The sequence below is a fragment of the Brevundimonas bullata genome (assembly GCF_014207965.1).
Taxonomy (GTDB): Bacteria; Pseudomonadota; Alphaproteobacteria; order Caulobacterales; family Caulobacteraceae; genus Brevundimonas; species Brevundimonas bullata_A.
The window spans coordinates 55440-168452 of record NZ_JACHLM010000003.1; the positions used below are offsets into that span (position 1 = coordinate 55440).

General features: G+C 67.7%; 102 protein-coding genes, 1 tRNA gene and 2 other RNA genes (2 of these 105 running past the window's edge). 54 read left to right on the forward strand and 51 right to left on the reverse strand.

Annotation, left to right across the window (positions count from 1 at the left end):
• The 4 genes from HNP51_RS08920 to murC all read right to left on the reverse strand — a co-directional run.
• Window positions 1–425 carry the 5' end (the start) of a cell division protein FtsQ/DivIB gene (locus HNP51_RS08920; RefSeq protein ID WP_184270323.1) on the reverse strand. 430 nt of this gene lie to the left of the window's left edge, so 425 of the gene's 855 nt are visible here — the first part of the coding sequence; its start codon is at window positions 423–425; the stop codon falls past the left edge of the window.
• A complete protein-coding gene (locus tag HNP51_RS08925) occupies window positions 413–1348 on the reverse strand; it encodes a D-alanine--D-alanine ligase (protein WP_184270320.1) in 936 nt (311 codons plus the stop codon). The genes HNP51_RS08920 and HNP51_RS08925 overlap by 13 nt, the downstream gene beginning before the upstream one ends.
• A gap of 125 nt (window positions 1349–1473) precedes the next feature.
• A complete protein-coding gene (murB, locus tag HNP51_RS08930; RefSeq protein WP_184270317.1) occupies window positions 1474–2382 on the reverse strand; it encodes a UDP-N-acetylmuramate dehydrogenase in 909 nt (302 codons plus the stop codon).
• Between the two features lie 153 nt (window positions 2383–2535).
• Window positions 2536–3981 (reverse strand): UDP-N-acetylmuramate--L-alanine ligase, encoded by a 1446-nt coding sequence (gene murC / locus HNP51_RS08935; RefSeq protein ID WP_184270314.1) that lies wholly within the window; start codon window positions 3979–3981, stop codon window positions 2536–2538.
• A 333-nt stretch (window positions 3982–4314) separates the two neighbouring features.
• Here murC and HNP51_RS08940 point away from each other — a divergent pair, with 333 nt between their 5' ends.
• From HNP51_RS08940 to HNP51_RS08950, 3 genes are all read left to right on the forward strand, one after another.
• Complete coding sequence (locus tag HNP51_RS08940; RefSeq protein ID WP_184270311.1) at window positions 4315–5394, forward strand: site-specific DNA-methyltransferase; 1080 nt, start codon at window positions 4315–4317, stop codon at window positions 5392–5394.
• A 110-nt stretch (window positions 5395–5504) separates the two neighbouring features.
• Window positions 5505–6614, forward strand: coding sequence for a glycosyltransferase family 4 protein (locus HNP51_RS08945; RefSeq protein WP_184270308.1), 1110 nt, complete (start codon window positions 5505–5507; stop codon window positions 6612–6614).
• Between the two features lie 68 nt (window positions 6615–6682).
• Window positions 6683–8830, forward strand: coding sequence for an amylo-alpha-1,6-glucosidase (locus HNP51_RS08950; protein WP_184270304.1), 2148 nt, complete (start codon window positions 6683–6685; stop codon window positions 8828–8830).
• Window positions 8831–8865: 35 nt separating this feature from the next.
• Here the strand turns inward: HNP51_RS08950 and mutY are convergent, their stop codons facing one another.
• Window positions 8866–9885 (reverse strand): A/G-specific adenine glycosylase, encoded by a 1020-nt coding sequence (gene mutY / locus HNP51_RS08955; RefSeq protein ID WP_184270302.1) that lies wholly within the window; start codon window positions 9883–9885, stop codon window positions 8866–8868.
• A 21-nt stretch (window positions 9886–9906) separates the two neighbouring features.
• Between mutY and HNP51_RS08960 the strand changes: the two genes are divergently transcribed.
• Window positions 9907–10470 carry a DUF721 domain-containing protein gene (locus HNP51_RS08960; protein WP_184270299.1) on the forward strand — a complete coding sequence of 188 codons (564 nt, stop codon included), beginning with the start codon at window positions 9907–9909 and terminating at the stop codon, window positions 10468–10470.
• A gap of 28 nt (window positions 10471–10498) precedes the next feature.
• Here HNP51_RS08960 and HNP51_RS08965 read toward each other — a convergent pair whose 3' ends face one another.
• Window positions 10499–11386, reverse strand: coding sequence for a helix-turn-helix transcriptional regulator (locus HNP51_RS08965; RefSeq protein ID WP_311769945.1), 888 nt, complete (start codon window positions 11384–11386; stop codon window positions 10499–10501).
• Window positions 11387–11709: 323 nt separating this feature from the next.
• Here HNP51_RS08965 and HNP51_RS08970 point away from each other — a divergent pair, with 323 nt between their 5' ends.
• The 4 genes from HNP51_RS08970 to HNP51_RS08985 are packed head-to-tail and all read left to right on the forward strand — an operon-like array spanning window position 11710 to window position 17052.
• On the forward strand, window positions 11710–12342 hold the full coding sequence (locus HNP51_RS08970; protein WP_184270292.1) for a DsbA family protein: 633 nt from the start codon (window positions 11710–11712) through the stop codon (window positions 12340–12342).
• A 24-nt stretch (window positions 12343–12366) separates the two neighbouring features.
• Complete coding sequence (locus HNP51_RS08975; RefSeq protein ID WP_184270289.1) at window positions 12367–12969, forward strand: DsbA family protein; 603 nt, start codon at window positions 12367–12369, stop codon at window positions 12967–12969.
• Window positions 12966–13601 carry a DsbA family protein gene (locus HNP51_RS08980; RefSeq protein ID WP_260398441.1) on the forward strand — a complete coding sequence of 212 codons (636 nt, stop codon included), beginning with the start codon at window positions 12966–12968 and terminating at the stop codon, window positions 13599–13601. The genes HNP51_RS08975 and HNP51_RS08980 overlap by 4 nt, the downstream gene beginning before the upstream one ends.
• A gap of 10 nt (window positions 13602–13611) precedes the next feature.
• Window positions 13612–17052 (forward strand): AAA family ATPase, encoded by a 3441-nt coding sequence (locus tag HNP51_RS08985; RefSeq protein ID WP_184270286.1) that lies wholly within the window; start codon window positions 13612–13614, stop codon window positions 17050–17052.
• Window positions 17053–17233: 181 nt separating this feature from the next.
• Here the strand turns inward: HNP51_RS08985 and HNP51_RS08990 are convergent, their stop codons facing one another.
• A complete protein-coding gene (locus HNP51_RS08990; protein WP_184270283.1) occupies window positions 17234–18100 on the reverse strand; it encodes a WecB/TagA/CpsF family glycosyltransferase in 867 nt (288 codons plus the stop codon).
• Between the two features lie 66 nt (window positions 18101–18166).
• On the opposite strand from HNP51_RS08990, the gene HNP51_RS08995 reads away from it, so the two are divergent.
• Entirely contained in the window at window positions 18167–18619 is a 453-nt protein-coding gene (locus HNP51_RS08995; protein ID WP_221415861.1) for a surface-adhesin E family protein, read from the forward strand.
• 123 nt (window positions 18620–18742) lie between these two features.
• Here the strand turns inward: HNP51_RS08995 and HNP51_RS09000 are convergent, their stop codons facing one another.
• The 16 genes from HNP51_RS09000 to HNP51_RS09075 form a co-directional block, all read right to left on the reverse strand.
• The gene (locus HNP51_RS09000; protein ID WP_184270279.1) at window positions 18743–19873 is read right to left on the reverse strand and encodes a mechanosensitive ion channel family protein; all 1131 of its coding nucleotides are present in this window, start codon (window positions 19871–19873) and stop codon (window positions 18743–18745) included.
• A 170-nt stretch (window positions 19874–20043) separates the two neighbouring features.
• Entirely contained in the window at window positions 20044–21126 is a 1083-nt protein-coding gene (gene murG, locus HNP51_RS09005) for an undecaprenyldiphospho-muramoylpentapeptide beta-N-acetylglucosaminyltransferase (protein WP_184270275.1), read from the reverse strand.
• Window positions 21127–21139: 13 nt separating this feature from the next.
• A complete protein-coding gene (locus HNP51_RS09010) occupies window positions 21140–22321 on the reverse strand; it encodes an FtsW/RodA/SpoVE family cell cycle protein (protein ID WP_184270273.1) in 1182 nt (393 codons plus the stop codon).
• Window positions 22318–23796, reverse strand: a complete 1479-nt coding sequence (gene murD, locus HNP51_RS09015; RefSeq protein ID WP_184270271.1) for a UDP-N-acetylmuramoyl-L-alanine--D-glutamate ligase — start codon at window positions 23794–23796, stop codon at window positions 22318–22320. The genes HNP51_RS09010 and murD overlap by 4 nt, the downstream gene beginning before the upstream one ends.
• A gap of 4 nt (window positions 23797–23800) precedes the next feature.
• Window positions 23801–24910 carry a phospho-N-acetylmuramoyl-pentapeptide-transferase gene (mraY, locus tag HNP51_RS09020; protein ID WP_184270269.1) on the reverse strand — a complete coding sequence of 370 codons (1110 nt, stop codon included), beginning with the start codon at window positions 24908–24910 and terminating at the stop codon, window positions 23801–23803.
• 12 nt (window positions 24911–24922) lie between these two features.
• Entirely contained in the window at window positions 24923–26365 is a 1443-nt protein-coding gene (murF, locus tag HNP51_RS09025) for a UDP-N-acetylmuramoyl-tripeptide--D-alanyl-D-alanine ligase (RefSeq protein WP_184270266.1), read from the reverse strand.
• Window positions 26358–27818 carry a UDP-N-acetylmuramoyl-L-alanyl-D-glutamate--2,6-diaminopimelate ligase gene (locus HNP51_RS09030; protein WP_184270263.1) on the reverse strand — a complete coding sequence of 487 codons (1461 nt, stop codon included), beginning with the start codon at window positions 27816–27818 and terminating at the stop codon, window positions 26358–26360. The genes murF and HNP51_RS09030 overlap by 8 nt, the downstream gene beginning before the upstream one ends.
• Window positions 27815–29596: a penicillin-binding protein 2 gene (locus HNP51_RS09035; protein ID WP_260398474.1), complete on the reverse strand. Its 1782-nt coding sequence runs from the start codon at window positions 29594–29596 to the stop codon at window positions 27815–27817. Before HNP51_RS09035 ends, HNP51_RS09030 begins: the two co-directional genes overlap by 4 nt.
• A gap of 20 nt (window positions 29597–29616) precedes the next feature.
• The gene (locus HNP51_RS09040; RefSeq protein WP_184270257.1) at window positions 29617–30045 is read right to left on the reverse strand and encodes a cell division protein; all 429 of its coding nucleotides are present in this window, start codon (window positions 30043–30045) and stop codon (window positions 29617–29619) included.
• Complete coding sequence (gene rsmH / locus HNP51_RS09045) at window positions 30042–31019, reverse strand: 16S rRNA (cytosine(1402)-N(4))-methyltransferase RsmH (protein WP_184270254.1); 978 nt, start codon at window positions 31017–31019, stop codon at window positions 30042–30044. Before rsmH ends, HNP51_RS09040 begins: the two co-directional genes overlap by 4 nt.
• Window positions 31016–31492 (reverse strand): division/cell wall cluster transcriptional repressor MraZ, encoded by a 477-nt coding sequence (locus HNP51_RS09050; RefSeq protein ID WP_184270251.1) that lies wholly within the window; start codon window positions 31490–31492, stop codon window positions 31016–31018. The genes rsmH and HNP51_RS09050 overlap by 4 nt, the downstream gene beginning before the upstream one ends.
• Before the next feature lie 415 nt (window positions 31493–31907).
• Window positions 31908–32286: RNase P RNA component class A (gene rnpB, locus HNP51_RS09055), an RNA gene on the reverse strand.
• A 32-nt stretch (window positions 32287–32318) separates the two neighbouring features.
• Window positions 32319–33080, reverse strand: coding sequence for an N-acetylmuramoyl-L-alanine amidase (locus tag HNP51_RS09060; RefSeq protein WP_184270248.1), 762 nt, complete (start codon window positions 33078–33080; stop codon window positions 32319–32321).
• A gap of 9 nt (window positions 33081–33089) precedes the next feature.
• Window positions 33090–33413: a hypothetical protein gene (locus HNP51_RS09065; RefSeq protein WP_184270245.1), complete on the reverse strand. Its 324-nt coding sequence runs from the start codon at window positions 33411–33413 to the stop codon at window positions 33090–33092.
• Between the two features lie 109 nt (window positions 33414–33522).
• On the reverse strand, window positions 33523–35310 hold the full coding sequence (sppA, locus tag HNP51_RS09070) for a signal peptide peptidase SppA (RefSeq protein WP_184270242.1): 1788 nt from the start codon (window positions 35308–35310) through the stop codon (window positions 33523–33525).
• A gap of 149 nt (window positions 35311–35459) precedes the next feature.
• On the reverse strand, window positions 35460–36212 hold the full coding sequence (locus tag HNP51_RS09075) for an SIMPL domain-containing protein (protein WP_184270239.1): 753 nt from the start codon (window positions 36210–36212) through the stop codon (window positions 35460–35462).
• 187 nt (window positions 36213–36399) lie between these two features.
• Between HNP51_RS09075 and HNP51_RS09080 the strand changes: the two genes are divergently transcribed.
• The 9 genes from HNP51_RS09080 to HNP51_RS09120 all read left to right on the forward strand — a co-directional run bounded on the left by HNP51_RS09080 (window position 36400) and on the right by HNP51_RS09120 (window position 45978).
• A tRNA-Ile gene (locus HNP51_RS09080) sits at window positions 36400–36475 on the forward strand.
• A gap of 94 nt (window positions 36476–36569) precedes the next feature.
• A complete protein-coding gene (locus tag HNP51_RS09085; protein ID WP_184270236.1) occupies window positions 36570–38249 on the forward strand; it encodes a site-specific integrase in 1680 nt (559 codons plus the stop codon).
• Between the two features lie 1149 nt (window positions 38250–39398).
• Window positions 39399–39866 carry a BRO family protein gene (locus HNP51_RS09090; RefSeq protein ID WP_184270233.1) on the forward strand — a complete coding sequence of 156 codons (468 nt, stop codon included), beginning with the start codon at window positions 39399–39401 and terminating at the stop codon, window positions 39864–39866.
• A gap of 118 nt (window positions 39867–39984) precedes the next feature.
• Complete coding sequence (locus HNP51_RS09095; RefSeq protein ID WP_184270230.1) at window positions 39985–40359, forward strand: hypothetical protein; 375 nt, start codon at window positions 39985–39987, stop codon at window positions 40357–40359.
• Window positions 40360–41043: 684 nt separating this feature from the next.
• Window positions 41044–41550, forward strand: a complete 507-nt coding sequence (locus HNP51_RS09100; protein ID WP_184270227.1) for a hypothetical protein — start codon at window positions 41044–41046, stop codon at window positions 41548–41550.
• On the forward strand, window positions 41550–42095 hold the full coding sequence (locus tag HNP51_RS09105) for a recombinase family protein (RefSeq protein ID WP_184270224.1): 546 nt from the start codon (window positions 41550–41552) through the stop codon (window positions 42093–42095). The genes HNP51_RS09100 and HNP51_RS09105 overlap by 1 nt, the downstream gene beginning before the upstream one ends.
• Window positions 42096–42289: 194 nt before the next feature.
• The gene (locus tag HNP51_RS09110; protein ID WP_184270221.1) at window positions 42290–43741 is read left to right on the forward strand and encodes a recombinase family protein; all 1452 of its coding nucleotides are present in this window, start codon (window positions 42290–42292) and stop codon (window positions 43739–43741) included.
• Window positions 43742–44263: 522 nt separating this feature from the next.
• Window positions 44264–45058: a hypothetical protein gene (locus HNP51_RS09115; protein ID WP_184270218.1), complete on the forward strand. Its 795-nt coding sequence runs from the start codon at window positions 44264–44266 to the stop codon at window positions 45056–45058.
• Window positions 45055–45978, forward strand: coding sequence for a hypothetical protein (locus HNP51_RS09120; RefSeq protein WP_184270215.1), 924 nt, complete (start codon window positions 45055–45057; stop codon window positions 45976–45978). The genes HNP51_RS09115 and HNP51_RS09120 overlap by 4 nt, the downstream gene beginning before the upstream one ends.
• Window positions 45979–46381: 403 nt before the next feature.
• On the opposite strand, the gene HNP51_RS09125 is transcribed toward HNP51_RS09120, so the two are convergent.
• Window positions 46382–47269 (reverse strand): MBL fold metallo-hydrolase, encoded by an 888-nt coding sequence (locus HNP51_RS09125; RefSeq protein WP_184270211.1) that lies wholly within the window; start codon window positions 47267–47269, stop codon window positions 46382–46384.
• A gap of 188 nt (window positions 47270–47457) precedes the next feature.
• Here HNP51_RS09125 and HNP51_RS09130 point away from each other — a divergent pair, with 188 nt between their 5' ends.
• The gene (locus HNP51_RS09130; protein WP_184270208.1) at window positions 47458–48438 is read left to right on the forward strand and encodes a GlxA family transcriptional regulator; all 981 of its coding nucleotides are present in this window, start codon (window positions 47458–47460) and stop codon (window positions 48436–48438) included.
• 369 nt (window positions 48439–48807) lie between these two features.
• Here the strand turns inward: HNP51_RS09130 and HNP51_RS09135 are convergent, their stop codons facing one another.
• A complete protein-coding gene (locus HNP51_RS09135) occupies window positions 48808–48987 on the reverse strand; it encodes a hypothetical protein (protein WP_184270205.1) in 180 nt (59 codons plus the stop codon).
• 172 nt (window positions 48988–49159) lie between these two features.
• Between HNP51_RS09135 and HNP51_RS09140 the strand changes: the two genes are divergently transcribed.
• The 6 genes from HNP51_RS09140 to HNP51_RS09165 all read left to right on the forward strand — a co-directional run bounded on the left by HNP51_RS09140 (window position 49160) and on the right by HNP51_RS09165 (window position 55263).
• The gene (locus HNP51_RS09140; protein WP_184270202.1) at window positions 49160–49654 is read left to right on the forward strand and encodes a GAF domain-containing protein; all 495 of its coding nucleotides are present in this window, start codon (window positions 49160–49162) and stop codon (window positions 49652–49654) included.
• A complete protein-coding gene (locus HNP51_RS09145) occupies window positions 49651–50547 on the forward strand; it encodes an ROK family protein (RefSeq protein ID WP_184270638.1) in 897 nt (298 codons plus the stop codon). Before HNP51_RS09140 ends, HNP51_RS09145 begins: the two co-directional genes overlap by 4 nt.
• Before the next feature lie 64 nt (window positions 50548–50611).
• A complete protein-coding gene (locus HNP51_RS09150; protein WP_184270198.1) occupies window positions 50612–51448 on the forward strand; it encodes a CoA ester lyase in 837 nt (278 codons plus the stop codon).
• A 207-nt stretch (window positions 51449–51655) separates the two neighbouring features.
• Window positions 51656–53719 (forward strand): capsular polysaccharide biosynthesis protein, encoded by a 2064-nt coding sequence (locus tag HNP51_RS09155; protein ID WP_221415860.1) that lies wholly within the window; start codon window positions 51656–51658, stop codon window positions 53717–53719.
• A 32-nt stretch (window positions 53720–53751) separates the two neighbouring features.
• Window positions 53752–54897, forward strand: a complete 1146-nt coding sequence (locus HNP51_RS09160; protein ID WP_184270195.1) for a beta-ketoacyl-ACP synthase III — start codon at window positions 53752–53754, stop codon at window positions 54895–54897.
• A gap of 99 nt (window positions 54898–54996) precedes the next feature.
• A complete protein-coding gene (locus HNP51_RS09165) occupies window positions 54997–55263 on the forward strand; it encodes a hypothetical protein (protein WP_184270192.1) in 267 nt (88 codons plus the stop codon).
• Between the two features lie 87 nt (window positions 55264–55350).
• Here the strand turns inward: HNP51_RS09165 and HNP51_RS09170 are convergent, their stop codons facing one another.
• The 8 genes from HNP51_RS09170 to HNP51_RS09205 form a co-directional block, all read right to left on the reverse strand.
• Window positions 55351–55878, reverse strand: a complete 528-nt coding sequence (locus HNP51_RS09170) for a porin family protein (protein ID WP_184270189.1) — start codon at window positions 55876–55878, stop codon at window positions 55351–55353.
• Between the two features lie 317 nt (window positions 55879–56195).
• On the reverse strand, window positions 56196–58886 hold the full coding sequence (ppdK, locus tag HNP51_RS09175; protein ID WP_184270187.1) for a pyruvate, phosphate dikinase: 2691 nt from the start codon (window positions 58884–58886) through the stop codon (window positions 56196–56198).
• Between the two features lie 201 nt (window positions 58887–59087).
• Window positions 59088–61157: a glycine--tRNA ligase subunit beta gene (glyS, locus tag HNP51_RS09180; protein WP_184270184.1), complete on the reverse strand. Its 2070-nt coding sequence runs from the start codon at window positions 61155–61157 to the stop codon at window positions 59088–59090.
• Window positions 61157–61537 (reverse strand): hypothetical protein, encoded by a 381-nt coding sequence (locus HNP51_RS09185; RefSeq protein ID WP_184270181.1) that lies wholly within the window; start codon window positions 61535–61537, stop codon window positions 61157–61159. The genes glyS and HNP51_RS09185 overlap by 1 nt, the downstream gene beginning before the upstream one ends.
• A complete protein-coding gene (locus HNP51_RS09190; RefSeq protein ID WP_114816136.1) occupies window positions 61534–62421 on the reverse strand; it encodes a glycine--tRNA ligase subunit alpha in 888 nt (295 codons plus the stop codon). Before HNP51_RS09190 ends, HNP51_RS09185 begins: the two co-directional genes overlap by 4 nt.
• A gap of 185 nt (window positions 62422–62606) precedes the next feature.
• Window positions 62607–63464 carry a 4-(cytidine 5'-diphospho)-2-C-methyl-D-erythritol kinase gene (locus HNP51_RS09195; RefSeq protein WP_184270179.1) on the reverse strand — a complete coding sequence of 286 codons (858 nt, stop codon included), beginning with the start codon at window positions 63462–63464 and terminating at the stop codon, window positions 62607–62609.
• A 4-nt stretch (window positions 63465–63468) separates the two neighbouring features.
• Entirely contained in the window at window positions 63469–65352 is a 1884-nt protein-coding gene (locus tag HNP51_RS09200) for a tetratricopeptide repeat protein (RefSeq protein WP_184270176.1), read from the reverse strand.
• A 55-nt stretch (window positions 65353–65407) separates the two neighbouring features.
• Window positions 65408–67057 (reverse strand): electron transfer flavoprotein-ubiquinone oxidoreductase, encoded by a 1650-nt coding sequence (locus HNP51_RS09205; RefSeq protein WP_260398473.1) that lies wholly within the window; start codon window positions 67055–67057, stop codon window positions 65408–65410.
• Between the two features lie 191 nt (window positions 67058–67248).
• On the opposite strand from HNP51_RS09205, the gene HNP51_RS09210 reads away from it, so the two are divergent.
• Together HNP51_RS09210 and HNP51_RS09215 are read left to right on the forward strand one after the other, a co-directional pair.
• On the forward strand, window positions 67249–68073 hold the full coding sequence (locus HNP51_RS09210) for a uracil-DNA glycosylase family protein (protein ID WP_184270170.1): 825 nt from the start codon (window positions 67249–67251) through the stop codon (window positions 68071–68073).
• Window positions 68074–68167: 94 nt separating this feature from the next.
• On the forward strand, window positions 68168–69868 hold the full coding sequence (locus HNP51_RS09215) for a lytic transglycosylase domain-containing protein (RefSeq protein WP_184270167.1): 1701 nt from the start codon (window positions 68168–68170) through the stop codon (window positions 69866–69868).
• Between the two features lie 252 nt (window positions 69869–70120).
• Here the strand turns inward: HNP51_RS09215 and HNP51_RS09220 are convergent, their stop codons facing one another.
• Window positions 70121–70777, reverse strand: coding sequence for a glutathione S-transferase family protein (locus tag HNP51_RS09220; RefSeq protein ID WP_184270164.1), 657 nt, complete (start codon window positions 70775–70777; stop codon window positions 70121–70123).
• A 27-nt stretch (window positions 70778–70804) separates the two neighbouring features.
• Window positions 70805–71125 (reverse strand): multidrug efflux SMR transporter, encoded by a 321-nt coding sequence (locus tag HNP51_RS09225; protein ID WP_114816130.1) that lies wholly within the window; start codon window positions 71123–71125, stop codon window positions 70805–70807.
• Between the two features lie 154 nt (window positions 71126–71279).
• Here HNP51_RS09225 and purB point away from each other — a divergent pair, with 154 nt between their 5' ends.
• The 4 genes from purB to HNP51_RS09245 all read left to right on the forward strand — a co-directional run bounded on the left by purB (window position 71280) and on the right by HNP51_RS09245 (window position 74574).
• Window positions 71280–72581, forward strand: coding sequence for an adenylosuccinate lyase (purB, locus tag HNP51_RS09230; RefSeq protein ID WP_184270161.1), 1302 nt, complete (start codon window positions 71280–71282; stop codon window positions 72579–72581).
• A 62-nt stretch (window positions 72582–72643) separates the two neighbouring features.
• A complete protein-coding gene (locus tag HNP51_RS09235; RefSeq protein ID WP_260398439.1) occupies window positions 72644–73327 on the forward strand; it encodes a 2OG-Fe(II) oxygenase family protein in 684 nt (227 codons plus the stop codon).
• A complete protein-coding gene (locus HNP51_RS09240) occupies window positions 73328–73828 on the forward strand; it encodes a DNA-deoxyinosine glycosylase (protein ID WP_184270158.1) in 501 nt (166 codons plus the stop codon). It begins immediately after the preceding gene.
• A gap of 119 nt (window positions 73829–73947) precedes the next feature.
• Window positions 73948–74574 (forward strand): fasciclin domain-containing protein, encoded by a 627-nt coding sequence (locus HNP51_RS09245; RefSeq protein WP_260400761.1) that lies wholly within the window; start codon window positions 73948–73950, stop codon window positions 74572–74574.
• 76 nt (window positions 74575–74650) lie between these two features.
• On the opposite strand, the gene HNP51_RS09250 is transcribed toward HNP51_RS09245, so the two are convergent.
• From HNP51_RS09250 to HNP51_RS09260, 3 genes are all read right to left on the reverse strand, one after another.
• The gene (locus HNP51_RS09250; RefSeq protein WP_221415857.1) at window positions 74651–75136 is read right to left on the reverse strand and encodes a hypothetical protein; all 486 of its coding nucleotides are present in this window, start codon (window positions 75134–75136) and stop codon (window positions 74651–74653) included.
• 80 nt (window positions 75137–75216) lie between these two features.
• Window positions 75217–76005, reverse strand: coding sequence for a sterol desaturase family protein (locus HNP51_RS09255; RefSeq protein WP_184270148.1), 789 nt, complete (start codon window positions 76003–76005; stop codon window positions 75217–75219).
• A 21-nt stretch (window positions 76006–76026) separates the two neighbouring features.
• Complete coding sequence (locus tag HNP51_RS09260; RefSeq protein WP_178823953.1) at window positions 76027–76350, reverse strand: DUF1476 domain-containing protein; 324 nt, start codon at window positions 76348–76350, stop codon at window positions 76027–76029.
• A 260-nt stretch (window positions 76351–76610) separates the two neighbouring features.
• Between HNP51_RS09260 and purC the strand changes: the two genes are divergently transcribed.
• Window positions 76611–77369, forward strand: a complete 759-nt coding sequence (gene purC / locus HNP51_RS09265; protein WP_184270145.1) for a phosphoribosylaminoimidazolesuccinocarboxamide synthase — start codon at window positions 76611–76613, stop codon at window positions 77367–77369.
• Window positions 77369–77608: a phosphoribosylformylglycinamidine synthase subunit PurS gene (gene purS / locus HNP51_RS09270; protein WP_178823951.1), complete on the forward strand. Its 240-nt coding sequence runs from the start codon at window positions 77369–77371 to the stop codon at window positions 77606–77608. Before purC ends, purS begins: the two co-directional genes overlap by 1 nt.
• Window positions 77609–77665: 57 nt before the next feature.
• Here the strand turns inward: purS and HNP51_RS09275 are convergent, their stop codons facing one another.
• On the reverse strand, window positions 77666–78835 hold the full coding sequence (locus tag HNP51_RS09275) for a cyclopropane-fatty-acyl-phospholipid synthase family protein (protein WP_184270142.1): 1170 nt from the start codon (window positions 78833–78835) through the stop codon (window positions 77666–77668).
• A 115-nt stretch (window positions 78836–78950) separates the two neighbouring features.
• Here HNP51_RS09275 and HNP51_RS09280 point away from each other — a divergent pair, with 115 nt between their 5' ends.
• From HNP51_RS09280 to purQ, 4 genes are all read left to right on the forward strand, one after another.
• The gene (locus HNP51_RS09280) at window positions 78951–79418 is read left to right on the forward strand and encodes a YbhB/YbcL family Raf kinase inhibitor-like protein (RefSeq protein WP_184270138.1); all 468 of its coding nucleotides are present in this window, start codon (window positions 78951–78953) and stop codon (window positions 79416–79418) included.
• Complete coding sequence (locus tag HNP51_RS09285; protein ID WP_184270134.1) at window positions 79415–79840, forward strand: hypothetical protein; 426 nt, start codon at window positions 79415–79417, stop codon at window positions 79838–79840. Before HNP51_RS09280 ends, HNP51_RS09285 begins: the two co-directional genes overlap by 4 nt.
• Before the next feature lie 110 nt (window positions 79841–79950).
• Window positions 79951–81195: an MFS transporter gene (locus HNP51_RS09290; protein ID WP_260398438.1), complete on the forward strand. Its 1245-nt coding sequence runs from the start codon at window positions 79951–79953 to the stop codon at window positions 81193–81195.
• 33 nt (window positions 81196–81228) lie between these two features.
• Window positions 81229–81891: a phosphoribosylformylglycinamidine synthase subunit PurQ gene (gene purQ / locus HNP51_RS09295; protein ID WP_184270132.1), complete on the forward strand. Its 663-nt coding sequence runs from the start codon at window positions 81229–81231 to the stop codon at window positions 81889–81891.
• Window positions 81892–81897: 6 nt separating this feature from the next.
• On the opposite strand, the gene HNP51_RS09300 is transcribed toward purQ, so the two are convergent.
• The gene (locus HNP51_RS09300) at window positions 81898–82179 is read right to left on the reverse strand and encodes a hypothetical protein (RefSeq protein ID WP_221415856.1); all 282 of its coding nucleotides are present in this window, start codon (window positions 82177–82179) and stop codon (window positions 81898–81900) included.
• Between the two features lie 117 nt (window positions 82180–82296).
• On the opposite strand from HNP51_RS09300, the gene HNP51_RS09305 reads away from it, so the two are divergent.
• The 5 genes from HNP51_RS09305 to HNP51_RS09325 all read left to right on the forward strand — a co-directional run bounded on the left by HNP51_RS09305 (window position 82297) and on the right by HNP51_RS09325 (window position 88281).
• Window positions 82297–83094: a hypothetical protein gene (locus HNP51_RS09305; RefSeq protein ID WP_184270126.1), complete on the forward strand. Its 798-nt coding sequence runs from the start codon at window positions 82297–82299 to the stop codon at window positions 83092–83094.
• Window positions 83095–83140: 46 nt separating this feature from the next.
• A complete protein-coding gene (purL, locus tag HNP51_RS09310) occupies window positions 83141–85351 on the forward strand; it encodes a phosphoribosylformylglycinamidine synthase subunit PurL (protein ID WP_184270124.1) in 2211 nt (736 codons plus the stop codon).
• Window positions 85351–85716: an indole-3-glycerol-phosphate synthase gene (locus HNP51_RS09315; protein ID WP_184270122.1), complete on the forward strand. Its 366-nt coding sequence runs from the start codon at window positions 85351–85353 to the stop codon at window positions 85714–85716. Before purL ends, HNP51_RS09315 begins: the two co-directional genes overlap by 1 nt.
• A gap of 20 nt (window positions 85717–85736) precedes the next feature.
• Complete coding sequence (locus HNP51_RS09320; protein WP_260398437.1) at window positions 85737–86816, forward strand: glycosyltransferase family 4 protein; 1080 nt, start codon at window positions 85737–85739, stop codon at window positions 86814–86816.
• Between the two features lie 67 nt (window positions 86817–86883).
• A complete protein-coding gene (locus HNP51_RS09325) occupies window positions 86884–88281 on the forward strand; it encodes a cytochrome P450 (protein ID WP_184270120.1) in 1398 nt (465 codons plus the stop codon).
• On the opposite strand, the gene HNP51_RS09330 is transcribed toward HNP51_RS09325, so the two are convergent.
• The 5 genes from HNP51_RS09330 to HNP51_RS09350 all read right to left on the reverse strand — a co-directional run bounded on the left by HNP51_RS09330 (window position 88278) and on the right by HNP51_RS09350 (window position 90706).
• Window positions 88278–89099, reverse strand: a complete 822-nt coding sequence (locus HNP51_RS09330) for a TIGR00282 family metallophosphoesterase (protein ID WP_184270117.1) — start codon at window positions 89097–89099, stop codon at window positions 88278–88280. The two genes, HNP51_RS09325 and HNP51_RS09330, sit on opposite strands and share 4 nt — an antisense overlap.
• Entirely contained in the window at window positions 89096–89641 is a 546-nt protein-coding gene (locus tag HNP51_RS09335) for a 5-formyltetrahydrofolate cyclo-ligase (protein WP_184270114.1), read from the reverse strand. Before HNP51_RS09335 ends, HNP51_RS09330 begins: the two co-directional genes overlap by 4 nt.
• Window positions 89642–89751: 110 nt before the next feature.
• Window positions 89752–89912: non-coding RNA, 6S RNA (ssrS, locus tag HNP51_RS09340), on the reverse strand.
• 198 nt (window positions 89913–90110) lie between these two features.
• Window positions 90111–90449 (reverse strand): cell division protein ZapA, encoded by a 339-nt coding sequence (locus tag HNP51_RS09345; protein WP_114816112.1) that lies wholly within the window; start codon window positions 90447–90449, stop codon window positions 90111–90113.
• On the reverse strand, window positions 90449–90706 hold the full coding sequence (locus HNP51_RS09350) for a hypothetical protein (RefSeq protein ID WP_184270111.1): 258 nt from the start codon (window positions 90704–90706) through the stop codon (window positions 90449–90451). The genes HNP51_RS09345 and HNP51_RS09350 overlap by 1 nt, the downstream gene beginning before the upstream one ends.
• A 142-nt stretch (window positions 90707–90848) precedes the next feature.
• On the opposite strand from HNP51_RS09350, the gene tkt reads away from it, so the two are divergent.
• The 10 genes from tkt (at window position 90849) to fba (ending at window position 101800) form a co-directional block, all read left to right on the forward strand.
• Window positions 90849–92798, forward strand: coding sequence for a transketolase (tkt, locus tag HNP51_RS09355; protein WP_221415894.1), 1950 nt, complete (start codon window positions 90849–90851; stop codon window positions 92796–92798).
• 5 nt (window positions 92799–92803) lie between these two features.
• Complete coding sequence (locus tag HNP51_RS09360; RefSeq protein WP_184270107.1) at window positions 92804–93658, forward strand: alpha/beta hydrolase; 855 nt, start codon at window positions 92804–92806, stop codon at window positions 93656–93658.
• Window positions 93655–94047, forward strand: coding sequence for a VOC family protein (locus HNP51_RS09365; protein WP_184270105.1), 393 nt, complete (start codon window positions 93655–93657; stop codon window positions 94045–94047). Before HNP51_RS09360 ends, HNP51_RS09365 begins: the two co-directional genes overlap by 4 nt.
• A gap of 4 nt (window positions 94048–94051) precedes the next feature.
• Window positions 94052–95245: a formate-dependent phosphoribosylglycinamide formyltransferase gene (purT, locus tag HNP51_RS09370; RefSeq protein ID WP_184270103.1), complete on the forward strand. Its 1194-nt coding sequence runs from the start codon at window positions 94052–94054 to the stop codon at window positions 95243–95245.
• Window positions 95246–95336: 91 nt separating this feature from the next.
• Window positions 95337–97469 (forward strand): carbon starvation CstA family protein, encoded by a 2133-nt coding sequence (locus HNP51_RS09375; RefSeq protein WP_311769944.1) that lies wholly within the window; start codon window positions 95337–95339, stop codon window positions 97467–97469.
• Window positions 97462–97719 carry a YbdD/YjiX family protein gene (locus HNP51_RS09380; RefSeq protein ID WP_311769943.1) on the forward strand — a complete coding sequence of 86 codons (258 nt, stop codon included), beginning with the start codon at window positions 97462–97464 and terminating at the stop codon, window positions 97717–97719. The genes HNP51_RS09375 and HNP51_RS09380 overlap by 8 nt, the downstream gene beginning before the upstream one ends.
• A 114-nt stretch (window positions 97720–97833) precedes the next feature.
• On the forward strand, window positions 97834–98841 hold the full coding sequence (gap, locus tag HNP51_RS09385) for a type I glyceraldehyde-3-phosphate dehydrogenase (RefSeq protein ID WP_184270101.1): 1008 nt from the start codon (window positions 97834–97836) through the stop codon (window positions 98839–98841).
• 93 nt (window positions 98842–98934) lie between these two features.
• Complete coding sequence (locus HNP51_RS09390; protein WP_184270099.1) at window positions 98935–99288, forward strand: endonuclease domain-containing protein; 354 nt, start codon at window positions 98935–98937, stop codon at window positions 99286–99288.
• A 91-nt stretch (window positions 99289–99379) separates the two neighbouring features.
• Window positions 99380–100573: a phosphoglycerate kinase gene (locus tag HNP51_RS09395; RefSeq protein WP_184270097.1), complete on the forward strand. Its 1194-nt coding sequence runs from the start codon at window positions 99380–99382 to the stop codon at window positions 100571–100573.
• A 162-nt stretch (window positions 100574–100735) separates the two neighbouring features.
• Window positions 100736–101800, forward strand: coding sequence for a class II fructose-bisphosphate aldolase (fba, locus tag HNP51_RS09400; RefSeq protein WP_184270094.1), 1065 nt, complete (start codon window positions 100736–100738; stop codon window positions 101798–101800).
• 66 nt (window positions 101801–101866) lie between these two features.
• On the opposite strand, the gene HNP51_RS09405 is transcribed toward fba, so the two are convergent.
• Window positions 101867–102505: a DUF2799 domain-containing protein gene (locus HNP51_RS09405; protein WP_184270092.1), complete on the reverse strand. Its 639-nt coding sequence runs from the start codon at window positions 102503–102505 to the stop codon at window positions 101867–101869.
• A 73-nt stretch (window positions 102506–102578) separates the two neighbouring features.
• Between HNP51_RS09405 and HNP51_RS09410 the strand changes: the two genes are divergently transcribed.
• Together HNP51_RS09410 and rpoH are read left to right on the forward strand one after the other, a co-directional pair.
• Complete coding sequence (locus HNP51_RS09410; protein WP_184270089.1) at window positions 102579–103580, forward strand: RluA family pseudouridine synthase; 1002 nt, start codon at window positions 102579–102581, stop codon at window positions 103578–103580.
• Between the two features lie 227 nt (window positions 103581–103807).
• A complete protein-coding gene (rpoH, locus tag HNP51_RS09415) occupies window positions 103808–104692 on the forward strand; it encodes an RNA polymerase sigma factor RpoH (RefSeq protein WP_114818671.1) in 885 nt (294 codons plus the stop codon).
• Between the two features lie 307 nt (window positions 104693–104999).
• Here the strand turns inward: rpoH and HNP51_RS09420 are convergent, their stop codons facing one another.
• From HNP51_RS09420 to HNP51_RS09440, 5 genes are all read right to left on the reverse strand, one after another.
• Window positions 105000–105806 (reverse strand): two-component system response regulator, encoded by an 807-nt coding sequence (locus HNP51_RS09420; protein WP_184270086.1) that lies wholly within the window; start codon window positions 105804–105806, stop codon window positions 105000–105002.
• An 88-nt stretch (window positions 105807–105894) separates the two neighbouring features.
• Complete coding sequence (locus tag HNP51_RS09425; RefSeq protein WP_184270083.1) at window positions 105895–107190, reverse strand: adenylosuccinate synthase; 1296 nt, start codon at window positions 107188–107190, stop codon at window positions 105895–105897.
• A 78-nt stretch (window positions 107191–107268) separates the two neighbouring features.
• Complete coding sequence (locus HNP51_RS09430) at window positions 107269–108441, reverse strand: phosphoserine transaminase (RefSeq protein WP_184270080.1); 1173 nt, start codon at window positions 108439–108441, stop codon at window positions 107269–107271.
• Between the two features lie 37 nt (window positions 108442–108478).
• Window positions 108479–109387 (reverse strand): DnaJ C-terminal domain-containing protein, encoded by a 909-nt coding sequence (locus HNP51_RS09435; RefSeq protein ID WP_184270078.1) that lies wholly within the window; start codon window positions 109385–109387, stop codon window positions 108479–108481.
• Between the two features lie 80 nt (window positions 109388–109467).
• A protein-coding gene (locus HNP51_RS09440) for a glycoside hydrolase/phage tail family protein (RefSeq protein ID WP_184270075.1) crosses the window boundary here: on the reverse strand, window positions 109468–113013 show its 3' portion. Its footprint extends 174 nt past the window's final position; the window shows 3546 of its 3720 coding nt (coding positions 175–3720); its start codon lies off the right edge, out of view — the gene reads right to left on this strand; the stop codon is at window positions 109468–109470.

Sequence of the window (113013 nt, forward strand, 5' to 3'; positions counted from 1 at the left end):
AACAGGCGCACCACGCGCGCCTCCTTGACCCAGCCCACAGCCTGCACCCGGTCGCGCACGGCGTTCAGGTCCAGACTGACAATGGGCTGATCGGCGCGGACGCCGACGGCCTGCTGGATGGCGGCGCGGGCCTCAGGCGAGGCGCCGGTGACGTGGACCTGCTTGACCTTCAGGCCCATGCCGGAAGTGACGCTGTCGAACTTGTTGGAGACCGAGTTGGAGATGCGCTCGGCCCGCGCGCCCGTGGCCAGGACCCCGCCCAGAACGACGACGCCCGCCACGATGGAGATCAGGACGGCGCGCGGCGACAGGTCCAGCCGACCGATAGCGGCGACCTTGCCCGGCGTGGCCGGCACCTTGCGGGACCCCTGCCCCTTGCTTTTTGTCGAACCCTGTCGCCGACCGCCACGCACTACCGCGGGCATGAGGCGTCCTCCACCATCCACCGAACCAGATCACGATACGCCATCCCGACATAGGCCGCCTGCTCGGGACTGAGCGAGGTCGGCGTCATGCCGGGCTGGGTGTTGACCTCCAGAAGAACGAGAACGTCGTTAACATCGTCATAACGGAAATCGGATCGCGACACGCCGCGGCAGCCCATGGCCGTATGGGCCAGCTCGGACTGACGTAAAGCCTTGTCAAAGACGTGGGCGGGCAGTTCGGCGGGCAGGACGTGCTTGGAGCCGCCCGGCGCATACTTGGCCTCGTAGTCGTAGAAGCCCTTGGTCGGGGTGATGTCGGTGACGGTCAGGGCGCGCGGGCCAGACGCCTCGCCCAGAACCGTGACGGCCAGTTCCTTGCCCGCGATGAAGGGCTCGACCATGACCAGGTCGCCATAGGTCCAGCTGTCGTCGCCGACGATGGCGCAGGGCGCGTCGCCGGGCTGGATGACATAGACGCCGACCGAGGAGCCCTCGGCGTTGGGCTTGATCACATAGGGGGGCGCGATGACGTGGTCCGCCGCCACCGCCTTGCGGTCGAACAGGCCGCCGCCGGGGACGACGACGCCCGCCGCGCGCAGCACGGCCTTGGACTTGTCCTTGTCCATCGCCAGGGCCGAGGCCAGAACGCCGGAGTGGGTGTAGGGGATGCGCAGGGTCTCGAGGATGCCCTGGACGCAGCCGTCCTCGCCCCATTCGCCGTGCAGGGCGTTGAAGACGACATCGGGCTTCAGGGCGGTCAGAACCTGGGCCAGATCGCGACCGGCGTCGACGCGCGTGACCTTGGCGACCTGCCCCTCCAGGGCGTCGGCGCAGCCGCGACCGGACGACAGCGAAACCTCGCGTTCCGACGACAGGCCGCCCATCAGGACAGCGACATGAAGGGTGTTCAGGGGCGCGCGCATGGGACGATCCGACTACTAGCCCGCCCCTATGCCCTGAATACGGTTAACCGGTTGGAAACGATAGCGGGACGGAGGGGAATTTAAGCGCCTTCCTGCGGTAGAGCCCCTCTCCCGCCGGGAGAGGGTTAGCGGCGGCCGATGCGCTTGATTTCCCAGTCCAGTTGGACGCCGGTCTTGGCCAGGACGTCGGCGCGGACGGCTTCGCCCAGACCTTCGATGTCGGCGGCGGTGGCCTCGCCCGGGTTGATCATGAAGTTGGAGTGCAGCTCGCTGAACTTGGCCCCTCCCCCGGTTTCGGCGCGCAGCTTGCCGCGCCAGCCGGCCTCGTCGACCAGCTTCCACGAGGAATGACCTTCGGGGTTCTTGAAGGTCGAGCCGCCGGTCTTTTCGCGGATCGGCTGGGTCGTCTCGCGGCGGCTGGTGATCTCGTGGATGCGGGCGGAAACGGCCTCGGGTGCGTCGGGCGTCCCGCGATAGGTCGCCTCCATCCAGATGACCCCCGCCGGAGCGTTGGAGTGGCGGTAGGTGTAGCCGAAGTCGGCCAGCGTCAGCTCGATCCGCTCGCCCTGACGGTTCAGACCCCAGGCCGAGACCAGAACGTCCTGGGTTTCCGCGCCATAGCAGCCCGCGTTCATGGTCAGGGCGCCGCCGATAGTGCCGGGGATGCCGGCGTAGAACTCCAGCCCGGCGATGCCCGCCTTGGCCGAGGCCTTGGCCACCATGGAATCCAGCGCGCCCGCGCCCGCCGTGATGGTGTCGCCCTCGGTCGTGATGGCGGCGAAAGCGCGCCCCGCCAGACGAATGACCACGCCCTCGACCCCGCCGTCGCGGACGATCAGGTTGGAGCCGACGCCGATGATGGTGACAGGTACGCTTTCGGGCAGGGCCTTGAGGAAGTCGGCCAGGTCTTCCGCGTCCGCCGGAATGAACAGGGCGTCCGCCGCCCCGCCGACGCGGAACCAGGTGTAGGGGCCCAGCGGTTCGTTCAGCAGCAGCTTGCCGCGCACGGTGGGGAGGTTATCGCGCCAGGACATCGTTATTTCCGCTCATCCCCGCGGAGGCGGGGACCCAGTAAGAGCTACTGCGATGCCCGGTTGGGCATTTCCGCGCAAGACCCTGAGCGTCGCGGCTGGAGGCCAAAGCACTGGGTCCCCGCCTCCGCGGGGATGAGCGGATGGTGGAAAGCTTTATGCGAGGGCTTCGAGTTGCGCCGGCAGGGCGTAGGCCCAGCTGGTGATGTCGCCGGCGCCCAGCAGGACGACCAGATCGCCCGGTTTGGCCTCATCCTTGATGACGCGCGGCAGGACGGCGGCGTTTTCCAGGGCGGCGACGTTGCGGTGGCCGTAGCGGCGGATGCCGTCAGCCAGGGCGTGCTTGTCCACGCCCTCGATCGGCTGTTCGCCCGCCGGATAGACGTCGGCGACCAGAACGGCGTCGGCGTCCGAGAAGCAGGTCGAGAACTCCTCCATCAGATCGCGCAGGCGAGTGTAGCGGTGCGGCTGGACCACGGCGATGACGCGGCCGGGGGCGTCGGCGGACTGGACCACCTGACGCGCGGCCTTGAGCACGGCGGCGATCTCGACCGGGTGATGGCCATAGTCGTCGATGACGCGCACGCCGCCGACGACGCCCGTGGTGGTGAAGCGGCGCTTGACCCCTCCGAAGCCGGCCAGACCGGCGCGCAGGGCGTCGTCGTCCACGCCCAGCTCACGCGCCACGGCGATGGCGGCCAGGGAGTTGGACACATTGTGCCAGCCGGCCATGGGCAGATAGAGGCCCTCGATGCGGATCGGCTCGTCCAGGGCGGCCAGACCCTGGCCCTGCACCACCACGTCGAAACGGGCGCCGTCGGGCGACATCTGCACGTTCTCGGCGCGGACCATGGCCTGGGGGTTCAGGCCGTAGGTGACGAGGCGGCGGTTGTCGATCTGGGCCGCCAGCTTCTGCACTTCCGGGTGGTCCAGACAGACCACGCCGAAACCGTAGAAGGGAATGTCCTCGATGAAGTCGCAGAAGGCCTTCTTGACCGCGTCAAAGTCGCCGTAGTGGTCCAGGTGCTCCGGGTCGATATTGGTGATGATCGCCACGGTGCATTTCAGGCGCAGGAAGCTGCCGTCGCTCTCGTCGGCCTCGACCACGATCCAGTCGCCCTCGCCCACCTTGGCGTTGGTGCCGTAGGCGTTGATGATGCCGCCGTTGACCACGGTGGGGTCCAGACCCGCCGCGTCCAGCAGGGCCGCGACCATCGAGGTCGTCGTGGTCTTGCCGTGGGTGCCGCCGACGCCGATCGAGAACTGCAGGCGCATCAGCTCGGCCAGCATCTCGGCCCGGCGGACCAGGGGAATGCGGCGCTCGCGCGCGGCGACCAGTTCGGGGTTCGTCGCCTTGACCGCCGTGGAATAGACCACCGCCGAGACGCCCTCGGTCACATGGGCGGCGTCGTGGCCGATGTAGATGCGGGCGCCCAGGCGCTCCAGCCGCTCGGTGTTGGCGCTCGCCTTGGCGTCCGAGCCCGACACCTGATAGCCGATCTTCAGCATGATCTCGGCGATGCCGCTCATGCCGATGCCGCCGATACCGACGAAGTGGACAGGCCCAAGGGCGAACGGAACGGGACGGAGGCGTGCGATCATCCCAGCGCATTAGCAAGCCGCGCGTCTGATTGCACGACCCTGTTTCCTTCCCCCTCGCAAAGGCAAAGACGGCCTCATTTCATCGCTCGTCCCGGCGAAGGCCAGGATCCAGATTGTAGGGCGCGCCGTGACAGCACGTGAGGCGATAGCGTCCTTTGAGGCCAGCGCCTCCGCCATATGATCTGGATCCCGGCCTTCGCCGGGATGGGCGGATTTTGGGCGGCGCGCCTCCAATCAAATTCCCTCAGTCTGACCGGATCTTAAGTTTGGTTACTTCGCCTTAACCGTAAGGATTCACCATAAGCCCATCATCTGTCCGGGGCCGCTTTTTCCATGTCCGAGTTGAAGACCGACGTCATCCTGCGTGGCGACTGCATCGAGGTGCTGAAGGGCCTGCCGGACAAGTCGGTAGACATGGTCTTCGCCGACCCGCCCTATAACCTGCAGCTGGGCGGCGACCTGCTGCGTCCGGACAATTCCAAGGTCGATGCGGTCGATGACGACTGGGACAAGTTCGACAGCTTCGCCGCCTATGACGCCTTCACCCGCGCCTGGCTGACCGAATGCCGTCGGGTGCTGAAGGACGAGGGTTCGCTCTGGGTCATCGGCAGCTACCACAACATCTTCCGCCTGGGCTCGGCGATGCAGGACCTGGGCTTCTGGGTGCTGAACGACATCATCTGGCGCAAGTCCAACCCCATGCCGAACTTCAAGGGCACGCGCTTCACCAACGCGCATGAGACCCTGATCTGGGCCGCCAAGTCGCGCGAGCAGAAGCGCTACACCTTCAACTACGATGCGCTGAAGGCCTTCAACGAAGACACCCAGATGCGCTCGGACTGGACCCTGGCTCTGTGCACCGGCAATGAGCGCCTGAAGGACGAGAACGGTGACAAGGCCCATCCGACCCAAAAGCCCGAGGCCCTGCTGCACCGGGTCATCCTGTCGGCCAGCCGCGTCGGCGATGTCATCCTGGACCCCTTCTTCGGCACCGGCACCACGGGCGCCGCCGCCAAGCGCCTGGGCCGTCACTTCATCGGCATCGAACGCGACGAAGGCTACGCCAAGGTGGCCGAGAAGCGCATCAAGGCCGTCATCCCCGCCGCGCCGGAGGACCTGGTCGTCACCGGCTCCAAGAAGGCCGAGGTCAAGGTGCCGTTCGGCGCCCTGGTCGAAGCCGGCCTGCTGGCCCCCGGCGACAAGCTGTATTGCCCCAAGGGCGACCATGAGGCCCGCGTGCGCGCCGACGGCTCGCTGGTGTCCGGCTCCATGAGCGGGTCGATCCACAAGCTGGGCGCCCTGCTGGAAAACGCCCCGGCCTGCAACGGCTGGACCTACTGGCGGTTCAAGACCGACACGGGTCTGCGCCCCATCGACGCCCTGCGCGCCGAAATCCGCGCCGGGATGCAGTAGGCGCAAACCCCAGCTGGGCGCACGACTATCGTTTCAGCCAAGCTGGAACCGCCGTTCATCGACCTGTGTTGAAGATTTCAGTGCGCCATCGGGGGCGTTGGAGTCATGCTATGAAGATTGCGCAGGTCACGCCCCTCTATGAGGCGGTGCCGCCCCGGCTTTACGGCGGCACCGAACGGGTCGTCGCCCATCTCACCGACGCCCTGGTCGATCTGGGCCATGACGTCACCCTGTTCGCCAGCGCCGAGGCCGAAACGCGGGCGCGCCTTATCCCCGTGCGCGATCAGGCGATCCGGCTGGATCCCGCGCCGCTCAAGTCCGACATGGCCGCCCACATGACCATGCTGGCCCAGGTGCTGGACCGAGCCGACGACTTCGACATCATCCACTTTCACACCGACATGGCCCACTTCCCCTTTTTTCAGGGGCTGGCCGACAAGACCATCACCACCCTGCACGGGCGCCTCGACCTGAAGGACCTGCCCGAGGTCTATGAGCGCTGGCCCCAGTTCGGCCTGGTCTCCATCTCCGATGATCAGCGCCGTCCCCTGCCCGGCGCTAACTGGAAGGCGACAGTGCATCACGGCATGCCGGGCGATCTCTATCGCTTCTCGCCGAAATCCGAAGGCTATCTGGCCTTCCTGGGCCGCATCTCGCCGGAAAAGCGCCCCGACAGGGCCATCGAGATCGCCACGCGCCTGGGCAAGCCGCTGAAGATGGCGGCCAAGGTGGACGCGGCGGACAAGGCCTATTGGGAGACGGTCATCCGGCCCTTGATCGACGGCAATCCCCTGATCGAGTTCGTCGGCGAAATCGGCGATGATCAGAAGTCGGCCTTCCTCGGCGGGGCCGAAGCCCTGTTGTTTCCTATCGACTGGCCCGAGCCCTTCGGTCTGGTGATGATCGAGGCCCTGGCCTGCGGCACGCCGGTCGTGGCCTTCCGCTGCGGCTCGACGCCCGAGATCATCGAGGATGGCGCCACCGGGTTCCTGGTCGACACCCTGGAGCAGGCGGTCGCGGCTGCTGCACAGGCGCAGGCGCTGGACCGCGAGGCCATCCGGGCGCGCTTCGATCTGCGCTTCTCGGCCACGGCCATGGCGCGGCGCTATCTCGACGTCTATGGCGACCTGCTGGCCCGCCGCCCGTTCGCCGCTCACGTTCTGGACAACGCTCCGATCCGCCCCCTGCGCGAGGAACGCAGTTTCGCTATCGGCGCCTGAACCCTTGGGCCGTTCGGCCATTTCCCTGAGGGGTCCTGAGCGAACTCCGCGCTGAAGCGAGGCAGACCATGGACGACGCCTATTCGGTCCAGACCACCGCCGCCGACAGCAGCGACCAGGACGGGCTGGAAACCCTGATGGCGCTGAAGGATCGCGACACCTTTCTGGTCGCGGACCACTGGGGCGACGTCAAGAGCGGCGCTGACGGCCTCTTCAATCAGGACACGCGGATGCTGTCGCACTTCGTCCTGACCGTGGGGCGGGCCCGGCCGTCGCGTCTCAGCTCCGGCGTGACCGAGGACAACGTCTTCTTCACCTGCCATTCGACCAACCGGCCCCTGCCGCCGATGGGCGGGCGCTCGGCCCCGGCGGGGGTGCTGCATCTGGAGCGGCGGCGCTTCCTCTGGGACCAGAGGCTCTTCGAGCGGGTGCGGATGGTCAACCACGGCATCGAGGACATCCTGTTGCCGCTGGCCTTCGAGTTCGGGGCCGACTTCGCTGATATCTTTCAGGTGCGCGGCACGCAGCGCGCGGCGCGCGGCGCGATACACGCCCCGGCTATGGACGGGCGTCGCGTCACCTTTGGCTACACCGGGCTGGATGATGTGGTGCGGACTAGTTGCCTGGCATTTTCAGAACCGCCGGCCCGCCTAAGCCCCAACCGGGCGGAGTTCATGTTCAGCCTGCCCAAGGGCAAGCGGCTGGACCTCTATATTGAGTGCGGACTGGACGTCTGCGATGCGCCCGACAAGGATCGTTGGCGCTGGAACTCGATCCAGGCGCGGCTGGCCATGCGCAAAAGAATGCGTCGAGGCGCCGGGGTGCAGGCCCCGCGCAATCCGCGCGTCAACGACTGGCTGACCCAGTCGCGCACCGATGTCGCGCTGCTGACCACCGACCTGCCGACCGGCCCCTATCCCTATGCCGGCGTTCCCTGGTTCTCGACGCCGTTCGGACGCGACGGCATCATCACCGCCTGGCAGATGCTGTGGATCGACCCCAGCCTGGCCAAGGGAGTGCTGACCTATCTGGCTTCGCGTCAGGCCACCGAGGTCAACGCCTTCATGGACTCCGCGCCGGGCAAGATCATGCACGAGACGCGCGGCGGCGAGATGAGCGCCCTGGGCGAGGTGCCGTTCGGCCTCTACTACGGCGGGGTCGACACCACCTGCCTGTTCATCGCCCTGGCCGGCGCCTACGCCAAACGCACCGGCGACATGGAGACGATCCGCGCCCTGTGGCCGAACCTCATCGCGGCGGCAGGCTGGATGATCGACTACGGCGACTCGAACGGCGACGGCCTGATCGACTACGCCCGGGCGGCGGATACCGGCCTGTCCAATCAGGGCTGGAAGGACAGCGAGGACTCGATCTTCTACAGCGACGGGCGCTTTCCCAAGGGGCCCATCGCCCTGCTGGAGGTCCAGGGCTACGCCTTCGCCGCCTGGAGGGCCCTGGCCGAAATGGGCGAACATCTGGGAGACGAGCGAGCGCCGCAATGGCGGGCGCGGGCGGACGCGGTGCGCGCCCTGGTCGAGGACCGCTTCTGGATGGAGGATGAAGGCTTCTACGCCATCGCTCTGGACGGCGACGGCGAGCAATGCCGCGCCATCGGCTCGAACGCGGGCCACCTGCTGTTCAGCGGCCTGCCCTCGCATGAGCGGGCGCGCCGGGTGACGCGGCGGATGCTGACCGCCGAGTTCCGTTCGGGCTGGGGTCTGCGGACCCTGGGCAAGGGCCAGACCCGCTTCAATCCGATGAGCTATCACAACGGCTCGGTCTGGCCGCACGACACGGCCATCGCGGCGGCGGGCATGGCCCGCTATGGCGAGCGTCGGGCGGTGGCCATGCTGCTGGGCGAAGTCTTTGGCGCGGCGGCGCATTTCCAGTTGCGCCTGCCCGAGCTGTTCTGCGGCTTCATCCGCGAAACGGGCGAACCGCCCATCGCCTATCCGGTCGCCTGCCTGCCCCAGGCCTGGGCGGCGGGGTCGGTCTTCCTGATGCTGCAGTCGGTCCTGGGAATTGACATCAGCGCCGGGGAGAACCTGGTCGAGGTCTTCACCCCCGCCCTTCCCATCGGCCTCGACCGGCTGAACGTGACCAACCTGGAGGTCGGAGGCGGCGTCATCGACCTGAACTTCCAGCGCCTGGACGGCCGCGTCGTCGTCATGTCCAGCGAGAAGAGCGGCGTGGTCAACCTGCGGGTGGCGGGCTAGGCGAGCCTGATCCCCTCCGAGCCGGCAGCGAGCGCTCAGCCGGCCAGACCGCGCTCCAGCGCCTTGCGGAACACGGTCGGCAGGGAGGCCAGGGCCTCGTCCGCCGAGGTCCAGACGAAGTCGCCCTCGCCTGCGCCGACATGGACGGTCAAGGTCAGGCTGAAGTGGGTGAAGACGTGCTCGACCGCGCCGGCCTCGGACCAGTCGGCGACGACGGGGGCGTGAAACACCGGCGTCGCGCTCCAGTCCGAGGTCGGCAGACCCAGCATCCCGCCCAGCAGCCCCTTGTCCGGGCGACGCACCAACCCGATCCGCCCCGCCGCGTCGCGCAGGACGAAGGCGTGGCCGTGGCGATGCGGGCGCTCGGCCTTCTTCGTTTTCAGCGGATAGCGGGCCGGTTCGCCGGTCTTCAGCCCCTCGCAGCCGAAGGCCAGGGGACAGAGTTCGCACGACGGCGATTTCGGCCGACAGACGCCGGAGCCGAGGTCCATCAGGGCCTGGGGCCAGTCGCCGGGGCGCTCGTCGCTGACGAAGAGGGCGGCCAGACGCTTCAGCTCGGGTCGGGCGGCGGGCAGCGGCGTCTCGACCGCGAACAGGCGGCTCATGACCCGCTCGACATTGCCGTCCACGACATTGGCGGGCCGGTCGAAGGCGATGGCGGCCACGGCGGCGGCGGTATAGGCGCCCACCCCCGGCAGGGCCAGAAGCGCCGCCTCGTTGTCAGGAAAGACCCCGCCATGTTCGCTCGCCACAGCGCGAGCGCAGGCCAGCAGATTACGGGCGCGGGCGTAGTAACCCAGCCCCGCCCAGGCGGCCATCAGGTCGGAATCTTCGACGGCGGCCAGGTTGCTGACCGTCGGCCAGCGGGCGGTGAAACGCTCGAAATAGGGGGCGGCGTGCGGCACCGTGGTCTGTTGGAGCATGACCTCGGACAGCCAGACCCGGTAGGGATCGGTGCGCATCCCCGACCCCGGCGGCGCGCGCCACGGCAGGCTGCGCGCATGGGCGTCGTACCAATCAAGCAGGGCGGCGCGGAGGGAAGAGACGTCAGGCATGGGTCGAGCTATATAGGAGGAATGCGTCGTCCTCTGCCCACCGAAAGCGAAGCCCGCGAAATCCTGGCCCGACGCCGGACGCGCCCGCCGCTGCGCCCGCCGCCCCCGGCCGGGCGATCGCTGGCCCCGCTGATCAAGAAGCTGGACGCCCAGTTCGGACGCGGCGCCGGCGCGCTGGAGCCGCGCTGGGTCGAGATCGTCGGCGAGCGCCTGGCCCGCGTCACCCGCCCGCAGAAGCTGACCAAGGGCCGCGGAACCGCCGGCGGCACGCTGGAACTGCGCGTGGCCGGACCCGCCGCCCTGCTGGTGCAGCATCAGTCCGAGGACATCATCCAGCGCGTGAACCTGTTCCTAGGGGCCGGATCGGTCGAGCGTCTGCGCATCGCCCAGGGCCCGGTCAAGCCCCTGCCCGTCGCCGGCGCCAAGCCCCGCGCGCGCGGCAAGAGGGTCCTGCCGCCCCTGCCCGCCTCGGTCGAAGCCGATCTGGCGAACTCTGTCGAAGACGCGCCCGACAGCTTGAAAGCCGCCCTGCGCAAGCTGGGCCGCGCCGTGCTGTCGCAGCCGCCGGAGAATGGACGCGGTTGACCGCTTGCGTGAGGACATGGACCGCGCATCAATAGACACGAACGCCGGCGGCTCCACGCTTCCTCATGCCCGGATGCACGAGGGCGCCGCAACGTTCAACAAACTGCGTCCGTATCTCCTCGGGGATGATCGGAACGTCCATGGTCGTTCCGTTGAACTTGAACGAAATCGGCGCGCCCAGGGCCAGGGGCTCAAGCACCTCGTCGGCAATCGCAAACCCATAGCCCAACATCGCCTTCTCTCCGGCGCCGCTCACCTCAGGAGAGCCCGTTCTCTCGGCACTGCCGATCCGTGTCTCGAGCGCGGGCTGGGGCCACGAATTTGCCGGGTCGAAGCCCCGCACGCTGACGCCGATCGAAACGGACTCACAGGAGAGGATCACCGTCGGCGTGTAAGCGCCCGGGCTTTGAGACGACGGCACAAGATACGTGATAGCCGGCACGCGGCTGGATAAAGACATGACCTGCCAATGGCTGCCCGCCCCGACGCCGTTGGCGGCGGGCAAAGGAAGAACAGGAGCCTTGCTCTCGGGCTTGTCCGACACCGCTGCGACCAGGGCAGCGATGCTCGCTGCGATAAGAACTCCAACGACCATAGCCGGCCTCCAAACTTTCGATGCCCATGCGCCACCCGCAGGGCGTGGTTCGGAGGGATGATCGCCCAGAGCTCCGCCTTCAATGCCGATTAATTTGGTTCGATTTTCTTGGGGAAGCCCCTGCTCTTGCTCACCGACCAGACGTGCAAGTTCTCGACTGCTGACCGCACCGGTTTTGCGTCGTGCCGAGCGGAGCCGCTCATTCACGACGTTCACTGACAGCCCCTCAGAAGTCGCTATCGTTTTCGCGGTGTGACCTTGAGCGAGAAGTCTCAACAGTCGGCGTTCTTGTTCCGTCAGGCGGACAAGCTGTGGGGTCACGGCAGAACTACCATAATTTGCATCTCGACTCTTTTAGGTCGCGATCGCCCCCGCTCAATCCAATATCCTTGCGGAATGGGTCCGATTTTTTTGTGAGATGGACATGACGAGCTCGTCAAGCCGAGCTTGTCATTCACGAGGTTTCCCCGGCGGCCATAGGTCCCGCCCCGCGCTGAACGCTTGGCTTTGAGGCCTCCGATAGGATATCCGCGACATTCGCGGCCTAATATGGCCGCATCTGTTTTCGACAAATAACCGGATTGCGCGCGTCCGATGGATCGCGTCATTCTTCAACGTCACAGTATCTCGACCAAGGACGATCCATGGCTACGTTCCGTTACGCTTCGATGAGCCGCCGCGCGGCCCTGACCGCCGCCGCCCTGGCCGCCATGGCCACGGTCGCAGGCTGCACCGCCAAGACCGGCGGCGAAGCCAAGGGCGACATGGCCCTGGGCGCCGGGCCGGACGCCAAGGTCACGGTCGTGGAATACGCCTCGATCACCTGCGGCCACTGCGCCGTCTGGAACGACGAGGTCTGGCCCGAGTTCAAGACCAAGTATGTAGACACCAAGAAGGTTCGCTACGTCTTCCGCGAATTCCCCACCCCGCCGCAGGACATCGCCGTCGCCGGCTTCCTGATCGCGCGCTGCGCCGGTGAGGACAAATACTTCGACGTCATGCACGACATCATGGCCAGCCAGAAGGAATGGGCCGCCGGCGTTCCGCCGCGCACCACCCTGTACCGCACCGCCGCCGCCGCCGGCCTGAGCCAGGAGCAGACCGAGGCCTGCATCACCGACAAGGCGGCTATCGAAGAGATGAGCAACCGCATCAAGGCCGGCATCGACGCCGGCGTGGACAGCACGCCGACCTTCATCATCAACGGCGTCAAGGTTCTGGACAGCAGCCTGTCGGGCCTGTCGGAAGCCATCGACGCGGAACTGGCCAAGAAATAATTTCAACCAAGCGGGGGCGTGGACATGTTGAGGAAGCTGGCAGGGGCTGCGGCCCTGAGCGTCGTACTGGCGCTGGCGGGCTGTAGCGGCAAGGACGCGGCCCCCGCCGAGGGCGACATGGCCCTGGGCGCGCCCGAGGGCGCCAAGGTGACGGTGGTCGAATACGCCTCCGTCACCTGCTCCGGATGCGCCGCCTGGAACGAGCAGGTCTGGCCCCAGTTCAAGGCCAAGTACGTGGACACCGGCAAGGTGCGCTACGTCTTCCGCGAATTCCCCACCCCGCCGCAGGACGTGGCGGTGGCCGGCTTCCTGGTGGCGCGCTGCGCCGGCGAGGACAAATACTTCCACGTCATCGACCAGATCATGCGGTCCCTGCCGGAAATGCATGCCGGAACGCCGCCGCGCGACATCCTGCTGCGCACGGCGCGGGAGGCCGGGTTGAGCGAAGCCCAGTTCCAGACCTGCGTGGCCAACCCCGAGGCCGTCGCCGCGATGGAACAACGCATCAAGGCCGCGCGAGACGCCGGCGTGACCGGCACCCCGACCTTCATGGTAAACGGCCAAACGGTCGACAGCTCGCTGGACAGCCTGTCGCAACGCATCGATTCCCTTCTGGTGACGAAATGAAGATGAAGACCCTGTGGCGCGCCCTGCCTTTGACGGCGGCGCTGATGACCGCCGCGCCGGCCCTGGCCGCTGAACCCGCGCCCGCAGCAGCCGCCCCGGTCCCCGCTGTGACCGCCGCCGACCGCGTGCTGGGCCGCGCCGACGCGCCGGTGACGGTGATCGAATACGCCTCCTTCACCTGCAGCCACTGCGCCGACTGGACCAACGACGTCCTGCCGACCTTCAAGGCTCGCTATATCGACACGGGCAAGGTCAGGCTGGTGTTCCGCGACCTGCCGACCCAACCGGCCCAGGTCGCCGCCACCGCCGCCGCCATCGGCCGCTGCGCCGCGCCGGGCAAGTTCTTCGAGGTGGCTCAGCACTTCATGGCCGGTCAGGCCGCCGCCTTCGCCAGCGGCGACGCCCGCGACTGGTACATGGGCGCCATCGCCGTCAGCGGCCGCACCCAGCCGCAGATCGAAGCCTGCCTCGCCGACCCCGCCACCCAGCAAACCATGCAACGCGACGTTGAAGGCGCCATCGCCGCGGGCGTCGAGGGCACCCCGTCCTTCTTCGTCAACGGCAAGCGTGTCGCGGACCATTCGATCGAAACCCTGTCGGCGGCCATAGACCCGCTGCTCAAGGGGCGCTAAGCCCCCGCCGATGCAGTTCCAGAGACTGAAGCTCGTCGGCTTCAAATCCTTCGTCGACGCGGCGGAAGTTCAAATCGAGGCCGGCCTGACCGGGGTGGTCGGGCCGAACGGCTGCGGCAAGTCCAACGTGCTGGAAAGCCTGCGCTGGGTCATGGGCGCCAACTCGGCCAAGGCCATGCGCGGCCAGGGCATGGACGACGTCATCTTCGCCGGGGCCGCAGGCCGTCCGCCGCGCAGCCACGCCGAAGTCGTCCTGACCATCGACAACGCCCAGAAGCGCGCGCCCCAGCCCTTTACCGACTCTCCCGTCTTGGAGGTGTCGCGCCGCATCGACCGCGGCCAGGGCTCGACCTATCGCATCAACGGCAAGGAGGTCCGCGCTCGCGACGTCCAGCTGCTGTTCGCCGACGCCTCGACCGGGGCCAACAGCCCGGCACTGGTGCGTCAGGGCCAGATTTCCGAACTGATCGCCGCCAAGCCGCAGAACCGTCGGCGGATTCTGGAAGAGGCCGGCGGCGTGGCGGGTCTGCACACGCGCCGTCACGAGGCCGAGTTGCGCCTGAAAGCCGCAGAGACCAACCTCGACCGGCTGGACGACATCGGGCGCGAGCTGGAGACGGCGCTGAACCGGCTGAAGCGCGAGGCGCGTCAGGCCGAGAAGTACAAGAAGATCTCGGCCGAGATCCGCGCCCTGCAGGCCGCCCTTCTCTATGTGCGCTGGAACGACGCCAAGGCCGCGGCCGAGGTCGCGGCTCAGGAACTGCGCGACGCCGACCGCGCCGTGGCCGAGGCGGGCGCCGCCGCCACCAAGGCCGAGGCCGAGGCCCTGAAGGCGCAGGAGGCCATGAAGCCCGCGCGCGAAGAGGACGCCGTCGCCGGCGCCCTGCTGCATCGGGCGACGCTGGAACGCGACCGCCTGGACATGGCCGAACAGGCCGCCCGCGCCGAGGTGGATCGCCTGAAGGCCGAAGCGGCGCGCATCAGCGCCGATGTCGAGCGCGAAGAGGGCATGGCCGCCGACGCCCGGCGCGAGCTGGACCGGCTGGACCACGAACTGACCAAGCTGAAGGCTGAGATCGCCGCCGCGCCGGAGCGCGGCCCGGAGCTTGAAAAGGCGCTGCTGGTCGCTGAGGACGCGCGCAAGGCCGCCGACGGCGAGGTCGAACGGCTGGCCGGGACCCTGGCCGCCGTCGAGGCCCGCGCCAACGCCGAGAGCGCCCGCAAACGCGACGCCGAGGCCCGTCTGGCTCGCGTCGTCGGCCAGTTCGAGCAGGCCAAGCGCGAACGCGAGGCCCTCGGTTCGCTCGAAACGCCTGAACTGGCCGTCGCCCGCACGGCGCTCGAAACGGCGCAGGCCGAGCTGACCGCCGCCCGCGAAGCGGTCGAGGCCGCGGAAGCCGCGCGCGGCGATCTGGCCCGCGCCGAGGCCGAGGCCCGCACCCATGCCCGCGCCGCCGAGGACCGTCTGGGCCGGTTGCAGACCGAGGCGCGCGGACTGGCCCAGCTGCTGGTCACCGGCAAGCGCGACCACCCGCCCGCGCTGGACAAGGTGTCAGCGGCCAAGGGCTATGAGGCCGCGCTGGCCGCCGCGCTGGGCGACGATCTGGACGCCGCGCTGGACGCCCGCGCCGCCGCCCACTGGGCCGGGGCCGATGCGCCCTCGCCGGTCTGGCCCCAGGGCGTAAGCCCGCTGGCCGCCCACGTGACCGCCCCCGCCGAACTGGCCGCACGTCTGGCCCTGTGCGTCGTCGCCAGCCAGGCCGACGCGCCGCGCCTGGCCAAACAACTGCCCCCAGGCGCCCGCCTGGTGACGGTCGAGGGCGACCTCTATCGCTGGGACGGCTTCGTCAGCCGCGCCGAGGCCCCGCGCCCCGCCGCCGTGCGACTGGCCCAGCGTACGCGTCTGGCCGAGCTGGAAGCCGAGATCGACACGGGCAAGCCCGCGCTGGAAACCGCGCAACTCGCTCAGAAGACCGCGACCGAAGCCTTCCGCGCTGCCGAAGAGGCGGTGAAGACCGCCCGCCTCAAGCCCTTCGCCGCCGACAAGGCCGTGACCGCCGGACGAGACCGCGTCGAAAGCCTGATGCGCGACCAGACCCGGCGCGAGGCCCGCGCCCAGGCGCTGGACGAGACCGTCGCCCGGCTGGACGGCGAGGTGGCCGAGGCCAAGGCCGCGCTGGAGGCCGCGCAGTCGGTCGAGGCCCCGTCCGAAACCATCGCCGGCCTGCGCGACGAGCTGGCCGCCGCCCGCGTCGCCGCCGACGCCGCCCGCCAATCCGCCCAGACCGCCCGCTCGACCCGTGACGAGGAAGCGCGCGACCGCGCCGGACGCGAACAGCGCCTGGGCAGCCTGACCCGCGCCCACGCCGGCTGGGCCGGGCGCTCCAAGGACAGCGCCGCCCGCGTCGCCGCCCTGGCCAAGGACGCCGACAAAACCTCAGCCCTGCTGAAACAGGCCGAGATCGCGCCGCAGGGTTTCGCCGAGCAGCGAGGGGCCCTGATGGACGCCCTGATCGCCGCCGAGACGCGCAAGAGCGCCGCCGCCGAGGCCCTGTCTCTGGCCGAGAGCACGGCGAGCGACAGCGACCGCGCCAGTCGCGCCGCCGAGGCCGCCGCCGGCGCCGCGCGCGAGGCCCGCGCCGGTCTGGCCGTCCGCGCCGAGGCGGCCTCTGAACGTCTGGTCGAGGCCGAAGCTACCCTGCGCGAGACGGCGCAGATGTCGCCGGATGAGCTGGGCCAGAAGCTGCTCGACGACGCCATCGCCCGCCCGCGCGACACCGCCGGCGCCGAGAGCCTGTTGTCCGGGCTGGAGCGCGAGCGCGAGGCCCTGGGCGCGGTGAACCTGCGCGCCGAGGAAGAGGCCGCCGAATACGGCGAGCGCCTGGGCGCCATGAAGTCCGAACGCATCGACCTGACCCAGGCGATCGCCAAGCTGCGCGACGGCATCGACGAGCTGAACGCCGAGGGCCGCGAGCGGCTGGTGGCGGCGTTCGACGTCATCAACGCCAACTTCAAGGCCCTGTTCGAAGCCCTGTTCGGCGGCGGTCAGGCTGAACTGAAACTGGTCGAGAGCGACGATCCCCTGGAAGCGGGCCTTGAGATCTACGCCTGCCCGCCCGGCAAGCGGTTGTCGGTCATGAGCCTGATGTCGGGCGGCGAGCAGGCCCTGACGGCGGCGGCCCTGATCTTCGGCGTCTTCCTGGCCAACCCGGCGCCGGTCTGCGTGCTGGACGAGGTGGACGCGCCGCTGGACGACGCCAACGTCGACCGCTTCTGCCGGATGCTGCACGAGATGCGGTCGCGCACCGACACCCGCTTCATCGTCATCACCCACAACCCGGTGACCATGAGCCGGATGGACCGCCTCTACGGCGTCACCATGCCCGAACGCGGCATGAGCCAGCTGGTCAGCGTCAACCTGAACCAGGCCGAGCAGATCGTGGCGGGCTAACCTCTCGATCCTCCCCTGCGCAGCGGGGGAGGGGGACCATGCGCAGCATGGTGGAGGGGGCGAGACTGGGCGCCGAGGATTTTGGGATCAGGGCTGGGGTGGCGAGAACGCTTTGCCGAAGAGTTTGTAGCCGCCCCCTCCACCACTTCGTGGTCCCCCTCCCCCGTAAACGGCGGAGGATTCAGTGGGGCTTCTTCCGGCGTCGCATCGCGTCGCGCACGTCGCCCAGCGCAGGCCCGATCAGGAACCAGGGCTCGACGCAATAACGAGCGAACAGGCGTTTCGGGTCGGAGAACAGGCGGAACAGCCATTCGACGCCAAGCCGCCCCATCCAGCGAGGCGCCGCCTTCTGGACGCCGGCCTCATAGTCAAAGGCGGCGCCGACCGGCAGGATGACGGCATGAGGCAGGGCCTCGATGTTGTCGGCGATCCACAACTCCTGACGCGGCATGCCCATGCCGACGAACAGGACGTTCGGTTGGAACTCGCGCACGGCGGCAAGGATCGCGGTATTGCCCAGCGATCCCGGCGTGGCGTCGAAATAGCCGGAGAGGCCCTTGATCACGGCCCCCGGATAGCGCGCGCTCAGACGCTCCGCCGCCGTGGTCGCCACGCCGTCGGCGCCGCCGACATAGAGGACGCGCCAGCCCTTGCGGTTGGCCATGCTCCAGAACTGGTCGCGCCAGTCCAGATAGGTGCAGCGGTGGAAGGGGCGGCTGTGGAGGCCCAATATGCGGGTAAAGTGGATCAGCGGCGTGGAGTCCAGCTCCACCACATCGGCCATGTCGTACAGCCGCCGCATCCCCGGCGTGCGCGGCAGCAGATAGAGGCTATGCAGATTGTGGTTGGCGATGATGCTGCGCCGGCCCGCCTCGATGCAGCGTTCGACGTGCAGCAGGACTTCCTCGGGCCGCATCAGATCGACGGTCTCTCCCAAGATGCGGACGCGCTCTTCGGGGCGGCGTTGCTGCCGGAACGGGCGACGTTCGCGCGCCCGCCGGTCGGGCGGGGCGATGGCGGCGTCGGCTCCGTGCGGTTCCTGATACATGGCTTGGTTCTAGACGCCGCGTCTCAATACGTGGTTTGCGGATGCGGTTAACGACGGGACCATCAAATGCAACGCGCCTTCCTCGCAATTGCGGCCTTCTCCCTACTGGCGACATCCGCCGTAGCCCAGGACCACGCCCTGGTCCTGACCGGGGTCGGGCGCTTCGCGATCTTCGCCGACGCGGCCTCGATCACACCTGACGGAGACGGCGTGCGGATGCGGTCCCTACAGGTCAGTGAGGAGGACATGGCTATCGGCGATGTCGCCTATTCCGGCGGCTGGTCGTGGTGGCGGTTCGATTGCGCGGCCCAGACGGCGGACCGGCTGGACTTCGCCTCGCTGCGCGCGGACGGCGTCGAGGGGCCGATCACGCCGACAAAGTCGTCGCCCTACGCCATCGCGCCCGGCGGGGATGCGGCGGAACTGGCGGCGGTCGCGTGCGGGGCCGAAGTGGGGTCAGCGGATGCAACGACCGCCGCCGACGCGGTGCGGATCGGGCGCGAGCGGATGAAGGACTGAAGCGCCTCTCCCTCCCCTTCATGGGGAGGGTGGTCGCGGAGCGACCGGGTGGGGAGGGCGTGGCGATACTGGGCGCGGCGCTTGATTTGCCGAAGCGCCCCCACCCGGCCTCGCCCTTCGGGCTCAGCCACCCTCCCCATGAAGGGGAGGGAGAATTCGCTGTCCATTCCGATCCAGGTCCACCCGATCCCTCGGCAGGGCCTGGGGACATTCGTCGCGCATGAAGGCCAGCATCTTTTCACGCACCTCGCAGCGAAGGTCGAAGGCCAGCGAGGCGTTGCGGGCGCTGGTCAGACAGCGGACCTGGGCGACGCGGGCGGTGATGTCGGTGACCTGTAGCGACACCACGTCGCCGTCCCACAGGGGCGAGGCGTGGGCGATGGATTCCAGCTTGACCCGCAAGCGGTCGATCGGCGCCTCATAGTCCACATAGAGGAAGGCGACCCCGATCAGGCGGCTGTCGTCGCGAGTCCAATTCTGGAACGGCTTCTGGATGAAATAGGTCAGCGGCAGGATCATCCTGCGCCAGTCCCACAGCTTGACCACGACATAGGTCGAGGTGATCTCTTCCACCCGGCCCCACTCTCCCTCGACGATGACGGCGTCGTCCAGCCGGATCGGCTGGGCCGTGGCGATCTGGATGCCGGCGATCAGGTTGGTCAGGAAGGGTTGCAGCGCCAGACCGGCGACGATGCCCACGACGCCCGCCGAGGCCAGCAAAGACAGGCCCCACTGCCGCACGCCGGGAATGGTCATCAGCGCCAGCCCCAGCGTGATCAGGCCGATCAGGATGGCCGCAACCCTTTGCAGGATGCGCGTCTGGGTGATGTGCTTGCGGGCATAGAGGTTGTCCTCCGTGTCCATGTTGAACTTCTTCAGATGGACCACCGCGCCCATGTCCACCGCGCCGGCCAGAATCCAGCCGCACACCAGGATGAAGGCGAACAGCAGGGTCCGCCGGATGAAGAGCGAGGGTTCGGGGTCCAGCGGCGACACCGTGACGGCCAGGGCCAGGGCGATGATCATGACGGCGATGCGGACCTTGAGCCGGGCGCGGCCCAGCATGCCCTTCCAGAAGACGTCACGATTGCGCACGGCCAGCTTGAGCAGGGCGAACACGACCTGGTTCGCCGCCCAGCCGATGAAGACGAAGACGGCGGTGATGATCGAGATCACGGCCCATTCCGGCAGCCAGTAGAACTGGTTCCACAGGGCGAAGACTTTGTTGGTCAGGTTGGTCACGAACTGGGGCATGGCTTGACCATAGCCCTTCTCCCCGCCGGGGGAGAAGGTGGCTCGCGCAGCGAGACGGATGAGGGGGACGCCAAACGGCGACCACCCACGTCAATTCAGGTAGATGAGTACGCGTCCCCCTCATCCGAGCGGCTCTGCCGCCCACCTTCTCCCCCGAGGGGAGAAGGGATTTAGACGGCCGCCTCGACCAGATCGGCCAGGCGGGCGGCGGCGTCGGGAATGGCGACGGAGCGGGCGGCGGCGGACATGGCGGTCAGTTGCGCCGGGTCGGACAGGACGTCGTTCAGAGCGGCGGTCAGGCTGTCCACCGTCACGTCGTCCTCGGCTATCACGCAGGCGGCGCCGGCCTCGGACAGGGCGCGGGCGTTCAGGGTCTGGTGGTCGTCCATGGCGATCTTGAGCGGGATCAGGACGGACGGAAGCGCCGCGACGGCCAGTTCCGAACAGGTCGAGGCCCCGGCGCGGCCGATGACCAGATGCGCCCTGGACAGGCGGTCGGCCATGTCGCGGAAGAAGGGGGCGACCTCGGCGGCGATGCCGGCCTCCAAGTATATCTGACGCGCGCTTTCCAGGGTTTCGGGGCGCGACTGCTGCTGCACCTTCAGACGGCTGCGGATGGCCTCGGGCAATGCCGCAAGCGCGCGGGGGGCCGTTTCGGACAGGATGCGGGCGCCTTGGCTGCCGCCGGTCACCAGCACATGGATCGGGCCGTCGCCTTCGGGGGCGACATAGGCGCGGTCGAACAGGGCGCGGATATCTGGGCGAACCGGGTTGCCGACGACCTGGGCGCGGGCCTTCACCGCCTCGGGCGCGCGGCCCAGGGTCGGAAAGGCCGAGGCCACGCCGCCGACGCGCGGCGCCAGCATCCGGTTGGTGCGGCCCAGCACGGCGTTCTGTTCGTGGATCAGGGTCGGACGCTTCTGGAGGATGGCGGCGACCAGGGCCGGGGCCGACGGATAGCCGCCGAAGCCGACGACGACGTCAGCGCCGGTGCGGTCAAAGGCCGACCTGGCCTGTCCCACGCCGCGCATGATGGCCAGACCCGCCTTCAGCATCCCGATGGGACCGCTGCCGGTGGCGGCGTCCAGCGCCAGACGCTCCTCGGCGGGGAAGGCGTGGGCGTATTGCTCGCCGCGCGCGTCGGTGGCCAGAACCACGCGCCACCCGCGCGAGGCCAGTTCGCGGGCCAAGGCCTCCGCGGGGAACATGTGACCGCCAGTGCCCCCGGCGGCGACGACGCAGACCTTGTTCATGGCGGGTACTCTCTTACGGCAGCAGGCGACGACGCGGCGGGGAAATGTTGGAGCCCGGTTCATAGGCGCCCGGACGGCGCCGCGTCAGGGCCAGGGCGAAGCCCATGGTCAGGCCCATGGCCATCATCGACGAGCCGCCATAGCTGATGAAGGGAAGCGTCATGCCCTTGGTCGGGATCAGGTTCAGGTTCACCGCCACGTTGATGCAGGCCTGCAGCCCGATCAGCATGAAGAGGCCCGCCGCCGCCGTCTGCTCGAACGGGTCGTTCAGCTTCATCGCCTTCTTCATCCCGCGGATGACGATGAAGGCGTAGAGGCCGATCATGAACAGCGACAGGATCAGGCCGAACTCCTCGGCGCCGACCGAATAGATGAAGTCAGTGTGCAGGTCGGGCACCCGGCGCTTCATCACCCCCTCGCCGATGCCGCGCCCGATCAGGCCGCCGGCGCGGATGGCCTCGGAGGCGCGGTCGATCTGGTGGGTGTCGGTCGTCTCGGGCGACAGGAAGCGGCTGAGGCGGTCGCGCATGTGGCTGAAGGTGAAGTAGAGCGACACCACCCCGCCCGCGCCCATGGCGGCGATGACGGCCACCCATTTCAGCGGCACCCCGGCCATGAAGAAGACGGCCATGAAGGTGGTGGTGATCAGCAGGGTCTGGCCGATGTCCGGCTGAATCAGCAGCAGGCCGACCGTCAGGGCCCACAGGCCGAAGGCGATGCTGACGCCCGGAACCCCCTGCCCCTTCTGGGCCTCGGCGAACATCCAGGCGGCGAAGACGATCAGGCCGGGCTTGGCGAACTCGGACGGCTGCAGGCTGAACGGGCCGAGGTTCACCCAGCGCGCGGCGCCCTTCACAGTGTCGCCGATGAAGGGCAGGGCCGCCATGACCACGATGGCCCCGAACAGGGCCAGGACCGCGATCCGCCGCACCCCGCGCGGGGACAGCAGGGAGGTGGTCAGCATCAGGCCCGTGCCCATGCTGGCCCAGACGATCATCCGCCAGGAATAGTGGAAGGGATCGGTGATCGATTCATCGGCCAGGATGGCGGCGGGGCTGGAGGCGAAGCTGAGCGACACGCCCAGCGCCACCAGGGTCAGGGCGGCGCCCAGCAGGCCGCGATCCACGGTCCAGAACCAGCGCGCGATCAGGCTCTGATCATTGCGCGAGAAGGGATGGCTGTAGCTCTGGCTCATGCGGCGGGCTCAGGCTTGGCGCCCAGCGCCAGTACGGCGGCGCGGAAGGCTTCGCCCCGCACCTCGAAGTCAGGGAACTGGTCGAAGCTGGCGCAGGCGGGCGACAGCAGGACGACCTGCTCGCCGCCGGCTTTAGCGGCGTCGGCGGCAGCCATTTCGACGGCGCGCTCCATGGTGTGGGCGACGATGTGCGGGGTGTCGCCCAGGGTTTCGGCGAAGGCGTCGGCGGCTTCGCCGATCAGATAGGCCGTGGCGACGTGGGGGAAGAGGTCGCGCAAGCTGTCGATGCCGCCCTCCTTGGCCTTGCCGCCTGCGATCCAGAAGACGGAGGGATAGGAGGCCAGGGCCTGACGCGCGGCGTCGGCATTGGTGCCCTTGGAGTCGTTGATGAAGCGGACGCCGTCGAGGCTGCCGACGGCCTCCATGCGGTGCGCCAGACCGGGGAAGGTCAGCAGGCCCTCGACCGCCGCCTCGTGCGACACGCCGAGCGCGCGGGCGGCGGCGTAGGCGAAGGCGGCGTTCTGGGCGTTGTGACGACCGGGGAGCGAGCGGGCGGCGGAGAGGTCGACCAACACCTCGCCGTCCGCCGTCAGTACGCCAGGCGCAGCCTCAATCCCGCTCATCCCCGCGGAGGCGGGGACCCAGTTCTTTGGCTGCTTAGATTCGGCCAGCGTTGTGGACACGACTCTCACTGGGTCCCCGCCTCCGCGGGGATGAGCGGAGGTGGAAACCGTGCAGACCCGCCTTCCCTGCGCCCGCAAGTCCGCCGCGATCCCCTGCCCCCAGGCCTCGTCCACCCCGACCACGGCCAACGCATCCATGCCCTGCGCCTGGAAAATGCGGTGCTTGGCGGCGACATAGCCCTCCATGCCGCCGTGGCGGTCCAGGTGGTCGGGGCTGATGTTGGTCAGGATGGCGACGTCGGGCGCGAAGCTCGTGGTCAGGTCCAGCTGATAGGACGACACCTCGATGACATAGACGGCGTCCGGCGTCGGGGCCGGCAGGGCCAGAACGCCGATGCCGATGTTGCCGCCGATGTGGACGCTCAGACCCGCCGACTTCAGCACCCAGCCGATCAGGGCCGTGGTCGTGGACTTGCCGTTGGTGCCGGTGATGGCGACGACGCGGGGGCGCTGGCCTTGCGGCAAGGCGTCCAGGGCGCGCGCGAACAGCTCGACGTCGCCGATGACCGGCACGTCCGCCGCATGGGCGCGCTCGACGGTCCAGTGCGGCTTGGGATGGGTCAGGGGCGCGCCCGGCGACAGCACCAGGGCGGCGAAGCCCGACCAGTCGGCGCGGGTCAGGTCCTCGACAAGGAAGCCTTCCGCCTCGGCCTGCATCCGGCCCGAGACGCCGTCGTCCCACAGGACGGGGACGGCGCCGCCGGCCTGAAGCGCGCGCGCGGCGGTGATCCCGGATCGACCCAGGCCGAAGACCGCGACGCGTCTGCCCTCGAAGCCAGGAACCGGGATCATAGGATCAGCGCAGCTTCAGCGTGGCCAGACCGAGCAGCGCCAGCATGGCGGCGACGATCCAGAAGCGGATGACCACGGTGGATTCCGGCCAGCCCATCTTTTCGAAATGGTGGTGGATCGGGGCCATCAGGAAGATGCGCTTGCCGGTCAGCTTGAAGTAGCCGACCTGGATCATGACCGAGGCCGCCTCGACCACGAACAGGCCGCCGACGATGCCCAGCACCAGTTCGTGCTTGGTGGCCACGGCGATGGAGCCGAGCGCGCCGCCCAGGGCCAGGGAGCCCGTGTCGCCCATGAAGATCTTGGCCGGGGGGGCGTTGTACCAGAGGAAGCCCATGCCGCCGCCGATCATGGCGGCGCAGAAGATGGCGAGCTCGCCCGAGCCTGGCACGTGGTGAACCTGCAGATACTCGGCGAAGACGAAGTTGCCGACCAGATAGGAGATGATGCCGAAGGCGCCCGCCGCCATCATCACGGGCACGATGGCCAGGCCGTCCAGACCGTCGGTCAGGTTCACGGCGTTGGAGAAGCCGATGATGGTGAAGGCGGCGAAGGCCACATAGAACCAGCCGATGTTCAGCAGGACCGCCTTCAGGAAGGGGAAGGCGATCGAGGTCTCAAGCCCCGGAGAGGTCGGGGAATAGGTCATCCACACGACGGTCAGGATACCCGCGATCACGGCGACGACCGCCTGGGCCGCCAGCTTCTGTTTCGAGGTCAGGCCCGCCGAGGTCTGCTTGGTCACCTTGGCGTAGTCGTCGATGAAGCCCAGCACGCCGAACGCCGCCGTCACGCCAGAGACGATCCAGATATAGGGGTTGGTCAGGTCGCCCCAGAGGAAGACGGCGACGCCGATGCCCGCCAGGATCATCAGCCCGCCCATCGTGGGGGTGCCGACCTTGGACAGGTGCGACACCGGGCCGTCCTCGCGGATCGGCTGGCCGCGCCCCTGCTTGGCGCGGATCCAGTTAATGAAGCGGCTGCCCATGGCGACCGCGACGATCATGGCCGTGGCCATGGCCAGGGCGACGCGCACCGTCTGATACTGGATCAGGTGCAGCAGCGGATATTCCTGCGCAATGTCCGCGTAGTAGAGATAGAGCAGGTAGAACATTCTTGAGTGACCCTATCGCGTCGCGCGCGGCGCGCCGCTGCCTGAGGGGTTGTTGCCTTGATCGGCTGAGCCGAGATTTGCAAGCGCAGCCGCGACCAGCGAGGCCTTTGACCCGTTCGACCCCTTGACCATGACGATGTCGCCGGGGCCGACCAGCTTGTTCGCCTCGGCGGCCAGTTCGGCGGCGGTGGCGCGCCACAGGCCGCGTCGCGACGGCGGCAGGGCGTCGTGCAGGCGGCGCATCTCCATGCCCGCAGCATGGACGACGTCCAGACCGGCGGCGGCGATGGGCTGGATCAGGCCTTCGTGCAGGGCGCGGCTGTGCTCGCCCAGTTCCAGCATGTCGGTCAGGACGACGATACGGCGACCGCCCTCAGGCACCGGCCTGGCCCCCAGGCTGAGGAAGCCCGCCTTCATCGACAGGGGATTGGCGTTGTAGCTCTCGTCGATCAGGGTGAAGGCGCCGCCGGGAAGGACGACGGTCTTCAGCTGGCCGCGTCCCGCCAGAGGCTGGAAGCCGGCAAGCGCCTCAAGCGCCGTATCCAGCGACACGTCCAGCGCCCGCAGCATCAGGATGACGCAGAGGCTGTTCAGCCCCCAGTGCACGCCCGACTGGGCCAGCCGGTAGTCGAGGCGATGGCCGTCGATCTCGGCGGTGACGCGCGCGCCCTCGGCGTCGGCCTTGAAGCCCAGCAGACGGGCGTCGGCGCCGGCGCCCGAGCCGAAGGTCTGGACCACAGCGCCAGCCGCGACCGCCGCCTGACGCACCAGATCGGCATGGGCGTCAGCGGCGTTGATCACGGCCACGCCGCCGGGAACCAGGCCCTCGAAGATGGTCGCTTTTTCGCGCGCCACGCCCGCCTCGCCGTCGGCGAAGGCCTCGATATGGACCGGGCCGACCGTGGTGACGCAGGCGGCGTGCGGACGGACGAACTTCGACAGAGGCCCGATCTCGCCCGGCGCATTCATGCCGATCTCGAACACGGCGCGATCCGTGCCGTGGGGCATCCGCGCCAGGGTCAGCGGCACGCCGATATGGTTGTTGTAGCTCTTGATCGAGGCGTGGGCCGTTCCGGCCAAATCAAGGCCCGCCTTGATCGCCTGGGTCACGCTGGTCTTGCCGACGCTGCCGGTGACGGCGCCGCGCAGGCGGGCGCGGTCGCGGGCGGCGACGCCCATGGCCTCCAGCCCCTTCAGAGTGTCAGGCACCAGAACATAGGGCCCGCCCTCGACCGGACGATCGACCAGGGCGACGGTCGCGCCCGCGGCGAAGGCGGCGGCGGCGAACTCATGCCCGTCGCGGGCGCCATGCAGGGCCAGGAACAGGTCGCCGGGGGCGATCTCGCGACTGTTGTAAGTGAGGCCCGAGACAGAGGCGTCGGGTCCGTGAAGTGTCCCCCCGGTCGCCGAGGCGATGGCTTCGGCGGTCCAGAGCGGGGTTTGGATGTCAGGCATGATCGCGCAGGGCTTCAGTCGCTTCGGTGGCGTCGTCGAAGGGGTGCACCACCCCGGCGACGATCTGTCCCTGTTCATGCCCTTTTCCGGCGATCACGACCACATCTCCTTCACGCATCAGCGATACGGCGTGGCGGATGGCCTCGCGGCGGTCGCCGATCTCCAGCGCGTCGGGGCAGCCGGCGCGGACCTGGGCGCGGATGGCGGCGGGGTCTTCGGAACGCGGATTGTCGTCGGTGACGATGGCCACGTCGGCCAGACGGCCGGCGATCTCGCCCATCATCGGCCGCTTGGCCCGGTCGCGGTCGCCGCCGGCGCCGAAGACGACGATCAGCCTGCCGGTCGCGTGCGGGCGCAGGGCGTTCAGCACCGTCTCCAGACCGTCAGGCGTGTGGGCGTAGTCGACATAGACCTCGCCGCCGCGCGAGCCTTCGCCCGGGATGCGCTGCAGACGGCCTTGGGCGCCGCGAATAAACTCCATGGCGGGGATGACGCGGTCGGGGTCTTCGCCGCCCGCGATGCACAGGCCCGCCGCGACCAGAGCGTTCGAAGCCTGGAAGGCGCCGGCCAGAGGCAGCAGGATGTCGTGGATGCGGCCGCGCGCGTCGATGGTCAGGCGCTGGCCTTCCGGCGTGGCCCGGCGCGCGATCAGCGACAGGTCGCGCCCGCGCTCGCCCACGCCCATGACGCCCAGTCCCGCCATGATCGAGGCCGAGGCGAAGGCGGAATAGGCGTCAGAGTCCGCATTCAGCACCGCGGTGCGGCCGCGCGGCAGCAGGGCCTCGAACAGACGCAACTTGGCGGCGCGATAGGCAGCCATGTCGCCGTGATAGTCGAGATGGTCCTGGGTCAGGTTGGTGAAGCCGGCGGCGCGGATGGCCACGCCGTCCAGACGGCGCTGGTCGATGCCGTGCGACGAGGCCTCCAGCGCCAGGTGGGTCACGTCCTTGGCGGCCAGCTCGGCCAGCAGGCGCGCTGCTTCGGCGGCGTCAGGGCTGGTCAGGCCGGGGCCGGTCAGGGCGTAGGTCTGCTCGCCCTTCTGACCGACCACGCCCAGGGTGCCCATGCTGGCCGACTTGTGGCCGAGGCCCGCCCAGATCTGGCGGCAGAAGTTGGCCACCGAGGTCTTGCCGTTGGTGCCCGTGATAGCGACGCAGGTCCTGGGTTGGGCGCCGTAGAAGCTTCGCGCGGCCAGGGCATAGGCGCGGTGCACGTCGCCCGAGGTGACCAGCAGCGGGGCGGCGCCCGCCGGGGTGTCGGACGGGGCCAGGATGGCGGCGGCGCCCTTGGCCAGGGCCTGAGGAATGAAGGCGCGGCCGTCGGCGGCCGAGCCTGGCAGGGCCACGAACAGGGCGCCCGGCGCGACCTTGCGGCTGTCGGATGTGACCGAGGTGATCTCGGGGTCCGAGCTGACGTCGCGCCGCAGGATTTCAGAGAGGCGAAGCGCGCTCATCGGCCGTCGCCCTCGACGTCCTGGAACTCAGGGATCTTCTCACCGAGCGCAGTGGACCAGCGGTCGGCCTTGCGCTCGACGCCGAGGAAGGGGGCGATGCGGTCGGCGATCTTGCCGACGGCGGGCGCGGCGACATAGCCGCCGGTGCGCGGATAGGAGGACGGCTCGTCCACCAGAACGAAGATAGTGTAGCGCTTGGCCGTCACCGGGCCGTCGGCGGGGAAGACGGCGGCGAAGGAGCCGACGGCGTGGGTCGGGTCATAGCGGCCGTTGACCAGCTTGTTGGCCGAGCCGGTCTTGCCGCCGACCCGCAGACCCGCCGCATCGGCGAAGCGGCCCGAGCCGCGCGTTACGTTGCGGCGCATCAGGTCCAGCATGGTCGCCGAGGTTTCCGGCGAGACGACCTGACGGGTGCGGGCGTTGGGCAGGCCGCCCTTGCGCAGGGTCAGCGGCACATAGCGTCCGCCGTTGGCCAGGGAGGCGTAGGCGGCCACATACTGGATCGGCGTGACCATGACACCGTAGCCGAAGGACAGCGAGGCCAAGGTGCTGTCGTCCCACTTGCGGATGTGAGACGGACGGGCCGATTCCTTCAGCTCGATCGGGGCGGCGTCCAGCAGGCCCAGCCGCTGGAAGTAGTCGCGCATCACGTCGCCGCCCATTTCGACGGCCAGGCGCGAGGTGCCGATGTTGGACGAGTGCAGATAGACTTCTTCCAGCGTCAGCACCTTGTTGGTGGCGTGGAAGTCCTTGATGCGGCGCTTTCCGATCTGCAGGGCCTGGGAAGCGTCGAACAGGGTGTTCATGTCGGCGCGGCCGGTGTCGATGCCGGCGGCGACAGTGAAGCTCTTGAACACCGAGCCCATTTCATAGTGGGCCGAGGTGACGCGGTTCAGCAGGGCCTCTTCCGGCGCGCTGTTGCGGCGATTGCCGTCGTAGGTCGGCCAGCTGGCCATGGCCAGAACTTCGCCGGTCTGGACGTCAGTGACCACGGCGACGGCGCCCTTCGCCCCAGCGGCTTCGGCGGCGGCGGCCAGTTCGTTCTCGACCACGCCCTGGACGCGCAGGTCGATCGACAGCTGGAAGTCCTCGCCCGCGGCGCCCGCGGCACGGATGTCCTTGTCGAAGGCCAGTTCCGAACCGGACACGCCCTCGCCGCCCGTGTCGGCGCGACCGATCAGGTGCACCGCCGAGGTGCCCAGCGGATAGACGCGGCGATCCTCGGGCTCAAACGAAACGCCGCCGAGCGCAAGAGCGTGGACCGCGCTGCGCTCAGAAGGGGTCAGGCCGTTCAGGACCAGCAGGCGACGGTCGCCACCCAGCACGCGGTCCAGACGCTTGGCCGAGACACGCGGCAGGGCACGGCGCAGCTGGGCCTTGGCGCTGGCCGGATCCCAGATCTCGCGCGGGTCGATATAGAGGCCGTAGTGGGTGATGTTGGTGGCCAGAAGCTGGCCGTTGCGATCCACCAGATCGGCGCGCGTCAGAGCGTTGGCGTTAAAGCCCGAGCCAGCGGCGCCGCGCGGCGCGAACAGGGCCGCGTGGGCCGCGCCCAGGGCCAGACAGGCGAAGACGGCGCAGAAGACCGCCATGATCAGGAAGATGCGGACGCGGGTGTCTTCTTCCGGGCGACCGTCGGCGCGGGCGCGCTCGAACGAGTGCTCCATCCACCAGACGCAGGAGGCGACCCAGCGCCCCCAGGCAGCGAACAGACCGCCGACCGACGGCCCCTGCGGGCGCGGTTGCGGACGCCCCGGCGCGGGGCGACGATAGTCCATGCCGTGGTGATCATGCACGCTCAATGCAGGCTCTCCCCGGCAAGGGACGGCGCCTCAGGCGCAGCATCGACGGGCGCGGCAGCCACGGGCGCAGGCGCCGCGACAACCGGCGGCGGCGGCGGCGGCGCGATGGCGGGCAGACCAGCCTCGACCGCCTGGCGGCGCACGTCGACCGGGCCCAGGCCGATTTCACGCGACAGAGCCTCCAGCCGGGCGGGCTGCTCCAGCCGGGTCGCTTCGGCGCGCAGCAGGCGGACCCGCTGGCGGTTTTCCAGAATGTCGCCTTCAATGCGCGTGATCTCGGCGCTTTCGCGGGCGGCGGCCGCCTTGGCGATATAGACCGAGAAGATCAGGGCGCCGACGCAGACCACGCCGATAATCTCGACGCAGCGCACGCCGCGGACCTTCCAGTCGAACAGGCGCTTGACCGGAGCGGGCACGGCGATCATCCGCGCTTGCCCTTGCCGGCCCGACCCTCGATCGCGCCCCAGGCCGGAGCCTCAGTGCGGACAGCGGCGCGCAGCTTGGCCGAACGGGCGCGGGGGTTGGCGGCCAGCTCGGCCTCGCCCGCCTCGCGCGCGCCCTTGAACATCAGGTCGAAGCTGGGCTTGCGCAGCTCCACCGCGACCGGAGCGTGACGCGAACCGCCCGGCGCATTGCCGGTGCGCTCGGTCATGAAGGCCTTGACGATGCGGTCTTCCAGCGAATGGAAGGTGACGACGACCAGTCGCCCGCCCGGCGCCAGGGTCGCCTCGGCGGCTTCCAGGCCGCGCTCCAGCTCGCCCAGCTCGTCGTTGACGGCGATGCGCAGGGCCTGGAATACGCGGGTCGCGGGGTGGATCGGCGCGCCGCGACGCCCGCCCAGGGCCTTTTCGACCACCTCGGCCAGATCCAGCGTGCGGCTGAAGGGCTGCTCGACGCGGCGGCGCAGGATGGCGGTGGCGACGCGGCCCGACTGACGCTCGTCGCCGTACTGCTTGAAGATGTGGGCCAGCGGCCCGTGGTCCCAGGTGTTGACGATGTCGGCGGCGGTCGCGCCCTCGTCCGACATCCGCATGTCCAGCGGACCGTCACGCATGAAGGAGAAGCCGCGCTCGGCCTGATCCAGCTGCATCGACGAGACGCCGATGTCGAAGACAGCGCCGTTCAGTTGCGCCTTGCCGCTCTCGGCGAAGGCCTCGGACAGACCAGAGAAAGGGGTGCGGATCAGTTGAAACTGGCCGGGATAGGCAGCGGCGACCGCGTCAGCGTGCGGCTGGACGGTCGGGTCGCGATCCAGGCCGATAACCTGGGCGCCGCGATCCAGAATGGCGCGCGTATAGCCGCCAGCGCCGAAGGTGGCGTCGATGACGACATCGCCGGGTTGCGGATTCAGGGCTTCGAGGACTTCGGCCAGCAGGACGGGAGCGTGCGGAGAGGTCATGCTGCGCCCCCCGCCTTGGCGACCGCAGCCTGACGGCGCATCTCGCCGAACTGCTTCAGGCCTTCGCGCGCCATGCGGCGCTGCTCGGCGCGGTGCGCGGCCCACTTGTCCTTGTTCCAGATCTGGAAGCGCTCGCCGACGCCGTAGATGACAACCGTATCGGACAGCTCGACCTCGGCGCACAGATGCTCCGGCAGGGTGATGCGGCCGGCGGCATCATAGGACAGCGGCTTCTGCTCGCCGAAGATCGAGGCTTCCAGCGCCGAGCGGTAGGGATCGCCGAAGGGCAGGCTTTCGATGACGGCGCGGTATTCGGCGAACAGCTTGTCGCCGCCCGCTTCCAGGCAATCGGCTTCGATGGAGGGGAAGCAGAAGACGCCGTGTTCAGCGCCGTTTTCAGCCGTGCGGAATTCCTGGGGGATCAAGAGACGGCGCTTGCCGTCCAGCTGCTTCTCGTAGGTCGAGAGAAACACGCTTTGCCCAATCGAGCCCTGCGGCCCGCCCCTGAAAGTCCGTTGATGACACCACGCGCCGGGCGAGAGCCCCTACTCATGAGGCTGTGGGATAGCATGGGATCAGATGGGCCTCAATGGGATTAGTTGACACCCTTTAACCAAATTTACCGTTCAGCGAACGGCTAAGACAGTCAAAAACGAGAACATACAAGCAACAACCAGAGTATTCACAGCCTGTGGACCGCTTTTTCCGCCATGTTTTCAACGCAGGGGTTAATAGGCGCCCCATTGGCGCACACCAACGCGCGATCCTCGGGTCAAGCCCGAGGATGACGGCAGAAGTTGAACGGGACACGGCCTCAAGCAGCCCGAAGCGCGATAGGCCAAACAACATGGGCCTCAAGTAGGCCGGAGGCCGGTAGGCCCCTTAAAAAATGCCAGACGGCCTGTAAGCCGGGTTCTGTTCCGCCCCGAAAGGCGGCGACGATCATTCCTCTGGACCGCCCATTGCTGGACGGTTCTCGCGACCTACCCGGACGCCTCGGGCGGTGAACCCTGCGAGCGAACCCGCGCGACGTCCCTATTCGGTCTTGCTCCAAGCGGGGCTTGCCATGCCGCCGACGTTGCCGCCGACGCGGTGGGCTCTTACCCCACCCTTTCACCCTTCCCCGGGCCGAAGCCCAGGCGGTTTGCTTTCTGTGGCGCTATCCCTCGGGTCACCCCGGGCGGGAGTTACCCGCCGCCTCTTCACCGTGGAGCCCGGACTTTCCTCGACAAGAGCAAGCTCTCGCCGCGACCGCCCGGCCGTCTGACGGGGGCTAAGTGCGCGCGAACGGGGCGCGCGTCAATCCAGAACGCCGGTGACGCTCTCGACCGAGGCCAACTGAAGCAGGCCGACCAGACGCGCGCGGGTCTCGCCGTCGGCGACGCCGTCGATACGGTCAGGTCGCCAGTGGCGCTGGAAGGCCTCGACCGTCAGGCGGGTTTCGTCGTCGTATTCGCCGCCCGGCTTCAACCCATAGCCCAGCCGGTGCAGGCCCGAGCGCAGGACGATGACGCCCAGCCCCTCGTCGCCCGGCGACAGGTCGGCGCCGAGGGCGGCGACGCGCTCGGGGGCGGGATCGAACCACAGGCCATGCCCCGCCTCGGCCAGACGCTTCCAAGGAAACAACTCGCCCGGGTCCTGCTTGCGGTCCGGCGCCGTGTCGGAATGGCCGACGATGCGGGCGTCGGGGATAGTCCAGCGCGCACGAATATCGGCGATCAGGGCGATCACGGCTGCGATCTGCACCTCAGGAAAGGCGCGATAGCCGAACTCGTGGCCCGGATTGACGATCTCTATGCCGATGGAGGCGGCGTTGATGTCGGTCTGGCCCTGCCAAGCGCCGCGACCGGCATGCCAGGCGCGACGCTCTTCCGGCACCAGGCGCAGGATCACGCCGTTTTCATTGACGACATAGTGGGCCGAGACTTCGGCGGCGGGATCGCGCAACCGGGCGACCGCCTCATCGGCGGTCTTCATGCCGGTGTAGTGCAGCACCAGCATGTCCGGCGGACCGCGCCGGGCGTTGAAATTAGGCGACGGGGCGTCGATGAAGCTCGGCATGGCGCTCGATCAGCGCCCTTCGCGTTCCCAGCCGTAGGCGACCCAGGTGTCGCCGACCTTCTGGGCGTCGATCACGCCCTCGTCGCGATGCGCCTTGGCGGCGCGAGCGCGACGGGCGCGGAAGGCGAAGCCGGCGAAGAAGACGACCACGCCGGCGATCAGGGCGATCACAGCCACGGCGGCGGCGGTCAGAACGGCAAGCACCGCGCCCACGGTCAGAGCCAGGGCCGTGGCGATCAGTCCGCCAAGCCAGACGAAGGGCGCCATCAGGCCGCCGCCGGTGCGGCGCCGGGCGTTGAAGCCGATCTGGGCGAAGGGGTCGGACTGAATCATGGAACTGCCTTTCATGGCGCACCGATGAAGGAACGCCTGAACCTCAATGTCGGTCCATCGACCTGAACGGTCAATGGACTGCGACATCACGGCTCAGTCAGGAAACGCCTCAGAAGGCCGGCTGGTCGGCCAGCACCACGGCGCCGCGGCTGCGCATCCGGTCGGCCTCGACCCGATTCAGCACGGCCTGGGCCGCCGGATCGCCCATGACCTGACCGACCGAGACCATGGCCTCGGCCGCCTGGCCCGAGGCGCCGAAGGCGCTGGCCAGGGCTTCCCACGGCGACTGCGGCGTCGGGAAGCGCTTGAAGCGCACCGATTCGCTGGTCGGGATATTGGCGAGTTGGCGGGCCTTGATGACAGCCTCGTTCAGACCGCCGAGTTCATCGACCAGACCCAGTTCCTTGGCCTGAGCCCCGGTCCAGACCCGGCCCTTGGCGATCTCGCGCACCCGCTCGACCGGCAGCTTGCGCCCCGTCGACACGCGGACCACGAACTCCTCATAGACGCGGTCCATCGAGGCGGCGAAGGCGGCGCGTTGGGCCTGGTCAAAGCCCTGCACCGGCGAGAAGGCGTCGGCGTAGTCGCCGCCGACCGACAGGCCGCGCATGTCCAGGCCGAAGCGGCCCAGGGCGTCGGCCAGCACGAACTTGCCGCCGAAGACGCCGATGGAGCCGGTCAGGGTCGAGGGCTGGGCCACGATCCAGTCGGCTTCCGAGCTGATCCAGTAGCCGCCCGAAGCCGCATAGGCGCCCATGGACACCACCACCGGCTTGCCCGCCGCCTTGGCCGCGCGGACGGCGGCCAGGATCTGTTCCGAGGCCTCGGGCGAACCGCCCGGCGAGGAGACGCGGAAGACGATGGCCTTCACGGCCTTGTCCTCGATGGCGTCATAGATGGCCTTGGCCGTGTCGTCCGAACGAATGTCCGAGCCAGAGCCGAAGGGCGAGGCGCTCTGGCCGCGACCGGTCATGATCGCGCCCTCGCCGCCGACGATGGCGATGGCCGACTTGCCTGAGCCGTTGCGCGCGCCCTGCATCGAGGCGTAGTCGCCGAAGGCGACGATCTTGGCGTCCTTGCCGGCCTTGGCCTTGGCGGCGGCTTCGGCCTCTTCGACCTGACCGATCTTGTCGACCAGCTTCAGCGACAGGGCCTGTTCCGCCGAATAGGGACCGGCCTCGATGACGGCTTTCAGCGCTTCAGGGGTGGTCTTGCGGTCGCGCGCCGTATTGGCCAGGGCGCTGTCGTAGATGGAGGTCATCCAGGCGACCATCGCCTCGCGGTGCGGGCCGGTATAGTCGCTCTGCGTGTATTCGTTGACGGCGTTCTTGTACTCGTAACGCTGCTCGAACTCGGCCTGCACCCCGTATTTCTGGAAGGCGCGGCCCAGGAACAGGCTGTCGCTGGCCAGACCCGTGGCCTGGAAGTTGGCGGTGTTCTGCAGCCACAGCTGGTCAGCGCTGGCCGCGACCATATAGCTGGACACCACCGCGCCGACGGGCATGAAGCCCTGGCTGTGGGCGATGACCGTCTTGCCCGAGGCGCGGAAGCGGTGGATCGCCTGGCGCACCTCGTCGGCGGCGGCGGGGGTCATGCCGCCCTCCGGCGCGCGGACCAGCAGCACCTTGACGCTGGCGTCCTTCTCGGCCTGGGCCAGGGTGTCGACGATGTGGATCACCGACAGGCCCGAACCGCCGAAAGCGGCGAACGGATTGGTCGGCTGCTGGTCGGTCAGCCCCTCGCGCAGGTCCAGCTCCAGCACCGTATGGGCGGGCGTGGCGGGCTTGGAGGCGCTGGCGGCGGCGGCGAAGAACAGCAGGGCCGCGATCGGCAGGACGATGAAGAAGGCCACGAGCCCGGCGAAGACGCCCAGCATGGTCAGGAAGAACTGTTTCATGAAAAAGGCGGCCGTCCCGTCAGTGGCCACGCGCGGCCTGCCGCGAGCATAAAGCCCGGATGGTGGCCGTCAAATGAAGGCGCGGTAATGAAATGCAGAAAGGGCCCGCCGTCGCCGGCAGGCCCTCCCCTCGTCTTCGTTTCAGCCGATCAGCGACCGATGTCGTAGGTCCCGGTGATGTCGATGCGGACGGTCAGTTCGCCCGCCGACACCGGGGTCGAGGCGTTTCCGGCGTCCATGGCCATGGCGCGGGCGTACATCGGACGCGGCGGTTCCGGCATGTAGCCGCCGCCCTCGGTCAGGGTGCGGACCCCGCCCAGCTGAACGCCCAGAGCCTGGGCATACAGCCGCGCCTTGTCCTGCAAGGCGCGCACGGCCAGCTGGCGCGCCTGATCCTCGGCGGCCTTGGCGTCCTTCAGGCCAAAGGCGATGCCGTCGATCTGGTTGACGCCGGCGGCGACCACGGCGTCGGCGGTCGTGCCGACCTTGGTCAGGTCGTTAATGACCACGGTGACGCGGTTCGTCGCCTGATAGCCGCGCAGCTTGGGCGGCACGTTCTGCTGATAGTCGTACTGGGCCGACAGGTTCAGACCCGAGGTCTGGATGTCGCGCTCGTTGATCCCGGCGCGGCGCAGGGCGGCGACGACGCGGGTCATCTGTTGCGCGTTCTGGGTCATGGCCTCCTGGGCCGTGGCGGCCTCGGTGACGACGCCGAAGTTGATCGTCGCCTGATCCGGCGCGACCTTGACCTCGCCAAAGGCCGACAGATTGAGGGCGGGCTGTTGCGCCATGGCGTGCACCTGCATCGGAGAAGCGCCCGTAGCCTGGGCGGAAGCGACGGCGGGAACCGCCAGGGTCATCAGGGCCGTGCCCAGCATCAGGGCGCGCGCGGTGCGGGTCATCATCATCTCCGTCGAAATCCATCGGCCAGGCGTGTTCGCCAGCCACGACCCTACCTTGGCCGTTTCAAGCTGAACAAACGCGCAAGACCGGCATGCAGGTTCCGTTCATCGGCATGAAAAGCGCGACAGGTCCGCGGCGGCTTTGCAGCGGACGCATCCCCTGCTAGGCACAGCGTCCCTCCTTCGGGGGCCTGTAGCTCAATGGTTAGAGCCGACCGCTCATAACGGTCTGGTTGGGGGTTCGAGTCCCTCCAGGCCTACCAAACTCCCTCGGGAGCCAGTGATAGCGGGATTTTCCAGTCTTTTCGGCCTTCTACGACCATGGACTGTGACACAAGACTGTGTCACCAGACGGGAATGGAAGCCGTGCCTGGATGCAACCACCTCTACCGACGCGGAGCCGTTTATTGGTTCCGCCGCAGGGTCCCCGGGGACGTCGCGAAGTCCCTTGGGACATCACAATGGCGGCTTAGCCTCGGCACGAAGGACTTTGATGAGGCGAAGCGCCTCGCCCGTCTCCGCAGCGTGTCCACGGATCAGCAGATCACCGTCGTGCGTGCGCGCAACATGGGGAAGGTCTCCCCTCCCCTGTCCAAGCAGGAAGCTGAAAAGCTGGCGCAGTCCTGGATCGCCGACGTGCTGGAGTGGGACGAGGCATTCCGCCTCGGTCGGCCGGGCGAAATCAAAAGCGCAGCCCTATGGTTGGAGGAGGAAGCGGCCAACTACCGAGAAACCCTAGGAACCCTCGACACCGCCGCCGTCGCTCAGGAGGTGGCCGAGACCCTGGCGAAGGCTGGCCTCTGGTACCCCTCAGGTGACCCAAGTCGAAACCAGATAGCCCTGGCGCTTCTGAAGGCCCGCGTGCGCCTCGTCGAGCTTATGGAGCGTCGCTTGGGCGGAGAAGTAGTCGAAGTCGCAACCCCCGTTATCATGTCGCCCGCGCCATCCCTGCCGGTCGGAATGACCGTGGCGGAACTTGTCGCCGCGTTCCGGGCCGAGCGGGTGGCTCGGCACGGCGAGGAATCCACCGACCGGAAGTATTCCCACATCTTTTCCGGCCTGGAGGAGGCCTTGGGGAACTCCAAGCCCATCCGATCAATCACGCGGGCCGACATCCGCGAAGTCCGCACCCTACTCCAGCGTGTGCCGAAGTTTGCCACGCGCCGCTATCCAGGGCTGACGTTGTCGGAGGCGGCCGAACGGGCTGACGAAGACGGCGGCGAACGCATCGCCCCGACCACCGTCAACACCTACCTCCAGAACCTCGCCGCCGTGTTTAACTGGGCTGTGGGCGAGGAACTCCTCGACCGGAATCCGGCGCAGGGCATGGCGCTGTCGGCGAGCCCGAACGTGCAGCGACGCGGCTTCACGACCGAAGAACTGCAACGCCTATTCAATGGCATGGCCCCGCTAGCTGAAGGGGAACAACCCTGGCGTTTTTGGATACCGGCTCTAGCCCTCTTCAGTGGAGCACGAGCGGGCGAGTTGGCCGCACTCCGAAAGGCAGACTTCGTCATAATCGACGGCGTCCAGTGCATGCGTTTCACCAAGTTCGACGACAGGGGTCGCCGCATCGAGGGTCGCAGCCTGAAGACTGAAGCAAGCGCACGCACTGTGCCGATCCATCGCGCCGTCCTGGACGCTGGATTGATGGACTATGTTGCCACCCTCGCCGATCACTCCGGGCTGGCCTTTCCCTCGCTGCAGCCGGGACCGGACGGCAAAGCCTCGCACTACCTGTCCAAATGGTTCGGGGACTTCCGCCAGGACATGGGTGTCGGCGATCCAGCCACCCCGTTCCATAGCTTCAGACACGGCTTCCGCGACGCCACCCGAGAGGCGGGTATCCCCGGCGAAATCGCTGACATGCTAGGGGGTTGGACAACCCAAGGGATCGCAACCCAATATGGCAACAAGGGCCGCGTGGCGCTTCTAAGCCGCGAACTGGCCAAGGTCTCCTACGCCCCCTTCACACTGCCCCTCCCGGCTCCCCCTAGGACGCCCCTGGACGCCCTTCCAAAGGACCGACGAACTTGACCACCCCGCCACGCCTCGAGCCCGCTGACGAGTCCTGCAGGGGCTTCAGAGACCATTCGATTAAACTTCCACCCTTGGGGCGGGATTATCTCAGGTCTACCTCAGGTAACCCTCAGGTCCCTCAGGTCCCTCAGGTCCCTCAGGATCACCTGAGCGTCCGTTGTGATGGCCTTGGCAGGGCGGCCTATCACCATCATGCCTGCTGAAGCCCCACCTAGCACGGTGTTCCGCATCGCGAGGAGCACGAGCAACCTCACAGGTCATGTCCTGAGATGGATGGCCAAGACATGCCTCCTGGTCATCGCCGTCGTCGCGTTCGCACGCTGCACTGCCTTCTTGGAGGGCAGCAGCCTCACCCAAGAGGAGGCACTGTATCAAGCCCATGAACGATACGGGGACGCAGACTATTCGGATCTCGGCAAACCGTATCCATGCCTAGGAAGCTGCTCGGGCCAAGATGCTGGCGTGCAATGGGCCAAAGAAAGCAAGATCGTCTATCCCGATGACTGCGGCGGACGCAGTTCCTCATTCTACGAGGGATGTGTAACTTATGCTGATGCGGTCCAAGAGGCTGCGGCTCAAATCAAGCTCGGCTACTGAACGGCGGACGGACAACTGCAGCGCACTCGAGCTGGCCCCAACGACACCAGGGGACAACCGCTCTTAGCTGGGACGTCGAGGAAATACAGTCATCGCAAGAGAGCCGTTCCGTCAGCCCCCTAGCTGGAGCCGTTCACACGAGGGGACTGTTCCGATGCTCCTCTCTGAGGGCCTGGTCAGCGCCACGACATCGACGCCCGCCCTCCTGAGTGCCCACGAATCCGCTTCGGGCACACTTGGCGTCCACCTACGGCAGCTTTGTTCAGGAACTGAAACGCTTGGCTTGTCGGACCAGCCTTGCCTCGCAACGTTATCCGCGCGCTTAGGCTGATCCGACATGCCGCCACAGTGAACCGCCGCGCCCTGGTGATAGAACGAGGACTTCCACGAAGGGAGCTGTTTGAAACAGCTCCCCTCTGATTGCCCTACCTCGGCCCGACGTCGGGGCGACCCAGCCCCTCTCGATTTTGCTCGCGATGCCTGATCGGTCCCCCGCGCATACTGACTGACACCACCACCTTAGCCATCGCCCGCGACGCCGACGACGTCGTGAACGTCCGCTCCACCCAGATTGACGGCGAACCTTGGTTCGTTGAGCCGGACGTGTGCCGTGCCCTGAGCCTTCCCGTGAGCGGCGCTGCCGGTGGCGCATCGCGCTATCTGGGCCGCCTTGTCACCAAGGAGCGCACGGTCATCCGCCGAGGTGAGGCGAACGGGTCGCCTCTGTTTGGGAACTCTAACGCTCCCAGCCTGAGCCTCATTTCCAAGTTGGGCCTCTACAAGCTCATCATGCGCTCGGACAAAGCCGAGGCCGTCGTCTTCCAGCACTGGGTGACTCGGGAGGCCCTGCCGTCCATCCGCAAGACCGGCTCCTACGCCCTGACCGACCACGACAGGGAAGCCATGCCGCTCCCCATGGACATCCCGGAGTCCTTCGCAACAGCCCTCGGGCACCTCGCGAGGCCCCACGGAGCTCGAAGTGGCCTGATTAAACTTCCACCCTTGGAGCCCGCGTAGCTTTTTGCCGTCCTCAGGACCCAGAACGCCGCCACCGCAGGCCCGGGGACACCGCGACACACGCAGTTCCTCTGATGATGACGAGCCGCTGCCTTGCGGCCCCCAACACTGGAAATCTATGGACCCGAAAATCATCCGCACGGAGGACCGTGACGGCTGCGCCATCGTACGCGTGGAGCTGTCGAACAAGCGCGGCCTCTTCGTCACTTTGGACGCCGCCGACTACGAATCCTGGATCGTCAGTGGCCGTTCCCGCCGCTTCATACTCAACCAGAACGGCCCGCTAACAGGCACCTACAGGGTGGTCTACTCCGACCGCACCGTGGCAGGCTCCATCGCTGGCGTTGCTCGTCAGCTACTCCAACCGGGACCCGGGCGGACCACCCACTACCGGGACGGTGACCGCCTGAACCTTCGCAGGTCAAACCTGGAAGCCCGGGTAGGCCGCGCGAAGGGACAGACGCCCGCCCCGCCCACTGATCAGCCCGCCTAGCCGACCACCCACCTTCACTCAGTTGGCCGCCCCTCCCCGACAAGGGGAGCGCCTCCCTGTCCTCAGCGAGCCCTCGGCCGCCCCCAGATGGAGCCTTTGACCCAGTACGCAAGTCTCGACGAGTTGTACGCAGCCACCGACGCCGAAGGCCCGCGCGCCTCGGCGAGCCACCCAAGCCCCCCGGGGCCGGGGGGCACCACTGGGGCCGAGCAGGCAACACCCGTGCGGACCAGGAGCGTCAGAGCTTCTGGGACCGCCTGGGCTCCAACCTGTCTGCCCCCGAGGCCCGTAAGAAGGTCGAGCGGTCCCAATGAAACTCGCCGACACCGCCCAGGTGGCAGTCGGGGGCATCCGCGACGCTGCCTACCGGTCGTGTCTGGAGTTCAAATGTTTCCGCGCAGCTTACCCGCCTACCCATATTTGTAGGGATGGTTGTGGAAATACCCCCATAGGGGGGCCCGTCATTGAGGCGGCGCGGCAGTCCTTCACCCCATGACATAAGGGGGCCGCGCCTTTGCCTCTCGCTATAGGGCCGCCAGCGCAACCGCCCCCACGAGAGGAGCGGGCGCACTGTCCATTATGGGTATACCCACAGCGGACAGCGGGAAAGTGTCCGGTATGAGTTGACTTCCTATTTATCAGACAATAAGTCCGGTTTCATTATAGACCTTTTCGGACACTCTAATGGCCGACATTCTCGCCTTCACCGCCCGTCCCGGCACTGCCCGTCGGCCCAGCAAAAACGGCGCATCCGTCCTGCCGCTGGGGCAGTTGGCCGAGCTTCAGGCTCGCCATGCCATCAACCTCCTCCTTGCAGCCCAAAATAGGCTCGAGGACTGGAACGCCCACCGCGCCCGCCGACGCGCTGAAGCCGACGCAGCCAAGGCTGCTGCCCGTCGCATGGTAGGGCTCACAGGTGCAGGCGACCTGAGCGCGGCCCTACATAGCCGTGCCTTCAAGATGGCGCTTGCCTGCTCTCGCGAGAGCCTCGACCGAACACGTGCGGTGCAAGACCTCCACGCAGCCCAAAGTGCGGCGGGTGCTGCCCTAGCCCGGCTAACGCGGTGCGAGGCCCGCCGGGTCTACGGCGACGCCTTCCCCGACCTAACGCCTCAACGGGTCGGCTCGGCAGTCAGCGCGTTGCTGCGGGACCACCGGGCAGCCCTGCGGTTTGCGCGGGAGGCCCTGTGATGGCGGTCGTTGGCTATGCCCGCGTGTCATCCATGGGGCAATCTCTGGAGGTTCAAGAGGAGGCTCTGAAGGCTGCGGGGTGCGAGAAGGTCTTCGCTGAGAAGCGGACGGGAACAACCCAGGAGGGCCGCGAAGAACTGAGGCGCGCTCTGGAGTATGTGCGTGAGGGCGACACTTTCGTCGTCAGTCGCATCGACCGCCTCGCCCGCTCGGTGAGCGACCTGGGGGAGATCGTAGCGGTCCTCACCGCCAAGGGCGTGAGTTTCCGCGCTCTCCAGCAAGGAGAGTTCGACACATCTGCCGCGACCGGCCGGTTCTTCCTCCAGCTTCTCGGTGCGTTCGCAGAGTTCGAGACCTGTCTTCGTCGCGAACGCCAAATGGAGGGGATCGAAAAGGCAAAAGCCGAAGGGCGCTACAAGGGTCGGCCGAAGAGCGTGGACACAGCCACCATCCGCCGCCTCCATGCCGAGGGAGAGAAGCCTGCGCACATCGCCAAGCGCCTGGGGGTGGCCCGCTCGACCGTCTACGAGGCCCTGAAGGCCTAGATGCCTTGCTTCTGGACGTGCTCGTCCTGCCCCCTGCTTTTTTTGCAGTCTCCCCCAAGCATCCCTTGAGGTTCTCCCCTGGCAACCTGAGACGACTTAGGGCCACGGCGCGGCTCGGCTGAGCTCGGTCGCCAGTTGACCTCGCCCCCTGACCACCGCCCCCCCCCTGCCGCCCAGTTAGTCAGCAAGTGCCCATGACCCCAGCGACCACCAAACTGCGACCAGCAGCTCAGTACCTACGGATGTCCACAGATGGGCAACAGTACTCCCTGGAGCACCAGCAGGCAGTCATCGCGGGTTATGCCCAGTCCGCAGGATTTGAGATCGTTCAGACATACACGGACGCTGGGAAAAGCGGAGTGACCGCTCAGCGCAGGGAAGGACTCAGTGCGCTTCTCGCTGACGTGGTGACCAAAGAAGCGCCGTACACGACACTATTGGTTTTGGATGTGAGCCGCTGGGGCCGGTACCAAGACCCCGATGAGGCCGCTCACTACGAGTTCCTATGCCGGTCCTCTGGCGTTGAGGTGCGGTACTGCGCAGAGACTTTCGAACCGGGATTGGCGGGCTCGGTGTTCAAGGCCCTTAAGCGCGTGATGGCTGGCGAGTACAGCCGCGAGTTGTCCGCTAAAGTCCGAGTGTCGAAACAGCGCCACGCCTTGGCTGGCAACGCCCCCGGGGGGACCTGTCGCTACGGGTTTGCAAGGCAAATCGTCAATCCAGACGGCAGCTTCGGCAAGGTACTGGAGCGCGGCGAGCGCAAGCAGCGTCCTGAGCAGACCCTCCAGTTCGTCCCGGAGGGACCGGAGCAAACCTCAGTACTTCGGCGGATATTCCGCCTGTACCTGAATGACCACTTGGCGATGTCCGAGATTGCCCGCCGCCTGAACGCTGCGGGAAAGTTCTGGCTTGATGGTACGCCCTGGAACAAGACCCGCATTTCCGAGGTCCTCCGGTGCGAACTGGTGACCGGCCGCCAGCCCTTCGGGAAGACGGCGTGCTTCCTAGGCGAACGCGTCTACCACAATCGCGACACTTGGGGGTCCGTTCAGGTCTTCCCTCCCATCGTGCCGGTTAAAACCTACGAACGGGTCCAGGCCCGCTTGGCCGCCCTAAACGGCAGGCCAGGAAAAACCGATGAGGAGATGCTTTCAGACCTACGCGCCATTAAGAAAAAACAGGGACGGGTCACGGCAGCTATGATCGATGCTGACCCTCGGTGCAGCGCGAGCGCAACATATTTTAGTCGGTTCGGCACCCTGTCAAACGCCTACAAACTCGCAGGCTTCCGCTACGCCCCAAGGGAGAGAGGAAGACGAGAAGACGGGTCTCGCTTGTCGCGAGAAGAAGTCCTTGATCGTCTTCGCGCGCTTCATGCCGAGAAGGGTCGGATTAACATGCTGCTCTGTCGCGACGACGACAGGCTGCCTCCGCTGGACTGGCTTCGTTGGGAGTTCGGAAGTCTGAACGAGGCGTTTGACGCCGCAGGGGTGCCTCATAGAAGTAACGGAGGACCTCGGCGAAATCCCGCACATAGTGTGCCCCCAAGGTCACCCGCTGGAAGCGGACGCTCCGAGGTTTTCTTGGGGCCGCACGGCGGTCGCTACATTATCACCTCAGGAGGGCGCAAAAAGTACGGCTGTTAAGGAGCCTTCCCCAGTTCTTTACAGGCGGACGACTCGGGCCCATCCTCGTCATGCGTTGAGGGGTCCGGCTTGGTCGCCGGGCGTCCCCTAGTCTGCCCGGATGGGATACCAGACACAACGCGCCCTTGCTGAGCGGTCCTATGCAGTCCCCTAGGGGGACCAAGCGGAATGCCGAACAGGACCACTTGGGGGGCCAGAGGCGTTTCTAGAGCGCGGACGGCCAGTCGATGATGGGGATAGCGACGGCTTAATATCGCTCCTCCCTGCGCTCCGTCTCTCCTCACGGACAGGCGGCCGGTCGCTGTCCGAAGGAACCCGAGCCATGAAAGCTCTCCTTCGTATGACGATTTCGGTGACGCTTAAGGTGAATATCGCAGCCATCCTTCTTGGGGTTGCGGCAATCATCAAGGCGCTTCACTGAGACTTGGGGAGTCTTTAGGGGCTCCCCATTTCTCTGGTGCCCCCGTGGACACGCTGAGAGGGAACGTCCTATTGCTGTCCGAAGCCTCGGGGGAGAGCGACTTGGCCGACATCAATGACACCCATCGCGTTGGACTGGCGCAGGTCTTGGGTGGGGCCGTGGCCTTCAAGGCCGGAAATATTAACGACACCTATAGGGGCGTTATTCGCACCGACACTGGCGACCGCCCGGCGATTATCAAAGACCTAGCCCCCCGCGAACTAGCCAATGAAGTTCTTGCCGCTGGTTTGGGGCTTTCCGCCGGTCTTCCAATCCCGCCCGCGTATCTGGCCTTCGCATCCACGGACCGACTATCCACCAAGTACGGGCCGGAACTGGAAGGCGGGCGGCTGGTTTTTGCCAGCGTCGATGTGGGACAGCCGCAAGTAGCCATGCTGTGCCGTGAGCGAGGCAATGTGGCGGTGTTGGGTCGACTGGCGGCGTGGGCAGAAGCCGGTCGGCTATATGGCTTCGACGCTCTGGTCGCCAACATCGACCGCCACGCTGGAAACCTCCTATTCAGTGGCGACCAAGAAGTTTGGATGATCGACGACGGCCACTGCTTTACCGGCCCCGAATGGGGTCATAGTGACCTCATGCCACCCGACATACGCGTGACAAATCGGCTGACAGAGTGGCTCACACCTGTCCTTGCCGACCGTCAGCGACAGCTTGCCGCCCATAGGGCTGCGGAACTGGCAGGAGATGTGGGGCTGGACTTCGCCGCCCTGGCGACCGCCAACTACTTGGCCGAGCTTCTGGACGACGGTGATTTCATGGCGGTAGTCACCTTCCTGCAAGGTCGTCAGCCCCATACTGCCGGGCTTGCGGCCGAAGCTCTGGGAATGCTGGCATGAGACGCCCCTTCAGCCTTCACGATTTCCCCTCAGTGGAGGGCACCATCGCCTGCCGCTGGGCTCCCGTATTGCTTTCCCCCATTCTCGACAGCCCCGAGAAGCTCGTCATCGGCGTGGTGGCCGCGAACGGCGGGGGCTTCCACATCGAACGTGCCAACGCCTTAAATCGTCTCCAGTGCTTGTTCGGCAAGGCCGCTGAGACTGCCATTTTCGCTGCCGAGGTAGCGTTTGAAGAACTCGCCGAAAACTTGTCGGAAAGCGGCCATGAGGCTCTGAGAGAGCGGGCACTAGTCTTCACCGGCGTCACTTTGGGGGAGGTGCGGGGCGGAGAAGGCAACTCATTACGGGATGTTGCCCGGACGTGGATGAGCGCACTGTCCTCCCTCTACGAATACCGGGCAGACACTGCCGTCGAAGTTGTTGCCATGCAGGAGGCAGCAGAGGAGCTAGGCGCGCGAGGCGGTGATCGCCTTCCGATTATGGTGCTAGAGGACGTGGTCGCTAGAAATCCAGCATACGGGCACTTCTTCAGTGAGGAAATCCGGATGAAGAGGCAGCGCCGATCTAAAGTCGCGGACATCGGCATCGACTTCTCATCACCGGACCTCGTCGCAAATTTTGCCACTCTAGGCCCGTCGGCCCAAGCGAAATCGGTGGACCGCATCAAGCGAAAACTCTTCGATCTGATCGTGCGACGCGACGCCGAGCAAACGACATTCCTGCCCAGAGCCCACGAAATGATCGTCTACAGCCCTGGCATCATCGACCCGCTCATCTCTGAGAAGCAACGAGATCAGTTGGATGAGGTGCATGACGAACTGGGCGAGCAATCAAAGCGAGAAGAGATCGGCTTCCTGCCCGTCACCGGCGTCAGCGACATTACCCAGCGCATCTTGCAGACGGCGGCCGGACACGCCTAATACGGGCCTTGCCTGTGACACCCCGACTGTGACACAGGCACACTTAGGAGGCCGCTAAAGTCTAGGAAATCCAGCACCTGAGGCGTCCCTAGAGGCTCTCCCTCCAGGCCTACCACCCTCTCTGTCGAGACCACTTAGAACTGGCTCCAAACCAGCTAAGAGTGGCTCAAACGCAGATTACACCCAATCGAGCTCGCCCTAGAAGTGTCGGACTTTGACTCATCTAGGACGTTCAGAAGGTCTGGTTTCCGGAACCGATCTTAAAGCTCAGGATATCGTAAGCGAGTAGCAGTGTCGGTTCGACTAGGCGTCGCGGCTCCTGCGCGCTTGGTCGGATGCGGCCCGGCGCGCAGGAATGCACGCCGGGCCGAGGCTTGTTCCAATGGCAACGGGGGGGGCGTGGTCAGAAGGTCAGGGTCTCACCATCGGCGGGGATACGGACCCGCTCTTCAATGCCGTTCTGCGCGACGTAGTCCCGCAGGTCGGAGCGGCTCAACGTCATGTGGTTGATGGCGTCCATGTGAACGGCCACGATGGTCGCGTCCGGCGCGGCCTGTGCGGCGTGAAGCACGTCGTCCTTGCTCATGATGATCGAGCCGGTGAAGCCTTTCATGCGGGCCTCGCCGGTGTTCAGGACGATCACGTCGGGCGCGAATTGCTCAAGACTCTGATCAACCTCGCTGTGCCAGATGGTATCGCCGGCGAAGTAGACGGTGGGCGACCGAGGCGCCTGGAAGACGACCCCCATCGCCTCGCCGAGCCCCGCTTTGAGCGCCTCGTTGGCATACATGGCGTCGTTGCCGTGCTGTCCGCCGACCTTGGTCAGGTTCACGCCCTTGAAGTCGGTGTTGACGCCCAGGATGCGGACATCGGTGTAGCCCTGTCTGCGCACCATGGCGGCGTCGGCCTCGTGCTGCACGAATAGGGGAATATCCTTGCGGACAAACTCGTGCTCGCCGCCGTCCCAGTGGTCAAGGTGGGTATGGGTTACGATCACCGCGTCGACCCCCGCCATCACCTCCTCCGTCGTCATCGGCAGATCCACTAACGGGTTGCGTTGCTCGCTGTGGAATGTCCCTTCGAAGCCGGGATAGGCGCCCTTCGGCGCCAGCAGCGGATCGACGAGGAAGGTCTGGCCCGCATAGGTGATCTTCGCCGTGGCGTTGCGGATGTGCTGCATCTGCACCGGCTCGGCCGCCGGCGCAGGATCGGGGGCGGTCTGTGCCGCGGCGCTTGTCGCCCCGAGGGTCAAAGCGAGCGCGATAGCGCGGATGATTGTCGTGGGCTGCATGGTGCTGCTCCGGTCAGATTGCTGATGAGCGCAATCTGGGGCCTGCGAGCCTTCGAAGGGAGTGGCCCGATAGCCATCTAACGAAAGTTTTGGGCCAACGCGCAGACGCCGACACCCTGGATGGCTTGACCCTCTGTCCACAGCGGGTGCAGTTGGCCCGGAACAATATCATCGTCAGCATCCCTCCCATGAGCGTCACGCTCCCTCTGCATGTCGCCGTGCTCGCCTTCGACGGCGCCAGCCTGTTCCATCTGGCCGTGCCCGGGAAGGTGTTCGGCATCGCCCGGAACCCTGACGGCTCTCCCGCCTATGAGGTGCGCCATTGCGCGGTGACGCCGGGCATGATCCGCACCGGCGATGGCGTCGAGGTTCGCGTGAACGACGGCCTCAATGTTCTGGCGCGCGCGGACATCGTGGTCGTCCCCGCCTGGAGCGACCCGGACGCCCAGGCGCCCGAAGCTCTAGCCCAGACGCTGCGCGCGGCCCATGCCGAGGGAAAGACGATCGTCGGGCTGTGCCTCGGTGCGTTCGTGCTTGGGAATGCCGGGCTGCTGGATGGCCGGCAGGCGACCACGCACTGGATGGCGCGGGAAGCCTTTGCCCAGCGTTTCCCCGACGCGGTCTTCCGGCCGGACGTGCTGTACGTGGAAGACGGCAACATCGTAACCTCGGCCGGGAACGTCGCAGCCATCGACTGCTGCCTGAACCTGGTCAGGACGCGGTACGGGGCCGAGGAGGCCAACCGGATGGCGCGAATTCTCGTCACGCCGCCGCATAGGCAGGGCGGCCAGGCGCAGTATATCGAACGGCCGGTGCCGCAGTTCCCCTGCCAGAGCAAGCTTCCCGGCGCGCTGGAATGGGCGCTGGCGCACCTGGCCGAGCCGCTGACGCTGGACCGGCTGGCGGGGGTCGCGCAGATGAGCCGCCGGTCCTTCACCCGCCATTTCCGTGAGGCGACCGGGATGACCGTCACCCGCTGGCTGAACGCGCAGCGTGTGGTCCGGGCTCAGCAATTGCTCGAAACGACCGACCTGCCTGTCGAGCGCATCGCCCATGAGGTCGGCTTCGGCGCCGCCCTGTCGCTGCGCCAGCAGTTCGCCGCCCAACTGGGTGTCACCCCCGCCGATTATCGGCGCAGCTTCCGCGAGGGCGGAGGAGCAGGGCGATAGAGGACCGGACGGCGCGGCCTCTCCAACACGACCTGAGCGAGCAGCTGCATTTTCATCTTTTCGCGATCATCCCCGCAGCGTCACGAATGTCCGATTGTCGAGCGGTCCTGAATACCCGCATCTGGCGCATTCCTGCACGCTAAGGTGCTGGGTGCGATTGAGGCACCGTTAGGTGGTCGGCCAAGTGGTGGTAAGAAAAATCGCGCGGATTTTCAGGCAGGGGTTGAGCCACTCTTAGGCGGTCTCGACACTCTCCTCGCATAGCGGCCTGGGCCGCGCCTTCGGCCAGTCGGTGCAGGTCCCGCCCTGAACAGCGCGACCAGTCGACGCCCTCCAGAAGACGCTCCAGCGACGCCTGACGCCTCACGCTCATGACGGGGTCGACCCGCCCTGCGTCATGCCTGCGACCAGGCCGATCAACAGACCCACGGCCAGAGCCCGGTTGCCGGGATCACCGGCGCGCGCCTCCTCGACCCGCAGGGCCAGTTCGCGATCCAACCATGCCATACGCCGCGCGAAGTTCTCATCCGCCTGCGATGCACTGTTCATCCCCATTCTCCCGAAACAGCCCGCCTAGGCAGGCTTGAAGGAAGCTACGCACGGCTTGTGACACCCTCAAGTCAATTGTTCGCTTTTTGTTCCATTTTCTCGTCGCACGCCGCCCGACCCTTTGTGCCGCGAGGCTGGAGCCTATATGGCGATCTCCCGAAGGAGAGCCGCCATGTCCTATATCGCCCGCGACGACCGCCCCGCCGACAAGGCCGAACGCTATGCCGAGGTAGAGGCCGAGATTCTGGCGGTGCTGGACGGCGAGCCGAACCGGACGGCGCGGATGGCGACCGTGGCGGCCATGTTGGCCGACGCCTTCCCCGCCTTCTTCTGGACCGGGTTCTACGTCGTGGACGAAGCCAAGCCGGGCGAGTTGGTGGTCGGCCCCTATCAGGGCACGCTGGGCTGCCTGCGCATTCCTTTCGGACGCGGGGTCTGCGGCGCGGCGGCGCGCGACCGGGTGACCCAGGTGGTCGAGGACGTCCACGCCTTCCCCGGCCACATCGCCTGCGACAGCCGATCGGCCAGCGAGATCGTCGTGCCGGTGCTGGACGCCGCGGGCGAGCTGATCGCCGTGCTGGACGTGGACGCGACCGAAAAGGCCGCCTTTGACGCCGTGGACGCCGAGGCGCTGGAGCGGCTGATGGCCAGGGTGTTCGCCGCCTGATGCGCATCGGGGTCGATTTCGGCGGCACCAAGATCGAGGCGGCCGCGCTGGACGACGCGGGCGCCTTCGCCGCGCGCATCCGCGAGCCCAATCCGGGCGACTATGACGCCGCCGTGGCCCTGGTCGCCGACCTGATCGCGCGGGTCGAGGCCGAAGCGGGCCCGACGCGGTCGATCGGCCTGGCCATCCCCGGATCGCCCTCACCGCGCACCGGCCTGATCCGCAACGCCAACTCGACCTATCTGAACGGTCGCCGTTTCGGCGAGGATCTGGCGTCCGCGCTGGCCCGCCCGGTGCGGCTGGCCAACGACGCCAACTGCCTGGCCCTGTCCGAAGCCGTGGACGGGGCGGGCAAGGGCGTGGCCAGCGTCTTCGGCGTCATCGTCGGCACCGGCTGCGGCGGCGGCCTGATCATCGACGGCAAACTGGTCGAGGGGGCGCACGGCGTGGCGGCCGAGATCGGCCACATCTCCCTGCCCTGGCCCCGCGACGCCGAGGCGCCGGGCCCGGCCTGCTGGTGCGGTCTGAACGGTTGTCTGGAGACCTGGGTTTCGGGCACCGGCTTCCAGCGTGATCACGAAGCGACCACAGGGCGGGCCTGGAAGGCCCAGGCGGTCGTCGAGGCCGCTCGCAGGGGCGACGCGGGCGCGGCGGCGGCGCTGGCCCGCTACATCGACCGGCTGGGTCGGGCCCTGGCCATGGTCGTCAACCTGGCCGACCCCGAGGTCTTCGTCCTGGGCGGCGGGATGTCGAACGTGGCGGAATTGTACGACCGCCTGCCCGAGGTCGTGGAGCGCCATGCCTTCTCCGACCACTGGGACGGGCGGATCGTTGCAGCAAAATGGGGAGATTCCTCGGGCGTACGCGGGGCGGCGCGGCTCTGGCCCGACTGATCCCCAGATTGAACGCAGGATCGCGCCCGCTATGGTCCGCGCCGAAACCTTGTGGAAGCGAAGCATGAGCCAGCCCCGTCCGACACGCGCGCGCAGCGTCCTCTACCTGCCCGCATCAAATTCGAGGGCGATCGAGAAGGCGCGCGGTCTGACCTGCGACGTGGCAGTGCTGGACCTTGAGGACGCGGTCGCGCCCGAAATGAAGCTTCAGGCGCGCGCGGCGGCGGTGGCGGCGGCGCGTGAAGGCGGCTTCGGCCCGCGCCTGGGCGTGCGGATCAACGGGCTGGACACCCCCTGGGGCGTCGACGACCTGGCGGCGCTTCGGGATGCGCCGGTCGATCTGATCGTCGCGCCCAAGGTCGAGAACGCTGCCACGGTTCACGCTCTGTCGGACGGCATGCGTCCCGGCATCGAGCTGTGGGCCATGATCGAGACGCCGCGCGCCCTGGTGGATTTGCGGGACATCGCCGAGGCGGGCGGCGCCCTGGGCGGGCTGATGCTGGGCGTCAACGACCTGGCCAAGGAGCTGAAGACCGGCGCCGCACCCAACCGCGAACCGCTGAAGCCCTGGCTGGCGGCGGTCGTCGCCCATGCACGCGCCAACGGCCTGAGCGCCATCGACGGGGTGTTCAACCGGATCAAGGACGAGGCGGGCTTTGCGGCCGAGTGCGCGCAGGGGCGTCTCTATGGCTTCGACGGCAAGAGCCTGATCCACCCGTCGCAGATCGAGGGGGCCAATGCGGCGTTCGGGGCGTCGGCTGAAGAAGCGGAATGGGCGCGCAAGGTGGTCGCCGCCTTCGCCGCGCCCGAGGCCGAGGGGCTGGGCGTGATCCGCGTCGAGGGGGAGATGGTGGAGCGACTGCATCTGGAACAGGCACAGGCGGTGCTGGCCGCCCTCTAGCCCCTTGTGTGAGAAGGTGGCAGGCGGAGCCTGACGGATGAGGGGTGTGAGCGCGCCCTATCCGAAATGCGCTCCGCACGCAGTCGACAATGGTCCACCGCCGCGCCGACACCCCTCTTCCGAGCGCCTCCGGCGCCCACCTTCTCCCTCAAGGGGAGAAGGAAGAGCGGGCTGGCGCGGCCACTCTACAAACCCTAGACAAACCCCATGACCGCACCGCTTCCGACGCTTCAAAAAACCCGCGCCTGGGTCTGCGCGCCCGGCGTGCTGAAGGTCCCCTTCCTGTCGGCCTTCCTGCCCGACTATGACCTGTCGGCTCTGCCGGGAGCGCAGACCGAGGCCGTGCTGGGTTGGGGCATGAAGCCGACGGCGGCGGCGGGGCGGCGCTGGGCGGAAAAGCACGGCAAACCCTATGTGGCGCTGGAGGACGGCTTCCTGCGCTCTGTCGGCATCGGCGAGAGCGGGGCGACCAGCCTGAGCCTGATCGTCGACGACATCGGCGTCTATTACGACGCGACGCGGCCCAGTCGGTTGGAGCAACTGATCACGACGGCGCCTGACTGGTGCGACGCCGCACTGCAGGCCCGCGCACGCGGCCTGATAGAGCGTATCGTCGCCTCGGGTGTGTCCAAGACCAATATGGGCGGGCCGCTGGACGCGGGCCTGCTGAAGCCAGGCCGCCGGGTGCTGATCGTGGATCAGACCTTTGGCGACGCCTCCATCGGCTATGGACTGGCCAGCAAGGCCAGTTTCTCGGACATGCTGGCGACGGCTCGGCGGGACGAGCCGGACGCCCAGCTGATCGTCAAGCGCCACCCGGCCGTGGCGGCTGGGCGCAAACAGGGCTGCATTCCCGCGGACCAGCTGGACGGCGTCACCCTGATCGACACCGACGTGCGGCCCGCGGACCTGCTGGCGGCAGTGGACGCGGTCTATGTCGTGACCTCGGCCCTGGGGTTCGAGGCCCTGTTGCGCGGCCTGCCGGTGCGCTGCTTCGGCGCCCCCTTCTATTCGGGCTGGGGGCTGACGACGGATTCGGTCCAGACCGGGCGGCGCGGCACGGCGCGCGATCTGGAGCAGGTCGCGGCGGCGGCGCTGATCGCCTACACCCGCTATGTCGATCCGGTGACCGGCCAGCGGTGCGAGGCCGAGGCGGCGCTGGAACGGCTGATTGCGCTGCGCGACCGCGCCGACCGGCTGGCGGGCGACTGGGCCGCCGTCGGCTTCGCCCCAGCCAAGCGGCCGCCGGTGCGCCGCCTGCTGAACTCGCCCAAGGGCCGGGTGCGCTACTTCTGGCGGTCTTCCGCCGCCGTCGCCCATGCGCGGGCCACGGGCGGCAAGCTGATCTGGTGGGCCGGCAAGGAGACGCCGTCGATCCGCGCCGCCGCCGACGCCTTCGAGGGGCCGGTCGTGCGCATGGAGGACGGCTTCATCCGTTCGCGCGGCCTGGGCTCCGACTTCTTCGGGGCCCTGTCGGTCGCCCTGGACGATCAGGGCGTCTATTACGACCCCACCCGGCCCAGCCGACTGGAGAGCCTGATCGAGGCGGGCGAGCCGTCGCCGGATCAGGCGGCGCGGGCCGAGGCCTTGCGCGTTCGTGTGGTCGAGGCGGGCCTGTCGAAATACAACCTTAAGGGGGCGGGCGTTCCGGCGCATTGGCCCAAGGATAAACCGATCCTGCTGGTCGTGGGTCAGGTCGAGAATGACCGCTCGATCATGATGGGCTGCGGGCCGGACCTGCGCACCAACTCGGGGCTGGTGAAGGCGGCCCGGGCCGACCACCCGGACGCCTTCCTGATCTACCGCAACCACCCCGACGTGACGGCGGGCAACCGGCCCGGCCTGCTGGACCATGCGGCGATGGAGGAGGTCGACGCCTCCGCCGACGATCTGGACATCATCGACTGCCTGAACGCCTGCGACCGGTTGGCGACCCTGACCTCGCTGACCGGGTTCGAAGCCCTGATGCGCGGCAAGGCGGTCAGCGTCTATGGCCGGCCCTTCTATGCCGGCTGGAGCCTGACCGACGATCAGTTGCCGTTCGAGCGCCGCACGCGTCGCGCCAGCCTGCAAAGCGTCATCCACGCCGCCCTGATCGGCTACCCGGTCTATGTCACGCCCGAAGGCTGGCCGTGCGAGGCCGAGGACCTGGTCGAGGCCCTGGTCGCGGCGCGCGACCATCCCCTGCCCGCCCCGCCGCGCGGGCGGATCAATCGCTGGTGGCGCGGCATAAAAGCCAGTCTCGACCGGAGCCTTCCACCGGCCTATTGAGGGGGTTCGTCATTGCAACGGACCTTATCCTAGTGCCCCAAGCCGTCATCTCCGCCACCGGCCTGTTCACGCCGGAGCAGTCGATCTCGAACGCCGAGCTGGTCGCCGCCTACAACGCCTGGGCGGAAGGCTGGAACGCCGAGAACGCCGAGGCCATCGCCGCGGGCGAGCTGGAGCTGAAAACGCCGTCGTCGGAAGCCTTCATCGAGAAGGCCTCGGGCATCCAATCGCGCTTCGTCATGGACAAGTCGGGCATCATCGACCCCGAGCGGATGCTGCCGCACCTGCCCGCGCGCGGCGACGACGAGCTGTCGATCCTGGCCGAGATGGCCGTGAAGGCGGCGCAGGACGCCATCCAAGCCTGGGGCAAGCCGGTCAGCGAGATCGGCGCCGTCATCTGCGCCGCGTCCAACATGCAGCGCCCCTACCCCGCCATGGCCATCGAGGTGCAGCAGGCGCTGGGCATCGAGGGCTTCGCCTTTGACATGAACGTGGCGTGCAGCTCGGCCACCTTCGGCATCAAGACGGCGGCGGACTTCGTGGCCTCCGGCTCGGTCAAAGCGGTTCTGATGGTCAACCCCGAGATCTGCTCGGCCCACCTGAACTTCAAGGACCGCGACAGCCACTTCATCTTCGGCGACGTGGCCACCGCCGTCATCATCGAGGCCGAGGATCAGGCCGGACCGGGCGGCTGGGACATTCTGGGCACGAAGCTGAAGACCAGCTTCTCGAACAATATCCGCAACAACTTCGGCTTCCTGAACCGCGCCGCCCTGCCGACGGGCGCACATGAGCCGGTCTCGTCCGACGGCCTAAGCGACAAGATGTTCGTCCAGCAGGGCCGCAAGGTCTTCAAGGAGGTGGTGCCCATGGTCTCGGAGATGATCTTGGACCACGCCGCCGAGCTGAACCTGGACCCGCACGGCCTGAAACGGATGTGGCTGCACCAGGCCAACATCAACATGAACACCCTGATCGGCAAGAAGGTGTTGGGCCGCGAGCCCGAGCCGGAAGAGAACGTCATCATCCTGGACGACTACGCCAACACCTCCTCCGCCGGATCGATCATCGCCTTCCACCTGAAGCATGACGGCTTTGCGCCGTGCGACGTCGGCCTGATCTGCAGCTTCGGCGCCGGCTACTCGGCAGGCACGGTTTTTGTGCAAAAGCGGCCCTGAAACCAGATAACGGGAATCATTATTTCCGGCGGCGCTTGCACTGTTCGGAAATTTTTGCAAACCGTTACAGGTGTCGAGACCAAGGGGGATGGCGCCCGAATGACTCAGACGGCTTCACCGTGGGCGGAAACGCTCAACGATCCGCTGGCCCATGACGTGGCCACGGTGTTGAAACATATGGGCGGATCCGCCCACCAGGACATCGTGGTCAACTGCGTCGCGGCGCTGAAGCGCCAGCGCGGCGAGTCGGTGACCCAGGACCTGAAGGCCAAGATCGTCGAGGTCTTCGAACGCTACCGCGACTTCTTCATCAAGCCCTTCGGCGAGAACTCGCTGCGCTGGGCCCTGGCGCCGGGCGTAGCCTAAACCTCCGCCCTTCCAGGCAAACGAAAAGGCCCGCTCCTCTCGGAGCGGGCCTTCGTCGTATCTAGCGCCAGACTTGAAGGTCAGGCCTTAGAAGCGACGGATGTAGCTGACCGAATAGGCGTCAGCCTCACCGCCGTTGTCGCGGAAGTCGCGACGGGTCCAATCGGCGCGGACGCCGTTGACGCCGTCGACGTAGTAGTTGGCGCCGACGCCGTAGTTCCAGCTATCGCCACCCACGTCGGTGTTGGCGCCGGGGAACTCCTGCTTCAGCTCGGTGTGGCCGTAGCCGCCGCGAGCGAACAGTTCCAGCTTGTCGCTGACCGGGTACTTGCCGACCACGTAACCGGCGGCGTCCCACTCGTGCTTGATCGAGCCGTCGATGCCGGCGACGGTGAAGTCGTCGTCCTTGACGCCCACCGAGGCTTCGGTCTCGAGCGCCAGGTAACGGTTCAGGTTCACGCCCAGGCGGCCAGTCACGGCGCCGGTCGTGGCGGAGTCGCCTTCCAGATGCGTGTAACCCAGCGAGCCGTAACCACGGGCGTCAGGACCAGATTGAGCAAATGCCGGAGCGGCGATTGCAGAAATAGCGGCGGCGGCGAGAAAAATGTTACGCATTGTTTCTATAACTCCTAGTAAAACCAGATGTGGTGACTTCTGCGGTCACCGGCCCCATCCAGCGAGGAGTTAAATGGGTATTCCGCCAAGGCGTTCCATAGGCGGATGAATACACGGTCGCAACCGTGCGCTACCAGACACATACAGCGTTACGCCGATAACGACTTTATTCCGGCACGAAAAAGGCGGCCCCGAAGGACCGCCTTTGCGCGCTCAGACCTGAAGCGGGGTCCAGAGCCTGACCGGTGTCAGGCTCTGGATTGATACTGGAGCGAATATCTGGGTTCAGATGCGATCGCATCTGAACCGATTTCGCTCTAGCGGTCCTTTTCGCGCTCCTCGCCCGAGCGGGCCGCCAGCGCCGCCTGGGCCGCCGCCAGACGGGCGATGGGCACGCGGTAGGGCGAGCAGGAGACGTAGTCGAGGCCCACGCTCTCGCAGAAGGCGATGGACGAGGGGTCGCCGCCGTGTTCGCCGCAAATGCCCATCTTCATGTCCGGCTTGACGCCGCGACCGCGCTCGGCGGCGATGCGGATCAAGTCGCCCACGCCGTCCTGATCCAGACGCACGAAGGGATCGGTCTCGAAGATGCCCTTGTCCAGATAGGCCTGCAGGAAGTGGCCGGAGTCGTCGCGGCTGATGCCGAAGGTCGTCTGGGTCAGGTCGTTGGTGCCGAAGCTGAAGAACTCGGCGTACTCGGCCAGGTCGGCGGCGCGCAGGGCCGCGCGCGGCAGTTCGATCATGGTGCCGACCAGGTAGTCGACGCTGTCGCCAGCGTCCGCGAACACGGCCCGCGCGGTGCGGTCGGTCAGTTCGCGCAGGTACTTCATCTCGAGACCCAGCGCGACCAGCGGGTGCATGATCTCGGGGATCGGAGCCAAACCAGATGCATGCTTCACCTCCAGCGCCGCCTCCAGGATGGCGCGGACCTGCATCTCGTAGATCTCGGGATAGGCGACGCCCAGGCGGCAGCCGCGGTGGCCGAGCATGGGGTTGGTCTCGTGCAGTTCCCGCGCGCGACGCTTCAACTTGGCGGCGTCCAGACCCGAACCGGCGGCCAGGGCGTCGATGTCGGCGTCCGTGTGCGGGATGAACTCGTGCAGCGGCGGGTCCAGCAGGCGGATCGTCACCGGCAGACCGGCCATGATGGTGAACAGGTCGGCGAAGTCGGCCTTCTGGAAGGGCGCGATCTTGGCCAGGGCGATGCGGCGGCCCTGCTCGTCGTCGGCCAGGATCATCTCGCGCACGGCGGCGATGCGGGCCTCGTCGAAGAACATGTGCTCGGTGCGCGACAGGCCGATGCCCTCGGCGCCGAAGCCGCGCGCAGTCTTGGCGTCCAGCGGGGTCTCGGCGTTGGCGCGGACCTTCAGACGGCGCACGCCGTCGGCCCAGGCCATCAGGGTCTGGAAGTCGCCCGTCAGTTCCGGCTCGATCATGGCCACGGCGCCGTCCAGGACCTCGCCCTTGCCGCCGTCGATGGTGATGACCTCGCCGGCCTTGAAGGTGCGGCCGCGCGCGGTGAAGGTCCCGGCCTTCTCGTTGATCGAGATTTCACCGGCGCCGGAGACGCAAGGGCGGCCCATGCCGCGCGCCACGACAGCCGCGTGGCTGGTCATGCCGCCGCGCGCCGTGACGATGCCGCGCGCCGCGTGCATGCCGTGGATGTCCTCAGGGCTGGTTTCCTCGCGCACCAGGATGACGGCGTCGCCGACCTGCGACAGGCGCTCGGCCTCGTCGGCGTCGAAGACGATCTTGCCGGTGGCCGCGCCGGGCGAGGCCGGCAGGCCCGCCGCCACCACGGTGCGGGCGGCGTTGGGGTCCAGCGTCGGGTGCAGCAGTTGGTCGAGCGCGGCTGGCTCGACCCGCGACACGGCCTCTTCCTGCGAGATCACGCCCTCGGAGGCCAGATCGACGGCAATCTTCAGCGCCGACTTGGCGGTGCGTTTGCCGTTGCGAGTCTGCAGCATCCACAGACGGCCCTGCTCGACCGTGAACTCGATGTCCTGCATGTCGCGATAGTGGCTTTCCAGCCGCCCGACCACGTCGACGAACTCGGCGAAGACGACCGGCATGGCCTCTTCCATCGAGAGGGCGGTCTCGCCCATCTCCTCGCGCCCGGCCTTGGTCAGGGACTGCGGCGTGCGGATGCCCGCGACCACGTCCTCGCCCTGGGCGTTGATCAGGAACTCGCCGTACAGCTTGGCTTCGCCGGTCGAGGGGTTGCGAGTGAAGGCCACGCCCGTCGCCGAGGTCTCGCCCATGTTGCCGAACACCATCGACTGGATGTTGACGGCCGTGCCCCAGCTTTCGGGAATGTCGTGCATCCGGCGATAGAATTTCGCGCGGTCGTTCATCCAGCTGGCGAAGACGGCCGAGACGGCGCCCCACAACTGATCATGCGGGTCCTGCGGGAAGGGCTGGCCCAGCTCGCGTTCAACCAGGACCTTGTAGTCGGCGACCACTTTTTCCCAGTTCTCGGCGGTCAGGGCCGTGTCGATCGAGACGCCCAGTCGATCCTTGTGGTCGTCCAGAACCTCTTCGAACTGATCGTGGCCGATGCCCAGGACCACGTTGGAATACATGGTGATGAAACGACGATAGCTGTCGAAGGCGAAACGGCGGTCGCCGGACAGCTTGGCCAGACCCTCGACCGTCTGGTCGTTCAGGCCCAGGTTCAGCACCGTGTCCATCATCCCCGGCATCGAGGCCCGCGCGCCCGAGCGCACCGAGACCAGCAGGGGGTTGGACGCATCGCCGAAGGTCTTGCCGACGATGCCCTCGACGGTCTTCAGACCGGCGGCGGCCTGTTCAGCCAGCGCGGCCGGATAGGTCTCGCCGTTGGAGTAATAGTGGACGCAGGCTTCCGTCGTGATGGTGAAGCCGGGCGGCACCGGAAGGCCGAGAGAGGACATCTCGGCCAGGTTCGCACCCTTGCCGCCGAGAAGGTTCTTCATCGACGCGTCGCCGTCAGCAGATCCCCCGCCGAAGCCGTACACCCACTTGGTCATCTTGCAGTCCCTGAGCCGTGGTCAGTCGTCGCAGGATCGAGTCCCGCTTACGGTGGCCCTGACTAGCGTGCTGCAAGCGCGAAGGCGAGGCCGTGGGTGTAACAATCCGTGTGAGGATGTGTCGAAACCGCCTCTCCCTCCCCATGAAGGGGAGGGAGAAAGCTCATTCTTGCGCGCTAACGCCTTCGGCTGCTTGAGCGCCTAGCCCGCGATCTGGCCGAAGTCCGCGACCCGGCCCATCACGCCGCGCACCTGACCCAGCAGCTTCAGGCGGTTCTCACGCTCCTCGGCCACGTCGGAGTTGACCATGACGCCAGTGAAGAAGGCGTCGACCGGGCCGCGCAGGGCGGCGAGCGCCGTCATGGCGGCGGCGAAGTCTTCGGTCTCCAGCGCGGCGTCCACGGCGGTCGCGGCGGCGGCGGCGGCGAAGGCCAGGGCGGTTTCTTCCGCCGGCTGGTTGGCCAGGCCAGTGGCGACGGCTCCTTCCGGCAGCGGGCCTTTCTTTTCCTCGGCCTTGAGGATGTTGGACGCCCGCTTGTAGCCGGCCAGCAGGTTGGCCCCGTCGTCCGTGGCGAGGAAGGCGGCCAGCGCCTCCACCCGTCGCACGATCCGCACCAGGTCGTCGTCGCCCAGAGCGAAGACGGCGGCGACGAGGTCGTGACGCTGGCCTTGGTCGCGCAGCAGGACGGTCAGGCGGTCGGCGAAGAAGGCGCTGAGTTCAGTTTCGACCGCGAGCTTGTCGACGGCACGCTGGACATTGCCCCTATCCAAGGCCGCCATAGCCGCCGAGAAGGCGTCGCCGCGAAGGCCGATACGAGCGCCGCTCTCCAGCACCAGCCGGATCACGCCCAGCGCCGCACGGCGCAGGGCATACGGGTCGCGCGAGCCGGTGGGCTTTTCGTCGATGGCGAAGAAGCCGACCAGGGTGTCCAGCTTCTCGGCGATGGCGACGGCGACCGTGACCGGGGCGGTCGGGACGCTGTCGCCCGGACCTTGCGGCTTGTAGTGGTCGCGCACGGCGTCGGCGACGGCGTCGGGGTAGCCGGCCAGACGGGCGTAGTAGCCGCCCATGATCCCCTGCAATTCGGGGAATTCGCTGACCATGCCAGAGGCCAGATCGGCCTTGGAGAGGCGCGCGGCCTGTTCGGCCTGATCCGCGTCGGCGCCGACCAGAGGCGCGATCTCGCGCGCCAGGGCGGCGATGCGATCGACGCGTTCAGCCAGTGTGCCGAGCTTGGCGTGGAAGGTGACGCCCTTCAGCTTGTCGTTCCAGGCGTCGAAGCCGACCTTCTGATCCTCGTCCCAGAAGAAGCGGGCGTCGTTCAGGCGGGCCGACAGGACGCGGCTGTTGCCGGCGGCCAGGGCCTGACCGCCATCGGTCGCCTCGACGTTGGCGACGACGAGGAAGTTGGGCGCCAGACCATCCTTGGACGGATCGCGCACGGCGAAATACTTCTGGTGCACCTTCATCGACAGGCGGACCACTTCGGGCGGCAGCGACAGGAACTGCGGGTCCATGTCGCCCAGGATCGGCGTCGGCCATTCGGCCAGACCGGCGACCTCGTCCAGCAGGCCGTCGTCATCGACCAGCACCAGACCGCGCGCGGCGCAGGCGGCCTTGGCGGCTTCGAGGATGCGCAGCTTGCGGTCAGCCACGTCGATCAGGACGAAGTCGCGTTCCAGCTTGGCGCGATAGTCGGCGAAGTCCTTGACCGCGAACGGCTGGCCCGAGCCCATGAAGCGGTGACCCTCGGTCACGTCGCCGGATTGGATGCCGTCGATCTCGAACGGCACCACCGCCCCGTCGAACAGGGCGATGATGCGCTTGATCGGGCGCACCCAACGCAGGGTTCCGGCGCCCCAGCGCATCGACTTGGGCCAGGGGAAGCTGCGGACGATCTGATCGACGGCCTCGGCGAAGACCTCGGTCGTCTGGCGGCCCTTGCTGCTGATCTCGGCGAACCAGATCCCATCACGCTCGACCAGTTGGTCCTGCGTCAGGCCGGTCTTGCGCAGGAAGCCTTCCAGCGCCTGAGCCGGGGCCGAAGTCTTGGGGCCCTTGACCTCCTCGTTGCGGTCTTCGGCGGCGACCGGCAGGCCGTCGATGACCAAGGTCAGGCGACGCGGACCGGCGAAGACGTTCAGCGCCTCCCAGGTCAGGCCGGCGGCCTTCAGACGGTCCGACACCATGCGCTCCAGGTCGCGCGCGGCGCCCTGCTGCATACGGGCGGGGATTTCTTCGGAGAAGATTTCGAGAAGAAGCTGGGGCATCAGGCGGCGGACTCTTCGGTCGTGGCGGCAGACCGCATCAGGGTGAGGGCGATGTCCTTCAGGGCCAAGGGCGCGTCGGCCGCGTCGGTCTCGCCGCTGAAGGCGATGTTCAGCAGGAAGGACTGCGGGGCCAGGAAAGCGTTCTGCAGAATGCCGAACCATTCTTCGCCGACCACGACCACGCCGCGCCAACCGCCGGGCTGCGACGCCAGATGGCTGCCTTGGTCATTAGCGTGGCGGACGATGCGCACCTCGGCCCACGACTCCTGGCCTTCGATTTCCACGCGGCCGCTGGAAAACAGAGAGATCGGCTCGCCGGGGCTCTGTTCCAGATTGGTGTCGGACAGATCGAACGAGAGGATTCCAGTGACAGTGCTCACGACGTCGCCTTCTCATGTTCGACTTGGGCCAAAGCGCAGGCTTTGCACAGGTCGCGGATGCGGCCGATGTAGCTCTGGCGTTCGGCGACGGCGATGGCGCCGCGGGCGTCCATCAGGTTGAACAGGTGCGAGGCCTTCAGCACCTGGTCGTAGGCGGGCAGGACCAGCGGCTGGCCCTGCGGACCCTTCATGGTCAGGAAGTGGGCGGCTTCGCGCTCCATGTCCTCGAAACGGCGCTTCAGCGCGGCGACGTCGTAGCCGTGGAAGTTGGCTTCGGACTGCTGACGCTCGTTCTCGAGGAAGACCTCGCCGTAGGTCAGGCCTTCCTTGTTGAACTTCAGGTCATAGACGTTGTCGACGCCCTGAACATACATGGCCAGACGCTCCAGCCCGTAGGTCAGCTCGCCCGAGACCACGTCGACCTCGATGCCGCCGACGCCCTGGAAATAGGTGAACTGCGTCACCTCCATGCCGTCGCACCAGACCTCCCAGCCCAGGCCCCAGGCGCCGACGGTCGGGTTTTCCCAGTCGTCCTCGACAAAGCGGATGTCGTGCAGTTTCGGATCGATGCCGATGGCGGCCAGCGAGCCGAGATAGAGCTCCTGCAGGTTGTCCGGGTTCGGCTTCAGGATGACCTGATACTGGTAATAGTGCTGCAGCCGGTTGGGGTTCTCGCCGTAGCGGCCGTCGCCCGGGCGGCGCGAAGGCTGGACGTAGGCAGCCTTCCACGGCTTGGGTCCCAGCGCGCGCAGGACGGTCGCGGGGTGGAGCGTGCCGGCCCCGACCTCGATGTCATAGGGCTGCAGAATGGCGCAGCCCTGGTCGCCCCAGTATTTGTGCAGGGTCAGGATCAGGTCCTGGAAGGCGAGGGGTTCGGTGGTCACGTCGGCTCGTTTTCGCAGCGCAAAATTTGAGCGCGGACCCTAGGGCGCGCGCGCCGGAAACTCAACCGGAGGCGACGGTTCCGTCATCCCGGCCAAGCGGCGCAGCCGCGCCGGGCCGGGACCGCCCAAGACGCCGGCGTTTCCTGCGGTCCCGGACAAGCGCTGCACGCTTTCCGGGATGACGGTCAGTGGAGGGTACAGGGCCGCACCCACCATCCGGGGCGTTGCAGCGCAACCGCCGCCGCCTTCGCCGCCGCCGCGTCGTCGAACAGGCCGAAGACCGTCGCGCCCGAGCCCGACATCCGCGTCAGACGACAGCCCGGCGCGGCCTGCATGGCCGACAGGGCCTCGCCTATGCCCGGCGTGACGCGCAGGGCGGGGGCTTCCAGATCATTGCGCTGCCCCTTCAGCCAGTCGATCACGGCGGCTGGCGACCAGTCAGCGGGGCCGTCCGGACAATCAGCCCCGCCCGCGGGCGCATCGTCATAGGCGCGATAGACCGCCCCCGTCGGCGACGGCAGACCGGGGTTGAGCAGGACGGCGTGCAGCGGCGGCAGGCGCGGCTCGTCGTGCAGGTCGTCCCCTCGGCCCGTGGCCCAGGCCGGATGGGCGCGCAGGCACATGGGGCCGTCGGCGCCGACCACGCCTGCGACCGCTTCCAGCGCCGCCTCGTCCAGATCGAGGCCCAGCAGTCGCGCCGCCAGACGGATGGCCGTGCCCGCATCCGCCGAACCGCCGCCCAGACCAGCGGCGATGGGAAGTTGCTTGTCCAGCGTCACCGCCACCGGCGGCGCGCCGATCCCGGCGGCCTCGCTCAGCGCCCGCAAGCCCCGCAGGATCAGGTTGTCGCCCTCGCCCGCCAGAGCGCCACCGAACGGGCCGGTTACGGTCAGGGACAGGGCGCCGGCGCGGGTCACACTCACGCCGTCGCCCACGTCGGCGAAGGCCACCAGACTGGCCAGGGGGTGATAGCCGTCGTCCGCCACCGGGCCGACATGCAGGAAGAGGTTGATCTTGGCCGGAGCCAGGCCGTTGAGCGTCACCGGATCAGCTCTCGGCGCCGAGACCCGCGCCCTTGTCCCCGGTCGGTTCCTGACCCAGCTTGTCACGCAGCTTGGCCTCGACCTCGGCCTTGCGTTCGGGCTCGACGTCCAGCGTCAGGACCCGGTTCCACTGGAAGCCCGCCTCGCGCTGACGCCCCACGGCCCAGTAGGCGTCGCCCAGATGGTCGTTGATCTCCGCGTTGGCCGGCTCCTTGGCCACCGCCTGTTCCAGATTGCCCACCGCAAGGTCGAACTGCCCTCGACGATACTGAGCCCAGCCTAGCGAGTCCTGGATATTGCCGTCAGACGGGTCGGCGGCGAAGGCCCTGGCGATCATCTCAGCCCCCTGCTCGACCCGCATGCCGGTATCGACCCAGAGATAGCCGAGGTAGTTGAGCACCGTCGGATCATTGGGCTGTTTCTGTAGCGCCGCCCACAGTTCAGCCTCGGCCTCGGTATTGCGCTTGAGCGCCTCATAGGCCGCGCCGCGCAGGAAATGCACCTCGAAGCCCTGATCCGCAGTGGCCAGCAGCGGGCCATTCAGGATCGTCAGCGCCTCGTCGAACCGCTTCATCTGCACCAGTTGCCCCGCCAGCAGATAGGCGATGCTGGCCTCGTTCGGACGCGCTTCGGCGGCGCGACGCAGCTCGGCCAGGGCGGCGTCGGACTGGCCGTCCTTTTCCAGACTGAGGGCGCTCTGCACGCGGGCTGCGGCGTAGAGCTCGATGTCTTGCCGCCCGACCTGGGCCAGGGCGGCGCGGGCTGCGGCTTCCAGCTCGGCCTGTTGCAGGGTCTGGCCGATCAGGAAGCGATTCTCGTCGGTGGGATCGAGATTCAAGGCCAGGCGCAGATAGACGACGCCGAACTCCAGCGCCCGCTGGGCGATGATCTGATCGGCGGCGGTCTTCAGCGCCAGGGATGCGCCTTTGCGATAATTCGGCGCCGCGGGCGGACGGCCCTTGGCCAGGACGCGGGCGCGGGCCGACATGGTGGCCCGGTCGCTGGCCCCGGCCGTGACGGCGGCGTCATACTGAACCAGGGCCTCGTCGCGTTTGCCGCGTCGTTCCAGGAACTCGCCATAGGGCAGACGGAACAGACGCGAGGCCAGGGCGTGGCTGGTCAGGTCGCGCCACTCGGCGTCGGCCTCGTCATGGCGGCGGCGCAACTCCAGCAATCGGGCGCGGTTGGCGCGCACCAGAAGGGTGCTGATCGGGTCCAGATCGGTCGGCGCCGGGGCCAGGGCGCGGTCCCAGTCGCCGGCGGCGGCGGCGATCCACGGCTGGACATAGAGGCCGGCGCGGGCGTGCGGCTCGCCGACAGGCGCAGCCGTCAGCATGGCGTTCGCTTTGCGGGGGTCGCCGCCGACAAAGGTCTGCACCGCCGCGACCAGACGCCCGGCCTGGACGATGACGGGCGAGACCCCCTCGCCTTCCGGCGCGATGCGGGCGGCGACGTCGAGGTCGCCGGCCAAAAGCGAGGCGGTGAAGGCCTGTTCGCGCACGCGCGGCTGTTCGGGGGTCAGGGCCTCGACGCGGGCCAGATAGTCGGCGCCCGCCTCGCTCTCGCCGCTGGTCAGGGCGTTGCGGCCCGCGAGGTAGTAGCCGTAGGCGCTGCGCCCTTCCGCATCGGTCGGGATCGGGGACCAGACGGCGGGGATAGGGTCGACCTTGGGCGCCTCGGCTTCGTCCGTCTCGGTCGTATCCGCGTCCGGTTCGGCTTGCGGCTCGAGGATCGGCTCAGGAGACGGTTCTGGCTCGACATCCGGCTGCGGCGCGTCCTGGACCGGCGGCGTCGGCGGGACATCCTGCGCCAGAGACGGCGCGGCCAGACCCAACGCGATCAGCGAGGCGGCGGCGAACAGGGCGGAACGGCGGAAGGCAAAGCGCATGGGCGGACCCTTCACGCTTTCCCTTCCGCCCGCAAGAGGCTGAAACCTCTGGCCCTTACATGTTCGGGTAGTTGGGGCCGCCGCCGCCTTCGGGCGTGGTCCAGACGATGTTCTGCGACGGGTCCTTGATGTCGCAGGTTTTGCAGTGAACGCAGTTCTGGGCGTTGATCTGGAAGCGCGGGTTCTGGCCCTGCTCGTCAGTCAGCACCTCATAGACGCCCGCCGGGCAATAGAGCCGCGCCGGTTCGCCGTACTTGGGCAGGTTGACGTTGATCGGCACGCTGGGGTCCAGCAGCTTCAGGTGGGCCGGCTGGTCCTCGGCGTGGTTGGTGTTCGAAATGAAGACCGACGACAGCTTGTCGAACGACAGCTTGCCGTCCGGCTTGGGATAGGTGATCGGCTTGAAGTCCTTGGCCAGACCGGTCGAGGCCGCGTCCGTCTTGGTGTGCCTCATGGTGCCGAAGAAGGAGAAGCCGCCGGTCAGGTGGTTGACCCACATGTCGAACATGCTGACCGCCCCGCCCATCATGGTGCCCAGCTTGGACAGCATGGGCTTGGCGTTACGGACGACCTTCAGCTCCTTATAGACCCACGACGTCTTGTAGGCGGCCTCATAGGCCTCCAGCACGTCGCCCGCGCGCCCCGCGATGACGGCCTCATAGGCGGCGTCGGCGGCCAGCATGCCGGTCTTCATGGCGTTGTGGCTGCCCTTGATGCGCGGCACGTTCACGAAGCCCGCCGAGCAGCCGATCAGGGCGCCGCCGGGGAAGGCCAGCTTGGGCACCGACTGGAAACCGCCCTCGGTGATGGCGCGAGCGCCGTAGGAGATGCGCGTGCCGCCCTCCAGATGCTCGGCGATGGCCGGGTGGTGCTTGAACTGCTGGAACTCGTCGAACGGCGACAGATAGGGGTTCTGATAGTTCAGGTGCACGACGAAGCCGACGGACACGTAGCGGTCGCCGAAGTGGTACAGGAAGGACCCGCCGCCCGTCTTGTCGTCCAGCGGCCAGCCGGTGGTGTGCTGGACCAGGCCGGGCTGGTGCTTGTCGGCCGGGATCTGCCACAGCTCCTTCAGGCCGATGCCGAACTTCTGCGGGTCCGAGTTCGCGGTCAGGTCGTGACGGGCCATGATGGTCTTGGCCAGCGAGCCGCGCACGCCCTCGGCGATGAAGACATACTTGCCGTGCAGTTCCAGACCGGGCTGGAAGTCGCCGGTCGGCTTGCCCTCGCGGTCGATGCCGAAGACGCCGGCGACGACGCCCTTCACCCGGCCAGTGGGTTCATCCCAGACCACATGGCTGGCGGCCATGCCGGGATAGACCTCGACGCCCAGGGCCTCTGCCTGCTCGGCCAGCCAGCGCGACACATTGCCCAGGGAGGCGATGTAGCAGCCGTGGTTGTGCATAAAGGGCGGCATGGCGAACATCGGCAGCGAGGCCTGGCCCTGCGGACCCAGCACCAGGAACTTGTCCTTGGTCACCGGGGTCTCCAGCGGGGCGCCGCGTTCCTTCCAGTCGGGGAAGAGCTCGTTCAGGGCCTTGGGATCGATCACGGCGCCCGACAGGATATGGCCGCCGATCTCGGCCGACTTCTCCAGAACGGCGACGGAAATCTCTTTCCCGTCCTTCTCGGCGCGCTGCTTCAGGCGGATGGCGGCGGACAGGCCGGCGGGGCCGCCGCCGACGATGACGACGTCATATTCCATGACCTCGCGCTCGACGCCTTCCAGCGCTTCCGCCGGCGGCAGCTTGTCGATGACGGCTTCCTGCCACGCGTTGATCGCGCCGCCTTCGATCGCTTGCTCGCCCATGATCCCCTGAATCCTCGTTATCGTCGTGGTTATCCGTCTTATCGTGAGGTGACGCAGCGGCGGTCAAGGCTTATCCCTGTCACGGAATGACGCCCCAGCCCCTCGACACCGCCGCAACCGAAGCCCTGCTCGCCTTCTGGCGCGATGCGGGGGTGGACGCCTGCTATCTGGACGCGCCGGTCGACCGCACGGTCTTTGTCGCCCCACCCGCGCCGCAGATGCTGCAGAAGGCCTCGGCCACGATCACGGCTCTCCATGGCGGCCAGCATGGTGGAATGTCCGGCGCCGACGCTGTGAACGAGGCGCGCAGGCTCTCCGCCGCCGCCACGACCATGGACGAACTGGCGGAGGCGGTCGCCGCCTTCCAGGGCTGCCCCTTGCGGGCCATGGGAGCCAAGCAGGCCGTCTTCGCGCGCGGCAATCCCAAGGGCTCCATCCTGCTGATCGGCGAATCGCCCGGCGAGACCGAGGACCTGCGCGGCGAGCCCTTCGTCGGACAGCCCGGTCAGTTGCTGGACCGGATGCTGGCGACGGCGGGTCTGGCGGATCAGGCCTTCATGACCAACACCGTCTTCTGGAAGCCCCCCGGCGACCGCCCGCCTTCGCCGCAGGAGCAGGCTGCCTGCGCCCCCTTCCTGGAACGCGCCTTTGCCCTGATGCAGCCGAAGGCGGTGTTGCTGGTGGGGGCAGCCGCGGCGAAATCGGTGCTGAACACCGAAGAGGGCCTGATGAAAATTCGCGGCCAATGGCGCGAATGGCGGCTGGACGACGGGGCGGCTGCGGCTCCCGCCATGGCCACCCTGCACCCCGCTTTCCTGCTGCGCCAGCCGCAGGCCAAGCGGGTCGCCTGGGCCGACATCCTGTCGCTGGCGGCGCATTTGGATACGGCCCAGGTTGAGCCGAAAGCCTGACTGGGGCATGTTAGGCGGCTGACGACCAGTCCACAGAGCGCTGACAATCCCTACGTCGAGAAGGGAGCCGCGCCGACGAAGGGGGCCGCCGCGTATGTACCTTTTCCGCCGCGCGATCCTCGCGCCCCTGTTCGCTGCTGCGCTCTGCGCCACCGTTGCGCCCGCCGCCCTGGCGGCATCCGGGACGGCTGAAGGCGGCGCCGATGACGGCGGAACGCTCTATGTCGCGAATGACTCTGACAGAACCCCCACAGCCCTGAGCAGTTCCGATCGGCTCAGCTACACCACCGCCTTCGACGCCCTGCGCCGCGGCGATCTGGAGCTGGCGCGCAGCGCCGCCCGTCAGGCCCAGGACCGCGTCCTGCTGGGTCAGGTCGAGTTCGAGCGCCTGTTCCACCCCACCCATGTCGCCACCTATGACGAACTGGCGGCCTGGCTGGAGACCTACTCCGACCTGCCGATGGCGCAGCGCGTCTATACCCTGGCCATGCGCCGCCTGCCCGACGGTGCGGTCGAGCCCAAACGCCCCGGCAATCTGCTGGAACGCACCTGGGCCAGCGTGACCGGCGCCAACGACGGCGGCGTCACCGATCCGGCCAAGGCCGCCCGCGTGGCGCTGAACAACGACGATCTGGCGGGCGCCTATCGCACCGGGGCCGAGATGGGCGACTGGTGGAGCGCCGGTCTGGCCGCCTGGCGCCTGCGTGAATATTCGGACGCCTATCGCGCCTTCGAGCGCGTGGCCCAGGACCCGACCGAGGACCCTTGGGTCCGCGCCGGCGCCGCTTTCTGGACCGCCCGCGCCGCCGCCCAATCCGGGCGTCAGGACAAGGTGGGCGAAAACCTGCGCCTCGCCGCGCGCTGGCCCGCCACCTTCTACGGCCAGATCGCCCTGCGCCAGTTGGGCGAAGAGCCGGTGATCGAGAACATGGGGCCGCGCGCCTATGGGGCGACGCTGCAACGCGCCGCCTTCACGCCCGAGCCCACCGGGGTGGACGCGCGCGAACTGAACGCCTTCATCCGCTCCGACGAAACCGCACGCCGCACCGTCGCCCTCTATGAAGTCGGTCGCCGTAAGGATGCGGAAGAAGCCGCTCGCACCGGGATGCGTACCGCCGACGGCGATACCGCGCGGCGGCTCTGGGCCGGCCTCTATCGCACCGTGGCCCCCAACCGCGCGGCCCAGGCCGAGGCCAGCCGCATCGACGCCACCCGCTATCCCATGCCGGTGCTGGAGCCCGAGGGCGGCTTCACCATCGAGAAGGCGCTGGTTTACGCCATCGCCCGCAAGGAAACCGACTTCAACGCCAGCGCCCGCTCCGGGGCCGGCGCCTATGGCATGATGCAGGTCATGCCGGCGACCGCCGCCTATATGACCGGGGATCAGGGCTATGTGCGCAATCCCGAGCGGCTCTACGTCCCTGCGACCAATCTGAAGCTGGGTCAGGACTATGTGAACCGCCTGTTCCAGATCGAGTCCTTCCAGGGCGACCTGCTGAAGGCCGTGGCCTCCTATAACGCCGGGCCGGGGCCCATGCTGGCGGCGGTGCGCAAGCTGGGGCCGGACGCCGATCCCCTGCTGCTGATCGAGACCATCGACGTGCCGCAGGCACGCGAATATGTGGAAAAGGTCGTGGCGGCCTACTGGATCTATCAGCGCATGCTGGGCGCGCCGCTGAAGACGCTGGACGCGGTGGCCTCGGGCGCCAAGGCCGTGCCGATCCGTCTGGACTATGTGGCCCCGGTCGCGCCGATGCAGGTGGCCGAGGCCGCCCCGGTCGCCGGCACGCGCTAGAGAGCAAAATCGGTTCTGACGCAGTCAGTCAGAGCTCAGATCTTCTGCTCCAACCTGAAAGCCTCTTCAGACCAGGCTGGACAGCAGCATGGCCCAGACAAAGGCGAAGGCCAGGGCCGCCAGGAAATAGCCTCGCGCCGTCTTGCCCCAGTTGGTGTTTCGGCTGATCGTCCGCATCGCCCGTCCCCCACGGCCCGACGCCGTGAAGGCAGATTGTAACATCACTCGTTAATCGCCGGTTTTCGGCTGCGGTTAAGCCGCGTTAGCCAGAGCCTGACGCTCCCACTCGCGGAAATCCGGCTGGGCCAGCAGGGCGTCGATGTAGGCGCGGGCCACGCCGTCCTTATCGCCGTGCGCCGCCAGGTCGATCTGATAGTGCCGCACCCGCGCCGCGACCGGGGTGAAGAAGGCGTCGGCGATCGACCATTCGCCATACAGATACGCCCCGCCCGCCCCAAAGCGCCCGCGCGCCTCACGGAAGATCTGCACCAGACGGCGGATGTCGGCGGCGACCGCTTCGCTGGCCGGGGCCGGACAGCGGCCGGGACCAACCATGGAATGGTCCGGCGCCATGCCGCATTCAGTGCGCAGGGCCATGAAGCCTGAATGCATTTCGCAGACCACCGACCGGGCCTGCCAGCGCGCAGGGGCGTCAGCGGGCCACAGCCGGGCCTCGGGATAGCGCTCGGCGCACCAGACCGAGATCGACAGGCTGTCCCAGATGGTTTCGCCATCGACCTTCAGCACGGGTACGCGCCCCGCGGGCGAGTGCCGGACGATCTGCTCGGCGGTGTCGGGCTGATTCAGCCGCACCACCGTCTCACTGAAGTCGGCGCCGCAACGCTTCAGCACCAGCCAGGGTCGCAACGACCAGGTGGAATAGAGCTTGTCGCCGATCACCAGTTCCATGTCGTCGCTCCTGTTGTGCTTGGCCCATCAATGGCTGGACGACAGCTTCAGCACAACAAGGCCCGAGATGATCAGCACCGCGCCCGCAATCCGCATGGGGGTGATCGGTTCGCCCAGCACCGCGATGCCGACCACGAAGGCGCCGACCGCGCCGATGCCGGTCCAGATCACATAGGCCGTGCCCAGGGGCAGGGTCTTCATCGCCATCGAAAGCAGGCCGAAGCTGATGATCATGAAGACGATGGTGCCGACCGTCTGCCACGGCTTCGAAAACCCGTCAGACGCCTTCATCAGGAAGGCCCAGACGATCTCGAACAGACCGGCGAAAAGAAGGAGAATCCAGGCCACGACAATACTCCCTTGCATGGCGAACCGGGTCGTCCCGGCGGTCATGCCCAATGAAGGGAGAGGTCGTCCTCTGGGCCCTCTATTTGGGACAGACGGACGCGAAGTCAATGGCGAACCTTGACTCACAGCCCCTCTCGACCGACACGACCGGTCCATGATCACGCGCTATACCCGCCCCGAAGCCGTCGCCATCTGGTCGCAAGAGACCAAGTACAAGATCTGGTTCGAGATCGAGGCCCACGCCGCCACCAAGATGGCGGAACTGGGCGTGATTCCGAAGGAGTCCGCCGAGGCCATCTGGGCCAAGGGCAAGGACGTGACCTTCGACGCCGACCGCATCGACGAGATCGAACGCACCACCAAGCACGACGTCATCGCCTTCCTGACCCATGTGTCGGAAATCGTCGGCGAGGAAGCCCGCTTCCTGCACCAGGGCATGACCTCCTCGGACGTGCTGGACACCTGTTTCGCGGTGCAGCTGGCCCGCTCGACCGACCTGCTGCTGGGCGGCGTCGATCGCGTCCTGGCCGCGCTGGAAGTCCGCGCCAAGGAGCACAAATACACCCCGACCGTGGGCCGCTCGCACGGCATCCACGCCGAGCCCGTCACCTTCGGCCTGAAGCTGGCCGGCTATCACGCCGAGTTCCAGCGCGCCAAGCGCCGCCTGATCACGGCGCGCGAGGAGATCGCCACCTGCGCCATCTCGGGCGCCGTCGGCACCTTCGCCAACGTCGATCCGGCGGTTGAGCAATACGTCGCCGACCAGATGGGTCTGGCCGTCGAGCCGGTCTCGACCCAGGTCATCCCGCGCGACCGTCACGCCGCCTACTTCGCCGCGCTCGGCGTCGTCGCCTCGTCGATCGAGCGTCTGGCCGTGGAAATCCGCCATCTGCAGCGCACCGAAGTCCTCGAAGCCGAGGAGTTCTTCGACAAGGGCCAGAAGGGCTCGTCGGCCATGCCGCACAAGCGCAATCCGATCCTGACCGAGAACCTGACCGGCCTGGCCCGTCTGGTCCGCTCGGCCGTGACGCCGGCGATGGAAAACGTCGCCCTGTGGCACGAGCGCGACATCAGCCACTCCTCGGTCGAGCGCGGCATCGGCCCTGATGCGACGGTCCACCTGGACTTCGCCCTGCACCGCCTGGCGGGCGTGATCGAGCGCCTGAACGTTTACCCTGAGAACATGCAGAAGAACATCGACCGCCTGGGCGGTCTGGTGCACTCGCAACGGGTCATGCTGGCCCTGACCCAGGCCGGCGTGTCGCGTGAAGACGCCTATGCCGCGGTTCAGGAGAACGCCATGAAGGTCTGGCGCGGCGAAGGCGCCTTCCTCGACTTCCTCAAGGCCGACGCCCGCGTCACCCTGCCCCACGACCAGCTGGAAGCTCTGTTCGACCTCGGCTACCACACCAAGAACGTCGACGTGGTGTTCAAGCGGGTCTTCGGCGAGGGCTGATGATGGCGAAGCTGCCAGGCGATACCGGTCTCACGCTCAATCCTGACCTTGATTGGGAGGCATTGGCTAAAACCTATGCCGAGACCGGCCGCCTGCAGATCCCCGCAATTCTGGCGCCAGAAAACGCGGAGTGGCTGGCGAACGCCCTGGAAACCCGGACACCCTGGTCATTCGCCTATTGGGGCGATGACCAGCAGCCCCACTATCTGCCCTTGCCTTCGGTCAAGGCCATGCCTGCCGCGGCTCTTCAGGACCTGATGAAGAGCTTGATGGACCGATCCGGCGAACAGTACGGCTTCGCCTACATGAACTACAGGATGATCACGGCCTACATCGCCGGTCAGGAGCCGGATCATCCCCTTCACCGACTGACGGAATTCCTCAACTCGCCCAGCTTCCTGGACTTTGCCTGCACGATCGTGGGCGAACCCGGCGTTCGCAAGGTAGACGGCCAGGCGACCCTGTTCAGGCCCGGCGACTTCCTGTGCCGGCACGACGATTCCAGCATCCCGGGCGTGGAGCGCATCGCAGCCTACACGCTCGGCTTCACGCGCAGGTGGCGCAGCGACTGGGGCGGCCAGTTGGCCTTCCACGACGATCACGGCGACGTCGCCCAGGCCCTGGTTCCGCGCTGGAACACCCTGACCCTGTTCAAAGTGCCCACGTCCCATTCCGTCATTCCGGTCGCGCCCTACGCCCAGGCGCCTCGTATTTCCGTCGTCGGCTGGCTGAGAAAAGACGCCTAGGTGCGCGCAATCGGATTTGCCCCGGTCATCGACGCCCACACCCGCGTCCTGATCCTGGGCAGTCTTCCCGGCGACGCCTCCCTCAAGATGGGGCAATACTACGCCCACCCGCGCAACGCCTTCTGGCCCCTGATCGGCAGCCTGCTTGATGAAGCCTTGCCCGCCTTGCCTTATGAAAACCGGCTAGTGCGATTGAAGACGCGCGGCGTCGGTCTGTGGGACATGATCGCCTCGGCGGAACGATCGGGCAGCCTGGACGCCGCCATCCGCTCGCCTGAGGCCGCTGACCTGCGCGGCCTGGCTTTGGGCCTGCCAAGTCTGAGCGCCGTGGCCTTCAACGGCGGACTGGCGGCCAAGCTGGGGCGTCGCATTCTGGCTAACCTGGAAGGCGTCGACCTGATCGACTTGCCGTCCTCTAGCCCAGCCCATGCTCGCCCGTTCGAGGACAAACGCCAGCAATGGTCGGTGCTTGCGCCCTATCTGACTGGTTCAGAGGGCTGATCGATCACGCGCCGCGCCGGATAATTTGAAGGATGCCGCATCCTTTTGCACTCCTCGACCGTAGTTCTCCCCGACGCCGCGCCCAAAACAGCGGACGTAGATGGAGAGACGCTATGAAGATGACCCGTACCGCCACCCTCGCCAGCGTATCGATCGCCGCCCTGCTGGCGCTCGCCGCCTGCGGCAACAATGAAACCAAGGTGGAGACGGCGCCGGCCGACGCCATGCCCGCCGAAACCGCCGCCATGACTCCCGCCACGACCCAACCCATGGTCGGCGGCGTGGCCATGAACCCCGCCGACAACATCGTCGTCAATGCCGCCAAGGCGCCCAACCTGACCACCCTGGTCGCCGCCGTTCAGGCCGCCGGACTGGCGTCCACCCTGGAAGGTCCCGGCCCCTTCACCGTCTTCGCCCCTGACAATGCGGCGTTCGAGAAGATCCCGGCCGCCACACGCACCAGCCTGATGGAGCCGGCCCAGAAGGCGGCCCTGACCAAGATCCTGACCTATCATGTCGTGCCTGGTCGCCTGACCGCCGCCGACATCGCGGCCGAGGCCCAGAAGGGCGGCGGCACCGCCACCCTGACCACGGTCCAGGGCGAGAAGCTGATGGTCAAGGACGCCGGCGGCGGCAAGTGGACCATCACCGACTCCAAGGGCGGCACCTCGACCATCACCCAGGCCGACGTCGGCCAGTCGAACGGCGTGGTCCACGTCATCGACACGGTGCTGATGCCGAAATAAGCGCGGCGATCGCCCAGAAACGAAAAGGCCGCTGCCGGAGAACGGCAGCGGCCTTATTTCTTATTCGATCCGAAGATCAGGCCGCGTTGGCGCGGAACCGTCGCGAGGCGAAGACGCCGCCGCCGATTAGCAGGAGACCCGTCAGACCCCACAGAGTCCACTCGCTCGTCGTGGGCACGGCGGTGGGGGCGGCGTTGACGGTTTGCGGTACAGCGAAGGCAGAAGCCCCAAAACAGGGACCGGGCGTGGTGACCACTCCGGTAATCGTCCGAGCGCCCGTGTCGGTCAGCGCGTTTGTCATGCAGGCGACCGCGCCGCCCCCGCTAACGGTCGCGCTGCACAGCGCCTTGTTCCCCCCGCCGGTCGTGTCTCTGAACTCGACGATGGCGCCTGAGCATCCCGCACCGAAATTGTTCGAGCTAAGCGTTACTGACTGGCCCGCCACGGACGGGTTCGGGGTCGCGAGGATGCTGGGCCCGCCCGCCTGGGCGGCGCTCGCGCTCATGAACAAGGCCATGACAGCGCCTGCAGCCAAGCCTGCGGCGGTTTTCCTGATGAGCATTTGGCTCCCCCTCTGAAGTAGAGGCAGAGCTAGCCGATCCTGACATCAACGACCAGCGCTATTCATTGCCGTCGGCAGGATCAGGGGCGCAGTGGATCGGCCAGCAGCGCGGTCAGGTTCGGCGCGGCCTCGCCCTCGATACCTAGCGGCATCCCCGCCCGTTCCGCCGCCGGGCGACGGCGATAGGTGCCGAACAGGCGGTCCCAGACGGACAGGACCATGCCGAAATTGCTGTTGCCCTCGTCCATCCGCACGGAATGGTGGACCCGGTGCATCCCCGGCGTGACCAACACCAGCCGCAGCGCCCGGTCGATCGGTTCGGGCAGGCGGACATCGGCATGGGTCACGAACTGCCACAGGGTGGTGATCAGCCCATAGGCCAGGACCACCAGCAGAGGGACGCCGAGGACGGTGAATATCATCAGTTGCAGCGCGGCGCTGACCAAGGCCTCGAACGGATGGTGGCGCACCCCGGTCGAGGCGTCCATGACCGTGTCAGAGTGATGCGCCCGGTGCAGCCGCCACAGCCAGGGCGCGCCATGAAAAAGCGCATGGCTCAAATAGGCCAGCAGGTCGATCAGCAGGAATGAGACCAGCACCAACAGCCAGGCGGGCAGGCCCAGGCCAGTCAGCGGCGGGAAATGCAGCGCGGCCTGCACCCAGGCCGCGCTCTGGAGGATCAGGGGCGAGGCCATGAAGACCACGCCGAACCCCATCAGGAACAGGGCCGCATTGGCGAACCAACGTCGCCCGCGCAGGCCCCGATCACCGCTCAGCGGAGACAGGGCCTCTACACCAGCCAGCGCGATAAACGCCAGGGCGGTGAGCAGCAACTGCCAATGTGAGGATTGAACGAGAAGCTCGATCACGGACGCTTCTCGTTCGAGAGATTACTCGCCGGCGCGGATCTGTTCGCGGGCGATCGAGGCCAGTTCGTCCATCTTGGAGCGAAGTTCGCCCTCGGACACCGTCAGGCCCGAGCCCTTGAAGTCGCCGGCGACCTTGCGGAAGACGTCTTCCTCGCCCGGTTGCTCGAAGTCGGCGCGAACCACGGCGGCGGCGTATTGCTCGGCGCTGTCGGTCGACAGGCCCATCTTCTCGGCCGCCCACAGGCCCAGCATCTTGTTACGACGCGCGATGGCCTTGAACTCTTGTTCCTGATCGAGGGCGTACTTGGACTCGTAGCCCTTTTCCCGATCGTCGAAGGTCGTCATGCGCGTAGTCACTCCAGTGGCGGACGGAATTGGGGTCCGCATCGCCGTCTATAGCCCCCTCGCCTGCGAACGCAACTGGACTCGCGGTCGCGGTTCTGACGCTAGGTTACAGGAGGATATTTGTGTCACAGACGCCCTTCGGTTAAAGGGCGTGCGATCTTATATAGCCGTCGTCGATTCAGGATCGCGCGCCCACAGCCGCCGGGCCGCGCGTTTTTCGTTTTAAGACAGTCTGTTTTCTTCCCTCTCGGGACACGACCATGAATTCCAAGCGCAAGAAGATCTACGAAGGCAAGGCCAAGATCCTTTATGAGGGTCCCGAGCCGGGCACGCTGATCCAGTATTTCAAGGACGATGCGACCGCCTTCAACGCCCAGAAAAAGGCGACGCTGGAAGGCAAGGGCGTGATCAACAACCGCATCAGCGAGTTCATCATGTCGCGCCTGAACGGCATCGGCGTGACCAACCACTTCATCAAGCGCCTGAACCTGCGCGAACAGCTGATCCGCGAAGTCGAGATCATTCCGCTGGAAGTCGTCTGCCGCAACGTCGTCGCCGGCTCGCTGGCCACCCGTCTGGGCCAGGAAGAGGGCACCGCCCTGCCCCGTTCGATCATCGAATTCTATTACAAGAAGGATGAGTTGAACGACCCGATGGTGACGGAAGAGCACATCACCGCCTTCAACTGGGCCACGACCCAGGAGCTGGACGACATCCTGGCCATGACCGTGCGCGTCAACGACTACCTATGCGGCATGTTCGGCGCCGTCGGCATCACCCTGGTGGACTTCAAGATCGAGTTCGGCCGGGTGTGGGAAAACGACTTCGCCCGCGTCATCCTGGCCGACGAAATCAGCCCGGACAGCTGCCGTCTGTGGGACACCGCCACCGGCGAGAAGCTGGACAAGGACCGCTTCCGTCGCGACATGGGCGATGTGATTGAAAGCTATACCGAGGTGGCCCGCCGCCTCGGCATCATGAAGGACATGCCGACCGTGATCCAAGGAGGACTGCACTAATGGCCAAGGTGAAAGTTCACGTCTTCCTGAAGCCCGGCGTCCTGGACGTTCAGGGCAAGGCCGTCGAAGGTGCCCTGCAAGGTCTGGGCTGGGCCGGCGTCGCCAACGCCCGCGTCGGCAAGATGATCGAGTTCGACCTCGACGACAGCGTCGCCGACAAGGAAGCCGAGGTGAAGCGCATGTGCGACACCCTGCTGGCCAACACGGTCATCGAAAGCTACCGGATCGAAGTCGCCTGAGGCGACGACAGATCAGACGATCAGGGCCGCCCTTCAGGGCGGCCTTTTTCTTGCCCCTCACTCACACAGATAATCCCGGCTGAGCGGGACCGCCGTCTGCTTCTTGGCCAGCTGCAGCTGGAAGACCATGTGCCCCAGTTCGCGGAAGGCGACCTCGCTGGCGGCGAGGTAGAACTCCCACATCCGGCAGAACCTTTCATCGTAAAGCGCCAAGGCTTCTTCGCGGCGCGCGAGAAAGCGCTCCCGCCAGATTCTCAGCGTCTCGGCGTAGTGCAGGCGCAATACCTCCATGTCCGTGACCCACAGGCCCGCGCGCTCGATCGCGGGCAGGACCTCGGACAGGGCCGGGATATAGCCGCCAGGGAAGATGTATTTGCGGATGAACGGCTGGGTGCGGCTGGGCGGAGTCTTACGGCCGATGGAATGGATCACCGCCACTCCGTCGTCGGCCAGCAGCCGGGCGACCGTGTCGAAATACTCCTGATAATTGGGCGCGCCGACGTGCTCGAACATGCCGACCGAGATGATGCGGTCGAAGGTCTGGTTGAGGTCGCGATAATCCTGAAGGCGGAACTCGGCCCGGTCGGCCAGGCCGCGCGCCGCCGCCCGCTCTTTGGCGGTGCGGTGCTGTTCGGTCGACAGGGTGACGCCGGTGACGCGCGCCCCGCGCTCGGCCATGGACAGGCCCAGACCGCCCCAGCCGCAGCCGATGTCCAGCGCGCTCTGCCCCGGCGTCAGCAGCAGCTTGTCGATCAGCCGCCGCTTCTTGGCCGTCTGGGCCTGATCCAGGGTGGCGTTGGGTGCCTCGAAGAAGGCGCAGGAATACTGCAGGTCCTCGTCAAGGAAGAGGCGATAGAAGTCGACCGTCAGGTCATAGTGGTGGTGGACGTTGCTGCGGGCATGCAGCCGGTCGTTGGCCTGTTCGGCGCCGCGCCGGAGGCGTTGCAGCAGGGTCAACTTTCCCGCCCGCGGGCGGATGGCCAGTTGCGACGTCGTCAGTTGCAGGAAGTCGTAGATGTCGCCGCCCTCGACCCGGAAGGTCCCGTCCATGAAGGCCTCGCCCAGGGCCAGATCGGGGTTGGCGGCGATGGCCAGGGCCGTCTTCACGTCTTCGATCACCGCCGTCAGTTCGGGCGTTCCCGGCCCCGCCGTCAGCTCGCGACCGTCCGGCAGACGCACCCGCACGGCCCGCGTCAGGAAGGTCTGATCGAGAAGGGCTTGCAGCATCCGGCGCTCCGCGCTTTGAACCAGGATCAAGCTTGGCTAGGAACAGACTGTCGCTGCGCAACGGTGTCGAAGCCAGACCGTTCCGTCAGCGGACCAGAACAAGGGAGCGCCGCCGATGACCTTCACCCTCACCTCCGCCGATTTTCAGGATGGCGACGTCCTGCCCGACGCCCAGGTCTATGCGAAGGGCAACATCGCGCCCCAGTTGTCCTGGGCAGGCGCGCCCGAAGGCACGAAGAGCTTCGCCATCACCTGCTATGACCCCGACGCCCCGACCGGCTCGGGCTTCTGGCACTGGACCGTGGCCAATATTCCCGCCGAGGTGACCGAACTGGCCGCCGGCGCCGCCCTGCCGCCCGGCGCGGTCGAGGGGCGCACCGACTTTGGCGCGCCGGGCTTCGGCGGCGCCGCCCCGCCCCCCGGCCACGGCCCGCACCGCTACATCTTCACCGTCTTCGCCGTGGACACGGACAGGCTGGACGTGACGCCCGACAATTCCGGCGCCGTCTTCGGCTTCAACCTGCACTTCCACACCCTGGCCAAGGCCTCGATCACCGCGACCTACGAAAACACCGGCGGGTGACGACGGCGACGCTCGACCATGAGCAGAGGCTGGCGACGGTCCCCGACCTGTTCCGCCGCCTGATGGCTCGGCCGCTGCAATCGCTGACCCGGGCGCGGTTGCCGGCGTCGGAGGCGGTCTATGTCTTCTATCAGGAGGACGAGCCGATCCATGTGGGCAGCCCGCCCCATCTGGAGGAACAGATGCTGGCGCCGTCGCTGCGTCTGGCCCTGGCTGCCCGAGTGCACAGGCCAAGCCGCGGCGCCCCCCGGATCAGCGTCAGCGAACCCACGCCGCGCCCCGGCCGCCGGCCGCCGATCAAGGCCCGCTGGCTGAGCGTGCCTGATGGCGACGACCGCTTGCTGCTGGAGCTCTACGCCGCCCAGACCCTGGGCCTGTCGGTGTCGCACCCCAGGGTTCGCGCCGAACTGGCCGCCGCCTGAACCGCAACGCATACAAAGCGTGATGACCGGATCGCCCGGCCAAGGTTGCGCGCTGGACTTCGCCCCCTATTTTGCGACGCAGCGTAAAGTTTGTTGCATTGCGATAGTTCATGGCTCCCACCGACACCGCCGCCTGTATCGACGACCGCGTCTGCGCGCCGTCGCCCGCGATGGAGACGGTCGCGGCCCCCGGAAAGGTGGCGCTGGTCCTGCTGGCCCTGGCCATGGGCGGCTTCGCCATCGGGGTGACCGAGTTCGCCGCCATGAGCGTCCTGCCCGACTTCGCGGCGGGTCTAGGCGTCGATGAGCCCACCGCCGGCCACGTCATCAGCGCCTATGCCGCCGGGGTGGTCGTCGGCGCGCCGATCCTGGCCGTACTGGGCGCCCGCGCGCCGCGCTGGCTGCTGCTGATCGGCTTCATGGCCCTGTTCGCGGTCGGCAATGCGTTGAGCGCCATCGCCCCCAACTATGAGTGGATGCTGGCCTTCCGCTTCCTCAGCGGCATTCCGCACGGGGCCTATTTCGGCGTGGCGGCCCTGGTGGCGGCGTCGCTGGTGCCGCTGCGGCTCAGGACGCGCGCCGTCTCGACCATCCTGCTGGGCCTGACCGTGGCTACCGTCATCGGCGTGCCGGTCGCCACCGCCGTCAGCCACAGTTTCGGCTGGCGCTGGACCTTCGCCATCGTCAGCGTTCTGGCGGTGATCACCATGGCCCTGGTCGCCCTGTTCGCGCCGCGCGATCCGGCTCACGCCGACGCCAGCCCCCTGCGCGAGTTGGGCGCCCTGAAGCGCGGTCAGGTCTGGCTGACGCTGGGCGTCGGGGCCATCGGTTTTGGCGGCATGTTCGCGGTCTACGCCTATCTGGCCTCGACCCTGACCGCCGTGACCGGGGTCGGGCCCGAGGTCCTGCCCTGGGTCTTCGCCATGTTCGGCCTGGGCATGATGAGCGGCAACCTGCTGGGAGCCTGGGCCGCCGACCGTTACGGCATGAAGGCCGCGGGCGGCCTGCTGCTGTGGAGCGCGGCAGCCCTGGCGCTTTACCCGTTCGCGGCCCCGCACCTGTGGGCCATGCTGATCGTGGTCTTCCTGATCGGCGGCGGCGGCGGGCTGGGCTCCATCCTGCAGACCCGACTGATGGACGTGGCCGGCGACGCGCAGACCTTGGCCGCCGCCCTGAACCATTCGGCCTTCAACACCGCCAACGCCATCGGCCCCCTGCTGGGCGGCATGGCCATCGCGGCGGGCTGGGGCTGGACCTCGACCGGCTGGGTCGGGGTGGCCCTGTCCCTGGGCGGTTTCGCGGTCTGGGTCGTCGCCCGGCTGAGCGGACGCAAGACAGGTCAAAGCCACGCCTGACATCCCGAACAATTGATGCTAGGAGGCCCGCCCATGAGCGCAGCCGTCATCGTCTTCCCCGGGTCCAACTGTGATCGCGACTGCAAGGTCGCCATCGAACGTTCCACTGGCGAACAGGTCCAAATGGTCTGGCACGCCGAGACCGAGCTGCCGAAAGGCCTCGATCTGATCGTCCTGCCGGGCGGCTTCTCCTACGGCGACTATCTGCGTTGCGGCGCGATGGCGGCCCAGGCCCCGATCATGCAGGCGGTCAAGAAGGCCGCCGACGACGGCGTCGCCGTTCTGGGCATCTGCAACGGCTTCCAGGTCCTGTGCGAAGCCGGAATGCTGCCGGGCGCCCTGCTGAAGAACGCCGGACTGAAATACGTCTGCAAGCCCATCAGCCTGACGGTCGCCAACGGCCAGACCCGCTTCACCGCCGGATATGAAGGCCAGCGCGAGGTCGTCATGACCCAGGGCAACGGCGACGGAAACTTCTTCGCCGACGATGAAACCCTGGCCCGTATCGAGGGCGAGGGCCAGGTGGTCTTCCGCTACGTCGACAACCCCAATGGCTCGGTCGCCGACATCGCCGGCATCCAGAACGAACGCGGCAACGTCCTGGGCATGATGCCCCACCCCGACCGCGCCTTCGAAGCCGAACTGGGCAGCGCCGACGGCGCCACCCTGTTCCGCAGCATCTACGCGGCGGCCTAAACGGGTCTAGGCGTCGGACTCCTTGTCCAACTGCTCCTTGTCGTCGACCTGAGATTTCTTGCGGTCCAGCACGCTGGCGCTGCGACCCAGTTCGTCGGCCTCGATCTCCGGCTCCATCGGCTCGCCGTCTTCATCAAGCGCGCGCTCCAGCGTGCCCGCTTCGCCAGATTCACCGATAGCGGCTAGTTCGCGGGCGCCCACGCCCAGGCCCTGCTCCAGGGCGCGGTTGGTCTTGACTTCGTCGGTTTCGAGAGCCGGGTCTTCCGGCAGGTTGTCGGGGTCGGCCATGGCGCGTCTCCTTGATTGGCGTCTCATGACCTAAGCGGGACGGGGGCCGCACGGTTCCGGTGAACCAAATAGCCGTCCGGCGCGTAGATACGGCGAAGCTGAGCCGGAAACGCCGCCATGTCCGCCATCGAACGCCCTACGCCCGCCCAGCAGACCCGCCGCCTGGTGGTGCTGGCCGCCGCCGTCTTCGCCGTGGTGGTTCCGGTCGTGCAGAATCTGGGCAGCTTCGGCCTGTCGCAGGCCGAGTTCGCGGCGGACGGCAATCAGACGCTGCAGGTGGCGGGTTACGCCTTTTCGATCTGGGGCCTGATCTATCTGGGGCTGCTGGCCTATGCCGGACGGCAGGTTCTGCCCCAGACCGGCGAGAGCCTGATGATCAACCGCATGGGCTGGCCCTCGGCGGTGGCCCTGTTCGGCATCGGTCTGTGGATCATTGTCGCCGCGCTGAATCTCAAGGCGGCCAGCGTCATGATCATCTTCGCCTCCCTGCTGGCCCTGCTGGTCCCTCTGCTGGCCAATGGCCGGACCATCCGCTCGACCGGGGTGATGGAGCGAGACCGCTGGTTCCTGATCTGGCCGCTGGCGGCGCTGGCAGGCTGGCTCACCATCGCCGCGCCGCTGAACCTCATCACGACGGCGACGGCGTTCGACGCCCTGCCCGCCTTCCTATCGCCGACAGGCTGGGCCATCGCCGCCGTTGCGGTCGTGGTTCTGGTCGCGGCGGCGGTGACAGCGAGTCTGCGCACCCTGGCCTATCCCCTGCCGATCGCCTGGGGTCTGGTCGGGGCCTTTGTCGCAGAACAGGAGCGGAATCCGGTGCTTGGCTTCACCGCCCTGGGCGCCGCCTTCCTGCTGGCAGTCGCCGCCGTCATCCTGGTCTTCGGCCTGAAACGCGGGATCGAGCGTCGTCGCTGATCGGACGGGCTGACAGGAGGCTCAGACCCGGCTAGAAGCCCCGCCCATGAGCGCTCCGCAAAAGACCACCGCAGAATTGGCCGCTGAATACGGTCTGGCTCCGAACGAGTATGAGGTCCTGCTGGACCGGCTGGGCCGAGAGCCCAACCAGGTCGAGTTGGGCGTCTTCTCGGTCATGTGGTCCGAGCACTGCTCCTACAAATCCTCCAAGAAGCAGCTGATGAAGTTCCCGGTCACGGGACCGCGCGTCATCTGCGGCCCGGGCGAGAACGCCGGGGTCATCGACATCGACGACGGCGACGCCTGCATCTTCAAGATGGAGAGCCACAACCACCCCTCCTACATCGAGCCCTATCAGGGCGCGGCGACGGGCGTGGGCGGCATCATGCGCGACGTCTTCACCATGGGCGCCCGCCCGGTGGCCCTGCTGAACGCCCTGCGCTTCGGCGAGCCTTCGCATGAGAAGACCAGGCGACTGGTCAAGGGCGTGGTCAGCGGCATCGGCGGCTACGGCAACTGCGTCGGCGTGCCGACGGTCGCCGGTGAGACCAACTTCCACAAGGGCTACAACGGCAACATCCTGGTCAACGCCATGTGCGTGGGCATCGCCCGGGCCGATGAGATCTACTACTCGGCCGCGCCCGAGGCCGGCCACGACGTGGTCTATTTCGGTTCCAAGACGGGCCGCGACGGCATCCACGGCGCCACCATGTCCTCGACCGAGTTCGACGACGAGTCGGAGGCCAAGCGCCCCACCGTCCAGGTCGGAGACCCCTTCGCCGAGAAGCTGCTGATCGAGGCCACGCTGGAGCTGATGGCCTCGGGCGCGGTCGCCGCCATTCAGGACATGGGCGCAGCGGGTCTGACCTCTTCGTCCGTCGAAATGGCCGGCAAGGGCGGCGTCGGCGTCGAGCTGGACCTCGACAAGGTGCCCCAGCGCGAAGAGGGCATGACCGCCTATGAGATGATGCTGTCGGAAAGCCAGGAGCGGATGCTGGCGGTCCTGAAGCCCGGCTTCGAGGACGTCGGCTATCGCATCTTCCAGAAGTGGGGCCTGGACTTCGCCATCATCGGCAAGACCACGAACACCGGCCATCTGGTGCTGCAGCATCACGGCGAGGTGGTCTGCGACGTGCCGCTGGCCCCGCTGTTCGACGACGCGCCCCTCTATGATCGTCCCTGGGTCCAGCCCGAGCTGCAACCGCGCCTGGAGCCGTCCGAGGTTCCGGCCCCGGAAAGCTGGAACGACGCGGTGATCAAGGTCATCGCCTGCCCCGACATGGCCTCCAAGCGCTGGATCTGGGAACAATACGATCGGCACGTCATGGCCGACACCCTGCAAGACTCGTCGACCGGCGCCGACGCCGGCGTGGTCCGCGTCCACGGCACGGACAAGGGCCTGGCCGTCACGTCCGACTGCACCCCGCGCTATGTCCAGGCCGACCCCTATGAAGGCGGCAAGCAGGCCGTAGCCGAGGCCTGGCGCAACCTGACGGCCGTGGGCTCGCGTCCCATCGCCATCACCGACAACCTCAACTTCGGCAACCCGCAGCGCCCCGAGATCATGGGCCAGATCGTCCGCGCCACAGACGGCATGGCCGAGGCCTGCCGCGAGCTGGACTTCCCCGTCGTCTCGGGCAACGTCAGCCTCTATAACGAGACCAACGGCGTGGCCATTCCGCCGACCCCGACGGTCGGCGCGGTGGGTCTGCTGACCAACTATGACGTGACCACCGGCTTCGGCGGCATGGCCGAGGGCGATGTCCTGGTCCTGATCGGCCAGACCCACGGCGAGTTGGGTTCGTCCATCTATCTGCGCGAGGTTCTGGGTCGTGAAGACGGCGCCCCGCCGCCGGTCGATCTGAAGCTGGAACGCAAGACCGGCGACTTCGTGCGCGGCCTGATCGAAGCGGGCGAGCTGACGGTCGTGCACGACCTGTCGGACGGCGGCCTGGTCGGCGCGGCGGCGGACATCGCCCTGGCCTCGGACGTCGGCATCGAACTGAACGCCTCCAGCGCTGCGCACGCCCACGCCTTCCTGTTCGGCGAGGATCAGGCCCGCTATCTGGTCGCCGTGTCGGACGCCGAAGCCCTGCTGGCGAAAGCCAAGGAGGCCGGTCTGCACGCCTCGGTCGTCGGCGTCGCCAAGGGCGCGGACTTCGCCTCCTCGGGTCCGAAGGGCGAGCTGTACCGCATCCCCGTCGCCCACCTGCGCGAGTTCCACGAAGGCTGGATGCCGAACTGGATCGAAGGCTGATGCGCGCCGGAGTCTTCGCCCTCGTCCTCAGCGGCGCGGCCCTTCTCGCCGCCTGCGACATCGAGGGCGGCGACCCGGTCCAGCACGCCCTGCGCGACGCCTCAGCCGCACGCCAGGCGGCGGCGCTGAAGACCACCGAGGAAGAACAGGCGGCCGCCGCCCGGCGCGCCGCCTCTGCTCCCGTCGCCCCCGCTGAGGGCGACGAGCTGTCGCGCCTGATCGCCGCCCGCCGTCAGGCCGTCGCGGACACCCGCGCCCTGCTGGCCGCCACCACCGACCCGGCCCTGAAAGGCCAGTTGACCGGCGACCTCAAGGCCGAGGAAGGTCGCCTGCGGGCGCTCGAGGCTCGCGCCGCCGCGCGATAGCCTTCTTCGGGGAAGCCAGCATGAGAACCGCCGTCGTCATGCCTGTCGGGGCGCGCTTCTGCCGCGAGCAGCCCAACTCCATGGAGACGGTGGCCCGCACCCTGGCGAACGCCGAGACAGGCGAGGTCCGTATCTTCTGCTGCGAAGGCGCCAAGGGCCACGACGCGCCGTCGGTTCACACCCTGCCCAACCCCAATCGCCTCAAGGCCCTGCTTCAGGCCCTGACCGATTATCGGCCGGACGTCATCGAGTTCCACCAGCAGACGCAGCAGGCCGTGGCCCTGGCGCGGCATTTTCCCGACGCCGCCGTCACCCTCTATCGCCACAATGCGGTGAAGAGCCCGCGCCACTCCATCGACAACTGGCGTTACCAGCGGCGCTACGACCGCATGGACGGCCTGATCTTCGTCAGCGAGGCGGCGCGCCGGGACTTCCTCAAGGACTTCCCACGACTGGAGGCCAAGGCCTTCGCCGTGCCCAACCCCATTGATGTCGATCTGTGGAAGACGCCCGTGGAGAACCGCGAGCCGCTGATCGCCTTTGCCGGACGGGCCATGCCGGAAAAGGGCGTGGACCTGATCTGCGCCGCCCTGCCCGGGGTTCTGGACCGCCATCCGGGCTGGCGCGCCGTGCTGATGCTGAACGACTGGGACCGGCACGCGGACTGGGCCGCCCCCCATGTGGCGCCGCTGGAGCGCTATGGCGACCGTGTTGAGATCCGACGCTCGGCCCCTCTGGCCGAGGTGCGCGCCGTGATGCAGCAGGCGGCCATCGCCCTGACCCCTTCGGTCTGGGCCGAGCCTCTGGGCCTGACCGCGCTGGAGGCCCATGCGGCGGGTGCCGCCCTGGTCTCGTCGGGGCGCGGCGGACTGCGCGAAGCCAGCGGCCCGCACGCCCTCTATGTCGACAACCTGACGCCCGCGACCCTGACCGCGGCTATCGAACGCCTGATCGAGGACCCGGCCGGGCGTTTGGAGATGGCGCGTGCGGCCCAGGCCTACGTCGTGGACACCCACGCCCCCGCGCACCGCGCGGCCCAATTGGGCGACCTGCGCGAACAGCTGGTGCGGTCCAAGCGGGCGCGGCGCAAAGCGCGCTAGACGCGAACTCCCTTTATTTTGACACCGTCGTCAATAACTATGGAGCAAACCTGAGAAGGAGCGCTCCATGACCGACGCCGCCGCCTCGACCTTCCGTCCCTGGACGCCGCCGCGCCGGACCCGGAAGATGAGCCTGCCGCAGTTCCTGTGGCAGAGCTGGCGCGACCCGCTGCAAATCTGGGCCGAGTTCCATTTCAAGGAGCTCTACATCGACGGGGCCTCGCCGCTGGGGCGCACCCTGGTGGTCAGCGATCCGGCGGGCGTGCGCCACGTCCTGACCGACAACGCCGCCAACTATGAGAAGGGCGACCTGCAAAGGCGGGTGCTGGGCCCCATGCTGGCCGACGGTCTGCTGCTGACCGAGGGCGAACAGTGGCGCCGCGCCCGGCGCATCATGGCCCCCCTGTTCACCCCCGCCCACACCGCGCGCACCGCCGAGGCCATGGACCGGGTCTGCCGCCGCCGCGTCGAGGGCTGGCGGCTGGAGCACGGCGCGCGGGTGCTGAACATCGACAGCGAGATGAGCGGCCTGACCTTCGACATCCTGTCGGCGGCGCTGTTCTCTGACGATCTCGACGGCGACGCGGCGGGCTTCGAGAAGGCGCTGAACCATTTCCTGGCGGTCGGGGCGCGGATCAGTCCGCTGGACGCGCTGAAGGCCCCTGACTGGATTCCGCGCCTGGGCCGCGTGGCCTCGGGCGGCGACGCGCGCTTCTTCAAGGACCGCGTCGACGCCCTGGTGGCGCGGCGCCGCGCGCGGATCGAACAGGACGACGACGCGCCCGAAGACCTGCTGACCGCCCTGCTCAGCGCCCGCGACGAGGAGGGCGACGGCTCAGGCCTGTCGGATCACGAGGTGGCGTCCAACATCCTGACCTTCATCCTGGCCGGGCATGAGACGACGGCGCGGACCCTGGGCTGGACCCTGCACCTGATCAGCCGCGACAAGCGCGTGGCCGACATCCTGAAGGCCGAAGCCGACGGCTGGGACCGCAGCGCCGCGGGTCTTCGCGACCTGCACTGGCACCGGGCGGTGATCGAGGAGGCCATGCGCCTGTTCCCGCCCGCCCCGGCCATGATCCGGCGGGCTGTGGCCGACGACGTGATCGGCGGCTACGCGGTCAAGGCGGGTCAGAGCATTCTCATCGTGCCCTGGATCATCCATCGCCACGAAAAGCTGTGGGACGACCCCGACGCCTTCCGCCCTGAACGCTTCTTGCCCGAGAACCGCAAGTCCATCGACCGCTACGCTTGGCTGCCCTTCAGCGGCGGCCCGCGCATCTGCATCGGCGCCGCCTTCGCCATGCAGGAGGCGATCATCGCCCTGGCCGAAATTCTGAAAGTCGCCGAGGTCGAGGCCATCACCCCGGTCGAGCCCCGCCCTGTCCATCAGGTGACGCTGCGCAGTCAGCGGACCATGCGGCTGCGGTTGCGGGCGCGGAGGGACCGGCCAGTCGCAGCCTAGATCTGCGGGATCGCCTGGCTCAGTCGTCCGCCGACGCGGATGGCTTCAACCCGCGTCGCCAGGCCCGTGCGGTCGTCGGTCTCGACGAAGACGCCGCAGATGGTGGCCGGGCCGCTGGCGGGGACATAGCGTCCGCCCGACAGCCGCGTGGTGAAGCGGCGCAGCGGCTCTTCCTTGTCGTTGCCGATGACCGAGTCATAATCACAGCAACCGCCGGCGTCGGTCTGATAGGCCGTGCCGTGGGGCAGGATCTGGGCATCGGCGGTCGGGACGTGGGTGTGGGTGCCGACCACCAGGCTGGCGCGGCCGTCGCAGAAGTGGCCCATGCCCATCTTCTCGCTGGTGGCCTCGGCGTGCATGTCGACGATGACGGCGTCAGCGACCACGCCGAGCGGCGCGGCCTCCAGCTCGCGCTCTACGGCGCTGAACGGGTCGTCCATCGGGTCCATGTGGATGCGGCCCAGGACGTTGATGACCAGCACCCGGCGGCCGTCGGCGGTCACGAAGACATCAGCGCCCCGGCCCGGCGCGTCCATCAGGCGCGGATAGTTGGCGGGACGGATCAGGCGCGGCTCGCGCACGATATAGGTCAGGGCCTCGCGCTGATCCCAGCTGTGGTTGCCCAGGGTCAGGACATCGGCCCCGGCGGCGAAGATCTCGCGCGCCGTGTTCTCGGTGATGCCGAAGCCGCCCGCGGCGTTCTCGGCGTTGACCACCACGAAGTCGAGTTTGAGGTCGCGCCTCAGCCCCGGAAGATGATCCGAAAGCCCATCGCGCCCGGACTTGCCGACCACGTCACCGAAAAATGCCAATCTCATGGGACGGCTCTATAGCCGGTCTCGGTCAGAACGCCATGCAGGCGCATGTCATGAGGCTCCAGCGCCAGGCGCTCGACCTCCTGCCCCGCATAGGCGAAGCCGACGCGCACCGCATCCGGCAGGACGGCGAAGGTCCGGTCGTAATAGCCCCCCCCTTGCCCCAACCGCCCGCCGTGGGCATCGAAGGCCAGCAGCGGCGTCAGGATCAGGTCAGGCGTGACAGTCTCGGTCAGCGGCAGGGGCGCGGGACAGCCGGCGGCGTCCAGCTCCAGCGGTTCGCCCGGGGCCCAGGCGCGAAAGATCATGGCCGCGTCGCGCTCGATCACCACCGGCAGGCAGAGGCGACGCCCCTCCTGATGTAGGACCATGGCTAGGGCGTCCGTATCCAGTTCCGACCCCATGGCGCGATAGAGAGCGACCATGTCGCCGGACGGCAGGGCCCCGGCATGACCGGCGGCGCGCTCGGCGGCTTCGTTGTCGATCTCAGCCAGCCGCTTGCGCAGGGCGCGCATAGAGGCGCGGAGTTCGTGTTTGGAGGCCATGCGCCGTCTCAAGCCCATCTGGACGTCAACGCGCCTAACCATAGCGCATAAAAACGCGCTCAAGCCGCGAGCGACCGCGTCGCGAGCATAGCGCAACAAAATGAAAGGGTGGCGGCGCCGCAAGAACCGTGAAGAACGTTTAAATCCTCTCGACCTGGGTAGCCAGGTGGGCTCCATATGCCCAGGCCCTCGAGCCCGGACAGGGACAGATCCCTTAGAGTGAATTAAGGTCAGAAGGATATGTTGTCTTCGACGTGAGCCGCAGCAGGACCCGCCGTCGGACAAGATAGGCGGTCCGAGGCGTTTCAACAATGGCGGATCAACACCTTCTGTTTCCTCCCCATTTCATGGGGAGGGGGACCGCGTAGCGGTGGAGGGGGCGGCGCAAACGTCAGCCGTCGAGTCGCCCCCTCCGTCTCGTCGGCTACGCCGCCGATCCCCATGAAATGGGGAGGAAAGACAGAGAGCCTCAGATCGTCTGGCAGATCTTCTCGATGCGGGCCGCCACGGCGTTCAGGGCCTCGGCCACGCCGTCGCCGGCGGGCGGCGGCGGAGCCTTGACCGGGCCGTCCTGCGGGACCGGGCCCTGGCCCTTCTCCAAGCGCTGTCGGGCCTCCTGCAGTTCGTCGGCCAGCATCAGCGAGGCCATAAGGAACAGACGCAGATCACCCACATGGCCGACCTCGCCGGAAATCTGGCGCACATGGACGTCGAACTGCTGGGCCAGGGTGCGGACGCGCTCTTCCTGACCGTCCGCGCAACCGACGGCGTAGGGACGGCCATTGATGTCCACTGTGACGGTCGCCATCAGCGCGCCTCCTGTTCGGCCAGAACGTCGCGCACGGCTTCGGCGGCGCGGCCCAGGGCCTCGGCGGCGTCGCGGCTGGCGGCTTCCAGTTCGGCGATGCGGGTCAGGTCAGCGACATTCGACGCACGCGGCGCGAACAGGTCGTCGTCGGTGATGGCGGGGGCGGTGGCCGGACGCGCCTTCAGCTCCAGCACCTTGCGTTCCAGCAGGGCCAGGGCCTTGTCGATGCGTGTCTTTGCGGCCGTAACGGCGTCCATTGGGGTCCTTTCGTCCAGATTCCGTATAGAACCTGTGCGCGCGTCGGGGTAAAGCGGCGCGCCCCGCTTTATCCTGTTCCAGACGAAAGGTCTCGCCGTGACCGACGCCCAAGCTGCATTCGCCAAGCCCTCGCCCAAGCAAATGGCCGACGCCATCCGCGTCCTCGCCATGGACGGTGTCGAAAAAGCGAAGAGCGGCCACCCCGGCATGCCCATGGGCATGGCCGACGTCGCCACCGTCCTTTACTCGAAATTCCTGAAGTTCGACGCGAGCCGCCCCGACTGGGCCGACCGCGACCGCTTCATCCTGTCGGCGGGCCACGGCTCGATGCTGATCTACAGCCTGCTGCACCTGACCGGCTACAAGGACGCGACCCGCGAACAGCTGGAAAACTTCCGCCAGTGGGGCGCCAAGACCGCCGGCCACCCGGAATACGGTCACATGACCGGCATCGAGACGACCACCGGCCCCCTGGGTCAGGGCATCGCCAATTCGGTCGGTTTCGCCCTGGCTGAGCGCCACCTGGCCGCCCGCTTCGGTTCGGACCTGGTCGACCACCGCACCTGGGTCATCGCCGGCGACGGCTGCCTGATGGAAGGCGTGTCGCAGGAAGCCATCGCCCTGGCCGGTCGTCTGAAGCTGAACAAGCTCTGCGTCATGTGGGACGACAACGAAATCACCATCGACGGCAAGGTGTCGCTGTCGGACAACACCGACCAGCTGGCTCGCTTCAAGGCCTCGGGCTGGGCCGTCAAGGCCATCGACGGCCACGACCACAAGCAGATCCAGAAGGCCCTGGCCTGGGCGACCAAGCAGTCGAAGCCGACGCTGATCGCCTGCAAGACCAAGATCGGCAAGGGCGCCGCCACCATGGAAGGCAGCCACAAGACCCACGGGGCCGCCCTGGGCGCCACCGAGATCGCCGCCACGCGTCAGGCCCTGCACTGGTCCTTCGACCCCTTCGACCTGCCGGAAGGCATCCAGAAGGCCTGGGCCAAGGTCGGCAAGCAGGGCGCCAAGGCCCGTAAAGGCTGGGAAGCCCGCCTGCTGAACCACGCCCAGCGCGACGACTTCACCCGCGCCATGGCCGGCGACCTGCCCACCGGCGCCTTCGAGGCCCTGGACGCCAAGCTGAAGGAACTGGTTTCGAGCCAACCCGCTCTGGCCACGCGCCAATCCTCGGGCGAGGCGCTGGAGACGGTGTTCAACGCCATCCCCGAACTGATCGGCGGCTCGGCCGACCTGACCGGCTCGAACAACACCTTCGTCAAGAACACCCAGATCCTCGACGCGCCCGACTACGCCGGTCGTTACGTCAACTGGGGCGTGCGTGAACACGGCATGGCCTCGGCCATGAACGGCATGGCCCTGCACGGCGGGGTCATCCCCTACGCCGGCACCTTCATGGTCTTCTCGGACTACAGCCGCCCGGCCATTCGCCTGGCCGCCCTGATGGGCGTGCGCGTGGTCCACGTCCTGACCCACGACTCTATCGGCCTGGGCGAAGACGGCCCGACCCACCAGCCGGTCGAGCATCTGGCGGCCCTGCGCGCCATTCCCAACCTGATGGTCTTCCGCCCGGCAGACACCGTCGAGGCCCTGGAATGCTGGCAGGTCGCCTTGCAGCACAAGAAGACGCCGTCGGGCATGTGCCTGTCGCGTCAGAAGACCCCGGCTGTGCGTCTGACCGACGCGGGCGAGAACCTGTCGCGCAAGGGCGCCTACGAACTGAAGGCCGCCAACGGCGAGGCCAAGGTCACCCTGTTCGGCACCGGCACTGAAGTCGCCCTGGCGCTGAAGGCCGCCGAGACCCTGGAGGCCGAAGGCGTCCCGACCCGCGTCGTCTCGGTCCCCTGCTTCGAACTGTTCGAGCAGCAGCCCAAGGCCTATCAGGACGCCGTCATCGGTCGCGGCACTGTCCGCGTCGCCGTGGAAGCCGCGATCAAGCAGGGCTGGGAACGCTTCATCGGCGAAGACGGCGGCTTTGTGGGCCTGACCGGCTTCGGCGCCTCGGCCCCGGCCGAAGTCCTCTACCGCGAGTTCGGCATCACCGCCGAAGCCGTGGTCGAAGCCGCCAAGGCCCGGCTGTAAGCCAGATGCGCCGCCTCGCCCTCGTCCTTAGCTTCGGCTTGTCGATGGCGGGCGGCGCACCCGCCCTCGCTCAGACCGCCGCCCGCGTGGCGGTCGAGACGCCCGTCGTCATCGGCCAGTCCTACGCCCTGCCCTCCGCCGTCATGGGCCAGACGCGCGAGATCAACGTCTGGCTGCCGCCCGGCTATGACAAGGGCAGCCAGACCTATCCGGTCCTCTATGTGCTGGACGGCGGTCAGGATCAGGACTTCCACCACATCTCGGGCATCGCCCAGCTGGGGACCATCGTCGGCACGACCCGCGACGTCATCATCGTGGGCATAGCCTCGGTGGATCGCCGCAACGAGCTGGCCCTGCCGACCGAAAACGCCGAGCTGATCGCCCGCTATCCGACGCAGGGGCAGTCCGACCGCTTCCGCCGCTTCGTCGCGGAGGAGGTCCAGCCCTTCATCGAGGGCCGGTTCCGCACCAATGGCGAGACGGCCCTGATGGGCGAGTCCCTGGCCGGCCTGTTCGTGGTCGAGACCTTCCTGAAAGAGCCGCAGATGTTCGACGCCTATGTCGCCGTCAGCCCCAGCCTGTGGTGGGACGGCGGTCAGCTGGCGCGGCAGTCGGGGGCGCATCTGCGCGACCATTCCAACGACCCGCGCACCCTGATCCTGACCCTCGGCGACGAGGGCGAGGAGATGCAGGCGCCGATGGACGTCCTGACCGCCAACCTGCGCGATCACGCCCTGCCCGGCGTCACATGGGACTTCACCCCGCGCCCGAGCGAGAGCCACGCCAGCATCTATCACGGCGCCGCCCTGGACGCCTTCCGCCGCCTCTATGCGGTTCCTGCGACAGAGACCGCCCCATGAGCCATCTCGGCGCCGTCAGCCTGCTGGTCCGCGACTACGACGAGGCCATCGTCTTCTTCGTCGGCAAGCTGGGCTTCGACCTCAGCGAAGACACCGACATGGGCGGCAGCAAACGCTGGGTCCGCGTCACGCCCAAAGGCGGCCAGACGTCCCTGCTGCTGGCCCGCGCTGTCACGCCGGAACAGCTGGCCCGCGTAGGCGATCAGGCCGGCGGACGCGTCTGGCTCTTCCTCTACACCGACGACCTGATGCGGGACCACGCCGCCTGGCTGAAGGCCGGCGTCGTCTTCCGCGAAACGCCCCGTCACGAAGCCTATGGCAAGGTGGTGGTCTTCGAAGACCTCTACGGCAACGCCTGGGACCTGATCGAACCGACTACCGGAGCCTGACGTCATGAAGATCGGCACGCCGCTTACCGACCACGCCACGCGCGTCATGCTGCTCGGCTCAGGCGAGCTGGGCAAGGAGGTGGCCATCGAGCTGCAACGTCTGGGCGCCGAGGTGATCGCGGTCGACCGCTACGCCAACGCCCCGGCCATGCAGGTGGCGCACCGCAGCCACGTCATTCCGATGACCGATCCTCAGGTGCTGAACGGGATCATCATGGCCGAGGCCCCGCACATCATCGTGCCGGAAATCGAGGCCATCGCCACCGACGTCCTGGCGGCCATCGAGGCGGCGGGTCTGGCGCGCGTCATTCCGACCGCCCGCGCCAACCAGCTGACCATGAACCGCGAGGGCATCCGCCGTCTGGCCGCCGAGGAGCTGGGCCTGCCGACCAGCCCCTACGCCTTCGCCGGTTCCGCCGAGGAGCTGGCGGCGGGCGCCGAGGCCGTCGGCTTCCCCTGCTTCGTCAAGCCGGTCATGTCCTCGTCGGGCAAGGGCCAGTCCTATGTCGAAAGCGCCGAGGCCGTCGCCGACGCCTGGGCCTATGCGGAAGGCTCGGGTCGGGTCGCGGGCGGGCGGGTCATCGTCGAGGGCAAGATCGACTTCGACTATGAGATCACCCTGCTGACGGTGCGGTCGCTGCGCGACGGCGCGGTTCGCACCGACTTCTGCGCCCCCATCGGCCATCGCCAGCAGAAGGGCGACTATGTCGAAAGCTGGCAGCCGCAGATCATGAGCGAGGCCGCCTTGCAGGCGGCGCAGGACATTGCCGGCAAGGTCACGGACGCGCTGGGCGGCCTCGGCGTCTTCGGCGTCGAACTGTTCGTCACCGCCGATCAGGTCTGGTTCTCCGAGGTCTCGCCGCGCCCGCACGACACCGGGCTGGTGACGTTGGCCACCCAGACCATGAGCGAGTTCGCCCTGCACGCTCGCGCCATCCTCGGCCTGCCGGTGGACGTCACCCTGCGCGAACCCGGCGCCAGCGCCGTCATCTACGGCGGCCTGGAGGCTGAAGGCGTGGTCTATGAGGGCGTGGCCGAGGCCCTGTCAGTGCCGACCGCCGACCTACGCCTGTTCGGCAAGCCCGAGGCGTTCGAGCGTCGCCGCATGGGCGTGGCCCTGGCCCGCGGCGCCGATACGGATCAGGCCCGCGCACGGGCGGGCGAGGCGGCGAGCAAGGTCCGCGTCGTCAAACCCTGAAAAAACCCGGCAAAGCTTGCCCTGACTGTAAAATAAAGGCGCTGACCTTCGACTTTAGTCGGTTGGCGCCGGACCCCTAATGGGTTCAGAAATGCCGAAAGGTCGCACCCAAGCCGACCCGGAGGACCGTTTCGCCATGGGCAAGCTCAGGACCGCGCTGATTTTCGGCGCCATCGCCATACTGGGGGCGATCGCCCTCGCCGTCATCGCCCTGCACCAGGGCGAGAGCATCAGCGCCGTCTGGATCGTGGTCGCGGCGCTCTGCGTCTACGCCATCGCCTACCGCTTCTACGCCCGCTACCTGGCCGGAAAGGTCATGGGGCTGAACGCGAAACGGCCCACGCCCGCCGTGCGCCATAACGACGGGCTGGACTATGTGCCGACGCCCCGCAACGTCCTGTTCGGGCACCATTTCGCGGCCATCGCGGGCGCGGGGCCTCTGGTCGGGCCGGTGCTGGCGGCGCAGATGGGCTATCTGCCCGGCGTCCTGTGGATACTGGTCGGCGCCGTGCTGGCGGGCGCGGTGCAGGACATGATGGTCCTGTTCATGTCCACGCGCCGCGACGGGCGCTCGCTGGGCGACATGGTCCGCACCGAAATGGGCCCCATCCCCGGCATCATCGCCCAGGTCGGCGTCCTGATGATCATGGTCATCATCCTGGCCGTTCTGGCCCTCGTCGTCGTCAAGGCCCTGGCCGAAAGCCCCTGGGGCACGTTCACCGTCGCCGCCACCATCCCCATCGCCATCTTCATGGGCCTCTACACCCGCTATCTGCGGCCCGGCCGCGTGGGCGAGGTCTCACTCATCGGCGTGGTCCTGCTGATCCTGGCCATCATCGGCGGCGGTCATATCGCCGCTGATCCCTTCTGGGGTCCGGCCTTCACCCTGTCGGGCACCACCCTGGCCATCGCCATGATGGCCTACGGCTTCGTCGCCTCGGTCATTCCGGTCTGGCTGCTGCTGGCGCCGCGCGACTACCTGTCCACCTTCCTGAAGATCGGCGCCATCCTGGGCCTGGCCGTCGGCATCCTGATCGTGCGCCCGCACATCCAGATGCCCGCCATCACCCCCTTCATCGACGGCTCTGGCCCGGTCTTCTCCGGCGCCCTCTTCCCCTTCCTGTTCATCACCATTGCTTGCGGCGCGGTCTCAGGCTTCCACGCTCTGATCTCCTCGGGCACCACGCCCAAGCTGCTGGAGAACGAGAACCAGATCCCGCTGATCGGCTATGGCGCCATGCTGTGTGAGAGCTTCGTGGCCATCATGGCCCTGATCGCCGCCACGGTGCTGGACCCGGCCGTCTATTTCGCCATGAACAGCCCGGTCGCGGTGATCGGCGACAACGCCGTCTCGGCCGCCGCCGCCGTGGCCCAGTGGGGCTTCCACATCACTCCGGCTGAGCTGGAGCAACTGGCCCGCGACGTGGGCGAGCATTCCATCCTGTCGCGCGCGGGCGGCGCCCCGACCCTGGCTGTCGGCATGGCCCACATCCTGTCGAACGTCATCGGCGGCAAGGCCATGATGGCCTTCTGGTACCACTTCGCCATCCTGTTCGAGGCCCTGTTCATCCTGACCACGGTCGACGCCGGCACCCGCGTCTGCCGCTTCATGATCCAGGACCTGCTGGGCGTGGCCGTGCCCAAGATGCGCGAGACCAAGTCCTGGACCGCCAACGTCCTGGCCACGGCCCTGACCGTCGGTCTGTGGGGCTACTTCCTCTACACCGGCGTGGTCGATCCGCTGGGCGGCATCAACAGCCTGTGGCCGCTGTTCGGCATCGCCAACCAGATGCTGGCCGCCGTCGCCCTGATCCTGGGCACGGTCGTCCTGTTCAAGATGAAGCGCGAGCGGTTCGCCTGGGCCACGGCGGTTCCGGCGGTCTGGCTGCTGATCTGCACCCTGACGGCGGGCTTCCAGAAGCTGCTGCATCCCGACGTCAAGATCGGCTTCCTGGCCCACGCCCGGAAATATCAGGACGCCCTGACTGCCGGCGACCTGCTGGCCCCGGCCAAGACGGCGGGCGACATGCATCGCATCATCATCAACGACTACGTCAACTCGGCCCTGACGGCGGGCTTCCTGTTCGTGGTCCTGACCATGGTGGTTTACGGCGTGCGCGCCTGCCTCAAGGCCCGTCGGATCAACCACCCGACCGTGGTCGAGCAACCCGCCGCCCACGAACTGACGCTGGAGGACGAAGCCATGGACATCGCCCGTGCCTAGGCCCTCCCTCCAGGCGAAGGAACCGGCTGACAACGCAGACCTGCTCTGCGTCTGCCGCGATGCGCTGGTGCGGTGGGGCAAGGACGCCCGCCGCACCGCCAGCCTCATGGTCGGCCAGCCCGACTATGAGGTCTATGTCGCCCACGCCGAGGCGACCCACCCCGACCAGCCGCCGCTGGACCGCACCGCCTTCTTCCGTCTGCACGAGGCGCGGCGGTTCGGGGCGGGCGGCGCCTTCCGCTGCTGCTGAAGCGAAACGGTTACACCTGAACACACCTTGTTACGGCGGCGGGCTTGAATCACAGCGCCGATCGTCCGAGTAAGGCATCCAATCGAAATCGCCCTTGCTCAGGAGACCTCCCCCATGACCGTTCGCGTCGCCATTAACGGCTTCGGCCGCATCGGCCGCCTCGTGCTTCGCTCGATCGTCGAGCATGGCCGCACGGACATCGAGGTCGTGGCGATCAACGACCTGGGCCCGGTCGAGACCAACGCCCACCTGCTGCGCTACGATTCGGTGCACGGCCGCTTCCCCGGCACGATCACCTCGGGCGAGGACTGGATCGACGTCGGCACGGGCAAGATCAAGGTCACGGCCGAGCGCGACCCGGCCAACCTGCCGCACGCCGAGCTGAAGGTGGACATCGCCTTCGAATGCACCGGCATCTTCACCTCCAAGGACAAGGCCTCGGCCCACCTGAAGGCCGGCGCCAAGCGCGTCCTGGTCTCGGCCCCCGCCGACAACGCCGACAAGACCATCGTCTTCAAGGTCAACCATGAGACCCTGACCGCCGACGACATCGTCGTGTCCAACGGCTCGTGCACCACCAACGCCCTGGCCCCGGTGGCCAAGGTGCTGAACGACCTGTTCGGCATCGAGCGCGGCTACATGACCACCATCCACGCCTACACCGGCGACCAGCCGACGCTCGACACGATGCACAAGGACCCGTACCGCGGTCGCGCTGCTGGCCTGTCGATGATCCCGACCTCGACCGGCGCCGCCAAGGCCCTGGGCCTGGTCCTGCCGGAACTGAAGGGCAAGCTGGACGGCTCGTCGATCCGCGTCCCGACCCCGAACGTCTCGGTCGTCGACCTGAAGGTCGTCGCCGGTCGCGACGTCACGGTCGAAGAAATCAACGCCGCCCTGCAAGGCGCCGCCGACGGCGCCATGAAGGGCGTTCTGGCCACGACGACCGACCCACTGGTCTCGATCGACCTGAACCACATCGCCGCTTCGTCGACCGCCGCCCTGCCGCAAACGCAGGTCGTCGACGGCAAGCTGGCCCGCGTCCTGACCTGGTACGACAACGAGTGGGGCTTCGCGACCCGCATGGCCGACACCGCCCTGGTGATGGCCAAGTTCCTGTAAGCTAAGATGCTATGGCCCTCTCCCGCTGGGAGAGGGCTTGAGCGCCCAAGAGCCGAAGGCGATTGGCTGCGCGAAAGGGTGAGGGTCGGCGCGATGACATCGAAACGCACCGCCTTCGCTCGCTCCCTTCGGCAAGACGCGGGGCTGGCCGAACAGCGCGCCTGGGCTTTGCTGAGAAGCGGACAGATCGACGACCACAAGTTCCGTCGCCAACATCCGATCGGACGATACGTGGCGGATTTCGCCTGCGACCGTCTGCGGCTGGTGATTGAGATCGACGGCGGCATCCATGATCGGGACGAGGTCGTGACCCTCGATCACCTGAGACAGACCGAACTGGAAGCCCTGGGCGGGACCGTTTTGCGCTTCACCAACGCCCAGGCGTTGAGCGAACCGGAAGCCATCACCGCCGCCGTTCGTGCACACGCCCGCTTGATCGCGCCCTGACCACGGCTTACGCCGACTGATACGTACGCCCCTCATCCGGCCCTGCGGGCCACCTTCTCCCACAGGGAGAAGGAAGACCTGGAACTTCATCATGACCTTCCGCACCCTCGACGACGCCGCTGACCTGTCCGGCCAGACCGCTCTGGTCCGCGTGGACTTCAACGTGCCGATGGAGGGCGGCAAGGTCACGGACGACACCCGCCTGAAGGCCGCCCTGCCGACCATCCACCGCCTGCGCGAAGCGGGCGCCAAGGTCGTCCTGCTGGCCCACTTCGACCGGCCCAAGGGCGAGCGGGTCCCTTCCATGAGCCTGCGTCCCGTGGTCGAGCCGCTGGAGCTGCTGCTGCACGGCCCCGTCCGTTTCGCCGACGACTGCGTGGGTGATGAGGCCAAGGCCGCCGTCGCCGACCTGGACGCCGGCGGCGTGCTGCTGCTGGAGAACGTCCGCTTCCACAAGGGCGAGGAGAAGAACGACCCGGCCTTCGCCGCGCAACTGGCGGAACTGGGCGACCTCTACGTCAACGACGCCTTCTCGGCCGCCCACCGCGCCCACGCCTCGACGGAAGGGTTGGCCCGCCTGCTGCCCGCCTATGCCGGTTGCGCCATGGCGCGCGAGCTGTCGGCGCTGGACGCGGCGCTGGGCAATCCGCAGAAGCCGGTGATCGGCATCGTCGGCGGCGCCAAGGTCTCGACCAAGCTGGACCTGCTGAAGAACCTGGTCGCCAAGCTGGACTACCTAACCATCGGCGGCGGCATGGCCAACACCTTTCTGCACGCGCAAGGCGTCGATGTCGGCGGGTCGCTGTGCGAAAAAGACCTGGCCGACACAGCGCTCGAAATCATCGAGGAAGCCCGTCAGAAGGGCTGCGAACTGCTGCTGCCGGTCGACGTCGTGGTCGCCAAGGGCGTGAAGCCAGGCATCGAATCGGGCGTCCGCGCCCTGGACCGTATCGCCGCCGACGACCTGATCCTGGACGCCGGGCCTGAAACCGTCGCCCGTCTGGCCCGCGCCATGGACCTGTCGAAGACCCTGATCTGGAACGGCCCGCTGGGCGTGTTCGAGGTCCCGCCCTTCGACAAGGCCACCGTAGCCGCCGCCAAGCACGCCGCTGAACTGGCCAAGGCCGGTAAGCTGGTCGCCGTGGCCGGCGGCGGCGACACCGTTGCGGCCCTGAACCACGCCGGCACGGCCGACGACATGACCTTCGTCTCCACCGCCGGCGGCGCCTTCCTGGAGTGGATGGAGGGCAAGGTCCTGCCGGGCGTCGAGGCCCTGCGCGCCTGACCTGACCTCTGGTCGAGTTTTCCGACCCCGCCTCCTGCAGAGGCGGGGTTTTCCTTACCTTCCGCTTTAACGAACGCCGGATTGGTCTGGTGACCCGGCGTGACTTCCTCGGCCCTCCGGGCTAAAGCCTCCGCAAAACAATATCGGTTCAGGAGACTACCCATGGCGCGCATCACGCTGCGACAGCTGCTCGACCACGCGGCGGAACACGACTACGGCCTGCCCGCCTACAATATCAACAACATGGAGCAGGGTCTGGCGATCATGGAGGCGGCCCATGAGGTCAACGCCCCGGTCATCATCCAGGCCTCGCGCGGCGCCCGCAACTACGCCAACGACATCATCCTGGCCAAGCTGATCGACGGCCTGGCCGAACTCTATCCGCACATCCCGGTCTGCATGCACCAGGACCACGGCAACGGCCCGGCCACCTGCGCCACCGCCATCCAGTACGGCTTCACCTCGGTGATGATGGACGGCTCGCTGGAAGAAGACGCCAAGACCCCCGCCTCCTACGAATACAATGTCGACGTCACCCGTCGCGTCACCGAAATGGCCCACTCGTGCGGCGTCTCGGTCGAGGGTGAACTGGGCGTGTTGGGTTCGCTGGAAACCGGCATGGGCGAGGCCGAAGACGGCCACGGCTTCGAAGGCAAGCTGGACCACTCACAACTGCTGACCGACCCGGATCAGGCCGTCGACTTCGTCAAGGCCACCAAGGTCGACGCTCTGGCGATCGCGATGGGCACCTCGCACGGCGCCTACAAGTTCACGCGCCAGCCGGACGGCGACGTCCTGGCCATGAATGTGATCGAGGAGATCCACCGCCGCCTGCCCAACACCCACCTGGTGATGCACGGCTCGTCGTCGGTGCCGCAGGACCTGCAGGACATCATCAACGCTTACGGCGGCCAGATGCCCCAGACCTGGGGCGTGCCGGTCGAGGAGATCCAGCGCGGCATCAAGCACGGCGTGCGCAAGATCAACATCGACACCGACAACCGCATGGCCATCACCGGCGCCATCCGCAAGGTCCTGGCCGAGAAGCCCAGCGAGTTCGATCCGCGCGCCTATCTGAAGCCCGCCAAGGAAGCCATGCGCAAGCTGTGCATCGAGCGCTACCAGCAGTTCGGCTGCGAAGGTCAGGCGTCCAAGATCAAGCCCCTGTCCACCGCCCAGATGGCCAAGCGCTACGCCGCCGGCGAGCTGGACCCGCGCATCGGCTGATCCGCTCTGCCAGCGCTAGACTGACTGAAACGCCCGCCTTCGTTCCGAAGGCGGGCGTCTTCGTTTTCACCAGACCCCGTAGCGTCCGCCGATGGCGCCGATCACCGCCCGCGCCTCGATCTCGGCATAGCGCAGCTCTTCCTCCGCACGGCGCGCATCGCGGCGCGCGTCCTGAAGCTCGCCGCGCACCTCGCGGATACGGTCGCGAATGCGCTCGCGCTGCTCGTCCGTCAGCCCCTCTTGGCGCAGTTCGCGCTGCTTGGCCTCCAGCTTGTCCTCGCGGCTTTCGATGCGGCTGATGGCCGAGTTCAGGGCGCTTTCCGCCGAGGACACCGCCTGCTCGACGACGTAGATTCGCCGCCCGTCCTCATAGGCGGGCAGGAAGTCGCGCTCCTCGGCCGGCGAACAGACGCCGCCGTAGCTGTTCCCCTGCCGCCCCTGCCGGAAGCCGCTCTCCCAGGTGCAATAGGTCCGCAGCCCATCCTCGCGCGCCGACAGATAGGCGCTGGGATTGGGCGCCGCCCCATATTTGGCGCAGGCCTGGGCATGGTCGTCCAGCCGGCTGGGCCGATAGCCTGACAGCCCGTCCTGATAGCCCTTCTCGCCCCAGGCTCCGACCAGACACTGTTCCTTGGTCATGGTGGTGCAGCCAGCCAGAACCACAACGCCCGTGGCGGCGATGGCGGCGGCGATCACAAACCTCATGTCCCTCTCCAAAGCTGGGCCGCGACACAGGACGACATGACGACCCGCCCCGCAAGCCATGCTATCTCGCCCTATGGCCGATGAACCTTTGCTGACGGAAGACGACGACGCGGAAATGCTGGAAGCGCGCATCGACGCGCCCGGCGTCCGCCTCGACAAGGCCCTGGCCGCCGCCTTCCCGACCCTGTCGCGCGCCCGGCTTCAGGCCTTGCTGGCCGAGGGCGCCGTGCGCCGCGACGGCCAGCCGATCACCAGCGGCTCGGCCAAGGCCCAGGCCGGGCTCTACGCCGTCGTCATGCCCCCGGTCGTCGCCGCCACGCCCCAGCCGGAGGCCATCCCGCTGACCGTCCTGTTCGAGGACGCCGACCTCATCGTCATCGACAAGGCCCCCGGCATGGCCGCCCATCCGGCGCCGGGCTGCGAGACCGGCACCCTGGTCAACGCCCTCCTCGCCCACTGCGGCGACAGTCTGTCGGGCATCGGCGGCGTAGCCCGCCCCGGCATTGTCCACCGACTGGACAAGGACACCTCGGGCGTCATGGTCGCCGCCAAGAGCGACCGCGCCCACCAGGGCCTGTCCGCCCTGTTCGCGACCCACGACATCGAGCGCACCTACATCGCCCTGACGCGCGGCGCCCCCACGCCGGAAAGGGGCCGCATCCAGACCCTGATCGGCCGCTCGCCCCACGACCGCAAGAAGATGGCGGTGCTCAAGGCTGGGGGGCGCGAAGCCGTCACCGACTATGTGGTGCAGCGCACTTTCGGCCAGCCGGCCAAGGCCTCCGGCGCGCCGATGGCCGCCCGCGTCGCCTGCACCCTGCACACCGGCCGCACCCACCAGATCCGCGTCCACATGGCGTCGAAAGGCTCGCCCCTGCTCGGCGACCCCGTCTATGGCTCGGGCAGCCCCGCCGCCCCCGTCCGCGCCGCCGTCGCCGAGGTCGGCCTGACCCGCCAGGCCCTGCACGCCGCCGTCCTCGGCTTCATTCACCCGGTGACGGGTCAGGCCCTGCGTTTCGAAACGGCCCCGCCAGAGGACATGCTGCGCCTGGAAGCCCTGCTCGCGGAGCTTTAAGCGTGCATCCTCGCCCGATTTGATCAGCAACCCACACTGTGCTAATAGGCACGTAACGGTGCAAGTGGCGCCGGGGTCACAGTCACGCTTTCGTGTGACGATCCGCCCCTACAAATCGGGGCAACCCATCGCCACTTGGATCGGTTGAGGGGTGAGGCGATGGCGCACGCATGTGGTCATGGCCGTGGCGCCTGCTCTTTGCTTATCGGTCGGAGGGACCACGTCTAATGGCTAATTCGACACTCGCGGTGATGTCGCCTGAACAGGGACTGTCGCGCTATCTCACGGAAATCCGCAAGTTTCCGATGCTCACCAAGGACGAGGAGTTCATGCTCGCCAAGCGTTGGAGCGAGCACCAGGACCCCGAAGCGGCCCACCGCCTCGTCACCTCGCACCTTCGTCTCGTGGCCAAGATCGCCATGGGGTATCGCGGCTACGGCCTGCCGATCGGCGAAGTGATCTCCGAGGGCAACGTCGGCCTGATGCAGGCCGTCAAGAAATTCGATCCCGACAAGGGCTTCCGCTTGGCGACCTACGCCATGTGGTGGATTCGCGCCTCGATTCAGGAATACATCCTGCGCAGCTGGTCGCTCGTGAAGATGGGCACCACCGCCGCGCAGAAGAAGCTCTTCTTCAACCTGCGCAAGGCCAAGAGCCAGATCTCCGCGTTTGAAGAGGGCGACCTGCGCCCCGAACACCTCGCCGCCATCGCCACCAAGCTGGGCGTGTCGGAAGAGGAAGTCACCAACATGAACCGCCGCCTCAGCGGCGACGCCTCGCTGAACGCGCCCCTGCGCGCCGACGGCGAAAGCGAGTGGCAGGACTGGCTGGCCGACGACAATGCGGTGTCTCAGGAAACGGCCCTGGCCGACTCCGAGGAAAAATCCATCCGCATGAGCCTACTCGAAGAAGCCATGCAGGAACTGACTGACCGCGAGAAGCACATCCTCACGGAACGCCGCCTCAAGGACGATCCGGTCACGCTGGAAGAACTCGCCGGCCAGTACGGCGTGTCGCGCGAACGCGTGCGCCAGATCGAGGTCCGCGCCTTCGAAAAACTGCAAAAAGCCATGCGCGCCGCCGCCGAAGAGCGAAACCTGGTCGACGCATAAGCGCTCAAGCAGCCGAAGGCGTTAGCGCAAGAATCTGCACCTTCTCCCCTTGTGGGAGAAGGTGGCTCGCGCAGCGAGACGGATGAGGGGTGTCAGCGCGACGTCTGCCCCTTGAGAATGAGCCGAAGAGTGGTCGCCCACTCCCCTTCAATCGCTCATCCCGGCGAAGGCCGGGATCCAGATTGTAAGGCGCATTGCTGACAGCTGGTGGCGCAATCGCGCCCCTTGAAGCCAGCGCTTCTGTCATTCGATCTGGATCCCGGCCTTCGCCGGGATGAACGAATTCGAAGTAGCCAAGGCGGAAGACCTACCCCGCCCGAGACAGGCTCTCGGGCGAGGCCAGGGCCAGGACAGCGCCAACCGGCCCGGCCAGCGTCGCCTTGGTCGGCGCACCCGCCGCCAGCAGCGTCTCCAGCCCCGCCGCCGCAATGGCCAATGATGCGTCGCCTGTCTTGATGGCCAGGGCCTTCAGCGTCTCGGCCTGCTGCTTGATGGCGCGCACCGCCTGCATCGGATCACTGTCAAACTGTGCCATGGCCGAAGCCAGAATGCGCATCGCCTGATCCTTGACCGCCACGACCGCCTCGGCCGCCGACGCCGGCTTGTCCGCCTTGCGCTTGCCCGGCCCAGCATAGTCGTCCGAGTTGAAGCGACGACGGTCCGGCCCGATGTAGCCCACCGCCTCGACCCAGTCGCGCGGCTTGGTGGCCAGGTTCTCGACCCGACGGAACAGGTCGCCGCTGGTGAAGGGCTTTCTCAGAAACTCATGCACGCCGGAATCCCGCGCGCCCTTGATGCTGCTGGCGGTGGCCTCGGCGGTGACCATGATGATCGGCACGCGGCGGCATGACAGGCTGGAGCGGCGGATGCGCCGCGCCAGGGCCTCGCCGTCCAGGCGCGGACCCGAGCGCTCGGTCAGGATCAGGCCAGGCTCCATCTCGCGCGCCAGATCGATCACCCGCGCCTCATCGCTCTCGATCGCGACATCGCGCGATCCAAAGCCCTTGAGCAGGTCCGACAACAGACGCGCAGCCGCCGGATTATGATCGACAATGACCACCCGGCGCACGACCGGGGCGATCTTCTGCATCGTCTTGGCGTCTAAAGCGAACACGGCTCGGCTCCATCTGGAGCCAAGAAGGTAAACTCAGGGGGTTAAGGGGCCGTTTCCCTTTTCGGGACGCGGCCCCCTATCCTCAACCTCACCCCTGGAAGGGATCACGCATCAGGATGGTGTCGTCCCGCTCGGGGCTGGTCGACAGCAGGGCCACCGGCGCGCCGATCAGTTCCTCGATCCGACGCACGTATTTCAGCGCGTGGGCGTTCAGATCCTTGAAGGTGCGGACGCCGGCGGTGCTCTCGCTCCAGCCTTCCAGTTCCTCGAACACCGGCTCGGCCGAGGCCTGGGCCTTCAGGCTCGACGGCAGGTAGTCCAGCACCTCGCCGTTGATGCGATAGCCGACGCAGATCTTCAGCGTCTTCAGACCGTCCAGCACGTCCAGCTTCGTCAGAGCGATGCCGTCGATGCCGTTGATGGCCACCGACTGGCGCACCAGAACCGCGTCGAACCAGCCGCAACGCCGCGCCCGTCCGGTGTTCACCCCCACCTCGCGGCCCACGACCGCCAGATGCTCGCCGACCTCGTCGTTCAGCTCACAGGCGAACGGGCCCTCGCCGACGCGGGTCGTATAGGCCTTCACAATGCCCAGCACATAACCGACGCCGCGCGGCCCGATGCCCGAGCCCGCCGCCGCCTGACCGGCCACGGTGTTGGAGGACGTCACATAGGGATAGGTGCCGTGATCCACGTCGAGGAAGGCGCCCTGCGCCCCCTCGAACAGGACGCGCTTGCCGTCCTTCTGGGCCTGATCCAGGACGCGCCAGGCCGGCTTCACATAGGGCAGGATCTTCGGCGCGATCTCCAGCAGTTGCGCCAGCAGCGCCGCCGGGTCGATCGGCTCCAGCCCCAGACCCGCCCGCAGCGGATCGTGGTGCGAGCGCAGACGCTCGATCTTGATCTTCAGGTCGTCTTCGTTGGCCAGGTCGCAGACGCGGATGGCGCGACGGCCCACCTTGTCCTCATAGGCCGGGCCGATGCCGCGGCCGGTCGTGCCGATCTTGGCGCCCGGCGCGCTGGCGGCGGCCTCGCGCGCCACGTCCAGAGCCGGGTGGATCGGCAGGATCAGACAGGCGTTGTCGGCGATGGTCAGGATGTCGGGGCTGATGGCCACGCCCTGGGCGACGATCTTCTCGATCTCGCCGACCAGATGCCAGGGATCAACAACCACGCCGTTGCCGATGATCGAGGGCTTGCCCTGCACCACGCCCGAAGGCAGCAGCGCCAGCTTGTAGACCTTGCCATCGACGACCAGCGTATGGCCGGCGTTATGGCCGCCCTGGAAGCGCACCACCATGTCGGCGCGATTGGACAGCCAGTCCACAATCTTGCCCTTGCCCTCGTCGCCCCATTGGGCGCCGACTACTGCGACGTTCGCCAAGATCGTTTCTCCGCAATCCAGAATGCGGTGGGAGCCTATAACCCCTGAATCGTCCGGAGTCGCCCCGACAGCGCAGAATTATGCGCTCAGTTCACTGACCGCCGTCGCAAACGCCCATTCCAGCCAAGGCGTTGCATCCACGACGTCCGCCGTCTCGACCGTGCAGCCGCACCACAAACGCAGCCCCGGCGGGGCGTAACGGTGCGGCTCCATGTCGAACACCGCGCCTTCGTCTTCCAGCAAGGCCTTGAACCGCTTCACAAACGCCTTCTGCCCCGCCTCATCCAGGGCCGCGACGCGGGGATCGGTGAATTTCAGGCAGACCGAGGTGGTCGAGCGGATTTCCGGCCGGTCGGGAAGCATGGCGACCCATTCGGTCCGCTCCACCCATTCCGCCAGCGCCGCGTAATTCCGCTCCGTGCGGCGGATCAACTCCGGCAGACCACCCGCGCCCTTGGCCCACTCCAGGGCATCGATCCAGTCCTCGATGGTCAGAATGGAATAGGTGTTGATCACCACCCCGTCCGCCAGGGTCCGGTCGAAACCCTTCTTGTCGGTCAGGCGCAGCACCTTGGGGATCGACCGCTCGGGACGATAGGTATCCAGCCGTGCCACGGCGCGGGGCGACAGCACCATGACGCCGATGCCCGCCTCGCCGCCCAGCGCCTTCTGGAAGCTGAAGGTCGTCACATCCAGCTTGTCCCACGGCAGGTCCATGGCGAACGCCGCCGAGGTCGCGTCGCAGATGGTCAGCCCCTCGCGGTCGTCGGAAATCCAGTCGGCGTTGTCGACCCGCACGCCCGAGGTCGTGCCGTTCCACGGAAACACCACGTCCTTGCTGGGATCGACGCGGCTCATGTCCGGCAGCTCGCCCCAGGGCGCCGTCAGCACCTCGGGCTCCAGCTTCAGGTGATCGCGCACGTCGGTCGCCCAGACCTGACCGAAGTTCTCATAGGCCACGACCTGCACCGACCGCTCGCCCAGCATGCCCCACAGCGCCGCCTCGACCGCGCCCGTGTCCGAGCCCGGCGTGTAGAGCAGCACATAGTCCTCTGGCGGGCTCAACACCTCCCGCGTCAGCCGCAAGCCATAGGCGAACCGCTCCACCACCTCCGGCGCGCGGATGCCGCGCCCCAGCAGGTTGGTCGGCAGCCCCGCCAGCGACCACCCCGGACGCTTGGCCGTCGGACCGGCGGAGAACCACGGGCGAGCAGGCTTGGCGTCAGGCTTGGCAACGGCTTGGGCGATCATCGTCGTATCCGGCTTGGGGAGGAGATGTAGGGTCGGCTCAGCGTCCGGGCTTGTAGGGCCGCTTGTCGCGCCACTCGGTCGCGAACCGGATCAGCTCGTCGTCGGGCGTCTCCGGAAGGGTCACCGCCAGCTTGGCCAGCAGGTCGCCGCGCTTGCCGCCGACATAGGCGCCGCGTCCCTTGAGCCGCAGCACCTTGCCGCTGTTCGAGCCCTTGGGGATGGTCATCATCACCGCGCCTTCAGGCGTCGGCACCTGGATCTTGCCGCCCAGAACCGCGTCCGGCACCGACACCGGCAGGTCCATGGTCAGGTCCGCCCCGTCGCGCTTGAACACAGGGTGCGGCGCGATCTTCAGTTCGATCAGGGCGTCGCCCGCCTGGCCGCCGCGTCCCGGCGCGCCCTGGCCCTTCAGCCGGATCACCTGGCCCTCGGACGCGCCCTTGGGGATGACCACGTCCAGCATCCGCCCGTCCGAGAACTGGATGCGGCGCGTCGTGCCGGCGATGGAGTCCTCCAGACTGATGTCCAGCGTCGCCCGCACGTCCTGGCCCTTGCCGCCGCCGAAGCCGCCGCGTCCCGCCGTGCGTCCGCCGCCGCCAAAGGCGCCGAACAGTTCTTCAAGGTCGATGTCCTCGAACCCGCCGCGTCCGCCCGACCCGCCGAATCCGCCAAAGCCGCCCGAGCGCCCGGTGCCGCCGCCCGGCGGCGCGCGATACTGCTCGCGCCCGTCGGCGTCGATCTCGCCGCGATCGTACTTGGCCCGCTTCTCGGCGTCGCCCAGCAGGTCGAAGGCCGCCGTGATGCGCTTGAACCGCTCCTCGGAGACCTTGTCGCCGGGGTTCTTGTCCGGGTGCAGTTCCTTGGCCAGCTTGCGGAACGCCTTCTTGATCTCGTCCGCGCTCGCGCCTCTGGCAACGCCCAGTTCCTTGTAGGGATCGCCAGCCACGTTCGCTTCACTCCGACATCAGAAAGGACCAGAGCGTCAGTTAAGCCATGCGCCCCCCCACTGGAAGGGGCAGACGTGGTTTAGAGCAAAGGCGCCACCGCCTCCGCCCCCCAACCATAGCCCACTCCCCACTGCGCCACAGCGATCCGCGCGCCTTCGCCGACGCCGCCCGGCCAATCCGCCGCCATCGGCTCAGCGGCATAGATCGCCGCCAACCCCTCGACCTCCCAGACCCGTTTTTCAACCGCGCCGTGCAGCACCCGCACGCGGAACCGGCGCGGGTCGACCTCGACCGGCTCGACCTCCCAGCCCTCGCCGTTGATCCGCACCCGCGGCGTCCACGACAGCCGCCGCCCGCCGCCTTCAACCGCCACCCGCAGATGCGCCGGTCGCCAGGGCCGCGCCGCCCGCGCCGTCCAGGTGAAGTCCGCCGCGCTGAAGCCGCTTCCCCCCGGCGGCGCCCCGACGGGTCCAGCCCGCCAGACCCTCGGCAGACCGCGCTCGCTCGCGCTCATCTCGACGCGCGGCAGGTCCCGGTCCAGAAACACCACGACCGCCCCGGCCGCAGCCGCCGCCGCCGTCGCCGCCTCGCTCCCCTGCTGCCCGCGCAACAGGCCGCTCAGCCGCCAGACCTCGCCGCCGACCAGGTCCGCGCGCCGATACTGCACCACCTCCCAGCCCGCCGCTGTCTCCAACGCCAGCGCACTACCGCCGCCAAGAACCCCCGCCGTTGTCAGGCTCTCCGGCGCCCGTCCCTCGACGCGCACCGTGATCGCGTTCGCCTCGTCCCAGCGCCCGATCACGCCGCGCCCGACCGCCTCGGTCAGCACCCCGACCGTCGCCGGCTGCTGCGCCGTCGCGCGCGGCGTCAGGGTCGTCGCATCCTGCCCGCCATGCACCGTCATCGGCCGCCACGGCTCGGCGGCGACCACGGCCACGGGCCGCGCGTCCTCCTCCGCGCCCGGCAAGGGCGGCAGGTCCATCAACCGCAGGAAGGGCGCGCCGACCACGGCCGGCCCCTCGCCGGGCCGCCAGTCGGGCCGCGCCTCGCCCGGCGCCTCGCGCACCACCGGCTCCAGCGTCGCCTTGGGCTGCTCGTCGATGTCCAGCCGCGCCACTCGCCATTCGCCGGGCCGCCCCTCGACCTCCACCGTATCGCCCGGCTCCAGCTTCAGCGCTTCCAGCGGCCCCAGCCGCACGTTCAGCCGATCCGTCTCGCCTCCCGCCGTCGCCAGGGTTCGCCGCGCCAGTGCCGCCGTCAGCGCCGCGTCGCACACGGCGGGCAGTTCCAGATCCACGCCGCCGCCGTCTCCGCCCGGTTCGGCGCGCACCACGACCGAGCCGATCTGATAGTCCGCCGCCTCGTCGATGAACCGCACCCGCACGACGTCGGGCCGGGGCTCCAGCGACCGCTCCGCCGCCACGCCGCTCCCCTCTTCGGGCAGAGCCAGGGCTTCGGCGGTCAGGGCCAGCACCGCCGCGCCGTCGTCCGACACCGCCACCCGCCCGTCGCGCTCCGCTGCGGTCGCGCCGAACGCCGCCAACAGCGGCTCCAGCGCATCACGCGTCCGCATCGGGCGGTCGATCACATAGCCCGCCGCCTGATCCTCCAGCGCCGACACGCTGAACGCCTCGTCCTCCAGCCCCCCGCGCTTCAGGACCGCGGCGATCAGGTCCGCCGCCTCGCCGCCCATCCGCCCGTTCAGCCAGTGCCCGGCCCGCCAGGCGCCGGCGTCGGCCCAGACCTCCGCCAGCGCCGGAAAAGCCGGATAGGGCCTTGCATCCCAGCACCAGGCGTCCGCCCCCTCCAACATCGGTCCGCCATAGACCGGCGAAACCGGATTGTTCTCAGGCCGCGCGTAATGCGTGAGGACCGCCTCCAGCGCCCGGCGCTGCATCCGGTCGTCGCGCGCCCCTGTCGAAAAGGGCGGCAGGGCGTTCTCGCTGCTCTTGGGGTCCTGAAACAGGTTCGGCGCATTGCCGCCCCGGTCCACCGCGGCGCAGCCGAACTCGGTCAGCCGGATCGGCTTCATGCCCGGAACCCAGGCCGTCGGCGTCGCACTCCTTGCGCCCGCGACCCGCTCATGGTGCAGGTTCGACCACCAGCTCTTCAGGTCCTTGGGCCGGAACACCCAGTCCTCGCCGTGCGCGGTGTCGACGATGGGCGTGCGCGCCTGCGCCGCCCGATCGGCGTCCGAGGCGTAATACCAGTCATAGCCCTCGCCGCCCGCGATCTGCCCGGCCAGATAGGCGGCTGAGGACGGCCCCCGGAACCCCGCCTCGGCGTCCAGACCCCCGCCGCCGTCGCGCCAGTCGCCGTCGCGCCAGTCGCCCAGCGGCGGATACCAGTCGACGCCGACGTAATCGATGTTGGGATCGGCCCACAGCGGGTCGAGATGATAGCGCACCTCTCCGTTCGTCTGCCGCCCGAAATACTCCGACCAGTCCGCCGCGTAGCTCAGCTTCACCCCGGCCCCGACCACCGCCCGGCACTCCGCCGCCAGCGCCCGGAACTGGGCCACGGCCGGAAAGCCGCCGCCTGCGTCGCGCGTCCAGGTCAGGCCCCGCATCTCCGAGCCGATCAGCAGCCCGTCCGCGCCTTCCTCCGCCGCGATCGCCGCATAGTGCAGCGCCAGCCGCCTCAGGCCCCAGCCGTCCGGCGTGCCGAACATGGCCGCGACCTCGGCGGCGGCGCCCGCGCCATCGGTCCCCGTCACCCGCCCGCGCCACGGATAGCCGTCGCAGTCCATGAAGACGAAGGGATAGAGGGTCACCTCCAGCCCGCGCGCCTTCAGCGCCCGGATCGCCTGTCGCACGCTCTCGTCGGACGGCGTGCCGCCATAGGCGGGACCCACGCCGCCCTTGCCGTCGCCCACCTCGGAAACCAGGTGCGCCCCGGCCCGGTCCACCCCCGCCACCGCCCACGTCAGCGGCTCGGTCGCCTTGGTGCGGTTCTCCACGCCCGGCCGAATGCGGCACGCGCCCGCCCGCACGTCGTCGCCGAACCAGCCGACGATCAGGCTCACCCGCTTCAGCTTCGGCGCCTGGACCATCAGTTGATCCAGCGACACCAGCAGATCGGCGCGCCCCTCGGCGCTATGCACGTTCTCGGCCCGGGTCCGCGACAGACCCTCGCGCTGCATCACCGCCTCGGTCGCCAGACAGAACTCCCCCGCGCCGGGGATCAGGCACACCCCTTCCAGCAGGTCCTCCAGCCGCCCTTCGCCCGTCGCCCGCCGGAACACCTCGAACGCCAGCTGCGGCGCGCGATTGCCGAACGGCCCCAGCGGCAGGTCCTCGAACACCGCATAGGCCGTGCCGCGAAACGCCGGCGCCGCCCCCTCCACCGCCTCGATCAACGGGTCGGGCGTCTGATCCGCCGTGCCGCGATGAACCCGCATCGTCACGCCCGTCAGGTCCAGCGGCTGGCCGTCGGCCCAGACCCGGCCCACCCCGTCGATCGGCCCCTCGCCCAGCCCCACGGCGAAGCTCAACGAATAGTCGTATTCGACCGTCCTCTGCCCGCCCTTGCCGCCCGACCGCTTGTTCTTGCTTTCCAGAAAGCGCGCGGCCCAGATCACCTGCCCCGTCACCCGCGCCCGTCCGAAGACGCAGGCCATCGGCGC

What these genes read in the sequence shown, in the direction of transcription:
- HNP51_RS08925 (WP_184270320.1), bottom strand. Translation starts at nt 1,348, where the DNA reads ATGCGCGCGCCCCTGAACACCCTTCATGTCGCTGTCCTGATGGGCGGC.
- murB (WP_184270317.1), bottom strand. Translation starts at nt 2,382, where the DNA reads ATGTCCTGGCGCGATAACCTCCCCACCGTGCGCGGCAAGCTGCTGCTG.
- murC (WP_184270314.1), bottom strand. Translation starts at nt 3,981, where the DNA reads ATGATCGCACGCCTCCGTCCCGTTCCGTTCGCCCTTGGGCCTGTCCAC.
- HNP51_RS08940 (WP_184270311.1), top strand. Translation starts at nt 4,315, where the DNA reads ATGTCCGAGTTGAAGACCGACGTCATCCTGCGTGGCGACTGCATCGAG.
- HNP51_RS08945 (WP_184270308.1), top strand. Translation starts at nt 5,505, where the DNA reads ATGAAGATTGCGCAGGTCACGCCCCTCTATGAGGCGGTGCCGCCCCGG.
- HNP51_RS08950 (WP_184270304.1), top strand. Translation starts at nt 6,683, where the DNA reads ATGGACGACGCCTATTCGGTCCAGACCACCGCCGCCGACAGCAGCGAC.
- mutY (WP_184270302.1), bottom strand. Translation starts at nt 9,885, where the DNA reads ATGCCTGACGTCTCTTCCCTCCGCGCCGCCCTGCTTGATTGGTACGAC.
- HNP51_RS08960 (WP_184270299.1), top strand. Translation starts at nt 9,907, where the DNA reads ATGCGTCGTCCTCTGCCCACCGAAAGCGAAGCCCGCGAAATCCTGGCC.
- HNP51_RS08970 (WP_184270292.1), top strand. Translation starts at nt 11,710, where the DNA reads ATGGCTACGTTCCGTTACGCTTCGATGAGCCGCCGCGCGGCCCTGACC.
- HNP51_RS08975 (WP_184270289.1), top strand. Translation starts at nt 12,367, where the DNA reads ATGTTGAGGAAGCTGGCAGGGGCTGCGGCCCTGAGCGTCGTACTGGCG.
- HNP51_RS08980 (WP_260398441.1), top strand. Translation starts at nt 12,966, where the DNA reads ATGAAGATGAAGACCCTGTGGCGCGCCCTGCCTTTGACGGCGGCGCTG.
- HNP51_RS08985 (WP_184270286.1), top strand. Translation starts at nt 13,612, where the DNA reads ATGCAGTTCCAGAGACTGAAGCTCGTCGGCTTCAAATCCTTCGTCGAC.
- HNP51_RS08990 (WP_184270283.1), bottom strand. Translation starts at nt 18,100, where the DNA reads ATGTATCAGGAACCGCACGGAGCCGACGCCGCCATCGCCCCGCCCGAC.
- HNP51_RS08995 (WP_221415861.1), top strand. Translation starts at nt 18,167, where the DNA reads ATGCAACGCGCCTTCCTCGCAATTGCGGCCTTCTCCCTACTGGCGACA.
- HNP51_RS09000 (WP_184270279.1), bottom strand. Translation starts at nt 19,873, where the DNA reads ATGCCCCAGTTCGTGACCAACCTGACCAACAAAGTCTTCGCCCTGTGG.
- murG (WP_184270275.1), bottom strand. Translation starts at nt 21,126, where the DNA reads ATGAACAAGGTCTGCGTCGTCGCCGCCGGGGGCACTGGCGGTCACATG.
- HNP51_RS09010 (WP_184270273.1), bottom strand. Translation starts at nt 22,321, where the DNA reads ATGAGCCAGAGCTACAGCCATCCCTTCTCGCGCAATGATCAGAGCCTG.
- murD (WP_184270271.1), bottom strand. Translation starts at nt 23,796, where the DNA reads ATGATCCCGGTTCCTGGCTTCGAGGGCAGACGCGTCGCGGTCTTCGGC.
- mraY (WP_184270269.1), bottom strand. Translation starts at nt 24,910, where the DNA reads ATGTTCTACCTGCTCTATCTCTACTACGCGGACATTGCGCAGGAATAT.
- murF (WP_184270266.1), bottom strand. Translation starts at nt 26,365, where the DNA reads ATGCCTGACATCCAAACCCCGCTCTGGACCGCCGAAGCCATCGCCTCG.
- HNP51_RS09030 (WP_184270263.1), bottom strand. Translation starts at nt 27,818, where the DNA reads ATGAGCGCGCTTCGCCTCTCTGAAATCCTGCGGCGCGACGTCAGCTCG.
- HNP51_RS09035 (WP_260398474.1), bottom strand. Translation starts at nt 29,596, where the DNA reads ATGGACTATCGTCGCCCCGCGCCGGGGCGTCCGCAACCGCGCCCGCAG.
- HNP51_RS09040 (WP_184270257.1), bottom strand. Translation starts at nt 30,045, where the DNA reads ATGATCGCCGTGCCCGCTCCGGTCAAGCGCCTGTTCGACTGGAAGGTC.
- rsmH (WP_184270254.1), bottom strand. Translation starts at nt 31,019, where the DNA reads ATGACCTCTCCGCACGCTCCCGTCCTGCTGGCCGAAGTCCTCGAAGCC.
- HNP51_RS09060 (WP_184270248.1), bottom strand. Translation starts at nt 33,080, where the DNA reads ATGCCGAGCTTCATCGACGCCCCGTCGCCTAATTTCAACGCCCGGCGC.
- HNP51_RS09065 (WP_184270245.1), bottom strand. Translation starts at nt 33,413, where the DNA reads ATGATTCAGTCCGACCCCTTCGCCCAGATCGGCTTCAACGCCCGGCGC.
- sppA (WP_184270242.1), bottom strand. Translation starts at nt 35,310, where the DNA reads ATGAAACAGTTCTTCCTGACCATGCTGGGCGTCTTCGCCGGGCTCGTG.
- HNP51_RS09075 (WP_184270239.1), bottom strand. Translation starts at nt 36,212, where the DNA reads ATGACCCGCACCGCGCGCGCCCTGATGCTGGGCACGGCCCTGATGACC.
- HNP51_RS09085 (WP_184270236.1), top strand. Translation starts at nt 36,570, where the DNA reads ATGGAAGCCGTGCCTGGATGCAACCACCTCTACCGACGCGGAGCCGTT.
- HNP51_RS09095 (WP_184270230.1), top strand. Translation starts at nt 39,985, where the DNA reads ATGGACCCGAAAATCATCCGCACGGAGGACCGTGACGGCTGCGCCATC.
- HNP51_RS09100 (WP_184270227.1), top strand. Translation starts at nt 41,044, where the DNA reads ATGGCCGACATTCTCGCCTTCACCGCCCGTCCCGGCACTGCCCGTCGG.
- HNP51_RS09105 (WP_184270224.1), top strand. Translation starts at nt 41,550, where the DNA reads ATGGCGGTCGTTGGCTATGCCCGCGTGTCATCCATGGGGCAATCTCTG.
- HNP51_RS09110 (WP_184270221.1), top strand. Translation starts at nt 42,290, where the DNA reads ATGACCCCAGCGACCACCAAACTGCGACCAGCAGCTCAGTACCTACGG.
- HNP51_RS09120 (WP_184270215.1), top strand. Translation starts at nt 45,055, where the DNA reads ATGAGACGCCCCTTCAGCCTTCACGATTTCCCCTCAGTGGAGGGCACC.
- HNP51_RS09125 (WP_184270211.1), bottom strand. Translation starts at nt 47,269, where the DNA reads ATGCAGCCCACGACAATCATCCGCGCTATCGCGCTCGCTTTGACCCTC.
- HNP51_RS09130 (WP_184270208.1), top strand. Translation starts at nt 47,458, where the DNA reads ATGAGCGTCACGCTCCCTCTGCATGTCGCCGTGCTCGCCTTCGACGGC.
- HNP51_RS09135 (WP_184270205.1), bottom strand. Translation starts at nt 48,987, where the DNA reads ATGAACAGTGCATCGCAGGCGGATGAGAACTTCGCGCGGCGTATGGCA.
- HNP51_RS09140 (WP_184270202.1), top strand. Translation starts at nt 49,160, where the DNA reads ATGTCCTATATCGCCCGCGACGACCGCCCCGCCGACAAGGCCGAACGC.
- HNP51_RS09150 (WP_184270198.1), top strand. Translation starts at nt 50,612, where the DNA reads ATGAGCCAGCCCCGTCCGACACGCGCGCGCAGCGTCCTCTACCTGCCC.
- HNP51_RS09155 (WP_221415860.1), top strand. Translation starts at nt 51,656, where the DNA reads ATGACCGCACCGCTTCCGACGCTTCAAAAAACCCGCGCCTGGGTCTGC.
- HNP51_RS09165 (WP_184270192.1), top strand. Translation starts at nt 54,997, where the DNA reads ATGACTCAGACGGCTTCACCGTGGGCGGAAACGCTCAACGATCCGCTG.
- HNP51_RS09170 (WP_184270189.1), bottom strand. Translation starts at nt 55,878, where the DNA reads ATGCGTAACATTTTTCTCGCCGCCGCCGCTATTTCTGCAATCGCCGCT.
- ppdK (WP_184270187.1), bottom strand. Translation starts at nt 58,886, where the DNA reads ATGACCAAGTGGGTGTACGGCTTCGGCGGGGGATCTGCTGACGGCGAC.
- glyS (WP_184270184.1), bottom strand. Translation starts at nt 61,157, where the DNA reads ATGCCCCAGCTTCTTCTCGAAATCTTCTCCGAAGAAATCCCCGCCCGT.
- HNP51_RS09200 (WP_184270176.1), bottom strand. Translation starts at nt 65,352, where the DNA reads ATGCGCTTTGCCTTCCGCCGTTCCGCCCTGTTCGCCGCCGCCTCGCTG.
- HNP51_RS09205 (WP_260398473.1), bottom strand. Translation starts at nt 67,057, where the DNA reads ATGGAATATGACGTCGTCATCGTCGGCGGCGGCCCCGCCGGCCTGTCC.
- HNP51_RS09210 (WP_184270170.1), top strand. Translation starts at nt 67,249, where the DNA reads ATGACGCCCCAGCCCCTCGACACCGCCGCAACCGAAGCCCTGCTCGCC.
- HNP51_RS09215 (WP_184270167.1), top strand. Translation starts at nt 68,168, where the DNA reads ATGTACCTTTTCCGCCGCGCGATCCTCGCGCCCCTGTTCGCTGCTGCG.
- HNP51_RS09220 (WP_184270164.1), bottom strand. Translation starts at nt 70,777, where the DNA reads ATGGAACTGGTGATCGGCGACAAGCTCTATTCCACCTGGTCGTTGCGA.
- purB (WP_184270161.1), top strand. Translation starts at nt 71,280, where the DNA reads ATGATCACGCGCTATACCCGCCCCGAAGCCGTCGCCATCTGGTCGCAA.
- HNP51_RS09245 (WP_260400761.1), top strand. Translation starts at nt 73,948, where the DNA reads ATGACCCGTACCGCCACCCTCGCCAGCGTATCGATCGCCGCCCTGCTG.
- HNP51_RS09250 (WP_221415857.1), bottom strand. Translation starts at nt 75,136, where the DNA reads ATGCTCATCAGGAAAACCGCCGCAGGCTTGGCTGCAGGCGCTGTCATG.
- HNP51_RS09260 (WP_178823953.1), bottom strand. Translation starts at nt 76,350, where the DNA reads ATGACGACCTTCGACGATCGGGAAAAGGGCTACGAGTCCAAGTACGCC.
- purC (WP_184270145.1), top strand. Translation starts at nt 76,611, where the DNA reads ATGAATTCCAAGCGCAAGAAGATCTACGAAGGCAAGGCCAAGATCCTT.
- purS (WP_178823951.1), top strand. Translation starts at nt 77,369, where the DNA reads ATGGCCAAGGTGAAAGTTCACGTCTTCCTGAAGCCCGGCGTCCTGGAC.
- HNP51_RS09275 (WP_184270142.1), bottom strand. Translation starts at nt 78,835, where the DNA reads ATGCTGCAAGCCCTTCTCGATCAGACCTTCCTGACGCGGGCCGTGCGG.
- HNP51_RS09280 (WP_184270138.1), top strand. Translation starts at nt 78,951, where the DNA reads ATGACCTTCACCCTCACCTCCGCCGATTTTCAGGATGGCGACGTCCTG.
- HNP51_RS09290 (WP_260398438.1), top strand. Translation starts at nt 79,951, where the DNA reads ATGGCTCCCACCGACACCGCCGCCTGTATCGACGACCGCGTCTGCGCG.
- purQ (WP_184270132.1), top strand. Translation starts at nt 81,229, where the DNA reads ATGAGCGCAGCCGTCATCGTCTTCCCCGGGTCCAACTGTGATCGCGAC.
- HNP51_RS09300 (WP_221415856.1), bottom strand. Translation starts at nt 82,179, where the DNA reads ATGGCCGACCCCGACAACCTGCCGGAAGACCCGGCTCTCGAAACCGAC.
- HNP51_RS09305 (WP_184270126.1), top strand. Translation starts at nt 82,297, where the DNA reads ATGTCCGCCATCGAACGCCCTACGCCCGCCCAGCAGACCCGCCGCCTG.
- purL (WP_184270124.1), top strand. Translation starts at nt 83,141, where the DNA reads ATGAGCGCTCCGCAAAAGACCACCGCAGAATTGGCCGCTGAATACGGT.
- HNP51_RS09315 (WP_184270122.1), top strand. Translation starts at nt 85,351, where the DNA reads ATGCGCGCCGGAGTCTTCGCCCTCGTCCTCAGCGGCGCGGCCCTTCTC.
- HNP51_RS09320 (WP_260398437.1), top strand. Translation starts at nt 85,737, where the DNA reads ATGAGAACCGCCGTCGTCATGCCTGTCGGGGCGCGCTTCTGCCGCGAG.
- HNP51_RS09325 (WP_184270120.1), top strand. Translation starts at nt 86,884, where the DNA reads ATGACCGACGCCGCCGCCTCGACCTTCCGTCCCTGGACGCCGCCGCGC.
- HNP51_RS09330 (WP_184270117.1), bottom strand. Translation starts at nt 89,099, where the DNA reads ATGAGATTGGCATTTTTCGGTGACGTGGTCGGCAAGTCCGGGCGCGAT.
- HNP51_RS09335 (WP_184270114.1), bottom strand. Translation starts at nt 89,641, where the DNA reads ATGGCCTCCAAACACGAACTCCGCGCCTCTATGCGCGCCCTGCGCAAG.
- HNP51_RS09345 (WP_114816112.1), bottom strand. Translation starts at nt 90,449, where the DNA reads ATGGCGACCGTCACAGTGGACATCAATGGCCGTCCCTACGCCGTCGGT.
- HNP51_RS09350 (WP_184270111.1), bottom strand. Translation starts at nt 90,706, where the DNA reads ATGGACGCCGTTACGGCCGCAAAGACACGCATCGACAAGGCCCTGGCC.
- tkt (WP_221415894.1), top strand. Translation starts at nt 90,849, where the DNA reads ATGGCCGACGCCATCCGCGTCCTCGCCATGGACGGTGTCGAAAAAGCG.
- HNP51_RS09360 (WP_184270107.1), top strand. Translation starts at nt 92,804, where the DNA reads ATGCGCCGCCTCGCCCTCGTCCTTAGCTTCGGCTTGTCGATGGCGGGC.
- HNP51_RS09365 (WP_184270105.1), top strand. Translation starts at nt 93,655, where the DNA reads ATGAGCCATCTCGGCGCCGTCAGCCTGCTGGTCCGCGACTACGACGAG.
- purT (WP_184270103.1), top strand. Translation starts at nt 94,052, where the DNA reads ATGAAGATCGGCACGCCGCTTACCGACCACGCCACGCGCGTCATGCTG.
- HNP51_RS09375 (WP_311769944.1), top strand. Translation starts at nt 95,337, where the DNA reads ATGCCGAAAGGTCGCACCCAAGCCGACCCGGAGGACCGTTTCGCCATG.
- gap (WP_184270101.1), top strand. Translation starts at nt 97,834, where the DNA reads ATGACCGTTCGCGTCGCCATTAACGGCTTCGGCCGCATCGGCCGCCTC.
- HNP51_RS09390 (WP_184270099.1), top strand. Translation starts at nt 98,935, where the DNA reads ATGACATCGAAACGCACCGCCTTCGCTCGCTCCCTTCGGCAAGACGCG.
- HNP51_RS09395 (WP_184270097.1), top strand. Translation starts at nt 99,380, where the DNA reads ATGACCTTCCGCACCCTCGACGACGCCGCTGACCTGTCCGGCCAGACC.
- fba (WP_184270094.1), top strand. Translation starts at nt 100,736, where the DNA reads ATGGCGCGCATCACGCTGCGACAGCTGCTCGACCACGCGGCGGAACAC.
- HNP51_RS09405 (WP_184270092.1), bottom strand. Translation starts at nt 102,505, where the DNA reads ATGAGGTTTGTGATCGCCGCCGCCATCGCCGCCACGGGCGTTGTGGTT.
- HNP51_RS09410 (WP_184270089.1), top strand. Translation starts at nt 102,579, where the DNA reads ATGGCCGATGAACCTTTGCTGACGGAAGACGACGACGCGGAAATGCTG.
- rpoH (WP_114818671.1), top strand. Translation starts at nt 103,808, where the DNA reads ATGGCTAATTCGACACTCGCGGTGATGTCGCCTGAACAGGGACTGTCG.
- HNP51_RS09430 (WP_184270080.1), bottom strand. Translation starts at nt 108,441, where the DNA reads ATGATCGCCCAAGCCGTTGCCAAGCCTGACGCCAAGCCTGCTCGCCCG.